Below are 107,721 nucleotides of genomic sequence, written 5' to 3'. Positions count from 1 at the left end.
TTCACACCCAGCCGCGCCTCCAGCGCGTCGATATGCCGGATCACCGTGGCGTGGTGCACGCCAAGCACTTCGGCCGCGCCGCTGACCGTGCCGAGCCGCGCAACATGATAGGCGGTGCGAATCTCGTCCCAATTGTCCATCGGCATCTCCTGTGCACCGGGTCACGAATTGGCGCCAGAAAGCGTGATACCGTGCGGAAATGCAAGAGTTGGGCGCTGCGCAAATGCGCGAGGACCGGCGCGCAGCCCTAAACGCCCTAGCCCTACAGACCCCAGACCTGCAGGCCCCAAGACCTACAGACCCCAGCCTTGCAGCGCGCAAACGAAAAACGCCCGGACAAAGCCGGGCGTCTTCAAGGCTACGCAACAAAGCGCAGCGATTTTGTATCGCTTAGTCCGAGCTGGACGAGCTGGACGAGTCGCCGTCCGAAGCTGCTGCCAGCAGAGCCAGGGCTGCGAGGCCACCGGCAACGGCCAGTGCGGTGCCGCTCGACGGAGCTGCAACCGGAACAACCGCATAGGGATCGTCTTCAACGACGACCGGTGCCGGCGAACCAGCGAATGCTGCGGATGCGCCGATCATGCTGACGATAGCGGCGGATGCGAAAAGAGCTTTGGTTTTCATACTGTCACCTATCTAGTAAGCGTCTCAGTTGGTTACATAGCGTTAATCTCGCTTTGCGACCAGATATAAATAAGGGAATTTGCCTCTTTCGCGCGCACCCACGCCGACTGTGCCCCTTTTGCACACAAATCCGCTGCAGCGCGGCGCGGCGCCGCCCAAAAAGCAGGCAAACCCCAGCCCAGCTTGACTCCAAAGCCCCATCGGCGTACATCGCGCGGAATCCACCGGGAGTCCCATCGCTTCCGGTCCCTAGGGCCAATGCCCGGGATCGCCCTCCGTCAGCGCGTTGCGCCCACGGAGGCGTTTTCGCATTGCCGCTTGGGATCGTCATGGGAATCGCCCGGGACATTCGAGTTTGATTCCACGCCGCGCGGCCCCCATCTCGGGTCTGCACACAGATACGGACCAGAGAAGAAGGAGCCAGACGGCCCATGTTCGAATCTCTTTCCGAACGCCTCGGCGGCGTCTTCGACCGCCTGACCAAGCAGGGCGCCCTCTCCGAGGATGACGTCCGCACCGCCCTGCGCGAAGTGCGCGTCGCCTTGCTCGAGGCCGACGTCTCGCTGCCCGTGGCGCGTCAGTTCATCAAGGCCGTCGAGAAAAAAGCCACCGGCGCCGCCGTCACCAAATCGGTGACCCCCGGCCAGCAGGTGGTGAAGATCGTCCACGACGAGCTCATCACCACGCTCACCGGCGAGGGCGAGCCCGGCGCGCTGCGCATCGACAATGCCCCGGCACCGATCCTGATGGTCGGCCTGCAGGGCTCGGGTAAGACCACCACCACCGCCAAGCTTGCGCGTCGCCTGAAAGAGCGTGACCGCAAGAAGGTGCTGATGGCCTCGCTCGACGTGAACCGCCCCGCGGCCATGGAGCAGTTGCAGATCCTCGGCCAGCAGATCGGCGTCGACACGCTGCCGATCGTCAAGGGCGAAGACCCGGTCGCCATCGCCAAACGCGCCAAGACCCAGGCCAGCCTCGGCGGCTATGACGTCTATATGCTCGACACCGCGGGCCGCCTGCACATCGATCACGAACTGATCCAGCAGGCCGCCGACGTGCGCGACGTGGTGAACCCGCGTGAGACGCTGCTGGTGGTCGACGGGCTCACCGGTCAGGACGCGGTGAACGTCGCCACCGAGTTCGACGACAAGATCGGCGTCTCGGGCGTGGTGCTCACCCGGATGGACGGCGATGGCCGCGGCGGCGCCGCGCTGTCGATGCGCGCCATCACCGGCAAGCCGATCAAATTCGTCGGCCTCGGCGAGAAGATGGACGCGCTGGAGACCTTCGAGCCCGAGCGCGTCGCGGGCCGCATCCTTGGCATGGGCGACATCGTCGCGCTGGTGGAAAAGGCACAGCAGACGCTCGAGGCCGAACAGGCCGAGCGCATGATGAAGCGCTTCCAGAAGGGTCAGTTCAACATGAACGACCTGAAGATGCAGCTCGAGCAGATGATGAAGATGGGCGGCCTCGGCGCCATGATGCAGATGATGCCGGGCGCGGCCAAGATGGCCAAGCAGATGGATCAGGCCGGGATGGACGATTCGATCCTGCGCCAGCAGATCGCCCTCATCAACTCGATGACCAAGAAGGAACGCGCCAACCCGCAGATTCTTCAGGCCAGCCGCAAGAAGCGCATCGCCGCTGGTGCCGGCATGGACGTGTCGGACCTCAACAAGCTGCTGAAGATGCAGCGCCAGATGTCCGACATGATGAAGAAGATGGGCAAGATGGGCAAAGGCGGCATGCTGAAACAGGCCATGAAAGGCATGTTCGGCAAAGGTGGCATGCCCGAGGGCATGGACCCCAGCCAGATGGACCCCAAGCAGATCGAGGCCGCGGCCAAGGCGATGGGCGGCAAGATGCCCGGCGGCTTGGGCGGTCTGGGTGGCATGCCCGGCATGGGCGGCGGCGCGCTGCCGCCGGGCCTCGGCGGTTTCGGCAAGAAGAAATGAGCGATCAGCGCCCCCTCCCCCTTCACCTCTCCGAGGTGACAGACCCGACCGCCCCGCAGGCGGCCGGTGCGGAGGGCGTGCGCGCTTCATTGTTCCCCAAATACGCGACCCTGGCCCAAGCCACGGCGCCCAAAGCCGACCCTTTCGCGCAATACGGTGCCCCCGAGGATGACGCCGACGGCAGTGTGGAGGCCTACGCATGAGCCTCGTGACCGCTCCCCGTCTGGAAACCGAGCGCCTGATCCTGCGCGGCCCCGAGCCGTCTGACGCAGAGGCGATGATCGCCTTCCTGCTCGACCCGGTGCGCGCCGAGGGGTTCGGCGGCTACGCGCACCGCGGCGACGCATGGCGCTGGTTCGCGCTCAACGTGGGCCACTGGCACCTGCGCGGCTACGGCTATTTCACCATTGAAGACAAGGCCAGCGGCCAGCCCGCGGGCATCTGCGGCGTCTGGAACCCCGAAGGCTGGCCCGAGCCCGAGATCGGCTGGGTGGTCTTTGACGGCTTCGAAGGCAAGGGCATCGCCCGCGAGGCCGCGCTGCGCGTGCGCCGCTACGCCTATGAGGATCTGGGCCTTTCGACGATCACCTCGAACATCGTGCCGGGCAACACCCGCTCGGTGGCACTGGCCGAACGGCTCGGCGCGGTCTACGAGCGCACCTACACCAATTACGCCATGGGCGAGGACATGCTCTACCGCCACCCCTCTGCCGAGGAGGTGCTGGGATGAGCGCGCCACTACACACCGCCCCGCAGCAGCCCGTCACCGTGCCGGTCATCGAGACCGAGCGCCTGATCCTGCGCGCGCCGCATCTGGATGATCTCGAGCCGCTCTGCACCTTCTACGCCAGCCCGCGCTCGCGCTTCGTCGGCGGTCCGATCGAGCGCAGTCAGGTCTGGCGCACGCTGCTGCGCTCCGCGGGGCACTGGCAGATCCGCGGCTACGGCATCTGGCACATCACCGAGCGCTCCAGCGGCGAGATGTGCGGCTTCACCGGCCCGCTCAACCACATCGAATGGCCCGAGCCCGAGCTGGCCTATTCGATCTTCGCCTCGCACGAAGGTCACGGCTACGCCTATGAGGCGGCCTCCGCCGCACGGCGCGCGTCGGCAGATCTCTTTGGCCTCAGCCATATGATCAGCCTCGTCGATCCGGCCAACGAGCGCTCGCTGGCGCTGGCCAAACGTCTTGGCGCGCGCTTCGAACGCGCCACCGAGCTGATGGGCCATCAGGTGCATATCTTCCGCCACCCCCAGATGGGCGAGGCAGAGGCATGAGCGCGGTGCTCCAGCAGACCCCTCCGGCGCAGGCGCGTGTCAGCCCGGACATCCCGGTGCTGGAAACGGCCCGGCTGGTGCTGCGCGCGCCGCAGGCCGAGGATTACCCGGACTTCAAGGCCACCTTCGCCTCCTACCGCTCGCGCTTCATGGGCGGGCCGCTCAACGCCTATGAGACATGGATGCTCTACGCCGCCGAGATCGGCCACTGGCAAATTCGCGGCTTCGGCATGTGGATGATCCACCTGCGCGAAACCGGCGAGACCGTCGGCATGGCGGGCGGCTGGTTCCCCGCAAAATGGCCCGAGCGCGAGATCGCCTGGATCATCTGGCCGGACCGCGGCGGCAAGGGCTATGCGCTCGAAGCCACCCAGCGCGTGCGACAGTATTTCTACGACGAGGCCGGATGGCAGGGGGCGGTCAGCTACATCGACCCCAAGAACCTCGATTCCATCCGTCTTGCCGAACGGCTCGGAGCCCGCAAGGACCCCGCAGCCGCCACCGTCGATGGCAGCGACGCCGTCTACCGCCACCCGGCGCCCGCGGCGCTGCGCGGCAGCCAGCTGTCGCATGGCATCGACATGGAGATCGCGAACTACATCGATCCGCTCTTCAAACCGAAGGGATGGGCCGTTGACTGACGCTGTCTCCCTCAAGACCCGGCGCGCGGTTCCTGCCGCCTCCTATGCATGTGTTGTGCATGGGATGTGCATGGAGTGTGCCCCCTCTTTTTTGTTCAAAGGAGCCGAGCATGAGTGATCCCGCCACCCGCGCCGCAGACCTTCTGAAAGAGCACCGTGAAAGCATCGACCGGCTGGACGCGATCCTCGTGTTCACGCTTGCCGAGCGGTTCAAGCACACGCAGTCCGTGGGCCGGCTGAAGGCCACCCACGAGCTGCCCCCCTCCGACCCCGCGCGTGAAGAGCAGCAGATCGCGCGGCTCAAGGACTTGGCGAAGAAAGCGGATCTCGACCCCGCCTTCGCCGAAAACTTTCTGAATTTCATCATTCAGGAAGTCATCAAGCACCACGAAAAACACCAATCCTGACAGGCCTTTGCCCGTCATCAAACGCCATTCGAAGGAGATTTACCAATGGCCATGAAAATCCGTCTCGCCCGTGGCGGCAGCAAAAAGCGCCCCCACTACGCAATCGTCGCAACCGACTCGCGCATGCCGCGCGACGGCCGCTTCATCGAGAAGCTCGGCACCTACAACCCGCTGCTGCCGAAAGACGACGAGCGCCGCGTGGTGATGAACGTCGAGCGCGTTCAGTACTGGATCAGCCAGGGCGCCCAGCCGACCGACCGCATCTCGCGCTTCCTCGAAGCCGCTGGCGCCGTCGAGAAGAAAGAGCGCAACAACCCCAAGAAAGCCGTCCCCGGCAAGGCAGCCACCGAGCGCGCCGAAGCCAAGGCAGCCAAAGCAGCCGAAGCTGCTGAAGCACCGGCAGAGGAAGGCGCAGAGTAATCTGCGCGACATCCTTGTCACAGTCGAAGGGCGCGCAGGAGCAATCCTGCGCGCCTTTCTCGTTGACGCTTGGACAAGAGCCGCGCTGGCCCTACACTCATCGCAGCAGCCCCTTGAGAATACCCGGAGATCCTGCATGTCGCCGCTTCGCCATCTCGCCCCGATGACCCTTGCCGCCGCGCTGTTTGCCAGCCCGGCCCTGGCGCAGGACTTCGGCGTTACAGACAGCTCCGGCACCGCTCAGGCGGCCCCGGTGACCTCGACCCAATCCGCGGGCAATGTGTTCACCTTCACCCTGCGCGGCGGCGTTTCGGCAGCGCCGAAATTCCTGGGCTCCGACGAATACGAAGCGGGCCCCGACCTCGGTTTCAGCTTCAAGCACCTGCGCCTGCGCGGCGTGCCGGAGATCGGCGAAGATGACCCTTGGGCCGACAGCTACGGCTGGGACGTGCACGGCTCGTTCCGCTACCTCGGCAAGCGCGACTCCAGCTCCGACTCGGCGCTGTCCAGCCTCGACGATATCGACCCCACCTATGAGGTCGGCCTCGGCGTCGGCTACACCGCCGAGCAATATGAGGCCTTCGCCGACATCCGCCGCGGTTTTGGCGGCCACGAAGGCTATGTGGGCTCGGTTGGCATCGACTACGTTGTGCGCCCCTCCGACCGCTGGAAGCTGACGCTCGGTCCGCGCTTCATCTGGGCGAATGACGAGTTTCTCGACACTTACTCCGGCATCGACCCCGACGAGGCCACCACCGATCTGCCGGTCTATGATCCCGATGGCGGCCTTGTCAGCGCCGGTCTGCAGTTTGGTGCGCGCTACCAGATCAATGATCTCTGGGGCGTCGAAGGCGCCGTCACTTGGGACAATCTGCAGGGCGACGCCGCGGACAGCCCGATCGTCGACGAAGGCTCCAACGATCAGTTCCGCGTGCGCGTCGGCGTGACCCGCGTGTTCAATCTGCGCTTCTGAGCTGAAAGATTGCCAAGCCCGCAGAGGCGGGCTATTCCGCCTCTCACCGATCCACGGAATGGCGCAGACGGGAGGCGCATCGATTTGGACGAGATGATCTGTGTCGGCGCCCTCGGTGGCGCGTTCGGCGTCAATGGCGAAGTGCGGCTGAAGAGTTTCACCGCCGATCCCGAAGCCATCGCCGATTACGCCCCGCTCACCAATGAGGACGGCAGCCGCAGTTTCGATCTTCAGATCACCCGCCCGCTGAAGGGTGGCTTTGCGGCGCGGCTTTCGGGCGTGCGCACCAAGGAAGAGGCCGACGCGCTGAAGGGCGTGCAGCTGTATGCCCCGCGCGACCGCCTGCCCGATCTGCCCGACGATGAGTTCTACCATGCCGATCTGATCGGCCTCATGGTGCTGGACACCGGCGGCGCCAAGATCGGCACGGTCAAAGCGGTGCTCAACCACGGCGCTGCGGACCTTCTGGAACTGCAGGTGCCGGGTGCAAGCTCCACCGTGCTGCTGCCCTTCACCCGCGAGGTTGTGCCCACGGTCGATCTCGCCTCGGGCCGGATCATCGCCGACCCGCCCGAGGGCCTACTCGACTGAACGGCTGCGGGCGGGTGATCTGGGAAGCAATCCGCGCCCTCGCCGCACATTATCCCCAAGCAAGAAACAAACGCCCGAAACGATAGACCTCTCCTGCGCTCTCATCCATGATGGCCGGATACGAGGATCAGCGTATTGGTTCCGAGGTTTGATTTGTTGTTTTTCCCGTCGCGTTGCGCCGCGCTGCTGCGGCCTGCCCTCCTTACACTGAGTGACCGCCCTGCCACCGCCGCCTGCCTTGCCGGGCTCGGTCTTGGGTCTGTCGCGCTGTTCGGTGTCATGGACCCCGCCTCTGGCCGGCTGGAGTTGCTTGCCGCCCTCTGGCTTTTGGCGCTGCTCGCCGCGCTTTCGCTGCGCCGCGCCCGGCAGCGCCTTCTTGCGCCGCCGCCGCTGCTGCTGACCCGCCACGCCCTGCGCCATCCGCCGCAGCCGCTGCCCCCCGCCCTGCAGATGCGCGCCGACCTCACGGCGCTGCTGTCGAGCCCGGCGCCCATGGGAGCAGGCCTTGAGAGCACCGATCATGCGGTGCGCCGGGTGCTCGAGCGCTGCCTGCTGCGCCATGGTGATCGGGCGGTGGAAACGCTCGACCGTCCCGCGCTCATCGAGCTTTGGCTGCTGGCCACCCTGCTGCGCGCGGCGCCCGAGCGCGCCGGTGCGCTGGCGCAATGTTTCCGCCTGCCGCATCGGGTTCTGGCGCTGCGCGATCTGATGCCCGCACACGCCGCTAAAGCGCGCGTGGCACCGCGCCTGCGACGCCCTGCGGGCAGAGGGCCGCACAGAGGGCCGCAGCTCTCCGCTTGAGCCTTGCGCCCGCCCCCGCTATGCGGGGCGCAAAGGACAGCCAGCCATGACCGATACACCGCAGCGCGCCGCGGGCCGCAAAACCATCCGCCCCAGCCTCACCCCGCGTGAGCTGATGACCGGGGCGCCGGAGCTTTCCCGCGCGTTTCAGGCGCAGGTGATCACCCTCTTCCCCGAGGCGTTCCCCGGCGTGCTGGGTCATTCGCTGACCGGCCGCGCCCTGCAGGACGGGCTGTGGCAGCTGAGCACCATCCACCTGCGCAACTTTGGCGAGGGCAAGCACCGCAACGTCGACGACACGCCTGCGGGCGGCGGTGCTGGCATGGTGATGCGCGCCGACGTGATGGGCCGTGCCATCGACCATGCCCGCGCGCGGATCGACCAGCGCGCGCCGCTGATCTACCTCAGCCCGCGCGGCCGCCGGTTCGACCAGCAGATGGCCCAGCATCTCGCGCAGGCCCCCGGCGTGACGATGATCTGCGGGCGCTTCGAAGGCCTCGACCAGCGCGTCATCGACCACTACCGGATCATCGAGGTCTCGCTCGGCGATTTCATCCTCACCGGCGGCGAACTGGCCGCGCAGATGATGCTCGACGCGACGATCCGCCTGATCCCCGGTGTTCTGGGCAATGCCGCCTCAACCGAAGAAGAGAGCTTTTCCAGCGGCCTTCTGGAGCATCCGCAGTACACCCGCCCCGCCGAATGGGAAGGCCACCGCATCCCAGATGTGCTGCTCTCGGGCAACCACGCGGCGATCGAGGCATGGCGCCGTCAGCAATCCGAAGAGATCACCCGCGCCCGCCGCCCCGATCTCTGGGCCGCGCATGAGGCCCGCAAGGACTGAGGACTAAGGACTGAGGCCCGCAAAGCTCCCTGCGCCCGTCCCTTCTTCTCTTTGAAAATACGCCGGGGAGCGCGAGGGGCCGCGCCCCTCGCTTCGGCCCTCTCCGCACCGCTCGGGCGCAAGTTTTCCCTTGATTGAACCCCCGCGCCCGCCTATATGGCGCCAATCCGCGACGCCCTGCCGGGCGCTCGTGGATTCGTTCGTTTCCGCCTTCCGTGTTTCTTCGGCACGATTTTGGCGGCGCGGACGCGGCATTGGCCCCTTCGCGGAGCCTGCGCCGGAAAAGGCCAAAGATGTTGTCCATCTCCTGCGGGCGCCACGGCGGACCCGGTCGAAGGCACGGAGCTCTGGAAACGCGACACCTTCACGGAAAAAACCGTGAGCAGATAGGAGAGCGTCAGATGGATCTGATCGCACAGCTCGAGGCGGAGCAAATTGCCGCCCTGGGGAAAACCATCCCCGACTTCAAGCCCGGCGACACCGTGCGCGTCGGCTACAAGGTGACCGAAGGCACCCGTACCCGTGTGCAGGCCTACGAAGGCGTCTGCATCAGCCGTAAGAACGGCAAGGGCATCGCGGGTTCGTTCACCGTTCGCAAGATTTCCTTCGGTGAGGGCGTCGAGCGCGTCTTCCCGCTCTATGCCACCAACATCAATTCGATCGAGGTGGTGCGCCGCGGTAAAGTCCGTCGCGCCAAGCTGTATTACCTGCGTTCGCGTCGCGGCAAATCCGCCCGTATCGCAGAGCAGACCAACTACAAGCCGCTCGCCGGCGCCGACGCATAAGGAGAGCCGTTATGAAAAAGGGCATCCACCCCGACTATCACGTCATCGACGTCAAGATGACCGACGGCACCGTCTACCAGACCCGTTCGACCTGGGGCAAAGAAGGCGACCAGATGTCCCTCGACATCGACCCGACCGTGCACCCGGCATGGACCGGTGGCTCGTCGCGCCTGCTCGACGCCGGTGGCCGCGTGTCGAAGTTCAAAAAGAAATACGAAGGCCTGGGCTTCTAATCCCATCCCTTTCGGATTTTCGGAAAACGCCGTCCCTTGGGGCGGCGTTTTTCTTTGTCTGGACCGGCAGCCCAAGCTGACCCTGCGACAATGTGATCGGCACTCCCTGCTCGAACCAAATGCATTCTTAATTTCGAATGTATATGATCTATGCGAATCGAGTTGGGAGGACACGACTTGGACATTCGCAAAATCACCGACGACATCGCGGCCTCGCCGCAGATCACGGCAGCCGATGTGCCGCAGATCGCCGAGGCGGGCTATCGCGCCATCATCTGCAATCGGCCCGACGGTGAAGGGGCCGACCAGCCGAACTTCGAAGAGATCGAAAGCGCCGCAAACGCCGCCGGGCTTGAGGCGCGCTATATCCCCGTGGTCTCCGGCAAGGTTCAGGACGCCGACGCCGAGGCGTTTGGCAAGGCGCTGCGCGACCTGCCCGGCCCGGTTCTGGCCTATTGCCGCAGCGGCACCCGCTCGGCCACGCTCTGGTCGCTGAGCCAGGCCAAGGCGCTGCCGCCTGCCCATATCCTCGCCGCCACGAAGGAGGCGGGCTACGACATGGCGGGCGTCGTGCGCCGCATCGTCAACGGCGGCAAGACCCCGACAGACACCGGCGACGCCAAGTTCGATGTGGTCGTCGTGGGCGGCGGCGCGGCGGGCATTGCCGTCTCGGCCAGCCTCAAGGCGCGCAAGCCCGAGTTGAACATCGCCCTGCTCGATCCCGCCGACATCCACTACTACCAGCCCGGCTGGACCATGGTCGGCGGCGGCATCTTCGAGCCGCAGACCACCTCGCGCACCATGGGCAGCCTGATCCCGCGCGGCGTGCATTGGATCAAGGCCGCCGTCGCCGCCTTTGAGCCCGGGGACAACGCCGTGGTGCTGGATGGCTGCCGGGTGGTGAAATACGACCGGCTGATCGTCTGCCCGGGGCTGAAGCTCGACTGGCACAAGGTCGAGGGTCTGGTGGACACGCTGGGCAAAAACGGCGTCACCTCGAACTACCGCTACGATCTGGCACCCTACACGTGGGAGCTTGTGCGGGGCTTCAAGGGCGGTCGCGCCCTTTTTACCCAGCCGCCGATGCCGATCAAATGCGCCGGCGCGCCGCAGAAGGCGCTCTATCTCTCGGGCGACCACTGGTTCCGCACCGGCGTGCTGCCGCGCGTGCAGATCGAGTTCATGAACGCTGGCGGCGTGCTTTTCGGCGTGAAGGACTATGTCCCCGCGCTCGAGACATACATCGAGAAGTACCGCGCCAAGCTGAACTTCTTCCACAATCTCGTGGCGGTGGATGGCCCGGCGCGCAAGGCCACCTTCAAGGTTGCCAAACCGGACACAGAGCCTACCGAGGTGACGGTGGAGTTCGACATGATGCACGTCTGCCCGCCGCAGACCGCGCCGGATTTCATCCGCGTCTCGCCGCTGGCCGACGCGGCGGGCTGGGTCGACGTCGATCAAAATACGCTGCGGCACAAGAGCTATGACAACGTCTGGAGCCTTGGTGACGTGATGAACGCGCCCAACGCCAAGACCGCCGCCGCCGCGCGGATGCAGGCGCCCGTGGTGGCCGAGAACGTCGCCGCCGACATCGACGGCAAGGCCCCCGTGGCGCTTTATAACGGCTATGGCTCCTGCCCGCTGACGGTAGAGCGGGGCAAGATCGTGCTGGCGGAGTTCGGCTATGGCGGGGCGCTGCTGCCCAGCTTCCCCAAATGGCTGATCGACGGCACCAAGCCCACGCGCGCCGCGTGGCTTCTGAAAGAGCAAATCCTGCCGCCGGTCTATTGGAAGGCGATGCTGCGCGGGAAAGAATGGATGGCGAAACCCGAACCGGTCTCGGCATCTTGATAAATCTTCCCAACAAGTGGAGCTTGGCGCGGACGCTGTTCCGCGCCAAGACTATTTCGGGGGAAATGCGTTTCCCGCTTCACAAATTCAGTTTTAGGAATATATAGAGGCCAAACCCCGGCTCCCACCGGGGCGAGCGCAACTCAGGACACCGCCCATGCAGATCCCTCGCCGCCTGTCCCGTTACCTGCCGATCCTCGACTGGGCCAGCCGATACGACCGCGACACCGCGACCTCCGACCTCGTGGCCGCCGTCATCGTCACGATCATGCTGATCCCGCAATCTCTGGCCTATGCCCTGCTCGCGGGGCTGCCTGCCGAGATGGGTCTCTACGCCTCGATCCTGCCGCTGGTGGCCTATGCGATCTTCGGCACCAGCCGCGCACTGGCGGTGGGCCCGGTGGCTGTGGTCTCGCTGATGACCGCCGCCGCGATCGGCCAGCTCGGCCTCAGCGATCCGGCGCAGATCGCGCTGGCGGCGGTCACGCTGGCCTTCATCTCGGGCGCCTTCCTCGTGCTCATCGGCGTGCTGCGGCTCGGCTTTCTTGCCAACTTCCTCAGCCACCCGGTGATCGCGGGGTTCATCACTGCCTCGGGCGTGCTGATCGCTGCCTCGCAGCTCAAGCATATCTTCGGCATCAGCGCCGAAGGGCACACGCTGGTCGAGCTGGTTGGCTCGCTGGTCGCGCATCTGCCCGAAACGAACTTCATCACGCTGGCCATCGGCGTCGCCGCCACCGCCTTTCTGTTTTGGGTGCGCAAGGGGCTGAAGCCGCTGCTGCGCAGCATGGGCTTTGGCCCGCGCATGGCCGACATCCTCGCCAAGGCCGGCCCGGTGGCCGCCGTGGCGGTGACCACCCTGCTGAGCTGGGGCTTTAGCCTCAATGAGGTGGGCGTGAAGGTCGTCGGCGAAGTGCCCATGGGCCTGCCCCCGCTTTCAGCCCCTTCGCTTGATCCGTCGATGTGGAAAACTCTGCTGATGCCCGCGATCCTGATCTCGATCATCGGCTTTGTGGAATCGGTTTCTGTCGCGCAGACGCTTGCCGCCAAGCGCCGCCAGCGGATCGACCCGGATCAGGAACTCATTGGCCTTGGCGCGTCCAACATCGGCTCGGCCCTCTCGGGCGGCTTCCCGGTGACCGGGGGCTTCTCGCGCTCGGTGGTGAACTTCGACGCGGGCGCGGAAACCCCCGCGGCGGGCGCCTACACCGCCGTGGGCATCGGCCTTGCGACGCTGGTGCTGACCCCGCTGCTGTTCTTCCTGCCGAAGGCCACGCTGGCCGCGACGATCATCGTCGCCGTGCTGAGCCTCGTCGACTTCTCGATCCTCAAGAAGACATGGGTCTATTCGAAGGTGGATTTCACCGCCGTCTCGGCGACCATCGTGCTGACCCTGCTCGTGGGTGTCGAAGTGGGCGTCTCGGCCGGCGTGCTGCTGTCGATCCTGCTGCATCTCTACAAGACCTCGAAGCCGCATGTGGCCGAGGTTGGACTGGTGCCGGGCACGCATCACTTCCGCAACGTGCTGCGGCATGAGGTGGAAACTCTGCCCGGCGTGCTGACGCTGCGGGTCGATGAGAGCCTCTACTTCGTCAATGCCCGCTTCCTCGAGGAATACGTGCTGACCCGCGTCGCCGAATGCCAGAATCTGCGCCACGTGGTGCTGATGTTCCCGGCGGTCAACGAAGTGGACATGAGCGCGCTGGAAACGCTCGAAGAGATCAACCGCCGCCTTGATGAGCAAGGGATCACCCTGCATCTGACCGAAGTGAAAGGCCCGGTGATGGACCGGCTCAAGCGCTCGCATTTCCTCGAAGAGCTCTCGGGCCGGGTGTTCCTGTCGCAGTATCAGGCGTGGTGCGCGCTACAGGCGGACGCGCCCCATGGGTCCGAGCAGGAACGCGTCGCGGCCCAGTAGAAGCGCCGGATAAAGCGGGCGGCCATAGCCCGCGCCGCCATCCATGTTGAGCCGGTTGGGATAGAGCATGGGCACATCGAGCGCGGTGTGCCCATGCACCACCAGCCGCCCCCAATCGCCCCTCCAGTCAAGGAAGGGCCCACGGATCCACACCAGATCATCCTCTTTCTGATAGTTGAGCAGCACGCCCGGCCGCAGGCCTGCGTGGACGAAGATGTGCTCATCGGTCTCGTGCAGGCGCGGCAACCCCGCGATCCAGTCGCGATGCGCCTGCGGGATCGCCTCCAGCGCGTCGGCATGGATGTCCTCAATCGCACGCCCCTCGCTCACGTCGACGCCGTAAGAGGCCAGCGTCTTGGCTCCGCCAAGCGGCGGATCGGTCCAGATCAGGGGCCGCGAGACATTCGGGTCTTTGTAGCGCGGGTTTTCGAGAAACCTCAGCAGGTAGCGATCATGATTGCCCATCAGGCAGACCCATGGCTTGCCCTCGGCCTGGCCCTGCATCAGCAAGTCGATCACCCCGCGCGCATCGGGCCCGCGATCCACGTAGTCCCCCAGAAAGACGATGGGCGCGCCTGCGTGTTCGTCGCGCGCAATCATCGCAAGTGCCTCCTGAAGGCGTTCAAGCTGACCGTGGATGTCGCCGATGGCGTAGATGGGCTGCATGGGAATTCCTTTCTGCAAGGCATAGTTGGATCCCGGGCCGGCGAGAGGCAAGGGCTGGCGCCCGAGAACCCGCACGCGCGCCCGATCCCATAAAGGCGGCAAAAGGGGCGCCCCGCGAGGCGCCCCTTTCTCTTCTGTCCCTGTCGTCGCTTCGGCCTTTGGCCTTCTTATCAGGCGACGTCGAATTCCAGCGGCTTGACCTGCTGGAAGAGGCCGGTGTCGCGCAGCGCGGTGACCACGTCGTCACCGATCTCTTCGTCGAGATAGGCGATGGCGATGGCTTCGCCGCCAGCGGTCGAGCGGCCCAGCGTGAAGTTCGCGAGGTTGACCTTGTGGTCGCCCAGCATCGAGCCCAGCTTGCCGATGATGCCCGGCACGTCTTCGTTGGTGGTGTAGAGCATGTGCTCGCCCACCTCGGCCTCGATGTTGATGCCCTTGATCTGGATGAAGCGCGGCTTGCCATCCGAGAACACGGTGCCTGCGATCGAACGCTCACGCTTCTCGGTCACCACGGTCACCTTGATGTAGCCCTCGAAGGCGCCCGACTGCTCCTGATTGGTGGTCGAGATCTGGATGCCGCGCTCGCGCGCGATCACCGGGGCCGAGACCATGTTCACCTCGGGCGAGATGGTCTTCATGATGCCAGCGATCAGCGAGCAGTTCAGCGCCTCGAGGTTCATCTCGGCAACAGCCCCGTCGTAGAGGATGTTGATCGCGGTGATCGCCTCATCGGTCATCTGGCCGATGAAGTTGCCGAGATGGCCAGCCAGCTTGATCCACGGCCCCATGACCTTGGCTTCCTCGGCGGTCACCGACGGCATGTTGAGCGCGTTCGACACGGCACCGGTCAGCAGATAGTCGGCCATCTGCTCGGCAACCTGCAGCGCCACGTTTTCCTGCGCTTCGGTCGTCGAGGCGCCGAGGTGCGGGGTGCAGACCACATTGGGCAGACCGAAGAGCACGTTTTCCTTGGCGGGTTCCACGGCGAACACGTCGAAAGCGGCGCCAGCCACGTGACCGGACTTCAGCAGCTCGGCCAGCGCTTCCTCGTCGACGAGGCCGCCACGGGCACAGTTGATGATCCGCACGCCCTTCTTGGTCTTCGCGAGGTTCTCACGGCCAAGGATGTTGCGGGTCTGGTCGGTCAGCGGCACGTGCAGCGTGATGAAGTCGGCGCGGGCGAGCAGCTCGTCCAGCTCGACCTTCTCGACGCCCATCTTGTCGGCCTTCTCTTGGCTCAGGAAGGGGTCATAGGCCGCCACTTTCATCTTCAGGCCGCGGGCACGGTCGCAGACGATGCCGCCGATGTTGCCAGCGCCGATCACGCCAAGGGTCTTGCCGGTCAGCTCGACACCCATGAACTTCGACTTTTCCCACTTGCCGGCATGGGTCAACTCGGACGCCTCGGGCAGTTGGCGGGCGACGGCGAACATCATGGCGATGGCGTGCTCGGCGGTGGTGATCATGTTGCCGAAGGGGGTGTTCATCACGATGACACCCTTTTTCGACGCGGCTTCCTTGTCGATGTTGTCGGTGCCGATGCCAGCGCGACCGACGACCTTGAGGTTGGTCGCCTTCTCGAGGATCGACGGGGTCACCTTGGTGGCCGAGCGGATGGCGAGACCATCATAGTTGCCGATCACTTCGGCCAGCGCGTCCTTGTCCTTGCCGAGCTCGGGGCGGAAGTCGACCTCGATGCCGCGATCGCGGAAGATCTGAACGGCGGCGTCGGAAAGCTTGTCGGAGATGAGAACCTTGGGAGCCATTTCAGCGGTCCTTTCGGGGAAATCGGGATGCAGGGAAAGACGGGACCGCCGCGCGCGGTCCCGCATTTTGCTCAAAAAGTGCGGATCAGGCCGTTTCTGCCTGTGCTTCGATCTCGGTCTCGAAGGCCCATTCGAGCCACAGCGTCAGCGCTTCGATGTCGGCGCTTTCGACCGTGGCACCGCACCAGATACGCAGGCCCGCCGGGGCATCGCGATAGGCGCCGATGTCATAGGCGACGTGGTAGGTCTCGAGCTTCTTGGCCACCGCCTTGGCGAAAGCCGCGCCGTCCTTGATCCGGTCGTCGGTGAACTTCAGGCAGACCGAGGTGTTCGAACGGGTCGCGTCATCCTCGGCGAGGTTGGCGATCCAGTCGTGACGGTCGCAGAAGTCCCACAGCACCTTGGCGTTGCTGGTGGCGCGTTCCTGCAGCTTCTTCAGGCCGCCGATCTTGCGCGCCCAGTCCAGCGCGACGAGGTAATCCTCGACCGCCAGCATCGACGGTGTGTTGATCGTCTCGCCGACGAAGATGCCCTCGATCAGCTTGCCGCCCTTGGTCATGCGGAAGATCTTCGGCATCGGCCATGCCGGGGTGTAGGTCTCGAGGCGCTCGACGGCGCGCGGGCTCAGCACGAGGATACCGTGGGCCGCTTCGCCGCCCATCACCTTCTGCCAGGAGAAGGTGGTGACATCGAGTTTGTCCCAGGGCAGGTCCTGCGCGAAGGCCGCCGAGGTCGCGTCGCAGATGGTCAGGCCATCGCGGTCCGCGGGGATCGCGTCGCCGTTCGGCACGCGCACGCCGGAGGTGGTGCCGTTCCAGGTAAAGACGACGTCATTGTTGAAGTCGACGGTGGCGAGATCGACGATCTGGCCATAGTCGGCGGTCTTCACTTCGGCATCGATTTTCAGCTGCTTGACCACATCGGTCACCCAGCCAGCGCCGAAGGATTCCCACGCCAGCATCTCTGCCTTGCGCGCGCCCAGCAGCGACCACATGGCCATTTCCATGGCGCCGGTGTCCGAGGCGGGCACGATGCCGATCTTATAGTCGGCGGGAATTCCGAGGATCTCGCGGGTGCCTTCGATGGCAGCCTTCAGCTTGTCCTTGCCGACCTTGGCACGGTGCGAACGACCGAGCGCGGCATCGGACAGCATGTCCAGCGAGAAATGGGGGATCTTGGCACAGGGGCCGGAAGAAAAGCGCGGGTTTGCCGGCCGCGCGGACGGTTGGGGTCTAGCCATGATGTCTCTAACCTTACAGATAGTCGCCCTTCGTTGGGGAAGGGTGTCCCACCGCCGCATCTATGCGAGGGCGCGGATTCGGGCAAGACGGGAAATGCATCCATTGCGTCGCTTTTTGGTGATTGCTTGCGCGGGCTGGAGCGGATCGGAAACTTTTGGATCCGGATGGGCTGTAAGGGCGGGCATTTCTGGGGGCTCTGCCCCCGGCCGCGGCGCGGCCTCCCCCGGGATATTTCTGCCAAGAGGAAGATGGGACAGCGCCCTTTCCCCGACCCCTGCCCTCGGCTAGGTCTTTGCCGGACCCGACGCGCCTAACACGAAGAGGACAGAGCGATGCAGTGGAGCGACCTTCTTTGTGCCGAACGGCTGAGCGATCCGAAATATGCCGAAGGGCGCAACCGGTCGATCTTTGTGCAGGACCATGACCGCATCGTGTTTTCCGCACCGTTCCGGCGGCTGGCCAACAAGACGCAAGTGCATCCGCTCTATGAGAACGACCATATCCACCACCGGCTGATCCACTCGGTCGAAGTGGGCAGTGTCGGGCGCTCGCTGGCCATGCACATCGGGCACTGGCTGATCGAACAGGGCGAGATCGGCCCGCATGAGGACCACAGCCTTGCCAATGTGGTGCAGGCCGCCTGCGCCGCGCATGACATCGGCAACCCGCCCTTCGGCCATTCCGGCGAAGCCTCGATCGGGGATTGGTTCGCCGAACGCTTCGACGCGGGCGGCGGGCTCTGCGGCGCGCTCGACAGCGGGCTACGGGACGAGTTCGCCGCCTTCGAGGGCAACGCGCAGGGCTTTCGGATCATCACCCGGCTGGAGATGTACCGCAGCGCCGGTGGCATGCGGCTGTCGAAAGCGGTGCTCGGGGCTTTCATGAAGTATCCCGCCACCGCAGCGACCCGCGCCGCGCTGCCGGCAGAGACCCGCAAGACCTATGTCGGGCTGAAGAAATTCGGCGTCTTCGCAGCCGAAGAGGCGCTCTTTGCCGAAGTGGCGCAGGGCTGCGGCCTGCCCGAGGAAGAGATCGCGGGCGGCCGCTGGTGGCGCCGCCACCCGCTGGTCTTCGTGGTCGAGGCCGCCGATGACATCTGCTACAATATCGTCGACCTCGAGGACGCCTATACCTCTGGCGATCTGCCCTATGACGTGGTGCGCGACCTGCTTGAGGATCTGGCGGGACGGCCCAACCGCGACACCGCCGGGCTGACCCGCACCGAACATATTGCGCTGCTGCGCTCGCTGGCCATCGGGCGGGCCATCGACGCCTGCGTCGCGGCCTTCTGCAGCAACTACCCGGCGATCATGGCGGGCAGCTTTTCCGACTCGCTGATTGGCGCCTCGACCTGCGCGGGCAGTTTCGCGCGCATCGAGGATATGGCGCATGAGCGCATCTTCACCTCGCGGCGCAAGACCGAGCTGGAGATCTCGGGCCGGCAGGTGATCCGCAACGTGCTGGACGGGGTGCTGCCGGTCTATGAAGCGCTGGCGGCGGCGGGCTGGGAGCCCGAGGCGCTGAAAGGTCATCCGGCGCAAATCGCCCGCGCCCTCTCGCTCGACCTGCGCGACATCGACGGGCCGGAGCCTGCGCTGCACGCGCTGGCCGATTTCGTCTCGGGGATGACCGACCGCTATGCGCTGTCGGTGTCGCGGATGCTCTCGGGCACCTGAGGTTACTTGCCCGCGATATTTGTCGCAGCGCAAAGCTCATAACCCCGTGAGGTGCACGGGGGATCTTGATTTGTGACCACATCAGGCGCAGCTTTGGGATATGAACAGCCTGACACCTTTTCCGGGACGCGGCAGCGATGTTGTTGCCTTCCACCGGACCGAGCTGAACGTCATCCTCTCTCTCTACGGCCGCATGGTGGCGGCTGGTGAATGGCGTGACTATGGCATCTCTTCGCTGCGCGAGGTGGCGGTGTTTTCCGTCTTCCGCCGCACCGCCGAAAACCCGCTCTACCGCATCGAGAAACGCCCCAAGCTACGCAATCGGCAGGGGGAATACGCGGTGATCTCGATGGAGGGGCAGGTGCTCAAACGCGGGCATGATCTGAAGACCGTGCTGCGGGTGCTCGAGCGCAAGCTGATCCGCGCGGTCGATGACTGACCGCGCGGCGCATCAAAGCGTCAGGCGCTCTGGCCGACCATGGCGCAGAGCAATTCGAACATGATCGTCACACCGAGGAAGGCGGTGCCGCCGGTGCTGTCGAAGGGCGGCGAGACTTCCACGAGATCGGCGCCCGCGATGTTCAGCCCCATCAGTTCGCGCACCACCTGCAGCGCCTGATAGGAGTTCGGACCGCCGATCTCGGGCGTGCCGGTGCCGGGGGCGAAGGCGGGGTCGACGAAGTCGATGTCGTAGCTGACATAGGTCGGATCCGTGCCCACGATCTCGCGCGCTTCTGCCATGACGTCTTCGACGCCGCGGGCATGGAACTCCTCGATCGGGATGATGCGGATGCCCACCGCCTTGGCGAAGTCGCGGTCTTCATGGTCGTACATCGGGCCGCGGATGCCGATCTGCACCACGCGTTTCGGGTCGAGCAGGCCCTCCTCGACCGCGCGGCGGAAGGGCGTGCCGTGGGTGAATTTGAACCCGCCGAAATAGCTGTCCCAAAGATCCGTATGGCTGTCGAAATGCACCATGCCCAGCGGCTTAGCCTTGCCGAGCGCGCGCAGCACCGGCAGCGAGCAGAGATGGTCTCCGCCGCCCGTGAGAGGCCGGATGCCCGCCGCGACGATCTTGTCGTAAAAGGCGGTGATACGCGCCATGCTGTCCTGAATGTCGGCGGGGTTCGGGCCGACATCGCCAAGATCGGCGCAGGCGGCGGCCTCGAAGGGGCGCACGCCGGTGTGGCCATGTTCGGCGCGGATCATCGTCGAGGCGTCGCGCAACTGGCGCGGACCGTGGCGCGGGCCGGGGCGGTTGGTGGTGCCGCTGTCCCACGGCACGCCGACGAGGCCGATCTCGACCTCTGAAAAGCGCGCATGCTCCGGCTGCACCAGCGGCAGGCGCATGAAGGTGGGAATCCCGGCGAAACGCGGCAGGTCCATGCCAGAGACGGGATGGAAGAAAGGATCACTGGTCATGAGAGGACTCCGGTCAGGCGGGCGTGGCGGGTGACGGGTCCGTCGCCCTGAGCTTCGATGCGGGCCACCGCCTCGGCCAGAGGCTCGAAGGCGACAGCCATGTGATAGGCGTTGGCGTGCAGCAGCATGTCGGGGTCGGCGACCCAAGCCACATGGCCCTTCCAGAACAGCAGATCGCCGCGCTTGGGCGGGGTGCCGGGGGCGAGCGTCTCGCCTAGACCCTTTTCCTGCATGTCGCTGTCGCCGGGGCAGGCCATGTCGCAGGCACGCAGCCCGGCCTGCACCAGCCCCGAGCAATCGATCCCCATCGCCGAATTGCCGCCCCAGAGGTAGGGCGTGCCGAGAAGGCGCTCCGACACTGCAACCGGGTCGGGCTCGGGCCGCGCCAGCGGCAGCATGTGGCCTGCGGGAACAAAACCCACTTCGGTTTTCAGGAAACGCCCCTCCTCGCCGCTGACCTGAAGCTGCGCGCCGAGGCTGAGGAACGCCTGATCCGGGGTCTTCATATTGGGCTCAAGATAGGCATGTGTGGCGCGGGTGGCGACGCGGTGGGTCGGCGTGGTCACCGGCCCCAGCGCCTCTTCCGAGACGAAACCGACATAGCCGTCAGCCTGCGCCTGCACGAAGGCCCAGCCCTCGTAGCGCTCATAGACGATCAGCGCGGCGCCATAGACAAGCTGTCGGTCGCGCGCGCCGCCGGGGGTGCGCAGAAGGTCGGTCACCGGGGCGCTCACCGAGGCAGGCGCGCCTTCGGTGAAATGCTGCGCCTCGACCTCGCCCTGCAGATGGGCGGCGGCGACACGGCCATTCGACGGGGTAAGCCGGGGATCCATCGCGCCGTCCATCACAGGCCCAGCACCTGCGGCAGCGCCGCGAGGATCGCCCGCGGTCCCTGCAGCGCGCCGCCCTTGGGCCGCGCCGGGGCCACGCCGGGGTTCCAGCCGTAGATGTCGAAATGCGCGTAAGGCGTCTCGGTCACGAAGCGACGCAGAAAAAGCGCCGCGGTGATCGAGCCCGCCATGCCGCCCGCGGGCGCGTTGTCGAGATCGGCGATGCCGGGCTCGATCTTGTCCTCATAGGGCTCCCAGAAGGGCATGCGCCAGACCGGGTCCGCCGCCGGTCCACTGGCCGCGGTCAGCGCCCCGGCAAAGCCTTCGTCGTCGGTATAGAATGGCGCGAGGTCCGGCCCCACGGCCACCCGCGCCGCGCCGGTCAGCGTCGCCATCGACAGGATGAAATCGGGCTTTTCCTCATCCGCCAGCGCCAGCGCATCGGCCAGCACCAGCCGCCCCTCGGCATCGGTGTTGTTGATCTCGACGGTCAGCCCCTTGCGCGAGGTGAGAATGTCCTGCGGGCGGAAGGCATTGCCGCTGACCGAGTTCTCGACCGCCGGGATCAGCACGCGCAGCTGCACCTTCAGCCCCAGCGCCATGATCATCCGCGCCAGAGCCAGCACATTGGCCGCGCCGCCCATGTCCTTCTTCATCAGCCCCATGGAGCTGCCCGGCTTGAGGTTGAGCCCGCCGGTGTCGAAACAGACACCCTTGCCGACCAGCGTGAGCCGCGGCCCCTCATTGCCCCAGTGCATGTCAATCAGGCGCGGCGCGCGCGGGCTGGCGCGGCCCACCGCGTGGATCATCGGGAAGTTGTTTTCGAGCAGCGCGTCGCCGGTGGTCACCTCGATGGCGGCACCGAAGTCGCCCGCCAGCGCGCGGGCGGCGGCCTCAAGCTCCTCGGGGCCCATATCCGAGGCGGGGGTGTTGATCAGATCGCGGGTCAGCGCCTCGGAGGCGGCGAGCACCTCGATCTTGGCTGCATCCACGCCCTCGGGCGCGATCAGCCCCGGCAGCACCGGCGCCTCGCCCGCGTAGCGGGTGAAACGGTAGCCGGCGAGCAGCCAGCCAAGCGCCTCTTCCTCGGCGGCCTCTGCGGGCAGCCCTGAGGCGATGCGGTAGGTTCCGCGGGCCAGCCGCCCGAGACCGGCGGCAAGCGCGAAGCGGCTGCGGCGACGGCGGGCGACAGAGCCATAGCCGATCAGCGCCGCAGCGGGCGCGCCGCCTTCACCGGGAATCATCACGGCGTTTCCGATCTCACCGGCAAAGCCGCTGGCCGTCACCCAAGTGCGCACAGCGTCCGGCTGCCCGTCGAGCCAGCCCTCAAGCGCCTCGGTTTCTATCACGTGGAGCGGCAGGGCATCGGCGTCGGCGGGAGCGAAAGTCAGGGTCATAGGAGCCTCTTGGTCGGTTTGGCCAGAGCCTAGCCGAGCCAGCGGCGCCCGCAAGGGGGCCAAGCGGAGCCGTGATGAGCGCCTTATGCTTTGTCAGTCAGGCGGCATACTTCGTCAGTCAGCCGGCATATTTCTAAGCCACCCAAGGCACACTTGAGCAGCCTCCTCAGTGTGAGCTCCCTAAAAACCCGGCCATCTCACCCGCGGCGGATCAGATCGACTGATCCTCCATGTCCCATATGGCATAGAGCGAGCGTTCACCCATCCGCCCGAGCCGCGCCAGCGTGGCCGCCAGTGCCACCCGGTCACCATCGTCGAGACATTGCACCACGTCACAGGAAATGCGGGCGGTGGCCTGCATCCCGATGAATCGGGCGATCTCGCCCAACTCGCAGGTCTGACTGCGCATCTCGGGCCAGCGAGATTGCTGGTGCAGCCGGTCGAGGTGCCCCAGCCTGTAAGCCAGTTCCTCCACCGCGCGGCACAAGGCGTTCTCCGCCTCCTGAGGCCCGAGGTGGGTGAAGAGCGCTTCGAGTTGTTCGGGATCAAGCCCGGCCCGCTCGATGGGCGCGAGTATAGAGACATGGTTCACCGCCTCATCCTCTTCTCCGCGCCCCCACGGGCCATGGTTCTAGCCCGTCCAAGTTCCCAAAAGGTTAGACCGCGGTGTTTCTTCTCTCGAATTCCGCGATAATCCCGCGTATTCCAGCGAAGGCTTCAAGTTGCTTGGAGGATCGAGATGCACAACGCCAAACCGCTACCCGCCTACCTGGTCCAGAGGTTCCAGGGCTGGAAGGCGACCAGCTACGCCGAGAATTCCGCCTGGTACCGACGCCTCGCGTCCGAGGGTCAGCACCCCCGCGCGATGGTGATCTCCTGCTGTGACAGCCGCGTGCATGTCACCTCGATCTTCGGCGCGGACACCGGCGAGTTCTTCATTCACCGCAACATCGCCAACCTCGTGCCCGCCTATCAGCCAGACGGGCTGCAGCACGGCACCTCGGCGGCGGTGGAATATGCGGTCACCGCGCTGAAAGTGGCGCATGTGATCGTGATGGGCCACTCCAGCTGCGGCGGCGTTCAGGGCTGTCTCGACATGTGTTCGGGCAAGGCGCCTCAGCTCGAAGAAAAGTCGAGCTTCGTCGGTCGCTGGATGGACATCCTGCGCCCCGGCTACGACCGCGTGGTCAAGCGCAAGCCCGAGAACATGGCCCGCGCGCTGGAAAAGGAATCGGTGCTCGTCTCGCTCGAGAACCTGATGACCTTCCCCTTCGTGCGTCAGGCCGTCGAAGCGCAAGACCTGTCGATCCACGGCCTCTGGCATGACATCGGCAGCGGCTCGATCGAATGCTACGACCCGAAGGCCGGCGGCTACGTTCAGGTCTGAGGGCGCTGCCCTCAGCGCCTGCCGGAATGCCCCCGGTCTGCCCTACAGTCAGCCCTGAAGCTGCGCGCTCTGCCCATCGCGGCTGAGGCGCAGCGCCGGGCGGCCAAGCCGCAGCGCCAGCGCGCGCAGCGGCGCCCCAAGGCTTCGGCCCGTACAGACCTCTGCGCCACTGTCGAGGCGGCTGAGGATCATACGGCCAGACCGGAACCCCAGCCCGAATCCCTTGCTTCGCAGCCGCGACACCAGATCGGGCCAGCTGCAGGCACCCTCGATCTGCGGCAGCACCACCATGCGCAGCAGCGCGGCGGTCTCGCAGTCGGGATCCTGAGGCAGAGTTGCTGGCGGGGTCTCTTGCAGGCTTTCCGGCAGCGCACCTTCGGCAAGCGCGGCCTCTTCATGCCCTCCGGGCGTCAGGAAGACGGTCGTGCTTGAAACGGTGGCGTCAAGAAATGGTCCGGAAAATGCTCCGGTGCGATCATCACTATCCATTGCTCAAATCTCGTCGATACTGAAAAAACTCTCATCATAGCATGAATTTGCAGAGTCGCGGCGTGCAATCCATGGCGCTGGGGTCACGTATTCCGGACAGTGCCGCTCTCGACGCCCGAAGCGGTTGCCCAAAGGACCAGCGGGGCGCGCGATCACCCGACCGCACGCCCCGCTCTCTTACTGGCACCACACTAAGTCCGGCCTTCACCGGAGACCCCCGCGTCTTTGCCGGCACTCAAAACAACACAGCCAGCACAACTCAACGCGACACGAGGGTCGATGGGGGCTCGCAACTCCCCGCCCCCGGGGGATAACTGGCCTCTGGAAAACGCGATCACGGATCGCCGAGGCGGCACTGGTGACGAAAACCTTTGTTCGGGCCCGCTCAGGACGGCAGGCGGAAGTTGTTCAGCAGCCGCGTCATCAGCTTGGGCATCGGTCGGTCCCGCCGGCTCAGCAGAGACAGGTCGCGGGCGGCAACGGCTACGATGCGGCGGCCCCGGGCGATGTCTGCGAGATCAATGGTCATGTCGGCACTCCTTTGGTTGGTTGCGCCTTCTGGCGGGTGCGGCGGGTGACCGTCGCTGTTGATGTATCTTTTCTACCAAGCCGCGAGTTTCCCGCCCATCCTGACGGCGGAGTAGGTGCCGTTCCCAGTGGGCGAGGCGCACCTATCCCAAAGGATGGGGTGCGATCCGAATTTCTGACAAAACTTTAAAAAACATAGTAAAAACCCGCCCCTAGAAGGGACGGGCTTTAAGAAGTCATTAAGGATTTTCCGGCGGTCAGCCCTTCTTGAGCACTTTCTGCCCGAGCACCTCTGCAATCTGCACGGCATTGAGAGCCGCGCCCTTGCGCAGGTTGTCCGACACGCACCACAGGTTCAGGCCGTTCTCGATGGTCGGGTCCTGACGGATACGGCTGATGAAGGTCGCGAAATCGCCGACGCATTCCTTCGGCGTGATGTAGCCGCCGTCTTCGCGCTTATCGACGACCATGATGCCCGGCGCTTCGCGCAGGATGTCACGGGCTTCGTCTTCGTCGAGGAAGTCCTCAAACTCGATGTTGATCGCTTCCGAGTGGCCCACAAAGACCGGCACGCGCACGCAGGTCGCGGTCAGCTTGATCGACGGATCGATGATCTTCTTGGTCTCGGCGACCATCTTCCACTCTTCCTTGGTCGAGCCGTCTTCCATGAAGACGTCGATATGCGGAATGACGTTGAAGGCGATTTCCTTGGGGTACTTCTTCGGCGGCACCTCAGAGACCGGGTTGTAGACCGATTTGGTCTGCTCCCAGAGCTCGTCCATACCTTCTTTGCCAGAGCCCGAAACCGACTGATAGGTCGACACGACGACGCGCTTGATCTTGGCGCGGTCGTGCAGCGGCTTCAGCGCCACGACCATCTGCGCGGTCGAGCAGTTCGGGTTGGCGATGATGTTCTTCTTGGAATAGCCGTGCACCGCGTCGGCGTTCACTTCCGGAACGATCAGCGGCACGTCCGGGTCGTAGCGGTAGAGCGAGCTGTTGTCGATCACCACGCAGCCCGCAGCGGCGGCCTTCGGCGCGAATTCCTTCGTCGGACCCGAGCCCACGGCAAACAGCGCCATGTCCCAGCCGGTGAAATCGAAAGTGGCGAGATCCTGGGTCTTGAGTGTCTTGTCGCCAAAGCTCACCTCGGTGCCGAGGGATTTGCGCGATGCGAGTACGGCGATTTCGTCGACCGGGAATTCGCGTTCGGCGAGGATGTTCAGCATTTCGCGGCCCACGTTCCCCGTGGCGCCGACAACAACGACCTTGTAGCCCATGGTTCTGGCTCTCCTTCCTGTGTGCTGCGCGCGGGCGGATCCCGCGCTGCAAGCTGGCGCGCGTCTTACCGCATGCCACCTATATGCGGAAGGCCTGTTTTCCAGTGAAAGACGGCCCGAAACCGACATGCGCTGCGAAAAAACCACGCATTCGCCATCCTTCGCCCCGAATGTAATGAATTCGAAGGGTTTCTCTTCACGGGTGATGATTTTCGTGGCATTGGGCGGGTGTTCGCCGGGGATTTCCGCTGTTCTTCGTGGCATTCCCCTTCGCCCACTTGTCCAATGTTTAGGCAAGTGAGTAGAACATAAACGTATTTGAAGACCATTTGGGCAGATCAAGCCATGCGGCGAGCGGTAAAGAGGCAGCAAATTTCAGGGCGCCCGACAGGAATTGCCAGATTTCTCCCAAGGCTGAGGCTCCGCAGATCCCGCGCGCGCTTCTACAAGTCTGTGATCAGCATGCCCCGCCCGCAAAAGCAGCTGATCTTTCTTGTCCTCGACATGGTTATGGTCGGCATCGCCATGGCCGCGGCGCTTATGCTCAATGCGACGGTGCGCAGCGATCTTCCCGGCGCGGCGCAGCTTGTTCCGCTGATCGCCCTGATGATGGTCGCCGGCGGTGTGATCTCTTGGCGCCTGCAACTGCCGCGGATCAAGCTCAACGCCTTCGAAACCCGCGGCATCACCCGGACCGCGCTGTTCTCGGTTCTGACCGGCATCTCTGCCGTGGTCCTCGATGCCGCATTCGGCACCCCCATCTCGGCGGCCGTCTATCTCAACCTCGTGCTGCTGCTGATGGTGCTGAGCGCCACCTGGCGGATCGCCCTGCGCCATGTGACCATCGGGCTCTACCGTCGCAGCAATCGGCGGATGCGGGTGCTGATCTATGGCGCGGGCCAGACCGGCCAGCAGCTGGTCGCCGCGCTGCGCCATGATGATGCCATCGAACCGGTCTGCTTCGTCGACGACAACCCCACGCTGCAATCGCTGGTGGTCTCTGGCCTGCGCGTCCACGCGCCTTCCTCCATCAAACACCTGATCGAGACAAAGGTGATCGACCGCGTCGTGCTGGCGATGCCCTCGATCCGTCAGCCGGAACTGGCCCGCATCGCCCACCGCCTGCGCAGCATCGGCTGCGAGGTGCACGCGCTGCCGTCCTTTGCCGAACTGGTCGGCGAAGGCGAACTGCGCAAGCGCGTCTCGCCGGTCTCGCTCGACGATCTCCTTGGCCGCGGCCGGCTCGAAAGCGAGCTTCCGGGCGTCAGCCACGCCTATTCCGGGCGCCGCATCCTGATCACCGGCGCCGGTGGCTCGATCGGCTCGGAGCTTTGCCGCCAATTGCTGGGCTGCAAACCCGAGTGCATCGTCGCCCTCGATCACTCCGAACTGGCGCTCTACAACATCGACAAGGAACTGCGCGATCTCTCCGAGGGGCTCAACATCACCCCCGTGCTCGGCTCGGTGATGGATGACACGCTTATCGCCGAAGTGCTGCGCGACTACCGGATCGACGTGGTGCTGCACGCCGCCGCCTACAAGCATCTGCCGCTGGTCGAGAGCAACGTCATCGCTGGCATGCGCAACAACGTGCTGGGCACCAAGATCGTCGCCGAGGCCGCGCGCGAGGCTGGTGTCGAGCGGTTCATCCTCGTGTCCTCCGACAAGGCCGTGCGCCCGACCAACGTCATGGGCGCGTCGAAACGCCTAGCCGAGCTTATCGTGCAGGATCTCGCCACCCGGTCCAGCGAGACCCGTTTCTCGATGGTCCGTTTCGGCAATGTGCTGGGCTCGTCGGGCTCGGTCATCCCGCTCTTCGAAGAGCAGATTGCCCGTGGCGGGCCGGTCACCCTCACCGACCGCCGGGTGACGCGCTACTTCATGACCATCTCCGAAGCCGCCCGCCTCGTGCTGCTGGCAGGCTCCTTCTCGCGCGGCGGCGACGTCTTCGTGCTCGACATGGGCAAGCCGGTGCCGATCCACAAGCTGGCGCGCCAGATGATCGAAGGCGCGGGCTATTCGGTGAAGGACGACAAGAACCCCGACGGCGACATCGAGATCGAGGTCACCGGCCTGCGCAAGGGCGAGAAGCTGCACGAAGAGCTGCTGATCTCTACCGACATGCTGACCACCCCGCACCACAAGATCCTGCGCGCGCAAGAAAGCTACCTGTCCGAATTCGAGATCGCCACCGCGATGAAGGACCTGCGGCAAGCCGTGGCAGAGCGCGACGAAATTCTTGCCCGCGAGATCATCGCCCGCTGGGTCGAGCATGGAGAAAAGCCCGCGGCCAAAGCCGATGAGGCAAAGTCGCTCTGACGCCGCAGGCGAGCAGGACAGCCATTTCACCAACGCAAAAGAGGGACCGCGCAAGCGCCGCCCCTCTTTTCTTTTCTAGCGCCAGGTCTTCCGCCTGACGACCGCGGGCGCGGTGTCAGCGCCCCGGGATATCCTCGCGCGGCGGTGCCGGATCCCATTCCTCGATCAGATGCGCGGCCTCATCGGCGCTCTCCACGAAGCGGAAGAGGTCGAGGTCCTCAGGGCTGATCGTGCCCGCCTCCTTCAGCGCCTCCCAGTTGATGATGCCGTCCCAGAACTCCCGCCCGAACAGCAGGATCGGAACCCGCTGCATCCGCCCGGTCTGGATCAGGGTCAGCGTCTCGAACATCTCATCCAGCGTACCGAAGCCGCCCGGAAAGACGCAGATCGCCCGCGCGCGCATCAGGAAGTGCATCTTGCGGATCGCGAAGTAATGGAAGTTGAAGCACAGGTTCGGCGTCACATATTCGTTCGGCGCCTGCTCGTGCGGCAGCACGATGTTCAGCCCGATCGACACGCCGCCCGCTTCCTCGGCGCCGCGATTGCCCGCTTCCATCACACCCGGACCGCCGCCGGTGGTGACCACGAACTCGCGGTTGCCGCTGGCGACGGATTTGCGCGTCATCGCCTGCGCAAAAAGCCGCGCTTCTTCATAGAATCGCGACAGGTCGGCCAGCGTCTTGGTGCGCGCCTTGTCCTTGTCGGCGGGGGCCGGGATGCGCGCGCCGCCGAACAGCACGACGGTGCTGTCGATCTGGCGCTCGTCCAGTTCCAGCTGCGGCTTCAGAAGTTCCAGCTGCAGCCGCACCGGGCGCAGCTCTTCCCGGCACAGGAAGGCCTCGTCGGCAAAGGCGAGGCGATAGGACGGGGCGCGGGTCTGCGGCGTGTCCGGGATCGCCTCGGCGGTTTTCCGGTCGTGGCCCGCATCGCGAAAGATGGAATGGCGTTCGTCGTTCATTGTCGGCCGTCCTTGTTCTGCTCAAACTCCGAATATAGCGTGCCCGGCGGCAAGGGCAGCAAAGGAATTGAAAATGGACTGGAAAGCCGAGATCGCCACCGCCGCAGAGCGCATCGATGCCCATGTGCAGCGCACACCGCTGATGCAAAGCGCCGTGCTGTGGGACCATCCGGTCGAGCTGAAGCTCGAACACATGCAGCATACCGGCAGTTTCAAGGCGCGCGGCGCCTTCAACACGCTGCTTTCGGGCGATGTGCCCGCCGCTGGCGTGGTCGCCGCCTCGGGCGGGAATCACGGCGCCGCCGTGGCCTATGCGGCAACGCGACTCGGCCACCGCGCGCAGATCTTCGTCCCCGAGATTGCCGGTCCCGCCAAGATCGCCCTCATTGAGCGCACCGGCGCGGCGCTGACCGTGGTGCCCGGCGAATATGCCAACGCGCTCGAGCAGGCCCGCGCCTATGAGGCCGAGACCGGCGCCATGCAGATCCACGCCTATGATGCCCCCGCCACCGTCGCCGGTCAGGGCACGATGATGCGCGAGTGGGAACAGCAGGGGCTAAAGGCCGACACCGTGCTGATCGCGGTGGGCGGCGGCGGGCTGATCGCCGGGGCGCTGGCGTGGCTGCAGGGCGCGCGCCGCATCATCGCCGTCGAGCCGGACAGCGCCCGCACGCTTGCCGCCGCGCTCGACGCGGGCGCGCCGGTGGATGTCGAGGCTTCGGGCGTGGCCGCCAACGCGCTTGGCGCGCGCCGCATCGGTGATATCTGCCTTGGGCTGGCGCAACAGCATCTCGCCCGCAGCCTCACCGTCAGCGACGACGCGATAACCGAGGCGCAGCACTGCCTGTGGCAAAGCCATCGCCTGCTGGTCGAGCCCGCTGGCGCCACCGCCCTCGCCGCCCTGCGCTCGGGCGCCTATCGCCCCGATCCGGGCGAACGTGTGGCGGTCCTGCTCTGCGGCGGCAACATCGCCCCCGACCCCTTCGGCTGACGCACGCCATACCGCGCCCGCACCTTCCTCTTGGCAAAAATATCCCGGGGGAGGCCGCCGCAGGCGGGCGGGGGCAGCGCCCCCTCCCCTTCCACAAAACAAAAAAGGGGCGCCGCAAAGCGCGGCGCCCCCCAAACCCTGCCCAGGCAGAGATCAGATGTTCTGCGCCGACATCTCGCGCGCGATATGATCCGCCTGCCGGATCGCCAGCGCCACGATGGTCAACGTCGGGTTCTCCGACGCCCCTGTGGTGAACTGCGAGCCGTCCGAGATGAACAGGTTCGGCACGTCGTGGCTCTGCCCATGCTTGTTGACCACCCCGTCGCGCGGGTTTTCCGACATGCGGTTGGTGCCGAGGTTATGCGTCGACGGATAGGGCGGCGTCGGCAGGGTGCGGGTCGCGCCCACCGCTTCATAGATCGCCTTGGCCCGCCCATAGGCATGGTTGCGCATGGCGATGTCGTTGGGGTGATCGCTGAAGTTCACATTGGCCACCGGCAGACCGAACTGGTCCTTCAGGTCATGGTTCAACGTCACCCGGTTGGTCTCCTGCGGCATGTCCTCGCCAACGATCCACAGCCCGGCCATGTTCTCGTAGGCATCCAGCGCCGTGGTGAACTCGCGCCCCCATGCGCCGGGGTCGAGGAAGGCCGCCATGAACGGCAGACCCAGCGACAGCGTCTCCATCTCGTAGCCGCCGACGAAGCCGCGCGACGGATCGTGCCTCGCCTCGTCCTGCACGATCCCCGCCATCGTGGTGCCGCGCCACATGCGCACCGGCTTGTCGAAGATCGCGTAAACAGACCCGGTCGTGTGCCGCATGTAGTTGCGCCCCACCTGCCCCGAGCTGTTGCCCAACCCGTCCGGGAACATCGACGAGGCCGAGTTCAGCAGCAGCCGCGGGCTCTCGAAGGAATTGCCCGCCACGCAGACGATGCGCGCCTTCTGCATCTGCAGGCTGCCATCCTTGTCGTAATACTCGACGCCGGTGGCCTTGCCGCTGTCGTCATGCAGGATGCGCGCCACATGGGCATGGTCGCGCACCTCGAGGTTGCCGGTCGCCTCGCCGCGCGGAATGTCGGTATAGGCCGCCGACCATTTGGCCCCCCATTTGCAGCCCTGAAAGCAAAAGCCGGTCTGCTGGCAGGCCATGCGGTCGTCGTAATCGGCGGCGTTGATCGCCATCCGCCCGGTGTGCACTTCCTCATAGCCCAGAGCCTTCGCCCCGGCCTCGAGCACCTTGTAGTTGGTGTTGCCGGGCAGCCCCTCGCGCCCGCCGGTGCGGGTGACGCCCAGCTTGTCCTCGGCCTTGGCGTACCACGGCTCCATCTCGGCGGCGTCGATCGGCCAGTCCAGCAGGTTCGCGCCCTGCACATCGCCATAGGTGGTCTTGGCCTTCCACTCATGCTCTTGGAACCGCAGCGAGGCGCCCGCCCAGTGGATCGAGGTGCCGCCGACCGCTTTCACGATCCACGCCGGCAGGCCCGAGAAATCCTTCGCCACCCGCCAGTCGCCGCTGGTCGAGCGCGCATCGGTCCATGCCAGTTGGCCGAAGCTCTCCCATTCGTCGTTGATGTAGTCCTCGGGCAGGTAGCGCCCGCCCGCTTCCAGCGCCACGACGCTCACGCCCTTCTGCGCAAGCTCGTTCGCCAGCACACCGCCGCCAGCGCCGGTGCCGATGATCACGACGACGCTGTCGTCATTCATGTCGAAAGGTGCAGCCATATCTCGATCCTCCCCTCAGAGCCACGCAATGTCGTCAAAGCCGCGGTTGATGTAACCGCCCTGCGAGTAGCTCTCGCCCTCGTAGCCAAAGATCGGCCAGACGGCTTTTTGGTTGTAGAGTCCGGTGACCAGCCCGCCGCGCACCTGCTGGAAGAAAGCGCTCTGCTCCATGCCGCGCAGGATGTCGACGCGGTCGCGCTCCCAGCCGGTGTCGAGATAGCTGTCAAAGCCTTTGCCCTGCGCCGCGGCATCCAGCGCGGCGATGCCAGCGGTGATGCCTTCGGCGGCTTCGGGGCTGTCATAGCCCTTCACCGCGATCACGTAGTTCTCATCGGGGATCTTGTCGTGCGGGTAGATGTCCCGCGCCATCTGCACCAGCGTCGCGAAGACGCGGGCATCAAGGCTGGTGGTCTCGGCCGCCCATGCCGCGTCGGGCGCGGCGACAAAGCCCGCCCCCACGACAAAGGACGCCCCCGCCGCGCTGGCGCGCGACAGCAGCTGGCGCCGGGTAAGACCCCGATTGGGGCTCCGGTGGCTTGCAGTGATCGTCATGTGGTCTCCTCCCATCAATATCCCGGCGGCGGGGCTCCTCTTCCCCTTCCGCCGGACCTGTCATTGCCTCATGTGAAACGTCCGCTCCGCTCCAGAACCTCGATCTGGTAGCCGTCGGGGTCCGCCACAAAGAAGAAGCGGGCGACGATCTCGCCTGCGGGGGCGAACTCGACGAGCTTGCGCGGAGCCAGCCCCTCGGCTTCGAAGCGCGCGTGTTCCGCGTCGAGATCATCGACCGAGACGGCGAAATGGCCGTAGCCGTCGCCAAGGTCATAGGGCTCGGCCCGGTCCTTGTTGATGGTCAGCTCAAGCTCGAAGCCGCTCTCGGAATTGCTCAGGTAGATCAGCGTGAAGTCGGGAAAGTCGAGCCGGTCGGCGACTTTCAGGCCAAAGGCCTTGTCGTAGAACTCCAGCGAGCGCGCCTCGTCGAGCACGCGGATCATGCTGTGGATGGCTTTGGCCAAGGGATGCTCCTCGTCTTGTCTTTCGGATCCGTGTTGAACCCAAGTCTAGACGAGAGGCGCAGGGGGGCGGGTAGTAACGACGTACTACCCGGCGCACCGGCAGATCAGGCGCTCATTCGGCGGCCAGCAGGGGCGCGGCGGGCGCCGCCTTGCTTTCAAGGAACACGAGGCAGGCGCAACGCAGCAGCGAGGTGAAATTCGACGGCTCGCCGCGCTGCTCCAGAACCTCGGAATGCAGCTTCGACACGAAGGCGGGCGTGGTCACCCCTTCGCCCTCGGCGATCTCGTCGAGAATGGCCCAGAACGAGTTTTCCAGCCGGATGCTGGTGCTCTGGCCGTTCAGCCGCAGACGGCGCGTGGTGGTCGCGTAGCGCTCCGGCTCCTGACCGGCAAAGACCTGACACATGGCGATATCCTTCCCTGTTCGGGCGGCCTTCGCGCAGCGCGCCGGCCGCTCAAGTCTTATGGTGCCGGACACGATAGCCCAAAGCGGCGCGCGGATATAGCACCCAATGGTCGGCATTGCCGCGCGGCCCGTGCGGCACCCCAAAGGCAATCCGGGGGAGCATGCGGGGCGGCATCCGGGGCGCGGCCAAAGCGTCCATTGTCGCCGGGGCAAGCGCCCGTTATAGGGCTGTAAACCCGAGTGACAGGAGATGCACATGTCCAACGCCCAGCTCGAAGCTGCCATCGAAGCCGCCTGGGAGGCGCGCGACACCATCACGTCCGCCACCACTGGCGAGACCCGCGACGCCATCGAAGACACGCTCAACGCGCTCGATTCGGGCGAGCTGCGCGTCGCCGAAAAGGTCGACGGCGAATGGGTCGTGAACCAATGGGCCAAGAAGGCCGTGCTTCTGGGCTTCCGCATCAAGGACATGGAGCAGCATGACGGCGGCCCGCAAGCCGGCGGCTGGTGGGACAAGGTCGACAGCAAGTTCAAAGGCTGGGGTGACAACCAATGGAAGGCCGCAGGCTTCCGCGCCGTGCCCAACTGCGTCGTCCGCAAGTCCGCCTACATCGCGCCCGGCGTGGTGCTGATGCCCTCCTTCGTCAACATCGGCGCCTATGTCGACAGCGGCACCATGGTAGACACATGGGCCACCGTCGGCTCCTGCGCGCAGATCGGCAAGAACGTGCACCTGTCGGGCGGCGTCGGCATCGGCGGCGTGCTCGAGCCGCTGCAGGCGGACCCGGTGATCATCGAGGACAACTGCTTCATCGGTGCCCGTTCGGAAGTGGTCGAAGGCGTGCGCGTCCGCGAGGGCTCGGTGATCGGCATGGGCGTCTTCCTCGGCCAGTCGACCAAGATCGTCGACCGCGAGACCGGCGAAGTCATGTACGGCGAAGTGCCGCCCTACTCGGTGGTCGTCGCGGGCTCCATGCCCTCGAAGAACGGCGTCAGCCTCTATTGCGCGGTCATCGTGAAGCGCGTCGACGAGCGCACCCGCTCGAAGACCGGCATCAACGAGCTGCTGCGCGACTGATCGCGCTGGGGTTTCGGCCCGTGGAAGGTATCGGAAAGGGGCGCATTGAGCGCCCCTTTTTCTTTGCCGGCCCTGCGACGACCTACGCGCGCTGCGCCTCTTGTGAGGAACCATCGCCCGCCCAAGGCGTTCACTCTGCGTCAAGAATTTATTCAGGGGTACACGCAATGGGTCTCGGCCTTATCGCTTCCATCATCGTCGGCGGGCTCGCCGGCTGGATCGCTTCCATGATCATGAAGGCCGACACCGGCATTCTGACCAACATCATCCTCGGCATCATCGGCGCCGTGGTTCTCAACCTCATCCTCTCGCTGGTCGGCATCTATGCCGCGAACACGTGGATCCCGCAGTTGATCGTCGGCATCATAGGCGCCAGCCTGCTGATCTGGGGCTATCGCAAGCTGCGCTGACCCGGTGATCTCCGAACTTTCCCTCCCGCTTCTGCTGGCGGTCTTCGCCGTCGCCGGTGCCATCGTCGTGGCCGTCTCTGTGCGCGCCACCACGCTGGCCGACCTCATCGCCGACCGCACCAAGATGGGGGAGGCAATGGCCGGCGGGCTGCTGCTCGGCGGCGCGACCTCGCTTTCGGGCGTGGTCGTTTCGGTCAGCGGCGCCGCCGACGGCGACGCCAGCTTCGCCATTTCCAACGCCGTGGGCGGCATCGCCGCGCAGACGCTATTCCTCGCGATCGCCGACCTGCTGCACCGCCGCGCCAATCTCGAACATGCCGCCGCCGAGCCCGCCAACCTGTTTCAGGCGGTGATGCTCATGCTGCTGCTCACCCTGCCGCTGGCCGCCGCTGCAGGGCCCGAGTTCACCATCTGGCAAATCCACCCGGTCTCGGTGATCATGTTCGCCGCCTATGTCGCGGGTGTGCGGCTGTCTGCCTCGGTGCGCGAGCAGCCCATGTGGGAGCCGGTAGAGACGCCCGACACCCGCCATGACGAGCCTGATGAAGAGAACGACCCACACGCCCCGGTGATGCGCCCGGCGCTGATCTTCGCCGCGCTGGTGGCGGTGATGGGTCTCTGCGGCTGGGTCATCAGCCAGGTCGGCAGCACCTTCATCACCCGCTTCGGCCTCGGCTCCAGCCTCGTCGGCGCGCTGATCACCGCCGTCGTTACCTCGCTGCCCGAGCTGATCACCACGCTCGTCGCCGTGCGCCGCGGGGCGCTGCAACTGGCCGTGGGCGGGATCATCGGCGGCAACACCTTCGACACGCTCTTCATGGTGTTCTCGGATGTCGCCTATCGCGACGGCTCGATCTACCACGCCATGGGCCAGACCGACCTCTACTGGCTCGCCACCGGACTTATCATGACCGCCATCCTGCTTGGCGGGCTGATCCTGCGCCAGCGCGAGGGGCCCGCCCGCATCGGCATCGAGAGCGTGCTGCTGATGGCGATCTACGGCTGCGCTGTTGCGGTCGCGGTGATCGCGCCCTGAGCATGGGCTCCGCTTGACATGTCCCTGCCGCTTGCGCATTGCGGGCGGCAGGCATCGCGGAGCGAAAGAACATGGGCAAGAAACCGTCGAAACAGCAGGTCTACACGCTTCTGGTCGAGGTCGGCCGCAAGGATGGCGACGGCCTTCCCAAAGGCGCGACCGGCGCTGGACTGCTGTGCTACGCCTCGGGCGTGGACGAGGCCGAGGCGGTGCGCGAGACCGTGGCGATCCTCAAGCAGGCCGACATGAACCCGCTCGACGTGACCGGCTACGGCACCGAAGAAGAGCGCAAGGCGCAGGGCATGGACATCGACGACAATGAACGCGAGCTCATGGCCCGCGCGCTCGAGGAAAACTCGGTGATCGTCGCCCAAGTCACGCCGTTCTACGACGATGACGAGGACGACGACGAAGAGTGATGCCGCTCAGCCGGGGATGATCTCGAACTTCGTGACATCCACCATGCCGCGATCGGTGATCTTCAGCGCGGGGATCACCGGCAGCGCAAGGAAGGCCAGCTGCAGGAAGGGCTCTTCCAGCGTCACGCCGAGCCCGCGCGCCGCGGCGCGCAGCTCCACCAGCCGGTCGCGCACCTCTTCAAAGGGCAAGAGGCTCATCAGCCCCGCCACCGGCAGCGCCAGCTCGGCGAGGATTTTCCCCTCCGCCGCCACCACAAAGCCCCCCTCGATCTCGGCCAGTCGGTTCGACGCCAGCGCCATATCGGCATAATCGGCGCCGACGCAGGCGATGTTGTGGTGATCGTGGCAGACTGTCGAGGCAATCGCCCCCTTCTGCAGGCCAAAGCCCCGCACAAAACCCGTGGCGATATTGCCGTTCTTGCCGTGCCGCTCGACCACCGCGATGCGGATCAGATCGCGCGCCACGTCGGGGGCCTTGTCGCCGTTCTCGATCACGATGGTCTCATGCAGGTGATCGGTGAGGATCTGCCCCTCGCGGATGCCGATCACGTCGGTCTCTTCGCGATTGGCGGTGGCGCGGAAGCTCTGCGCCGTCAGCTTCGGCGCGTGCACCGAAGAACGCCCCACCTCGGGGATCGTCTCGCGCGCCGCGAAGGCCGCATCATCCACCACCACGCCGCCGGCCAGCACCATCTGCGCGTGGCAGCCCTCGAGGCTGTCGATGGCGACGATATCCGCTCGCTTGCCCGGCGCGATCATGCCGCGATCCTTCAGGCCAAAGGCCTCCGCCGCCGACAGCGACGCCGCGCGATAAGCAGCCAGAGGCGGCGTGCCCAGTTCGATCAGCGTGCGGATCATGTAGTCGAGATGCCCGTGCTCGCCGATATCCAGCGGGTTCCGGTCGTCGGTGCAGAGGCACATATAGGGTGAGGTCCGCTCGTTCAGCAGCGGCTGCAGTGCGTGCAGGTCCTTGCTCACCGAGCCCTCACGGATCAGCACCCGCATGCCCTTGCGCAGCTTTTCCAGCGCCTCCTCGGCGCTCGTCGCCTCATGCTCGGTGCGGATGCCCGCCGCCACATAAGCGTTGAGATCGCGCCCCGAGAGCAGCGGGCAATGCCCGTCGATGTGCCCGCCCTCGAAGAGCCGCAGCTTCTTCATCGCCTCGGGGTCGCGGAAGATCACGCCGGGGTAGTTCATGAACTCCGCCAGCCCGATGCCCGAAGGATGTCCCATCAGTTCGGCGATATCCTCGGCCAGCAGTTCCGCCCCGGCGGTCTCCATATGCGTCGAGGGCACGCAGGACGACAGCTGCACCCGGATGTCCATGAGCGTATGGGCCGAAGCCTGCTGAAAATACCGAACCCCTGCGACGCCGATCACATTGGCGATCTCATGCGGATCGCAGATCGCCGTGGTCACCCCGCGCAGCGTCACGCAGCGGTCGAACTCGAAGGGCGTGACCAGCGAGCTTTCGATGTGCAGATGCGTGTCGATGAAGCCGGGCACGAGGATCGCGCCCTTCACGTCGATCTCGCGCGTGCCGTCGTAGCTCTCATAGACTCCGACGATGGTGTCGCCGCAGATCGCCACATCCCCCGCGATCAGCTCGCCGGTGATCAGATCGAGGATACGCCCGCCCTTCAGCACCAGATCCGCCGCCGCGTCGCCGCGCCCCTGTGCAATCTTCGTCTCGAGCTCTGCCATGCCTGTCTCCGGGTCGTTGTTTGCGCCCACAGTGCCACAGCCCACCCGGCAAAGGCGAGAGGGCTTGCCGCCTCATCCGGTTGCAAAAATCCGGGGATGCGCGCTTACTTGCGCCACAAAATCAACAGGGGAGCTACCATGACCATTTCCCGCCTCGCGCTGATCGCCGCGCTGGCCGCCGCAGGGACGGCTCAGGCCGATTGCGACAGCGTCACCTTCGCCGATGTCGGCTGGACCGACATCACCGCCACCACTGCCGCCACCACCGTGGTTCTGGGCGCGCTTGGCTATGACACCGACGTCAAAGTGCTCTCGGTGCCCGTCACCTACACCTCGATGGACCGCGGCGATGTGGATGTGTTCCTCGGCAACTGGATGCCCACGATGGAGGCCGATATCGCCCCCTACCGCGAGAAAGGCAGCGTCGACACCCTGCGCGCCAACCTCGAAGGCGCGAAATACACGCTGGCCACCAATGCCGCCGGGGCTGCGCTCGGGATCAAGGATTTCGCCGACATCGCCGCCCATGCCGATGAGCTCGACGAGACCATCTACGGCATCGAACCGGGCAATGACGGCAACCGGCTGATCCTCGACATGATCGAAGCCGACGCCTTCGGCCTCAAGGAGTTCGACGTCAAGGAAAGCTCTGAACAGGGCATGCTGGCGCAGGTTGGCCGCGCCTCGGGCCGCGACGAGCCGATCGTCTTCCTCGGCTGGGAGCCGCACCCGATGAACGCCAATTACGAGCTGACATACCTGTCGGGTGGCGACGAGTGGTTCGGCCCCGATTTCGGTGGCGCGACGGTCTACACCAACACCCGCGCGGGCTATGCCCAAGAGTGCCCCAACGTCGGCAAGCTATTGGAAAACCTGTCATTCTCTCTGGAAATGGAGAATGAAATCATGGGCGCGATCCTCAATGACGGCACCGATGCCGAAGAGGCCGCCACCGCATGGTTGCAGGCCAATCCGGACGTTCTGGACGCCTGGCTCGATGGGGTGACCACGCTCGCCGGCGGCGACGCCAAAGAGGCGGTCACCGCCGCGCTGCAATAAGGCGCCCGGCCCTGTCCCCGCGGGGACAGGGCTTTTCCATTTCCGATAAACTCCAAGACATTTTCTTCCGCGCTCTTCCTGGGCGTTCAGTAAACCTTCACCCAGCCACCGTCAGATGGGCCGCGACTGCCCTGACGATGGAATGCTGACATGAGCCTGCGCCTCATTCTTTTCGCCGCGCTCGGCCCGCTTCTGGCGCTCGTGCTTTACTTTGCCGGGCACGAGATCCTGCGCCTGAAACACAGCGCCGACGATCAGGCGCGGGTCGCGGCGATCGCCGCCGAATCCGAGATACTGTCGGACCTCGTGCACGAACTGCAGAAAGAGCGCGGCTATTCGGCGGGCTTCACCGCCTCGCGCGGCAAGAACTTCAGCGCCGAACTGGCAACCCAGCGCGCCGACACCGACGCCGCGCTTTCGCGGATGCAGGGCAACCTGCCGGAAACCCAAAGCGGTGCAGCCGTGGCGATGGAGGCCGCGCAAGAGCGGATCGACACCCTTGGCCAAACCCGCCAAGGCATCGACCGGCTGACTCTCAGCGTTCCCGAACTCGCGCAGTTTTATACCGGGCTGATCGACGAGTTGATGCATGCCAGCGGGCAGATGCGCGGAAATACCCACGCCTCGCCCAGCTCTGCCCTCATGGAGTCGCGCGAACAGGTTGAAATGGCGAAGGAAAGCGCTGGCCTCGCGCGCGCCATGGGGGCAACCGGCCTTGGCACGGATATCTTCCCGCCTGCGGTGCACCAGCGCTTCATGAAGCTCATCGCGCAGGAAGAGGCGTTTTTGGCCCGTGCCGCGCTGACACTCGACCGCCCGCAGATGCTGAACGATCTGAAGGCCAGCGCCCCGGCGCAGACCCTGGCGCCGATGGTCGAGACCATCGCAGGTCTGCCCTATGGCGGCGCGCGCGGCACACTGACGGCGCCGCAATGGTTCGCCGCCTCGACCGCTTGGATCGACGCGCTGCGCGCTGTCGAAACCGACCTCAACACCGAGATCGCGGCACAGGCCCTCTCGCTCACCCAGGCTGCGCGGCGCACACTCATGATCACCGGCGCGCTGACGCTTGTGGCTACGCTTGTTCTGGCGGCCATGGCGACCGTGATGACCGAGTTCATCACCCGCCGCCTGCGCCGCCTCACCGATGTGATGATGGAGTTCGTCGAAGGGCGGTTCGAGGCATGGGTGCCGCATATAAACAGCCGCGGAGAGATTGGCCGGATGGCGCAGTCGATCTATCGCTTCAAACAGCTCTCGCGCGCCGCGATCGAGAAACGCGCTGAGGATGAAGCGCAACTCAATGCCCGCCACCAGCAGGTGGTGGACCTGATGACCGAAGGGCTGAACGCACTCGCCCGCGCCGATCTGACCCTGCGCTTCGACACGCCTTTGGCCGAGGAATACGATGCCATCCGCGCCGATTTCAACACCGCCACCACCCGCCTGCGCGAGGTGATGCGGGCGGTCTCGGACACGGTGGGCGAGCTAGAGGAACGTTCCGGCAGCCTGCGCAGCTCTGCCGCCGATCTGGCCGAACGCACCACCGAGCAGGTGGCCACCATTGGCGGCACCGCCGAGACGGTCTCGGGGCTGACCCGGACGCTGGCCGAAACCAACGCCTCTCTGCGCGACGTGAAGGGGCTCGCCGACGAAGCGAAGGGCCGCGCCGACCGCTCGGGCGAGGTGGTTCGCAATGCCGTCGCCGCCATGGACCGCATCGCCGAAAGCTCGGGGCGGATCGCGCAGATCACCGCGGTGATCGAGGATATTTCTTTCCAGACCAATCTCTTGGCGCTCAACGCCGGGGTCGAGGCCGCACGCGCCGGAGAGTTCGGCAAAGGCTTTGCCGTGGTCGCCATGGAGGTGCAGGGCCTCGCCAGTCGCTCCGCCGATGCGGCGCTCGAAATCAAGGGGCTGATCGAGGAAAGCGCCCGAGAGGTCAGCGGCGGCGTCAATCTGGTGGGCGAAACCGGCGAGGCGCTGCAGGCCATCCTCGAGCAGATCCTTCGCGTCGACGAGGTGCTCTCAAGCGTCAGCGCCGCCGCCGAGGCGCAAAGCCGCGAATTGCAGGGGGTGAACGACGCCACCGCGCGCCTGCGTGACCTCACCTCGCAGAACACCGCCGTGGCCGATGCCAGCCGCGATGCCTCGACCGAACTGGCCGAAGGCGCACAGCGGCTGGCCGCGCTGGTCGCCGAGTTCGATCTTGGCACCCCGCAAGCCACGCAGACCCGCAGTCAGGCCGCATGACGCAGCCCGCAGAACGCGCCGTGCGATCCAGCTTTGCGGCAAGCACACTTTGCGCCAACCACAAAAAGGGCAATCCCAGCGTGCCTAGAAGCCTAACGAATGAGCTTCTTGATCGCCGCCGCATGATCCGGCGCCGCGCCCAGCGCATCTTCGGCCAGCGCCAGTGCGGTGATCATAAGATGATCTGGCGGCACGATGCGGTCGATCAGCCCCCAGACCTGCGCCTCTTCAACCGGCACCTTCTGCCCGGCCATAAGGATCATCTTGGCCCGTGCGGGACCAACCAGCGCCGCCAGACGCGGCGGATCGGAGGGCTGCGGCAAAAACCCCAGCTTCATCACCGGGTAGAAGACTTTCGCCCCGGGTACCGAGATCCGCAGATCGCAGGCCAGCGCCATGCCCATCGCGCCCCCCGCCAGCGTGCCGTTGAGCGCGCAAATGGTCAGGCAGGGCAGCGCCGCGATCGCCCCCGAGAGCCGCTCCCAGAGCGGCGAGGTTGCAAGCCCAGCCCGCGCCGCCTCGAGATCCGCACCGGCAGAGAACACCTTGCCCACCCCGGTCAGCACCAGCACCCGCGCCTCTACCGCCGCCTCGGCGATCTCACACAGGCGCTCGAGCATCTCCGGCGTCAGAGAGTTGGCCTTCGCCGGACGGTCGATCACCGCCAGCCAATAGCCGCCCTCTTTCTCCAGCGAGATCATGCGACGCCGATCTTGCTGCGAATGCCTTCGTCACGCAGCGAGACCTCATCGCCGAGGAAGCCATTCGCCTCCGGCCCGCACATCCACAGCAGCGCCTTGGCCACCCACTCGGGCGGAATATGATCTTCCCACTCCAGCGCGCTCACCGCATTCACCCCAGAGGCTTTGATCGTGCGCTGCATCTGCGTCGCCACCGTGCCCGGCGAAAGCGAGAGCGCACGGATGCCGCGGGCGCGGCCCTCTTCGTCCGCCATGCGGGTCAGCATCAGCGCCCCGGCCTTCGAGGCACAATAGGCCGACCAGCCCTCAAGCGGGCGGTGCGCCGCGCCAGAGCCGATGGTCAACACCGTGCCGCCGCCCTGCGCCAGCATCAGCGGCAGCGCCGCGCGCATGCCGTGGTAGACGCCCTTGAGGTTGACGTCGATCACCTGCCCCCATGCGTCCGGATCGGCCCCGGCCAGCGGCGCGATCGGCTCGATCACCCCGGCGTTGTTGACCAGAATGTCGAGCCCGCCAAAGGCGGTGACGCAGGCCTGAACCGCCTGATCCATCTCCCAGTAGCGCGAGATGTCGCAGGGGATGGCGATCGCCTTGGGACCGATCTCTCCGGCCATTTCCGCCACCGCCTCGCGGCTGCGCGCCACCAGCGCCACATTCGCGCCAGCCTCGGCAAAAAGCCGGGCCGCCGCGGCGCCGATGCCGCGGCTCGCTCCGGTGATCAGCGCGGTTTTCCCTGTCAGGTCCATGGATTGCCCCATCGGTTGGAAATCCCCTCCTTGGTAAACACAGCGCTATCCACGGTCCACCCCCTTGACCCCGGGGGATACGGAGGCGAACTCTAGGCCATTGATTGCGATATACGCCATGGAAGGGATTGGGGATGCGTGTTCTGACTGGGGTCATGGGAGCCGGTGTCACGGCATTGGCACTGACGCCGCCCGCACTCGCGGATGTCACCCCCGAACAGGTGTGGGATGACCTGTCGGGCATGCTCGAGGGGGTCGGTTATGAGGTCTCGGTGACCGAAAGCCCCAGCGGCGGAAATCTGCTGCTGAGCGATCTGACGCTCACCATGGCGGTGGCCGCCGGTGAGGCGCAGGCCGCGGGCGATGTGACGGTCGCCTTCGGTGATCTGACCTTCGAAGACCTCGGCGACGGCACCGTCGGGATCCGCTTCCCCAGCCCGATGCCGATCGACATTCGCGTCACCGAAGAGGGCGCCGAGCCGGTCGAGATGACGCTGGAACTGGGTCAGGAGGCGCTGGAGATGATCGCGTCCGGCACCCCGGAGGCGATGGACTACAGCTATAGCGCCGCCGCCACATCGCTCGATCTGGTGCGTCTGGTGGCCGAAGGCGAGGAACTGCCACGTGAAGTGATCAGCGCCAGCCTCGCCACAGGCCCGCTCAGCGGCAGTTCCGAGGTGGACAGCAGCGACGGCACAAGGCGCTATAGCCACAGCTACAAGACCGACGAGCTGCGCTACGATCTGTCGGGCAGCAACCCCGAGGAAGAGAATGCCACCGGGCAAATCTCCGGCCGCATGACCGGGCTGGCCAGCAGCGGCATGTCGGTGATCCCCGACGAGATGGGCAGCGAGGACGCCGCCGCCTTCATGGCCGCGGGATTCGAGGGCAGCGGGCGCTTCACCTATGAGACCGGGCAGGCGAGCTTTGCGGTCACTCAGGACGGCGAGACGATGACCGGCAGCAGCAGCTCGAAAGGCGGCAGCTTCGAGGGGTCGATCGACGGCGCGCATCTGAGCTACGCCCTGTCGCTCGATACGCTGAACTACGAGGCCGAGGGCAGCTCTCTGCCCTTCCCGGTCAGCGCCGCGATGGACAAGGTCGCCTACAATATGACGCTGCCGCTAGCCAAATCCGACACGCCGCAGGATCTTGCGCTTGGCCTCACCCTGGGCGGTCTGACCGTGTCGGATCAGATCTGGGGCATCTTCGATCCCGGCGGCAGCCTGCCGCGCGATCCGGCAACGCTGGCCTTCGATATCACCGGCAAGGCGACGCCGCTGGTGTCGATCTTCGATCCCGCCGATCTCGCGCAGCTCGAGGACGAAGAGACCGTGCCTGCCGAGCTCAATGCGCTGTCGCTCAACAGCCTGACGCTTGAGGTGGCCGGCGCCAAGATCACCGGGGAGGGGGATTTCACCTTCCACAACGAGGACACCGAAAGCTATGGCGGCATGCCGCGGCCCGAAGGTGCGGTCAACTTCACCCTCGCCGGGGCCAATGGGCTGATCGACAAGCTGATCGCCATGGGGCTGCTGAGCCAGCAGGACGCCATGGGCGCGCGGATGATGCTGGGCATGTTCACCGTGGCCGGGTCCGAGCCCGACACGATGACGTCGACCATCGAAGTGGACGCCGACGGCCATCTTTTGGCCAACGGGCAGCGCATCCGCTGAACGCGCGGCGCCGCAGGTCCAGTTGGGGGCCTGCGGCGCCAAATCTCTTCAAAGAGATTTGCAAGCTCCTTCGAAGGAGCTTGGCTCACCTTCCCCGGCGGATCGCTTTGCGGCTCATTTGGCCATGAGATCGGGCAGATCGCCGGTCAGCCCCGCCGCCTCGCGCACGAAGTTGCGGCGCAGCCCCGGCATCCCCTGAACCAGCGCCATGCCAAGGTCGCGCCCGGCGCGCAGCAGCGGGTTGTCATTCGAGAAGAGCCGGTTGAACAGATCGGTCGCCGCCGCCAGCGCCGCCGTGTCGAAGCGACGCCAGCTCTGGTAGCGCGCCAGCACAAGCTCCGAGGCCACATCCTCACCGCGCCGCTGCGCATGCGCCAGCACATGCGCCAGCGCGGCGACATCGCGCAGCCCGGCGTTGAGCCCCTGCCCGGCGATCGGATGCATGCCATGCGCCGCATCCCCCACCAGCGCCAGCCGCGCGCCGATGAAACTGTTCGCCAGCGTCAGCCCCAGCGGGTAGGTATAGCGCGGCCCGGCCAGCGAGATCTCTCCGAGGAAATCGCCGAAGCGCGGGCGCAGCACCTGCAGATAAGCGTCATCGGGCAGCGCGTTGATCGTGCGGGCCTGCGCATCGCTCTCGCTCCAGACGATCGAGCTGCGGTTGCCGGTCAGCGGCAGGATCGCCAGCGGCCCGCTGGGCATGAAGAACTGATGCGCCACGCCCTCATGCGGCTTTTCATGCGCGATGGCACAGACCAGCGCGGTCTGGCCATAGCTCCAGCCCATGCGCCGGATGCCCGCGCGCGCGGCGGTGCCGCTGCTGCGCCCGTCGGCACCGATGAGCAGCCGCCCGCGCAGGCTACTGCCATCCGCAAGCTGCACCGTCACGCCCGAGGCATCCACCTCCTGCCCGATCACCGTGCTGCCCGCGCGATGGGTCACCAGCGGCGCATCGGCCATGGCTTGCAGCAGCGCGCGGCGCAGGAAGCGGTCTTCGACCATATGGCCCATCGGCCCTTCCTCGATCTCCGCCGAAGCGAAATCGAGCCCGAGGAACACTTCTGCCTCGCCAACCCGTCCGTCGGTCACGCGGATGGCGCTCATCGGCTGGGCCTGCGGCGCCAGGTCGTCCCAGAGGCCGAGATTGGCCAAGAGCCGCACCGAGGCGAGGGCCAGCGCATAGGCGCGGCCATCGAACCCCGGATCGGCCCGTGTCTCGCCGGGCAGAGCGTCGATGACGGTAGAGCTGAGCCCGGCCTGTGCCGCCGCCAGCGCAAGCGCGGGGCCGTTCAGACCGCCGCCGATGATGAGCAGATCGCTGTCCTGTGTCATGAGGCGTACTATGGTCCTGCGGCCGGGATTGTCCATGCGGCGCCGTGCCGTTACCGTCGCGCCGAACGCAAAAAATAGGATGGCGGCATGACGGACTGGACAGGCAAGAGCGCGGCGGATCTGGGGCGGGCGATCGGTGCGGGCGAAGTGGACCCGGTGGCGCTGACACAAGCCTTCCTCGACAAGATCGCGGCGCACCCGCTGAAGGATCGCATTTACGCCCGTCTCACCCCCGAGCGCGCTCTGGCCGAGGCCGAGGCCGCCAGTGCCCGCGCCAAGGCGGGGCGCCGTCTCTCGCCGCTCGATGGCGTGCCGGTCAGCTGGAAAGACCTCTTCGACACCGCTGGCGTCGCCACCGAGGCGGGAACCGCGCTGCTCGAGGGCCGCGTGCCCGACACCGACGCCAAGGTGCTGCAGACCGCCACCGCCATGGGCCTCGTCTGCCTTGGCAAGACGCATCTGTCCGAACTGGCCTTCTCCGGCCTCGGGCTCAACCCGGTGACCGCCACCCCGCCTTCGGTGAATGATCCGGGCTCGGTGGCCGGTGGCTCCTCGTCGGGTGCCGCGGCCTCGGTCGCTTTCGGGCTGGCCGCCGCGGCGGTGGGCTCGGACACCGGCGGCTCGGTGCGCATCCCTTCCGCGTGGAACGATCTTGTGGGGCTGAAGACCACTGCGGGCCGCCTGCCGCTTGAGGGCGCGGTGCCGCTGGCGGCGCGCTTCGACACCGTCGGCCCGCTGTGCCAGACGGTCGAGGATGCGGCGCTGATGCTGGCGGCGCTCGAGGGGCGCGACGCCCCCGACCTGACCGGCGCCTCGCTCAAGGGCGTGCGCCTTGCCACGCTGCAGACAATCGTGATGGACGATCTGCGCCCCGAGCCCGCCGCCGCCTACGCCGCGGCGCTGGAAAAGCTGGCCGCCGCCGGGGCCGAGATCGTGCCGATCGAGGTGCCCGAGGTGGCCGTGCCCATGGGCGACGCGGGCGTGCTCTACACCGCCGAGGCATGGGCCGCTTGGGGCGAAGAGATCACCGCGCGCGGCGAGCTGATGTTCCCGCCGATCCGCGCCCGTTTCGAAGGTGGCAAAGAGTTCTCCGCCGCCGAGTACATCAATGCGTGGAACCGCATGATGCAGGCGCGCGCCGCCTGGGCCGAGGCCACCGCGGGCTTTGACGCGGTGCTCTGCCCGACCGCGCCGAACCTGCCGCCGCAGGCCGACCGGCTGATGACCGACGAGGAATATTACGTCACCGAGAACCTGCTGACCCTGCGCAACACCCGCGTCGGCAATGTCATGGGCCTCTGCGTCACCACGCTGCCCACAGGCGCGCCAAGCTGCGGCATCTCGCTGATGGCGGCCCCAATGGAAGAAGACCGCTTGCTGCGCCTGTCGGTCGCCGCCGAAGCCGCGCTTGCCTGACCCTCGATGACAGCGAAAGGGCCAGCTTGATCGCTGGCCCGGTACCCTCGGCCATACCGCAAAGCCATCAGCCGCAGCGCGTGTAGGTCAGCGGCTCGGGGCTCGCGCCCTCGCCACTCTCCTGCCGAACCAGCGTGTCGCCGCGCAGCACCAGAACCACATCCCGGCTCCAACTGAGCCCCTCGCCGGTGAAGGCAAAGGACGCCTCAAGGCGCTCGGGATCGCTTTCGGCCACTGCATCCAGAACCGCGCGCAATTCATAAAAGCTCAGCGTGTCGCCTTCGACGGTCATCAGCCCCTTGGCATCGCCGCGGGTCGAGGTGCAATCCGCCGGAACCAGCCCCCAGCGCCCCTGCATGTCCTGCGGGATGGCAGCCGCGCTGTCCTCGGCACCCGCGCGCTCTTGCGCCGGGCTTTGCTTCTCCTGCGGCAGGCAGGCCGAAAGGGCGAGCGCGAAGAGCGCCGCCAGCGGAGCGGGGTGTTTCGCAAAACGTATCATGCGCGCAAAACCCAGCGCGCTGCGCCGCGGTTCCCCTGCCAGAGCGGCGACGGCTGCCCGCCGCTCACCCTGCGCGAAACCCCGCCGCCGAGTAGATCAGAGCGCGTTCAGCAGGCTCTCCGTCGGCCAGCCATCCACCGGCAGCCCCAGTTCCGCCTGCATCCGGCGCACCGCGGCACGGGTGCCCGCGCCGAGGATGCCATCGGCCTCGCCAACGTCATGCCCGCGCGACTGCAACTTGCGCTGAAGCTGCTGCATCTGCGGCCCCGAGAGCCCCGGCGCGGGCGTGCGCGCGTCATAGACCGGCGCCCCTTCGAGTCGCGTGGCGAAATAGGCCGCGGTCAGCACGTAGGTGAAGCTCTGGTTCCACTCGAAATAGACCCGGAAGTTGGGATAGGCGATAAACGCCGGCCCTCCCCGCCCCTGCGGCAGCAGGATCGACGCCTGCAAGCGCCCGTCATCCAGCGCGCCATTGCGCCCCGACACGCCAAGACGCTCCCATTCGGCGACGCTCAGGGTGGTCTCGAGCCCGGTCATCGACCAGTCGAAATCCTCCGGCAGGGTGATCTCCTGCAGCCAAGGCTCGTTCGGGCGCCAGCCGAGCCCCGAGAGCATCTTCGCCCCCGACATCAGCGCATCGGGCACCGAAGACTTGAGCAGCACATGCCCATCGCCATCGCCATCGACGCCGTTCTCGATGATGTCCTTGGGCAGCATCTGCACCATGCCGATCTCGCCCGCCCAGGCACCGGTGGTCGTAGCGGGATCGAAATCGCCATGCTCGTAAAGCTCCAGCGCCGCGATCAGCTGCGGACGGAACAGCTCGGGCCTGCGGCAGTCATGCGCCAGCGTGGCCAGAGCGTTGGCGGTGTTGAAGTTGCCCTGATAGCCGCCGTAATCGGTCTCGAAGGCCCAGAACGCCAGCAGCACCCCGCGCGAGATGCCGTATTCGCTGTCGATCCGGTCAAAGACCGCGTCCCATTCCTCGGCCTTGCGGCGACCCTTGTCGAGCCGGTCCTGCGAGATCAGCTTGCGCGAAAACTCGATGAAGGGCGATTGGAAGATGCCCTGCGCCCGGTCGGCCTTCAGCACTTTGGGATCCTGCCGCAGCCCGCCGAAGAACCGCGCCGCAGCCGCGGGATCGCCCCCCTGCGCCACCGCCTCATCGGCAACCCCGTCCAGAAAGGCGCGGAAATCGCCGCCGCAGGGCACGGCCTGCAGGGATTGAGCCTGCACCGCTGCGGGCAGCAGAAGGGCGGTCAGAAGGGGCCAGATACGCATTGGGACCTCTTGGGAAAATTTGCGTTACCCTATCAGCCCGCACGGGGCAGGCAACCGCGCCGCCTTGGCGCGCGATCACATCGCGTGCAGCGGCCTGTGAACACACAAGCGTGACCTAGCGGCACCCCTGAAACTTGGGATCGGAAAGCAAAATTAATCATTTCTTTAGGAAGCCCGCCGAAAACAGAGGTGGAAGGGTAAAAAACAAATAAAACTCTCGCCTGCCTCCGGACAGCATGCCGGATGCGGAACCACATCAGGGGAGTACCTGTCAGGAGAATGCGATGAAGGTGCTCATAGTCCAACACGATCAGAACTCTCGCGCGGCTCTGGGGCCGACATCTCAAAAGCCGTGGCGCCGAGGTTCGCGTCGCGTCAGGCCAGGAGGCGGCAACACGGGTGATGCTCGAAGAGCAGATCGACGTGATCGTGCTCGACCTGATGCTGGCCGAGGGCAGCGCGCTTGCGGTGGCGGATTTCGCCTCATACCGCCAACCGCACTGCCGCGTGGTCTTTGTCACCGACACGGCGGTGTTCTCGGATGGTTCGATCTTCCGCCATTGCGGCAACGCCTGCGCCTATCTGCCAAGCGCCACGGCCCCGGCCGATCTTGTGGCCATGGTCGAGCATTACGGGGCGCATTGCGCCCCGTGACATGGCTCAGGCCGCCGCCAGATGCTCGCGCTGGTGCGGCGCATCAAGGTCAAGCTTCGGCCCCACCGGCACGATGCGGTGCGGATTGATCGTGTCGTGGCTGTAGTGGTAGTGGCGCGAGATATGGTCGAGCCGCACCGTCTCGGCGACCCCCGGCCACTGATAAAGCTCGCGCACATAGGCCCAGAGCGCCGGGTAATCGACGATGCGGGCGCGGTTGCACTTGAAGTGGCCGTGATACACCGTGTCGAAGCGGATCAGCGTGGTGAACAGGCGCCAGTCGGCCTCGGTGATCTGCGCGCCCATCAGGTAGCGCTGGCCTGAAAGCCGCTCCTCGAGCCAGTCCAGCGTGTCGAACAGCGGAGCCACGGCCTCTTCATAGGCCTCCTGCGTGGTGGCGAATCCGGCCTTGTAGACGCCGTTGTTGACCGTGTCGTAGATGCGCGCGTTCACCGGCTCGATCGCCTCGCGCAGCGCCTCGGGCCAATAGTCGTCGGTGTTGCCGGTCAGCCCGTCGAAGGCGCTGTTGAACATGCGGATGATCTCGGCGCTCTCGTTGGACACGATGGTCTTGCGCTCCTTGTCCCACAGCACCGGCACCGTCACCCGCCCCGAAACCGTCGGGTTGGCCTTGAGGTAGACGTCGCGCAGGTAGGGAAGATCATAAAGCTGGTCGCCGGTGGCACCGTCGAAATCGGTGCGGAACTCCCAGCCTTCCGACAGCATCTCGGGATGCACGGCACTATAAGAGATCAAATCCTCCAGCCCCTTGAGCTTGCGGAAGATCAGCGCGCGATGCGCCCAGGGGCAGGCATAGCTGACATAGAGATGATAGCGTCCGGGTTCGGCCTTGAAGCCCGCTTCGCCCGAGGGTCCGGCTGATCCGTCAGCGGTCACCCAGTTGCGGAACTTTGCCGTGGACCGCACGAACTTGCCGCCGGTCTTGTCGGTGTCATACCATTTGTCCTGCCACTTGCCGTCGACCAGTAGGCCCATCTGTCGCACTCCTGCGTTGCTCTGGGCCATGAGCTAGTGGCATCGGGCGGCCAAGCAAACAGGCAGGGGCGCGCAGCCCCTTCGCATGAGCGCACACTCCGAGGCGGAACCGCCGTCAGCGCGGACCGAATTTCTGAAAGATCCAGATCAGCAGTATGGCGCCCAGCACCGCGCCCACCAGACCGGCCAACGCCCCGGTGACCGCGATGAGCCCGCGCAGCACCAGCCCGCCGATCAGCGCGCCGCCCATGCCGATCAGCACCGTCTGCAGGACACCGGTGCGCACCTGCATGACGCGCGTGGCAAAAAACCCAGCCGCCGCGCCAAGGATGATGAGCCAGAGAAGTCCCATGCCGCCCTCCTTTGCGGGGCTCAGCCCGCCTGTTGCCCAGTCTGTTTCCCGGTCTGCTGCCCGCCATGATGACCGCTGTCGTGCCCCGAGCCCAGCACCATGCCCGCAGGAATGCGCAGCCCGCGCAGAAATGTCTCGACGTCCTGCGCGCCCTTGCCCGCGCGCTGCGCCCGCGTCACCTGCACCGCGCCGCTGCCGCAGGCGATGACAAACCTATCGTCCAGCGCCTCGCCCGGCGCGCCTTCGCCCGGCACCACACGCGCGCCCAGCAGCTTGATCCGCTGGTCGCCGGCCATGGTCCACGCGCCCGGGAACGGCGCCAGACCGCGAATGTGCCGCGACACCTCCTCGGCGCTCAGCGACCAGTCGAGCACCGCCTCGGCCTTGTCGATCTTCTGGGCGTAGGTCACCCCCGCCTCGGGCTGCACCTCGGGCGTCAGATCGTCGAGCCGCTCCAGCGCGGTGACGATGAGCCGCGATCCCAGCGCCGACAGCCGGTCGTGCAGCGCGCCGGTGGTCTCCTCTGCGCCGATCTCCAGCGCCTCGCGCAAGAGCACCGGCCCGGTGTCGAGCCCGGCCTCCATCTGCATGATGCACACGCCGGTCTCGGGATCGCCCGACAGGATCGCCCGGTGGATCGGCGCGGCGCCGCGCCAGCGCGGCAGCAGCGAGGCGTGGATGTTGAGGCAGCCATAGGCCGGCGCATCCAGAACCGCCTGCGGCAGGATCAGCCCATAGGCCACGACCACCGCCACATCCGCCTTCAGCGCGGCGAACTCGGCCTGCGCCTCCGCGCCTTTCAGGCTCACCGGATGGCGCACCTCCAGCCCCATCTCTTCGGCCCGCGCCTGCACCGGCGAGGGACGCTCTTTCTTGCCGCGCCCGGCGGGCCGCGGCGGCTGGCAATAGACCGCGGCGATCTCGTGCCCGGCGCCCGCCAGCGCCTCCAGCACCGGCACCGAAAACTCCGGCGTTCCCATGAAGACCACGCGCATCCGCCCGCTCCCTTTCATCTTTCCAAAAATACTCGAAACCCGCGGCACCGCACCGCGCCGCAGCTTCATTGTTCTTCAAATACGCAAAACCCGCCCGCACCGCCAGCGCGGCCACGGGCAAAGGTCGCGGGCAAAGGCCAAGACGAAGGCCAAGACGAAGGCCGATCTCAGCCGCGCTTCTTCGACTTACGGATCAGCATGTCGCGCTTCACCTTGCCCAGGTGGTCGAAATACATCTTGCCGTTCAGATGATCGACCTGATGCTGCATCGAGGTCGCCCAGAGCCCGACAAAATCCTGCTCCCGCGTCTCGCCGGTCTCATCCATGAAGCGCACGGTCACCCCGCGCGGACGCTCGATCTTGGCCCAGACGCCGGGCAGGTTGGGGCTGGCCTCGTCATGCGCGTTCATCTTGACCGAGGCATGCAGGATCTCGGGGTTGGCCATGCGGATCGCCTTGCCGCGCTCTTCCGAGGCATCGACCACCGCAAGCCGCAGCATCACGCCGATCTGCGGCGCGGCCAGACCGACGCCGGGCATCGCCTCCATCGTGTCGATCATATCGTCCCAGAGCGCGCGGATCTCATCGGTGATCGCCTCGACCGGCTCGGCCTTGGTCCGCAGGCGCTTGTCGGGCCAGGGAATGCATTTGCGTGCGGTCATGCCACGCTCCTTGTCAGGGTCGTCAGGCCAAACGTCTGGCCGGAAATTTACGCCAGCGCGCCGTACTCGGCCGTCAGCGCGTCCCGCGCCGCGGGCTCCAGCCGGTCGAAATGCACCAGCCCGTCAAGATGATCGTATTCGTGCTGCGCTACGATCGCCTCGGGGCCGGAGAGTTCGACCTCCTGCGCCGCGCCGGTCAGATCGGTAAATCCGAGGCGGATCCGCGCCGCGCGCGTCACCTGCGCCGTCACGCCGGGGATCGACAGGCAGCCCTCGCCGCCGCTGACCGTCTCATCCGAGGCCCAGAGGATGCGCGGGTTGATGCAGGCGAGAGGGTTCATCTCGCCGTCCTTCCAGCCCGCGTCCATCACGAAGACCCGGACCATGGCGCCCACCTGCGGCGCCGCCAGCCCGCGACCGGGCGCGTCATACATGGTCTCGAACATATCGGTGACCAGTTCGGTCACCGCCGCCACAGAGGCCACCTCGGCGCAGACCTGCGACAGACGCGGGTCGGGCCAGCGCAAGATCGGCAGCAGGCTCAAATCCGCGCCCTCTCGCGCTTCAGCTTCTGCATCTTGCGGGTGATCATCTGGCGCTTCAGCGGCTTGAGGTAGTCGATGAAGAGCTTGCCATCGAGGTGGTCGATCTCATGCTGCACGCAGGTCGCCCAGAGCCCGTCGAACTCTTCCGTCTGCAGCTTGCCGTCGCGGTCGAGCCATTCCACCTGCACGATCTTCGGCCGTTCGACCTCGGCATATTGCTCGGGGATCGACAGGCAGCCTTCCTCGTAGACGTTGCGCTCGTCCGAGCTGGCGATCACCCGCGGGTTGAACATCACCAGCGGGCGCGGCGTCTCGCCATCGTCGGGGCGCGCGCAATCGAGCACGATCAGCCGGTCCAGCACACCAATCTGCGGCGCGGCCAGCCCGATGCCCGGCGCGTCATACATGGTTTCGAGCATGTCGTCGGCCAGCACGCGCAGCTCGTCCGACAGATCGGGCACCGGCGCGCAGAGCTTCTTCAGCCGCGGATCGGGGTGAATGAGGATAGGGCGTTTCATGGGTGTCACTTAGGCAAATGAACGTGATCGCGCAAGATGCGCACCGTGCAGTGGTTGCACTCCGGCGCGCGTTCGCTAGCGTCGGGCGCGAGACCTGTCCGAGATGCTGTAGGGAAGTGACGTCGCCGATGAAAGACCTGTTCAACCAACCGATCGACCGCCGGGGCACCGGCTCCGCCAAATGGGACCTGATGGAGAAACTCTTCGGCGTGCCGCAGGAGGACGGTCTGGCGATGTGGACCGCCGATTCCGACTATCCCACCGCGCCCTGCGTGCGCGACGCGCTGCAGGCGCAGGTCGATCTCGGGATCTTCGGCTATTTCTCGGCCATGTCGCTTTATACCAGCGCGGTGCAATGGTGGATGAAGACGCGGCACGACTGGGACATCGAACAGAACTGGATCGTGCCGGTGCACGGGCTCGGCAATGGCGTCGCCATGTGCCTCGACGTCTACACCGCGCCGGGCGATCACGTGGCGATCTTCTCGCCGGTCTATCACGAGTTCGCCGCCAAGGTGCGCCGCGCCAACCGGGTGGTCACCGAATGCCCGCTGAAGCGCGAGGGCGACCGCTACGAGCTTGATCTCGAGGACGCGCAGGCGCGGCTCACCGGCAAGGAGACCATGCTGATCTGGTGCTCGCCGCAGAACCCCTCTGGCCGCATCTGGACCGCCGAAGAGCTGCGCGCCGTCGCCGAGTTCGCCAAGCGCAACGATCTCATGCTGCTCTCGGATGAGGTGCACCACGACCTGATCTACCCCGGCGAGACCTTCGTGCCCATGGCCGTGGCCGCGCCCGAGAGCGAGGACCGTCTGATCACCCTCACCGCCGCCTCCAAGACCTTCAACATCGCCGGCCAGCGGGTCGGGGCGCTGACGATCAGCAACGACGGGCTGCGCAAGCAGATGGAAGACCGGCTGACCGCGCTCGACAGCAAGCCCAACGCGCTGGGTCTGATCATGACCGCCGCCGCCTATTCACCCGAAGGCGCGGAATGGGTGGATGCGCAGATCGCCCATCTCGACGGCAACCGCGCGGTCTTTGACGAGATGGTCAATGCCATCCCCGGCCTGCGCTCGATGCCGCTGCAGGCGACCTATCTGGCTTGGGTGGATTTCTCCGGCACCGGCATGGATTTCGAAGAGGTCAACGCGCGGGTGCGCGACATTGCCAAGATCGCCGTCAGCCCCGGCCCGTCCTTCGGCGCCGGTGGCGAGACCTGCATGCGCATCAACCTCGCCGCGCCGCGCGCCACCATCGAAGAGGCCGGAACCCGCCTGCAAAAGGCCTTCGCCGACCTGCAGTGAGCCAAATAGGGGGCGGCGCAGACCAAGCCCGCCCCTTCTTCTCTTTGAAAATACGCCGGGGAGCGCGAGGGGCAGCGCCCCTCGCCTGACCTCAACGCCGCGATCACTTCCGCGGCGGGCGCGACTTGTAGACGGGGATGCCCCAGCCAAAGGCGATGGCCGAGGCGCGCAGCGCGAAGGTGACCGCGGCGCAGACCAGCGCGGCGGAGAAGGGCGGCAGTCCCAGCGCCTCGGCCCCCAGCAGCGCCAGCGCGCCGCACAAGGCACAGGTGGCATAGGGCTCGCCTTGTTTCAGCAGCAGCGGCACCTCATTGGCCACCACGTCGCGCATCAGACCGCCAAGACAGCCGGTCATCACTCCCATCACAAGGATCACGCCCCAGGCCGCGCCCTCGGCCTGCGCGATGGAACTGCCCGCGGCCACCGCCACCGACAGCGCCGCCGCATCGAGCCAGAGGATGGCTTTGGCGCGGCTCTCCAGCCGGTGCGCGGTGAAGAAGACCAGCAGCGCCGCGGCGCAGGCGATGGCAAGATAGGTCGGCTCGGCCACCCAGAACACCGGGTGCCGGTCGAGCAGCAGATCGCGGGTGGTGCCGCCGCCGACGGCGGTCAGGCAGGCGAGAAAGGCAAAGCCCACCACGTCGAGCTGCGCCCGGCTGGCGACCAGCGCGCCGGTCAGCGCGAAGATCAGAACCGAGGCATAATCGAGAAGGACGAGCGGGCTCATCGCCTCAGCCCTTGAAGGGCGCCATGCCCGCGCGCGCCAGCTCGTCAGCGCGCTCGTTCTCGGGGTGGCCGGCGTGGCCCTTGACCCATTCCCAAGTCACCTGATGGCGCTTCTGCGCTTCGTCGAGCCGCTGCCACAGCTCGGCGTTTTTCACCGGCTTCTTGGCGGCGGTCTTCCAGCCGTTGCGCTTCCAGCCGTGAATCCAGCCGGTGACGCCGTTCTTCACATAGGCGCTGTCGGTCACCACGGTGATCTGCGTCGGGCGCGACAGCGCCTCGAGCGCGCTGATCGCCGCCATCAGTTCCATGCGGTTGTTGGTGGTCTCGGCTTCGCCGCCCTTGAGCTCGCGCTCTTTCTTGACGGTGTCGCCGTCCATCGCGCGCATCAGAACGCCCCAGCCGCCCGGGCCGGGATTTCCGGAGCACGCTCCGTCGGTATATGCAAATAGGTCAGCCATGGGCGAGCACGCTAAGCCATGGCGACGAGGTGCCGTCAAGCCCGGTCCCGCTGCCGCGCGCAACGGCATCCACCCGCAGGCCGACATCCGCCAGCAGACGGCGCAGTTCGGGCTCGGTGTAATAGCTATAAAAGCGCCCCAGCCGGTCGCGCGCCTCGCCCTGCCCTTCCTTCAGTGTCAGGCTCAGCACCCCTTTCGAGCGCAGCGCCCGCGCGATGGCTGCAAGATGGCGCGGCATCTCGGCGCGGGGCGCATGCAGCAGGCTGAAGCTGGCCCAGACCCCATCGTATCGGCGCTCTGCGCAAAGGTCGTCGAAACTGCCCTGCCGCGCGGCCACACCGGGACGCGCCGCCGCCAGCGCCACCATCTCGGGCGAAGCGTCCATCGCCTCGACCTTCAGCCCGACCTGCGCCATCCGCGCCGCCTCCAGCCCCGGTCCGCAGCCAAGGTCGAGCACATCGCCCCCTTTGGGCAGCGCCGCGATGAAAGTGGTCAGCGTGGGATATTCGTCCGGTCGGGCCAGCGCCTCATAGTCGCGCGCCTTCTGCGCATAGACCCGAAGCGTTTCCTCGTCGCTCACAGGAACACACCCACCGACAGGCAGGCGATGACCGCCGCCGTCAGCGGCACGCGCAGCGCCAGCCACCAGCGCGGCGTCAGCCCCCAGAGTTGGAAGAAGGCGTCGAGCAGCAGCAGACCGAGGAAGCCGAAGATCAGATTCATCCCCGCCGACACCGGCCCGCCGCCCACCATGAAGAACGCCCAGAGCGCCGGCAGCACCGACAGCGCATAGGCGACCGCGGCCTTGCTGCCGCCCGCCTTCGTGGCAAAGCCCCAGAGCACGCCGGACATGAAGGCCAGGATCACCGTGCCATAGGACAGCTGCAGATAGGGCGCGACGAAACGGCTGCCGAGGTTCGCCATGGACCACGCGTAGAGGTCATCGCTGTAGTGCGTTGCCACCGACCACAGGAAAGGCAGCAGACCGGCGAGGGCGAGGAACAGCGGGGCGCGGGGGACGGAGCTCATGCGCGGCTCCACAGCGGGGATGGGCGGGGCAGGGTCTCTCCTCCGAATGTCTTGGCCGAGGGCGCGGCGGGTCTTGCTCTGGCCGCAAGGTTCCCGATCGCCTCTGCCCTGTCAACGGGCGCCGGCGTTGCTTGCGGCGGTCAGCCTGCGCTGATGCGATGCCCGGGCTCCGTAAGCAACGCATGCGCCCGGCCCAAGCTCTCGCCACTGACCAGAAGATAATCGCGCAGAAAGGTGGAGATCACGAAGACGCCGAGCCCTGCCTCCGACAGCGGCTTCACCGCGGCGAGCACCACGCCCGGCTCGTCGAGCCCCGCCAGCGTGTCGACACGGAACGCCCGCCAGCCAAAGCTGCCCTCTGTCCCCGCGGGGACAGCGGCGGCGGGGCACACCACCGACAGCTCATCCGGCGCGCGGGTCAGGCTGACGCAGCCCGAGGCGCCGGTCCAGTCGGGAAAGGGGGCGTCGGGCGGAAGACGCAGGATCGCATGCTCTTGCGGCAGAAGAACCAGCGAGAGCTTTGGCAGGCTCACGCGGGCATGCGCAGGACGCGCGGCACCTTGAATTCGATGTCTTCCTGCGCGGTTTCCACCTGCTCGACGGTCATGTCGTAGCGCGCGCCAAAGGCAGCGACGACCTCGTCGATCAGCACCTCGGGGGCCGAGGCGCCCGCGGTGACACCCACCGTGCGGATGCCTTCGAGCGCACGCCAGTCGATGTCATCCGCGCGCTGCACAAGCTGGGCGTAGGAACAGCCCGCCTTGCGCGCCACTTCGACCAGACGCTTGGAGTTCGAAGAATTGGGCGCCCCCACCACCAGCAGCGCGTCGCAGTCGCCCGCGATGGCCTTCACCGCGTCCTGACGGTTGGTGGTGGCGTAGCAGATGTCTTCCTTGTGGGGGCCGACGATGGCCGGGAAGCGCTGCTTCAGCGCCGCTACGATATCCACCGTGTCATCGACCGACAGGGTGGTCTGCGTCACGAAAGCGAGCTTTTCCGGATCGCGGACGTCAACATGCGCCACATCGGCGACGGTCTCGACCAGCAAGACCTCACCTTCGGGCAGCTGACCCATGGTGCCAATCGTCTCGGGGTGGCCCTCATGGCCGATCATGATCATCTGCAGGCCGTTCTCGTGGTGGCGGGCCGCCTCGATATGCACTTTCGACACCAGCGGGCAGGTGGCGTCGACATAGACCATCTCGCGCCGCGCGGCCTCGGCGGGCACGGCCTTTGGCACGCCATGCGCCGAGAAGATCACCGGGCGGTCGAGCGGGCATTCTTCGAGTTCTTCGACAAACACCGCGCCCTTGTCGCGCAGCCCGTCGACGACGAATTTATTGTGCACGATCTCGTGGCGCACGTAGACCGGCGCGCCCCATTTCTCGAGCGCCATTTCGACGATCTTGATCGCCCGGTCGACACCAGCGCAGAACCCGCGCGGCGCGGCCAGATAGAGGGTAAGCGGGGATTTGGTCATGGTCTCGGTCACGAAAGGGCTCGCAGCATCGGTGAGGGCTTTGGCTAACCTTGGATCAAAGGCGCCTGCCGTTACCCCAAGACCTAGTGGCTCTGACCGCGCGGGTCCAGAGGCGCTCAGCCCAGCGTGGCGCTGGTGAGCCACGCAAGGATGATGTAGCGGCCTGTTTTGGCAATCGCCACGAGCGACACGAACAGCCACAGCGGCGTGCGCATGATGCCTGCGACCACGGTGAATCCGTCGCCCAAGGGCGCCCAGCTGAACAGCAGCGACCAGATGCCCCAGCGCGCGTACCAGCGCTGTGCACGATCAAGCTGCGCTTCGGTCAAAGGAAACCACCGCTTGTGCCGGTAATGCTCGAGCCCGACGCCAAGCGCGTAGTTGACCACCGATCCGAGCGTGTTGCCGATGCTCGCGACGAGCACCAGCGCCCAGACCGGGATCTCGGTCCGCAGTTGCAGCCCCGCGAAAATCAGCTCGGACTGGAACGGCAGTATGGTCGCGGCGCCGAACGCCGCGAGGAAGAGGCCGCCAAGACCGGCAGCCTCACCTAGCATTAACCGCGGACCTCATCCCCATAACATCCGCAGTCCCAAATGCATCGTCATCGGGCTTAGTGCCCGTTGGCGACCTCGAAGTTGCGCTCCGCCTGCTGCTCCCGCGGCGGACGCCCGATCACTTCGCGAAGCTCGTCGAGCTCGATGAAGTTATCGGCCTGACGACGAAGTTCGTCAGCGATCATCGGCGGCTGGCTGCGGATCGTCGAGACGACAGAAACGCGCACGCCCTGACGCTGCAGGCTTTCGATCAGCGGCCGGAAGTCCCCATCCCCAGAGAACAGCACGATGTGATCGACGCGCGGCGCCAGTTCCATGGCATCAACGGTCAGTTCGATGTCCATGTTGCCTTTCACCTTACGGCGGCCCTGGGCGTCGGTGTATTCCTTCGCCGGCTTGGTCACCATGGTGAAGCCGTTGTAGTGCAGCCAGTCCACCAGCGGGCGGATCGGCGAATATTCGTCGTTTTCGAGAAGAGCGGTGTAATAGAACGCGCGCACCATCTTGCCGCGGCGCACGAATTCTTGTCGAAGCAGCTTGTAGTCGATGTCGAAGCCGAGGGCTTTGGCGGCTGCGTACAGGTTGGACCCGTCAATGAACAGCGCCAACCGTTCGTCCTTGTAAAACATCAAATGTCCTTTCGAGCAATCAGGGCGCCATGATCCGTGAGTGGGAAAAAATGAGTGTGGGAGGCGCCCATTTCTGAGAGTAAGCCTTTCGATCAGCTTTTCAAGCAGAGCAATATATGCAGAAGGATAGCACGCTAATGGCTTCGGATCAGCAAATACTGGTGGCACTGGGCGCAAACCTGCCCTCCGAAGCGGGATCTCCCCTGCAAACCCTGCGGGCCGCGCTGACCGTTCTTGAAAGCGAGGGTTACACTGTGGAGGCGGTGAGCCGCTTTTATGCAACCCCGTGTTTTCCTGCAGGTTTCGGCCCCGACTATGTCAACGCCTGCGCCCGCCTGTCGGGCCCCGGGCATCCCGCCGACGTGCTGGCGGCGCTGCACCGGGTCGAAGCACAGTTCGGGCGCGAAAGAGAAAGGCGCTGGGGCAGCCGCACACTGGATCTTGATCTCATCGCGATTGGAGAAACAGTGGCTCCAAATAGAGACACTCAGAGCGAATGGCGAAATATTCCGGCAGACAAGCAACAGGGCGTCACGCCGACCGAGCTGATTCTTCCGCATCCGCGCCTGCAGGACCGCGCCTTTGTCTTGGTGCCGCTGCAAGACATCGCCGCTGATTGGTGCCACCCGCTGCTGTCAAAGACGGTTGCGCAAATGTGTGCCGAGCTGCCGCAGGAACAGCGCGCCGAAGTCGTGCCGATGTGATAGAATTGCGCAGAAAAGACGCTCCGTTTGCGCTTGTCAATCTTCAGGCATCGCGGTAGGAGTCTCCGTTCTTACGGTCAACCCAAGGTGAAACGCTCATGGCACGCGTGACGGTAGAAGACTGCGTCGACAAGGTTCCCAACCGGTTCGAGCTGGTGATGCTCGCCTCCCATCGCGCCCGCGAAGTGGCGTCTGGTGCGCCGATCACCGTGGATCGCGATAACGACAAAAACCCGGTGGTCGCCCTGCGCGAAATCGCCGAGGAAACCCAGTCGGCGGATGAACTGCGCGAGCGCCTGATCGAGTCGCATCAGACTCAGATCGAGGTCGACGAGCCCGAAGAAGACAGCATGGCGCTTCTCATGGGCGCCGAGCAGGACAAGCCGGCCGAAGACGATATGTCCGAGGAAAAGCTCCTGCGCGCCCTTATGGAAGCGCAGGGAGAGAGCTGAGAGGCTCGGCAGTAGCGGGCCAGGGTAAGGATAGGCGCCCATGATCGCGGCGGAAGACCTTGTTGCACTGGTCCGCAACTACAATCCCAAGACCAACGAAAAGCTGATCCGCGAGGCCTATGACTATGGCCTGCGGATGCACGATGGGCAGTACCGCCATTCCGGCGAGCTGTACTTCACCCATCCCGTCGCCGTTGCCGCCATCCTCACAGAGCAGCAACTGGACGACGCGACGATCATCACCGCCCTGCTGCACGACACGATCGAAGACACCCGCGCCTCCTATCAGGATGTGGCGGACCGCTTCGGCTCGGAAGTGGCGGATCTGGTCGACGGCGTCACCAAGCTGACCAACCTGCAGCTCTCCTCCTCCGAGACCAAGCAGGCCGAAAACTTCCGCAAGCTCTTCATGGCGATGTCCCGCGACCTGCGGGTGATTCTGGTGAAGCTCGCCGACCGTCTGCACAACATGCGGACGATCAAGGCGATGCGCCCGGAAAAGCAGGTGCAGAAGGCGCGCGAGACCATGGATATCTATGCCCCGCTGGCGGGCCGCATGGGTATGCAGTGGATGCGCGAAGAACTTGAGGATCTGGCGTTCCGGGTGCTCAACCCCGAAGGCCGCGCCTCAATCATCCGGCGCTTTATCAACCTGCAGAAAGAAGCCGGCGATGTGATCCACCGGATCACCGGCGACATGCGTCACGAGCTTGAGGCGGCGGGCATCGAAGCCGAGGTTTTTGGCCGCGCCAAGAAGCCCTATTCGATCTGGCGCAAGATGCAGGAAAAGGGCATGGGCTTTTCCCGCCTGTCCGACATCTACGGCTTTCGGGTGATTACCCGCTCGGAGATGGACACCTATCGCGCGCTCGGCGTGATCCACCAGCGCTGGCGCGCCGTGCCGGGGCGATTCAAGGATTACGTCAGCCAGCCCAAGTCGAACGGCTATCGCTCGATCCACACCACCGTGTCGGGCCGCGACGGCAAGCGCGTCGAGGTGCAGATCCGCACCCGCCAGATGCATGACGTGGCCGAGACCGGCGTCGCCGCGCATTGGTCTTATCGCGATGGCGTGCGCTCCGAGAACCCCTTCGCCGTCGATCCCGCCAAGTGGATTTCCTCGCTCACCGAACAGTTCGATGCCGAGGAGGATCACGACGAATTCCTCGAGGCGGTGAAGCTCGAGATGTATTCCGACAAGGTGTTCTGCTTCACGCCCAAGGGCGACGTGGTGAAGCTGCCGCGCGGCGCCACGCCGCTCGATTACGCCTATGCGATCCACACCCGCATCGGTTCGGCCTGCGTCGGCGCCAAGGTCGACGGCATCCGCGTGCCGCTCTGGACCCGGCTGAAGAACGGCCAGTCGGTCGAGATCATCACCGCCGAAGGTCAGACGCCGCAGGGCACATGGCTTGATATCGCCACCACTGGCAAGGCGCGCAGCGCGATCCGCCGCGCCCTGCGCGAAGCGGGTCGCGGGCGATTCATCAAGCTGGGCCAAGAACTTGCGCGCTCGGCCTTCGAGCATGTGGGCAAGAAATCCACCGACAAAGTGCTGGAAAAGGCCGCGCAGACGCTGCGCATCGAGGATGCCGACGAGCTGCTCGCCCGCCTCGGCAGCGCCGAGCTGACCACCCGCGAGGTGGTGCATGCGGTCTATCCCGATCTCACCCCCTCGGATGAACACGAGGTGGAGATGCAGCGCGCCGTCATCGGCCTCGAGCCGGGCACCGGTTTCACCCGTGCGCGCTGCTGTCAGCCGCTGCCGGGCGAGCGCATCATCGGCATCACCAAGCGCGGCAAGGGCGTCTTCGTCCATGCCATCGACTGCGAATTGCTGGCCAAATACGAGGATCAGCCAGAGCGCTGGGTCGACCTGCATTGGGCCGATGGCACGCACCCCGCGGCCTATGATGTGAGCCTCGATACAACAGTCGGCAATGACGCTGGCGTGCTGGGGCGTATTTGCACCTTGATCGGCGAGCGCGGGGCCAATATCTCGGACCTGCACTTCATCGACCGGAAACCGGACTTTTTCAGAATTCAGATCGATCTGGAACTGAGGGATGCCGAACACCTCCACTCGGTGATGTCAGCACTCGAAGCCGAAAGCGACGTGGCCTCTGTGAGCCGCCATCGCGATGCCTCCCTGGCGGCCGTGCCTGCCGCCGCGGAGTAGAGATAAAGGGGAAGGGCGCCATTGGTTTTCAAGCGGCGCGACAAACGGCCAGTCTGGAGGGCCGTGCTCGAATTCTTCTGGCCGCGCGGCGGCTGGGGGCGTGCCGCGCGTTATGTCCAGCACCGCCTGCACCGCCTGCCCGACACCCCTGAAACCATCGCCCGCGGCATCTTTGCCGGTGTCTTCACCACCTTCACCCCGCTCTACGGGCTGCATTTCGTGGTCGCGGCGGCGCTGGCCTTTCTGGTGCGCGGCAACATTCTCGCAGCGCTTCTAGGCACCTTCTTTGGCAACCCGCTGACCTATGTGCCGATCGGCATCGTGTCGCTGGAGACCGGGTATTTCCTTCTGGGCATCAACCGGCGCTCGCCGCATCACGCCTCGCTGCTGGAGAAATTCACCTACGCCGGGCACGACCTGTGGCACAACATCCTTGCCATCTTCACCAGCGACACCACCGATTGGACGAACCTGCGGATCTTTTTCCACGAGGTGTTCTACCCCTATCTGATCGGCGGCATCATTCCGGGCATCATCGCGGGGCTGGTGGCCTATTACCTGTCGGTGCCGGTCATCCGCGCCTATCAGAACCGCCGCCGCGGGGCGCTGAAGAAAAAGCTCGCGGCGTTGAAAAAGAAGCAGAAAGCGGCTGACGAGGGCGGCGCGCCGGACTAGGGTCCGCCGCAGATTGACCCCGTTCGTTCCATCCCCGGAGGATTTCCGATGAGCGACTACGCCGGACGCCTGAGACTGGGCGTCAACATCGACCATGTCGCCACCGTGCGCAACGCGCGCGGCAGCGCCTATCCCTGCCCGCTGCGCGCCGCGAAACTGGCCGAAGAGGCGGGCGCCGACGGCATCACCGCGCATCTGCGCGAAGACCGCCGGCACATCTCGGACGCCGATATCGACGGGCTGATGAGCACGCTGTCGGTGCCGCTCAACTTCGAGATGGCCGCCACCGACGAGATGCAGGCCATCGCCCTGCGCCACAAGCCGCACGCGGTCTGCATCGTTCCCGAAAAGCGCGAGGAACGCACCACCGAGGGCGGGCTGGAAGTGGCACGCGAAGAAAACCGGCTGGCGCATTTCATCGCGCCGCTGCGCGAGGCGGGCTGTCGGGTGTCGATCTTCATCGCCCCCGACAAGCCGCAGATCGAAGCCGCGCACCGGATTGGCGCGCAGGTCATCGAACTGCACACCGGCGCCTATTGCGATCTGCACGCCGAAGAGAAATTCGCCGAGCGCGACGCCGAGCTTGAGCGCCTGCGCGACATGTCGGCCTTCGCTCATTCGCTGGGGCTCGAGGTGCACGCCGGACATGGGCTGACCTATGACACGGTGACCCCCATCGCCGCCTTCCCCGAGGTGATGGAGCTCAACATCGGCCATTTCCTGATCGGCGAGGCGATCTTCCGTGGTCTCGGCCCGGCGATCACCGAGATGCGCCGCCTGATGGACGCGGCGCGGGCCTGAGGCCCGCCCCCGAACAAAGGAAGCTGCTCGGATGATCCTCGGCATCGGCACCGATCTTGCGAATATCGAGCGCATCGAAGCGACGCTGGCGCGCTTTGGGGATCGGTTCCGCAACCGTGTCTTTACCGAGACCGAGCAGCGCAAGGCCGAACGCCGCCGTGATGTCGCGGGCACCTATGCCAAACGCTGGGCCGCCAAGGAGGCCTGCTCCAAGGCGCTCGGCACCGGACTGCGCATGGGCATCGCGTGGAAGGACATGGCGGTGACCAATCTGCCCACCGGCCAGCCGGTGATGCAGGTGACCGGCTGGGCGAAGGAGCGGCTCGACGCGATGACGCCGGACGGTCACGAGGCGATCATCCATGTCACCCTCACCGACGATCACCCTTGGGCGCAGGCCTTCGTGGTGATCGAGGCCCGCCCCCACGCCCACGCCAAACCCGAGCCGATCACGGAAGGGTAACGCGCGCACAAAACCCTTCGAAGGGTTTTGCAAATCTCTTCGAAGAGATTTGCCACGCGGCAGCCCCCGCTTGACACTCTCCCCTCCCCCGCCCATGAAGCCAAGAAACCAAGGCACATCGAGGCACAGGGGCGGATTTCCATGGCGAAAGAAGAGAAATCGGGCGGGATCTGGGAAACCGTCAAGACGGTGTTCTGGGCGCTGGTCATCGCGGGCGTCTTCCGCACGCTGTTCTTCCAGCCGTTCTGGATTCCCTCGGGCTCGATGAAGGACACGCTGCTGATCGGCGACTTCCTCTTCGTCAACAAGATGACCTACGGCTATTCCTACGCCTCCTGCCCGTCGATCCGTCTGAACTCGATCGGCATCGACATCGACGCGCGCGACATCTGCGGCTTCCTTGACGGCGACAACACCCGCCTGTTTGGCTCCGAGCCCGAGCGCGGCGACGTGGTGGTCTTCCGCCACCCGGTCAATGGCACCGACTTCATCAAGCGGGTGATCGGCCTGCCCGGCGATCAGATTCAGGTCAAGCAGGGTCTGCTCTACATCAACGGCACCCCTGTCGAAGTCGAAGCCAACGGCACCTTCACCGAAACCGCCGAGCCGCAGGGGCCGCAAGGTCTGCGTCCGCGCTGCGAGAACGGACCGGTCGGCACCGGCGGGGTCTGCGAGAAATCGCGCTGGACGGAAACGCTGCCCAACGGCGTGAAGCATGATATCCTCAACATCGGCATGCAGGGGTCGGACAACACGCCGATCTACACCGTGCCCGAGGGTCATTTCTTCATGATGGGCGACAACCGCGACAACTCTGCCGACAGCCGCGTGCCCAATGCCGCGGGCGGCGTCGGCTTCGTGCCCTTCGAGAACATCATCGGCAAGGCGACCCGCGTCATGTTCTCCTCGGCGGGCCGGTCGATGCTGTTCTTCTGGACCTGGCGCTCCGACCGGTTCTTCCACAAGATCACATGAAGCGTTCCGCCGAGATAGAAGCACTTGAGCAGCGGCTCGGGCACCGGTTCGACCGGCCCGAGCTTCTGCGCCGTGCGGTCACCCATTCGTCGATGTCCGGCCCCGGCCGCGAGGACAACCAGCGGCTCGAGTTTCTCGGCGACCGCGTGCTCGGCCTTGTCATGGCCGAGGCGCTGCTGTCCGAGGATCGCAAGGCCAGCGAGGGCCAGCTTGCGCCGCGCTACAACGCGCTGGTGCGCAAGGAGGCCTGCGCCGAAGTGGCGCGCGAGGTCGATCTGGGCGCGGCGCTGAAACTGGGCCGCTCCGAGATGATGTCGGGCGGGCGGCGCAAGCAGGCGCTGCTGGGCGACGCGATGGAGGCGGTGATCGCCGCGGTCTATCTGGACGGCGGCTTCGAAGTGGCGCGCGAGATGATCCTGCGGCTTTGGGGCGAGCGTGTCTCGACCGTGCAGCAGGATGCGCGCGATCCCAAAACCTCGCTGCAGGAATGGGCGCAGGCGCGCGGCATGACCCCGCCCGCCTATGTCGAGACCTCGCGCTCCGGCCCCGATCACGCGCCGGTCTTCACCATCGAGGTGAGGCTGACCTCGGGCCAAAGCGCGCAGGCCACCGCCGGCTCGAAGCGCAAGGCCGAACAGGAAGCCGCCGCGACGCTGCTTGCAAACCTCACCGCAGATGGCTGACAGCGCCGCCCCGCGGCTGAGCGGCAATGCCGCCGGAGCGGCCTTCATGGTGCTGGCCATGACGCTTTTCGCCGTCGAAGACGCGCTGTTCAAATCCGTGACCCCCGGCCTGCCGCCGGGCGAGGCGACGGTGATCTTCGGCCTCACCGGCATGAGCCTTTACGTCGCCATGACCCTGCGCGCGGGCGAGGCGGTGCTGCATCCGGCCATGTTCCGCTCGCAGCTGATGATCCGCACCTTCTTCGAGATCATGGGGCGGCTCTTCTTCGCGCTGTCGCTGGCCTACACGCCGCTGTCGGTCACCTCTTCGATCCTGCAGGCCGCGCCGCTGGTGGTCACCGCCGGGGCCGCGCTGCTGCTCAAAGAACCGGTCGGCCCGCGCCGCTGGGCCGCCATGGCGGTGGGCTTCATCGGCGTTCTGCTGATCGTGCGCCCGACCCCCGAGGCTTTCCGCCTCGACGCGCTGCTCTCGCTGGCGGCGATGTTCGGCTTTGCCATGCGCGATCTTTACACCCGCGCCGCGCCGCCCGCCGTCTCGGCCAAGCAACTGGGCGTGCTGGGCTTTGCGGTGGTTACCGTCGCGGGCCTGCTGCTGCTGCCCTTCGATCCGGCCCCGCCGCGCCTGCCGCAGACCTCCGAACTGCTGCGTCTGCTGGCCACCGGCGTGGTGGGGGTCACCGCCTATACCGCGCTCACCCGCGCCATGCGCACCGGCGAGGTCTCGGTGGTTGCGCCCTTCCGCTATTCGCGGCTGCTGGTGGCGCTGGTCTTTGCCTATTTGCTCTTCGGCGAGCGCCCGGATCTCTGGACGCTTGCAGGAGCACTGCTGATTGTCGTCTCGGGATGCTATACGTTGATCCGCAGCGGCCGCTCTGGCCCCGCGCCGCAAAAGCCTGTAAGGGCCTCTGATCGTCAGTAACGGATACGCCCCAATGACCACACGCGCCGGATTTGTCGCCCTGATCGGCGAGCCCAACGCGGGCAAGTCGACCCTCACCAACCGCATGGTGGGAGCCAAGGTCTCGATCGTCACCCACAAGGTGCAAACCACCCGCGCCCGCATTCGCGGCGTGGCCCTCGAAGGTGACAGTCAGCTTGTGTTCGTCGACACGCCGGGCCTGTTCAAGCCGCGCCGTCGGCTCGACCGCGCCATGGTGGCGGCGGCATGGGGCGGCGCGTCGGATGCCGACGTGATCGTGCTGCTGATCGAGGCGCACCGCGGCATGACCGACGGGGTCAAGGCGATCCTCGAAGGTCTGCGCGACCTGCCGCAGGGCCGCACGGTGGCGCTGGCGATCAACAAGATCGACCGGGTGAAAGCCGAGGATCTGCTGGCGCTGACCCAGAAGATGAACGACGCCTACACCTTCGCCGAGACCTTCATGATCTCTGCCGAGCGCGGCCATGGTGTCGATACGCTGCGCAAATGGCTGGCCGAACAGCTGCCCGAGAGCCCGTGGCTCTATCCCGAGGATCAGATCGCCGATCTGCCGATGCGCATGATCGCCGCCGAGATGACCCGCGAGAAGCTCACCCTGCGCCTGCATCAGGAACTGCCCTACCAGCTGACGGTGGAGACCGAGAACTGGGAAGAGCGCAAGGATGGCTCCGCCCGCATCGACCAGATGATCTATGTCACCCGCGACGGCCACAAGGGCATCGTGCTGGGCAAGAAGGGCGAGACGATCAAGGCGGTGTCGCAGGCTGCCCGCGCCGAGCTTGAAGAGTTCCTTGGCCGCAAGGTGCACCTCTTCCTGCAGGTGAAGGTCCGCGAGAACTGGCTCGAAGACGCCGAGCGCTATTCCGAGATGGGCCTCGATTTCAAGGACGGCAATGCCTGAGCCTCGGCTCGCCACGCATGTCTGGGTCGGCGGCTACCTGCGGCTTTTGTCGCTGCAGGACATCCCCGCCTATGTCACCGCCCATGGCGATGACACCGCGGGCGCGGTGATCGTTAAGCTCGCCACGCTCGACGGGCAGGCGGTGGCCTATTCCCGCGAATGGGATCTGATGACCGGCGCGCGCCGCTGGGCCGTGCTGGCCGAAGGGCCGGAATATGAAGTCGATGCGCGCGTGAGCAAACAGCGCGAGTTCGACCCCGATCTCTGGGTTATCGAGCTTGAGGACCGTCAGGGGCGCCATCTGCTCGATCAGATGGACGGCTGAGAAACCGCCCCAGCGCCACCATTCCCAGACCGCCGAGCCAGAAGCTCAGCCCCAGCGCGACGCACCACAGCCCCACCCCCGGCCAGCCGACTTCCTGCGGGTCGATGAAGAAGTAGGGGTGCCGCCCGTCGAACTCGCCGCGGATCAGCGCATAGCTCACATAGAGCAGCGGCCAGAGCAGCCAGTACACCGCATGCCGCGGGACCAGCCCGTCCTTGCGCGCCAGCATCAGCCACCAGACCACGACCGCAGTTGGCACAAAGGTGTGCACCGCCATGTCCGACCACCAGCGGATGCCGTCGAGCGGGCGCGCCAGCAGCCCGTGGTAGACGATGGCGACGATGAGGATCCACAGCGTCACGGCGGCGGTCCACCACGGCCTTGGCCTGTGACCACCGGCGATGGCGGCAAAAGTCACCGCGACCATGAGGTTGGTCAGGATGGTGAAATAGCGCCCCAGCCGCCAGAGCTCTTCCCAGACCTCGCGGTCCGGCCTGCGATCCAGCCCCACATGCACCTGCAGCCATAGCGCGCCGAAGGCGAGCACGGCGATGAGCAGGGCGGTCAGGCGGCGTGTCTGGGTCATGTCGTGTCTCCGCGGTCGTCCATGCTACTGCAAAGCGGGGATTATTGCGAGATCAAGCGAAGGCGCGTCACACCGAGGTGAAACCGGCGGAGGTTGGGCACCACAGAGACCCTTGCCAGCCTAGGGCACAAATCCGAGGCTTTCGTGACAGCCGCCCCATCCCGCAGCATCGCGCCGAGGTATGCCGCGCCCCCTCTTGCCCCCACAGGGCCAAAGCCCGACAGTGCGCGCATGGAATGGCGCGACACCGGCATCCTTCTGACCTCGCGCAGGCACGGCGAAAGCTCGGCCATCCTCGAGGTCTTCACGCCAAATCACGGGCGGCACTTGGGTGTGCTGCGCGGCGGAGCATCGCGCCGCATCGCGCCCAGTCTGCAACCCGGCGCCCAGCTTGACCTGACGTGGAAGGCGCGGCTCGAGGATCACATGGGGGCCTTCACCGCCGAGCCGCAACGTTCGCGTGCCGCCAATGCGCTGTCGGATCGCCTGTCGCTGGCCGGGCTCAACGCGGTCTGCGCGCTCCTCAGCTTCTCGCTGCCCGAGCGCGAGGCGCACCCCAAGCTCTATGCCCGTACCGAGCAGCTTCTGGATCTGCTGCCCGAGCGCGATCTCTGGCCGCTGGCCTATCTGCGCTGGGAAATGGCGCTTCTCGACGAGATGGGCTTTGGCCTCGATCTGTCGGCCTGTGCGGTGCGCGGCACCAATGAGGAGCTGTGTTTCGTCTCGCCCCGCACCGGCCGCGCGGTCTCACGTCAGGCTGCGGGCAAATGGGCCGACCGGCTGCTGCCTCTGCCCGATATTCTCAAAGGCGAAGGCCCCGGCGGCGACGGCGAGATCCTCGAAGCGCTGCGCACCACGGGCTTCTTTCTTGAAAGCCATATGGCCCCGACGCTGCGCGACCGTCCGCTGCCGCAGGCCCGCGCCGCCTATGTCGAGCGATTTCGCCGCAGCACCGACGCGTGAGGCGTCTTTCCCCGCCCGATAAACCGCGCTACGTAAGGCGCATGCGCTGGAACCTGCCAAATATCCTCACCGCCCTTCGCCTGCTCGCCGCTCCCGGCGTGGCGGTGATGTTTCTGTATTTCTCGCGACCGCTGGCCGATTGGTTTGCGCTGCTGCTGTTCGTCGGCGCCGCGATCACCGATTGGTTCGACGGCTATCTCGCCCGGCTCTGGGGGCAGGAAAGCAAGATCGGTGCCATGCTCGATCCCATCGCCGACAAGGCGATGGTGGTGATCGCGCTGATGGTGATCGTCGGCTATTCGTCGATGTCGCCATGGCTGGTGCTGCCCGCGACGATGATCCTCTTCCGCGAGGTCTTTGTCTCGGGGCTGCGCGAATATCTCGGCGATGTGGCGGGCACGCTGAAGGTGACCAAGCTGGCCAAGTGGAAAACCACCTTCCAGATGATCGCCATCGCCACACTGTTTGCGCAGGGCGTGTTCGAGCATTACCTTGCTCTCAGCATCGAGGCGCTGGATGACCGCGTGGTGACCCGCGCGCTGGATGCTGGCGGCGCCGATCCGCATGGGCTGCGCTGGCAGGAAACCGGGATGATCTGGTCCGGCCATCTTGGCCTTACGCTGCTGTGGATCGCCGCCTCGCTGACGATGATCACCGGCTGGGACTATTTCACCAAGGCCCTGCCGCATCTGAAGGATGACCGCTGATGGACCTTCTGTATTTCGCATGGGTGCGCGAGCGCATCGGCCTGCCGAAAGAGCGGATCGAGACCAAAGCCGCCACGGTCAGCGAGCTGATCGAGGAACTGCGCGGGCGCGAAGAGCGCTACGCCATGGCCTTTTCCGACCTTTCGGCGCTGCGCGTGGCGCTGGATCAGGAACTGTCGGAGTTCGACGCCCCGCTTGCAGGCGTGCGTGAGGTGGCCTTCTTCCCGCCGATGACCGGGGGCTGAGCCCATGGCGATCCGCGTTTCCGTGCAGGAAGAGCCCTTTGATTTCGGCGCCGAGGCCGAGGGCTTCGCCGCGGGCCGCACCGACATGGGCGCCGTGGTGACCTTCACCGGTGTGGTGCGCGACGTGTCGGGCACGCTCGAGACCATGGAGATCGAGCATTATCCGGGCATGACCCAGAAGGCGCTGGAAAAGATCGCCACCGAGGCGGAGGCGCGCTGGGAACTTGGCGAAGTGCTGGTGATCCACCGCTATGGCCGCATGGGTCCGGGCGAGCGCATCATGATGGTCGCCACCGCCTCGAAGCACCGCGGCCATGCTTTCGAGGCCGCCGAGTATCTGATGGACTACCTCAAATCCCGCGCGCCCTTCTGGAAGAAGGAAAGCGGCGCGGGTGGCACCTCATGGGTCGCTGCCAAGGATGAGGACGAGGACGCGCTCTCGCGCTGGTAGCGCCTCGCGTCGGCGAGGCTATCCTTCCGTCGCGCTTGAGAGATGGCGTGCGTGGTCATATGATCTGACCAATTCCCGCCTCTCAGGACCCTTCCGATGCCCTTTCGCCCCGTCCAGTCCGAGAAACTTTCCAGCGCCGTGGTGCGCCAGATCGAAGAGCTGATCCTGCGCGGCATCCTGCGCCCCGGCGAGCGCCTGCCTGCCGAGCGCGAACTGTCGGAACGGCTCGGCGTGTCGCGCCCGTCTTTGCGCGAGGCGGTGGCAGACCTGCAAGGCCGCGGCCTGCTGGAGACCCGCGCCGGTGCGGGCATCTTCGTCACCGAAGTGCTGGGATCGGCATTCTCGGACGCGCTGATCCAGCTTTTCGAAAAGCACGACGAGGCGGTCTTTGATTACCTCAGCTTCCGGCGCGACATGGAGGGGCTGGCGGCCGAGCGCGCGGCGCTGCACGGCACGCCATCGGACCTGAAGGTGATCGACGCGCTTTTCACCCGCATGGAAGCGGCGCATCAGAAGCGCAACCCCTCCGAAGAAGCGCGGCTCGATGCGGATTTCCATCTCGCGATCATCGAAGCCAGCCATAACGTCATCATGCTGCATATGATGCGCTCGATGTATCAACTGCTGCGTGAGGGCGTGTTCTACAATCGCTCGATCATGTTCAAGCAACGCACCACCCGCGAGGCGCTGCTGGAGCAGCACCGGGCGATCAACGCGGCGCTGCAGGCGCGCGATGCCACGGCGGCCCGCGCGGCGGTGCAGGCGCATCTGGGGTATGTGGAGGCAGCGCTGGCCGCCGATCGCAAGGCGACACGCGACGAGGATGTGGCACGGCAACGCTATGACCGGGTGACCAGCCGAGGCTGAGTGGGGACACAGGGGGGCGCTGCCCCCCTCGCCCGTGCCGGGCTCACCCCCCGGCGTATTTTCAAAGAGAAGAAGATCAGCTGATCGGCGTCGGTGCGCCGGTGGCCATATTGGTGCCGATGTAGGGCTGTTTGGCACCCTTCCAGCCGCCAAAGCCGCCCTCCATATGCGCCACGCGCGAGAAGCCCGCGGCGATGGCGGCGCGCGCCACTTTCTCGGACCGCACGCCCGAGCCGCAGTGGAAGACGATACGCTTGTCGCTCTGGCCCGGCAGCTTGTCGGCGCGGAAGAAGGCCATGGGCATCAAGAGCGCGCCTTCGATGTGCTCGAACATATATTCCTGTGGCGTGCGCACGTCGATCAGCACGATCTCGCCCTTGTCGAAGGCCTCGGCCACCTCGTCCACCGACCATGTCTCGAGCAGGGCGCTGCCCACTTCTTCGGTCTTCATGACGGGACTCCTTTCACATCTCGATTTCTGAACCTGTCCTGACAATTGGTCCTGCCCACGACAATGACAAGGGGGGCGGCGCGTGCGCCGCAATAGACGCCCGATTTCCGGCGGCGCGCCGCGCAGGGATCAGGTAGAGTCGCCCCATGCTGTTTGCTCTTCCAGATCCCGACACGCTCTATCAGGCGCTGCTCGACCGGGACCCCTCGTTTGACGGGCGGGCCTATGTCGGCGTCGCCTCGACCGGCATCTTCTGCCGCCTGACCTGCCCGGCCCGAAAACCGCTGCGCGAGAACTGCAGCTTTTTCGAGACCGTGGGAGACTGCATCACCGCGGGCTTCCGCCCCTGCAAGCGCTGCCACCCGCTGGCGCCCATGGCCAAGGGTGATCCGGTGATTGCCAAGCTGCTGCAGGCGCTGGACGCGCGCCCCGCCTTCCGCTGGTCCGAGCCGGATCTGGTGGCCATGGGGCTTGATCCCTCGACCGTGCGCCGCGCCTTCAAGCGCCAGTTCGGCATGACCTTCCTCGAGATGGCCCGGCAAAGGCGGCTGCGCGAGGGGTTCACCGCGCTGGCCTCGGGCGCGCCGGTGATCGAGGCGCAGCTGGATGCCGGGTTCGAGAGCGCCTCGGCCTTCCGCGCGGGCTTTGCCAAGGCGCTTGGCGTGGCACCGGGTGCCTTGAGGCCGGATGCCATGCTGCGCGCCGATTGGATCGAGACACCGCTGGGCGACATGGTCTCGGTCTGCTCCAAGAGCCATCTGCACCTGCTCGAATTCATGGACCGCAAGGCGCTGCCGCGCGAGTTGGAAAAGCTGCGCAAGGGCGCGGGCGGCGAGATCGGCGTGGGGCAGTTCGCGCCGTCGGAGCAGATCCGCGACGAGTTGGCGCGGTTCTTCGCCGGGGAGAGCGCGCGGTTCGACACACCGCTGGCGCTGCATGGCTCGGAGTTCACCCAGTCGGTCTGGCGCGCCCTGCGCGAGATCCCGGCGGGCGAGACCCGCAGCTACGGCGCGCTGGCACAGGCGCTGGGACGGCCCACGGCCACACGGGCGGTGGCGCAGGCCAATGGTGCCAACCAGATCGCGCTGGTGATCCCCTGCCACCGGGTGATCGGGGCCGACGGCGCGCTCACCGGCTATGGCGGCGGGCTTTGGCGCAAGCAGCGGCTGCTGGAGATCGAGCGCGGCTACCTCGGCGGCTGAGGTCTTGCGCCCTGTCGCGGCGCGCAATACCTCTTCGCCATGCGCATTCTCGAGAACATCATCAGCGACCGCGGCTCCAAATATGCCGTCTCGGGCGGGCCCTGCGCCTCGGAGGAGCAGGCCAAGGCCTTCCTCAAAGAGCTGAAGCGCAACAAGAAGTTCGCCAAGGCCACGCATAACACATGGGGTCTGCTGACCGAGGACGCGCCGATCAAGAACGATGACGGCGAGAGCGGCGCGGGCATGGTGATCCTGCGCATGCTCGAGCGTGAGGGGCTGAAGGGCCACATCATCGTGGTAACCCGTTGGTACGGCGGCAAGCATCTGGGCGGCGATCGGTTCCGCCACGTGCAGGACGCGGTGCGCACCTATATCGAGAGCATGGAATGAGCGCCCCGGATCAGCTGTTCGAACGGCTGGCCCGGTCGAAGTTCCGCAGCCGCTTTCGCCTTGGCGCCAAGGAACGGGCCTATGCCGACGCCAAGGGGCGCGAGACGATCCTCTCGCATGCGCGCGATTTCATCGCGGACCGACTGGCCCCGGCGGAGCCGCGCAACGACGGCAAGCAGACGCCCATGCGCGGCCATCCGGTGTTCATCGCCCAGCACGCCACGGCGACCTGCTGCCGCGGATGTCTGGCGAAATGGCACGGGATGCCGGCGGGGCGCGCGTTGAGCAAGGACGAGCAGGCGCAGGTGGTTGCGGTGATCCTCATGTGGATCGACCGGCAGATGGGCTATCGGGCATGAGAGGTCTGGCATGAGCAAGGGCACACCGGCCACGCAGGCGCTGACGCGCGCCAAGGTGGCGTTCGAGTTGCTGGAGTACGACTATGTCTCCGGGCAGGCGCAGATCGGGCTGCATGCCGCCGAGGCGATTGGCTGGGACCCCGACAAGGTGCTGAAGACGTTGATGGTAGAGGTGGATGGCAAGCCCTGCTGCGCGGTCATCCCCTCGGGGGGCTCGCTGTCGATGAAGCGGGTGGCCAGCGCCTTTGGCGGCAAGTCGGCGCAGATGATGGACCCCGCCAAGGCCGAGCGGCTGACGGGCATGCACACCGGCGGGATAAGCCCCTTCGGGCAAAAGAAGCGCGCCCCCGTGGTCTTCGAGGCTGCCGCGATGGAGGCCGAGCGGATCGTCCTCAACGGCGGCAAGCGCGGGCTGATGGTGGTGGTCGCTCCGGGGGACGCGCTGGCGGTATCGGGCGGAAAAGCGGCGCCTCTGGCGGCGGATTGAGCGCCCCGCGCCCCGTTCCAGAATTGCGCGAACCCTGCTAGGTATGGTGGCATGAACACCCACACCCCCAATATGCGTCCTGTTATTCGTCAGCTCGACGACGCCGCCATCAACCGCATCGCCGCTGGCGAGGTGGTGGAACGGCCTGCGTCGGCGGTGAAGGAACTGGTGGAGAATGCCGTCGACGCCGGGGCCACCCGCGTCACGGTCGAGATCGCCGATGGCGGCAAGACGCTGATCCGGGTGACCGACGATGGCTGCGGCATGGGCGCCGATGAGCTTCCGCTGGCGCTGTCGCGCCATGCCACTTCGAAGATCGACGGCTCGGACCTGCTGAACATCCACAGCTTCGGCTTCCGCGGCGAGGCGCTGCCCTCGCTGGGCGCGGTGGGGCGGCTGACCATCCAGAGCCGCATTCCGGGTGAGGAAGGCGCAGAGATCAGCGTTTCGGGCGGGCAGATGGGTGCGGTGAAACCGGCGGCCCTGAACCGCGGCACGGTGGTCACGCTGCGCGATCTCTTCTTCGCCACCCCGGCCCGGCTGAAGTTCCTGCGCACCGACCGCGCCGAGATGATGGGCATCTCGGACGTGATGAAGCGCATAGCCATGGCCGAGCCCTCGGTCGCCTTCACCCTGCGCGACGTGTCGCAGGGCAAGGACCGGGTGACCTTCCGCGCCGACGCGGTCTCGGGCGATCTTTTCGACGCGCTGCGCGGGCGGCTCTCGCAGGTGCTGGGCGCCGAGTTCACCGAGAACGCGCTGGCCATCGACGCCGAGCGCGAAGGCTTCCGGCTGACCGGCTACGCCGCCCTGCCGACCTATTCGCGCGGCTCGTCGGTGGCGCAGCATCTTTTCGTCAACGGCCGCCCGGTGCAGGACAAGCTGCTGCATGGCGCGCTGCGCGGCGCCTATGCCGACTACCTGAGCCGCGAGCGGCACCCGGCGGTGGCGCTGTTTGTCGACTGCGATCCGCATAAGGTGGACGTGAACGTGCACCCGGCGAAATCCGAGGTGCGCTTTCGCGAGCCGGGCATCGTGCGCGGGCTGATCGTCTCGGCGCTGCGTCATGCGCTGGCCGAGGCGGGGCACCGCGTCTCGAGCACCGTCGCCTCCGAGACGCTGGCGGCGCTGCGCCCTGAGATGCGCGCACCGCTGCCGGATGGCCAGCAGATGCCGCTGCACCAGCAGCCCTCGCAGACCGACAGTTTTGGTGCCTATGGCGGCGGCGCGCCGCTGGGTGCGCCACAGCAGGCCATGAGCAGCCCCCGCGTCTACCAGATGGACCGCCCCTCGGCAGGCGCGCGCAGCGCCGCCTATGCCGCGCAGGCCCCCGATCCCAATTTCGTCCCGGCCCCGCCGCGCGTGCCGCAGTCGCAGGGCTTTGTCGAGATGCAGGGCAGCTGGTCGGGCCGCGTGGTCGAAGACGCTCCGGCCGAGCCCGAGGCCGCCCATCTGCCGCTTGGCGCGGCGCGCGGGCAGGTGCACGAGAATTACATCATCGCCCAGACCGAAAGCGGCATCGTCATCGTCGATCAGCACGCGGCGCATGAACGGCTGGTCTATGAAAAGCTCAAGCGCCAGATGGCCGAGCGCGGCGTCGCGGCGCAGGCGCTGCTGATCCCCGAGATCGTCGAGCTGTCGCAGGACGACCTCTCGCGCATCCTCGACATCGCCGAGGATCTGGGCCGCATGGGTCTGTCGGTCGAGCCTTTCGGCGGCTCGGCGCTGGCGGTGCGCGAAACCCCGGCGATCCTTGGCGAGGTCAATGCCGAGGCGCTGATCAAGGACATCCTCGACGAGCTGTCGGACTACGGCAGCTCGCAGCTGGTACAGGAAAAGCTCGAGGCGATCCTCAGCCGCGTCGCCTGCCATGGCTCGATCCGTTCGGGCCGCCGGATGCGCGCCGAAGAGATGAACGCCCTGCTGCGCGAGATGGAGGCGACGCCCCATTCCGGCCAGTGCAACCACGGGCGCCCCACCTATGTCGAACTGCGGCTCTCCGATATCGAGAGGCTGTTCGGCCGCACATGATCGAAATCGCCGGGCAGAGCATCGCCGCGAGTGACCCGCGCCTCTGGGCCGCGGCCGGGGCGGCGCTGCTGGCGGTCCTGATGATCATGGCGATCCGCGCTTCGAACCGCGCCGCCCGCCTTGGCTACCCGCTCAGCCAGCTGTCGCAGCGGGTGCAGGCGCTGTCCGAAGGTCAGGAACGGCTGTCGGGCGGGCTGCACCATGTCTCCGAGGCGCAGGTCAAAAGCCAGAACGCCATGCTGCAGTTGATGGAAAAGCGGCTGGCGCAGGTGCAGCAGAGCATGACCGAGAACCTGCACGGCAATGCCCGCCGCACCGCGCATTCGCTGGGCCAGTTGCAAGAGCGGCTGAAGACCATCGATCAGGCACAGGAGAACATCACCCGGCTCTCGGGCGACGTGCTGTCGTTGCAGGACATCCTGTCGAACAAGCAGACCCGCGGTGCCTTTGGCGAGATCCAGCTGCGCGACATCGTCACCCAAGCCCTGCCCGCCGACAGCTACCGGCTGCAGGCCACCCTGTCGAACGGCCGCCGCGCCGATTGCCTGATCAAGCTGCCGGAGCCGCCGGGCCATATCGTCATCGACGCGAAATTCCCGCTCGAAGCCTATGAGATGCTGCGCCGCGCCGAGACGCCCGAGGCCAAGCAGCGCGCGTCTCAGGCCTTCCGCATGTCGGTGCGCAAGCACATCCGCGACATCTCGGACCGCTATATCCTCGACGGCGAGACCGCCGAAAGCGCGCTGATGTTCCTGCCCTCCGAAGCGGTCTATGCCGAATTGCACGGCAACTTCCCCGAGATGGTGCGCGAAGGCTTCGGCATGAAGGTCTGGATCGTCTCGCCGACCACCTGCATGGCCACGCTCAACACGCTTCGCGCGGTGCTGAAGGACGCGCGGATGCGCGAGCAGGCGGGCGCCATCCGCCGCGAGCTGGCGCTGCTCGCGCAGGACATGGACCGGCTCGGCGCGCGCGTGGAGAACCTCGACCGGCACTTCGGCATGGCTGCGCGGGATCTCTCGGAAATTCGCACCAGCGCCGAGAAAGCCGGGCGCCGTGCTCAAAAACTGGACAATTTTGATTTCGAGGATCTGGCGCCCGAGGGTCAGATCGTGCCATTGCCACGGCAGACCTGACTTTCCGTTCAACTCGCCAAGGACATGACGATGATTGCCCGCCTCACCGGCCTTGCCCTTGCGGCCCTGCTCGCCGTTCCCGGCTTTGCCGAAGAGGGCGCGACCGCCGTCGGTGTCAGTACCATGGTCCGGCCCGAGGCGAACTTCGACCGCGGCATTTCGATGACCATCTGGTACCCCGCACAAAGCGATGCGGGTGCGTCGGAACTGGTTGGCCGCAACGCCGTGTTCGAGGGCACCCCCGCGCAGCGCGAAGCCTCGCCGCAGCCCGGCAAGCTGCCGCTGGTTCTGCTGTCACACGGCGGGCTGCGCTCTGCCGAGCAGAGCGGCGCATGGCTGGCCGCGAAACTGGCCGCGGGCGGGTTCATCGTCGCCGAGGTCAGCGGCCAGCGTCCGCGCGATCAGGCCAGCGCGGTGGGCGAGATCTGGCGGCGTCCGGCGGAACTCGGTCAGGCGCTTGATCTGCTGCTGAGCGATCCCGACTGGCAGATGCGCATCGACGAGACCCGCGTGGCGGTGGCCGGTGTCGCGCTTGGCGGCACGGCGGCGCTGATGCTGGGCGGCGGACAGATTGATGTCGCGGCCTATGCGCGCAACTGCGACTCCTCGCATCCCGCGCCCGATTGCGACTGGTTTGCCGAAGGCGGCGTCGATCCGGCCAGCGTCGATGTGCAGGCCCTCTCGCTCGAGCGGCGCGACCCTCGGGTCCGCGCGGTGCTCGCCTTGGCGCCCGAGTATCTGGCCGAATTCCGCCCCGAGACATTGGCCCCGCGCCGCGCGATGACCAAAATCTACGGTCTCGCCAAGCCCGCCGCCGGTGAGACCCATCTCGCGGTGCAGTCCGGGATTGAGGTGCGTCCGCTGGACGGGGCGCGGCTTTACGACCTTTTTGCCCGCTGCACGCCCGATGGCGCCAAGCTGCTGGAAGAAGAAGGCGGCGATCCCGAGCTCTGCGGCAGCACCGCCGAGGACCGCGCGGCGGTCCATGACGCGGTGGCCTCCGACGCGCTGCACTTCCTGCACCGCGCGCTTGGCCTGACCGGCTGACACTGACCGGCTGACACGCCCCCGATCTCCATCCGCCGCTTGTCGCAGATCAAGGTGGGGGTGTAGGCTTTTCTCCATGGTGTGCGCGAAGAAAGGAGACGCGCCATGGAAGAAATCAGCGTCCGCACAATTGCCGCCGTGATCCTGATGGCCCGCGAGATCGAGCGTGCCGAGGGCGAGCTGCGCGGCTTCATCGACCGCATGAGCGAAGAGGAACAGGCCGCGCTGGTCGCGGTGATGTGGATCGGCAGAGATGCCTTCGATGCCGACGAATGGGCCGAGGCCTATCGCACCGCGCTCACCGAAGCCTCTACGCCCACCGCCGACTATCTGATCGGCACGCCGCATCTTGCCGACCATCTCGAAGCCGGACTCGAAGCCCTCGGCTTTGATCCCGAGGACGAGGAGGACGAGTTGCTGAACCGCGGCCGCTGAGCTGCTTCAGCGCAGCGCGCGGCCCTTGACGATGGCACTGTCGCCGAACCGCGCGCGGATCGCATCCGTCGCCCGTTCCGCCGCCGCGCGCCTGCCCGCGTCCGGGTCCAGCAAATCGCCGCCGCGATCGGCCTGTTCGGCGCTCACCAGTTCGGAAATCCCCGCCCCCAAAAGCCGCCACGGCCCCTGCCGCTCCAGCGTGTCGAGCATGGCGCGCGCGGTGCGGTAGATACGGTCGGCCATCTGCGTGGCATCGCCATCGGCCAGCGACTGGCGCCGGGTGATCAGCTTGAAATCGGCGCGTTTGACCTTCAGCGTCACCACCCGCCCCGCCAGCCCCTTGGCCTTGGCGCGGTCCGCGACCTTCTCGCACATGCGCCAGAGGTGCCCATCGAGCAGATCGGGATCGCCGGTGTCTTCGGAAAACGTGGTCTCGTTGGAGATGCTTTTGACCGGCGCGTTGCGCGTCACCCGGCGGCTGTCCTCGCCGCGCGCCAGATGCCACAGGCGCTGCCCCATCGAGCCGAACCTCTGGATCAGGTCGCGCTGCTCCCAGCGCAGCAAATCCTCGAAGGTGCGGATCCCGGCGCGCTCCAGCGCCTCCTGCGAGGCCATGCCGACGCCCCAGATCATCCGCACCGATTTGGGCCGCAGGAACTCGGCGGTCTCGGCCTTGCCGATCACCGAAAACCCGTGCGGCTTGTCGAGATCCGAGGCAATCTTGGCGAGGAACTTATTGTGCGACAGGCCGACCGAGCCGGTGACCCCCAGCTCTTCGCGCATGCGTTTGACCAGACGCGCCATCATCACCGCGGGCGGATGGCCATGCAGCCGCGCCGTGCCGGTGAGGTCGAGAAACGCCTCATCCAGCGACAGCGGCTCGATCGCCGGGGTCAGCTCTTCCATCAGCGCCCGGATCTGCCGCGAGACCTCGACGTAAAGCTCCATGCGCGGTTTCACCACCACCGCGTCGGGGCAGAGCTTCAGCGCCTGAAACATCGGCATGGCAGAGCGCACGCCGCGGATGCGCGCCACGTAACAGGCGGTGGAGACCACCCCGCGCTTGCCGCCGCCGACGATCACCGGCTTGTCGGCAAGCTCGGGATTTTCGCGTTTTTCGACGGTTGCATAGAAGGCATCGCAATCCATATGGGCGATGGAGAGGTCCCAAAGTTCCTCATGCCGCACGATCCGCGGGCGCCCGCAGGACGGGCAGCGCGATCCGTGGTCAAACTCGGTGAGGCAATCGCGGCAGAGCGCGGGCATGGGGGGATCTTTCGATGTGAAGATGCTACGGGGGAACTATAGAATAGCTTCCCGGGCGGCTGCCACAGTCACCAGTACAGGATTTGCGAAAGGCGATTTTTTGATGAGCACCCAACCGGCGAAAGATCCCAGCAGAGACGATTTCAGGGGCGCCAAGCTGATCCTGTTTCTGGGCGACGACCTGCTGATCCTGCGCCGCGACCACACCGAGGGTATCCCCTGGCCCGGCTATCTCGACTTCCCCGGCGGCGCGCGCGAGCCCGGGGAGTTGCCCGCCGAATGCGCCCTGCGCGAGACCACCGAAGAGGTCGGCCTGACACTGACGCCGGACTCGCTCACATGGGAGCATTTCCGCGACGGGCTGTGGTATTACGCCGCCCATCTCCCCGCCGAACGTATCGACAATGTCGTCTGGGGCGGCGAGGGCGAGGGCTGGGAAATGATGGCGGCCGAAGAATTCGCCGCGCGCGAGGATGCGATCCCGCATTTCCGCACGGTGCTGCGCGACTACCTGTCAATCCTGCAAAGCGTGGCGGGCTGAGGCCGCGCCAGCGCGTCGCAAGGGATTCAGGCCGCGCGGAACAGCGACAGCCAGCCCAAGCCCCGGCGTTCGGCAACGGCGGCACGGGTGCGCCGCACCCGCTCCGACGGCAGCGGCATGGTGCGTGCCTGCAGCGTGCCCTCTTGGTCGAGCGACGCAAGGGCGCGCGAGACCAGCACGCGCTCGGCGGCATCGGGCTGGGTGGTCACCGGGGCGGCAAAACTGCTGGCAACGCGCAGCCGACCCGCGTCGGTGTGAAAGGTCACGAGGGCTTCAAACTGTCCTTCGGCGGCGTTGTAGCGCATTTCGCCGATCTGCGTGGTCATCTCGGTCATGGCTTGTCTCCTGATTGTGGGTAAAACGTCACAATTTGCCAGACAGTTCCATCGCGCCGATTTTGCGCTTTACACAGCCGCGTGAGGCGCGAACGCGACACCTCGAAATGCTTCGCCCAAAATCGCTTCCCGCCACGTCAAGCTGCGGGCATAATTCCCCCAAGCCCCTTCTTCTCTTTGAAAATACGCCGGGGGTGAGGCGCGCATGCGCCGAGGGGGCAGCGCCCCCTGCCATGGGATGGGATCCAGCGCCAGCGCGCCTCTAGGGGATGGGGAAAATTGATGACTGCGGAAGATGTGATACTCGACCTGCTCGGGGGCAACCTCGTGATCCTGCTGCTCGCGGGCTTCGTGATCCTGTGCATCGTGCTGGGCGTGCGGATCGTGCCGCAATCCGAGAAACATGTGGTCGAACGCTTCGGACGGCTGCGCGCGGTACTTGGCCCGGGGATCAACTTCATCGTGCCGTTTCTGGATCGCATCGCCCATAAGGTCTCGATCCTCGAGCGCCAGCTGCCAAACGCCAATCAGGATGCGATCACCGCCGACAACGTGCTGGTCGAAGTGGAAACCTCGGTGTTCTACCGCATCCTCGAGCCGGAAAAGACCGTCTACCGCATCCGCGACGTGGATGCCGCCATTGCCACGACGGTCGCCGGCATCGTTCGCGCCGAGATCGGCAAGATGGAGCTTGATGAGGTGCAGTCCAATCGCGCCGCGCTGATTTCCACCATCAAGGGCAATGTCGAGGACGCCGTGGACGACTGGGGCATCGAGGTGACCCGCGCCGAGATCCTCGATGTGAACCTCGACCAGCAGACCCGCGACGCCATGCTGCAACAGCTCAACGCCGAGCGCGCCCGCCGCGCGCAGGTCACCGAGGCCGAGGGCCGCAAGCGCGCGGTCGAACTGGCCGCCGACGCCGATCTCTATGCCGCCGAGCAAACCGCCAAGGCCCGCCGCATCTCTGCCGATGCCGAGGCCTATGCGACGCAGGTGGTGGCCGAGGCGATCGCCCAGAACGGCCTCGAGGCGGCGCAATATCAGGTGGCGCTCAAACAGGTCGAGGCGCTGGTGGCGCTCGGACAGGGCGACGGCAAGCAGACCATCGTGCTGCCCTCCAATGCGCTCGACGCTTTCGCCGACGCCTTCACCCTGCTCACCGGGCGCAAGCCATGATCCAGCTGTGGTGGGTCTGGCTGGCGGCGGCGGTGGTGCTGCTGGTGCTCGAGGTGGTGAGCCCGGCCTATGTGTTCCTCGGCTTTGCCATCGGCGCGGCGGTGGTCGGCGTGCTGCTGCTGCTCGGCCTCACCACCGGCTGGCCGATGCTGCTGCTGATCTGCGCCGTCGTGGCGCTGATCGCATGGGCGCTGCTGCGCCGGTTCATGGGCGTACGCAAGGGCCAGACAAAAATCTGGACGCGCGACATCAACGAGGACTGAGGGAGAGCGCCGCGGCTCTCCCCCTTTCGGCACAGTCCTCCGTCACAACCGGAACAGCCCCAGCGCATCCATCACCTCGCGCTTGGTCGCCTCGGTGACCTCGCGGGCGGTCTGGGTGCCCTCGGCGATAATCCGATGCACCTCCGCCGGGTCCGAGGCCGCCTCGGCACGCCGCGCCCGGATCGGTGCAAGCAGTGCCTGCAGAATGTCCTCGAGCCGCCGTTTCAGCACCGCATCCCCGAGCCCGCCGCGCCTGTAATGCTCTTTGAGCGCGGCGATCTCGTCCTTCTCCTCGTCGAAAGCGTCGAGATAGGTGAACACCACATTGCCCTCCACCCGGCCCGGATCTTCGACGCGCAGGTGATCGGGATCGGTGAACATGGCGCGCACCGCCCGGCTGATCTCATCCTCCGAAGCCGAGAGCGGGATCGCATTGCCGCCCGACTTGCTCATCTTGGCGCGCCCGTCGATGCCCGGAAGCCGCCCGGCCTCGGGGATCAGCGCCTGCGCCTCGGGCAGCACCTCGCGGCCAGCAGCGCCGTTCACCCGCCGCACCACCTCGTTGCATTGCTCGATCAGCGGCGCCTGATCCTCGCCCACCGGCACGACGGTGGCCTTGAAGGCGGTAATGTCTGCGGCCTGCGCGGCAGGATAGCACAGAAAGCCCGCGGGGATGTCGCGCCCGAAGCCGCGGGCGCGGATCTCATCCTTGATCGTCGGGTTGCGCTCCAGCCGGGCGACGGTGACGAAGTTGAGATAGAGCATCGACAGTTCGGCCAGCGCGGGCAGGTGCGATTGCAGGCAGATCGTGGTCTTGGCCGGATCGATGCCCACTGCAAGGTAGTCGCAGGCCACCTCCAGCACATTACGCCGCACCTTGCCGATGTCATGGGCATTGTCGGTGAGCGCCTGCGTGTCGGCCAGCAGCAGGAATTGGCGGTGGCTGTCCTGCAGCGCCAGCCGGTTCTTCAGCGAGCCCGCGTAATGCCCGATGTGCAGCGGCCCGGTGGTGCGGTCCCCGGTGAGGATGACGGGTTTTGCCTTGGCGAGCGTGTCCGCTTCGGGGCGGGTCAGTGTGGTCTGGTCCATGTGGGTCTCCGTGTGGAAAAGGAGGTCGCCGCATGGGTGTCTTGATGGGGTGTGTTACATCAAAAAGGCCGCCCGATGCGGCGGCCTGTTTGAAAAACATGAGATGTCCGGCCGCCTATGTCAGGCGGGCCACCAAAGGTTCGCAAGGGGCATCGGACGTGTCATGCAGACTGCCTAGCCCCGCGCGCGCCGCAGATCAAGCCTTTCAGCCCTTGTTCGGACGCTGCGCCTGCGGCGATGCCAGTTCGGCGTTGATCGCCAGCGCGGCATCGCGCGGCGAGGGCGCGCGCCAGACCGGGCGGCCTACGACGATATGGTCGACCCCGGCCGCGATGGCGCTGGCGGGGGTGGCGATGCGCTTCTGGTCATCATCGGCGGCACCTGCGGGGCGCACGCCGGGGGTGACGATGAGGCGGCCCTCGGCCTCGGGCAGCGCCCGGATGCGGGCGGCTTCCATGGGCGAGGCGATGATGCCGTCGGCTCCGGCTTCGAAAGCCCGCGCGGCACGTTCCACCACCAGATCGGCCACATCGCCCTTCTGCATCAGCCCGTCATCCAGATCGGCGCGGTCCAGCGAGGTCAGGATGGTCACCGCGAGGATCTTCAGGTTCGAGCCCGCCGCGCCTTCCTTGGCCGCGCGCACCACATGCGGATCGCCGTGAACGGTCAGGAAATCGAGGTCGAACTGCGCGATGCCGCGCACTGCGTTCTCCACCGTCTGGCCGATGTCGAAGAACTTCATGTCGAGGAAGATGCGCTTGCCGTGCTCTTGCTTGAGCTCATTGGCCAGCGCCAGACCGCCGCCGGTGAGCATCCCGAGGCCGATCTTGTAGAAGGAAACGGCATCGCCGATCTCTTCGGCGATTTTCAACCCCTCGAGGGCATTGGGCACGTCGAGGGCGACGATCAGGCGGTCATCGGACACGGCTGCGGACATGAGGGCGGCTCCTTTTGCGGGATTTCGCCTCTCATGTCCGCGCCGGGCGCTCAGGTCAAGCCCGCGCCAAAAGCCTTCGAAGGCTTTTGCAACTTCCTTCGAAGGAAGTTGCCGCCCGTGACGGGGTCAGCCGCCCCCCAGAAGGTCGCGGATCACCTGCTGGATGATGTTGTCGCGGCGCTGGCGCTCGGGCTGGCCCTGCTGCACCTGCGGCTGCGCCGGTTCCGGTGCGGCGGGCGCAATGGCCGGAAGCGGTTTGGCCTCGGTGCCGTCGGTGACCCGCAACATGGTCTCTCTCCAGATCTCCGCCGGCAGGCCGCCGCCGGTGACGCCGGTCAGCGGCGAGTTGTCGTCATTGCCCATCCACACGCCGACCACATAGTCGGAGGTGAAACCGATGAACCACGCGTCGCGGGCATCGTTGGAGGTGCCGGTCTTGCCCGCAACCTCGCGGTCGGGCAGCTGTGCCCGCCCGCCTGTGCCTTCGGAGACCACATGCTCCATCATCCACACCAGTTGGCCCGCCGCCTCGGGCTGGATCACCCGCTCGCGGATACCGCCGCCGGTGCCCATCAGCACCTCATCCTCGCCCTTCAGGCGCAGGTCGACGAGCCCGTAAGGCGTCACCGCCGAGCCACCGTTCAGAATGCCCGCATAGGCCCCGGACATCTCGAGCAGCGAGGCTTCGGAGGTGCCGAGCGCCATCGCCGGGCCGTCGTTCAGCTCGGACTTGATGCCGAAGTCGGTGGCGACCTTATGCACCAGATCGCGGCCCACCGCCTCGGAGATCTTCACCGCCGGAATGTTCAGCGAATGCGCCAGCGCGGTCGTCAGGGTGACGCGGCCCTTATAGGTTTTCGAGTAGTTCTGCGGGCACCATTGCCCCGAGCCCGGCACATTCATGCAGAACGGCTCGTCGACCACCGTGTCATAAGGCGAATAGCCCAGTTCCAGCGCGGTGGCGTAAACGAAGGGCTTGAACGCCGAGCCGGTCTGCCGCTTGGCCTGCGTGGCGCGGTTGAACACGCCCGACACGCCGGTCTTGCGCCCGCCGACCATCGCCCGCACCGCGCCGTCCGAGGACATGACGACAATCGCCGCCTGCGCCTTCGAGCCTTCCTTGACCTTGCTCTCATAGACCGAGTTCATCGCGTCTTCGGCGGCCTGCTGCAGCTTGGGATCAAGCGTGGTGCGGATCACCACATCTTCCATCGTGTCGCGGGTGAAATATTCGGGGCCGGTCGACATCACCCAGTCGGCGAAATAGCCGCCGGTCTTGCGCTGCGCCTCTTCGGACAGGGTCGCGGGGCTGGCCTGCGCCGCTTTTTCCTGCGCATCGGAGAGATAGCCCTGATCTTCCATCAGCCGCAGCACGGTGGCCGCGCGGGCCTGCGAGCGCTCGAGGTCGTTGGTCGGCGCCAGCGAGGAGGGCGCGGTCAGCAGACCGGCCAGCATCGCCAATTCCTGCGGGTTCAGCGTGGCGGCGTTTTTCCCAAAGTAGCGCTCTGCAGCGGCCTCGGCCCCATAGGCGCCGCCGCCCATATAGGCGCGGTTGAGGTAGATCGAGAGAATCTCGTCCTTGGTGTACTTCAGCTCCATCGCCATGGCGTAGAGCGCTTCCTTGCCCTTGCGCAGCAGCGAGGACTCGCGGCAGTCGGCCACATAATCCGCCTCGGTCTTCCAGACCTGGGAGTCATATTCGACGCCGATGCAGAGCAGTTTCGCGGTCTGCTGCGTGATGGTCGAGCCGCCGTGGCCCGACAGCGGCCCGCGCCCTTCGGCAAGGTTGATGCGGATGGCACTGGCGACGCCGCGCGGCGAGACGCCGAAATGGTGGTAGAAGCGTTTATCCTCGGTCGCGATCACCGCGTTCTTGAGGTGTTTGGAGACGCTGCTTGCCGTCACCGCGCCGCCGAACTGATCGCCGCGCCATGCAAAGATCGCACCATTGCGGTCGATCAGCGTCACAGAGCCGCGCGCACGCCCGTCCAGCAGATCGGTCACCGGCGGCAGTTGGGTGTAGAAAAAGCCCACCCCAAGCGCCAGCATCAGCGCGACGACAGCCGTCACGCGCCAGGTGATGCGCCAGAAGATGCGCAGGATCCACGAGAAGGTGCCAAGCACGAAAGCCACCAGAAAATTCCTCTTCTTCGCCGGTTTGCGGGCGGGCTTGCGCGCGGTTTTGCGGGGCCGGGACGGGCCGCCACCGCCTGCACCGCCACCAGAGGCCTTGCGGCCCTGCGGCTTTGTCGTGGATTTCTGGCTTGCCCTGGGATAGCGGCGGTCGGCCACCAAGCGGCCCTTGCCACGCCCTGAATCACTCATTTCGCTTTGCCCGGCCTGTCGTTTGTTTTGGCGGAGGATAACGGGTTTGCAGCCCGATGTTGACCGGGAAACGGTCACATATTTGTCTTTTTAAAAGAGCCATTTTTTAATCAAATGCAGATCTTTTGCCCATTTTGTGATCTCCTTGGGAGCACGTTCGACCCATTGCAAGGGGCTTTCCCTTCCAATGGCGGGCGGGCAGCGGCTTTCTGCCCATGCACAAACGAGGAGAGGCGGAGTGTCCCGACATTCCGCAAGAACCGAAAGGGACCAAGGTGAAACTGATCATTGCAACGATCAAGCCGTTCAAGCTCGAGGAGGTGCGCGAGGCGCTCACCGCAATCGGCGTGCGCGGCATGATGGTCACGGAAATCAAAGGCTTCGGCTCGCAGTCCGGTCATACCGAAATCTATCGCGGCGCTGAATATGCGGTGAACTTCGTTCCGAAGATCAAACTCGAGATCGTGGTCGCCGGCTCCATGGCCGACCAGGTTGTCGAAACGATCACCAGCACCGCCCAGACCGGCAAGATCGGTGACGGCAAGATTTTCGTGCTCGACGTTCAGCAAGCCGTGCGCGTGCGGACCGGCGAGACCAACGCGGACGCTCTCTGAGCCGATCGCGGAACGATAGATAGGGACAAACAAGACATGAAACTTCTCAAGACGCTCGCTCCGGTCGCCGCGCTGATCGCGCTGCCGAGCCTGGGCCTTGCTCAGGACGAAGGTCCTGTGGCCGGGGTCAACGCCTCGACCAACTCGGTGTTCATCTTCAACTCGCTGCTGTTCCTCGTGGGCGGCTTCCTGGTGTTCTTCATGGCCGCGGGCTTTGCCATGCTCGAAGCCGGCCTGGTGCGCTCCAAGAACGTCACCATGCAGCTGATGAAGAACGTCACCCTCTTCTCGCTCGCTTCGATCTTCTACTACCTGATCGGCTACAACCTGATGTACCCGCTCGGCACCTGGTCGGTCGAAGGCGTTCTGTCGGGCGTCTGGGGCCCGGGCGTTCTTGAAGCCGTTGGCGTGACCGCCGACGCGGCTGACGATTACGGCTATGCCTCCACCGGTTCGGACTTCTTCTTCCAGCTGATGTTCTGCGCCGCCACCGCCTCGATCGTTTCGGGCGCCCTGGCCGAGCGTATCAAGCTGTGGCCGTTCCTGATCTTCACCGTCATCCTGACCTCGATCATCTACCCGCTGCAGGCTTCCTGGAAGTGGGGCGGTGGTTTCCTCGACGCCGCAGGCTTCCTCGACTTCGCAGGTTCGACCGTCGTGCACTCCGTGGGTGGCTGGGCTGCTCTGGCCGGTGCGATCGTTCTTGGCCCGCGTATCGGTAAATACAAAGATGGCCGCGTGACCCCGTTCCCGGGCTCCAACCTGGCGCTCGCAACCCTCGGCACGTTCATCCTGTGGCTCGGCTGGTTCGGCTTCAACGGCGGCTCGCAGCTGGCAATGGGCACCGTGGGCGACGTGGCTGACGTCTCGCGCATCTTCGCCAACACCAACGCGGCAGCAGCCGGCGGTTCGGTCGCAGCGATGATCGTCACCCAGCTTCTCTACAAGAAGCCCGACCTCACCATGGTGCTGAACGGCGCGCTGGCCGGCCTCGTGTCGATCACCGCAGAGCCGCTCACCCCGACGCTGGGTTCGGCAACCATCATCGGCATGATCGGCGGCATCCTCGTGGTCTTCGCTGTGCCGTTCCTCGACAAGCTGAAGATCGACGACGTGGTCGGCGCCATCCCGGTGCACCTTGTCTGCGGCATCTGGGGCACCATCGCGGTTGCCTTCACCAACGGTGACGCATCCTTCGGCACCCAGATCTACGGCATCGTCGTGGTCGGCGTCTTCACCTTCGTGGTCTCGCTGGTCCTGTGGTTCATCCTCAAGATGATCTTCGGCATCCGCGTCTCGGAAGAAGACGAGATCAACGGTCTCGACATGGCCGAGCTCGGGATGGAAGCCTACCCCGAATTCTCCAAGGGCTGATTTTCTCCTTCCTTTCAGCTTTTGACCTACTGGCCCGGGCGTTCGCGCCCGGGTTTTTTGTTGCCGGGCCGCGGCGCAGAGCGCGCAACAATTCACGGGAAACAAGCGCCTTCCTCAAAGCTGCCGCTTGACTGTCATGCGAACTGCCGACATTCCTTCGGACCATGCTCAGGAACCAATTCCTCTTCGATCGACGCCGACGCCGCGCACCCCTGCGGCGGCTCTTCGGGCTGCGCGTCGATCAAGGATATTCGGCATCGTAACGGGCTTCTCCTGAAACCCGCCTGCCGGAGCCCCTCCGACCCGCGTTCCTGACCCCCGCAGCCTCCGGCTTCGGGGGTTTTGTTTTACTCGCATCATCGAAGGACATCATCATGAGCATTCGCGTCGGCATTGTCGGCATCAGCGGTTTTGGCGGCGGCGAAGCGCTGCGCCTGATCGCCGGTCACCCTTCTTTCGAGCTGGTCTACGCTGCGGGCGACGGCAGCGCTGGCAGCCGCCTCGTCGAACGCTTTCCCGGCGTCCCCACAGCACTTACCGATCTGGTGATCGAGAAATGGGACCCCGACGCCCTGCCCCACCTCGACGTGCTGTTCGCGTCGCTGCCCACAGGCGCCTCGGCCGAAGCGCTGTCGCGCGTGCCGGAAGAGGTGAAGATCGTCGATATCGGTGGCGATCACCGCTACGCCGAGGGCTGGACCTACGGGCTTGCCGACGTCTGGCCCGAGCGGATCCGGGGCGCGCGCCGCGTCGCCAACCCCGGCTGCTTCCCGGCAGCGACGCTGAACACGCTTGCGCCCTTGCTGGCGGGCGGACTGATCACGCCGGGCAATATCGTGATCGACGCCAAGACAGGCATCTCGGGGGCCGGGCGCGGCGGTGGCGGCAGCTTTGGCTACGCCGAGAGCAACGAGAACCTGCAGCCCTACGGACTGCTCCAGCATGTCCACATGCCAGAGATGGCGACCAGCATCGAGCATCTGTCGGGAGGCAGCGCCGCGGGACTGGTCTTCACCCCGCACCTTGTGCCGATGACCCGCGGCCTGCTGGTCACCATCTACTGCCGCGGCAGCGCCAGCACCGGGCAATGTCTCGAGGCGGCCCGCGGCTTCTACGCCGACCGGCCCTTCGTGCGCGTCACCGACAGGCCGCCGCAAACCAAATGGGCGGCGGGCTCGAACCTGTCATTTGTCAGCTACGCCGCCGACCCCGCGCGCGACCTCGTCATCGGGCTGGGCGTTGTCGACAATCTCGGCAAAGGAGCGGCTGGCCAAGCGGTGCAGAATGCGAACCTGCTCTGCGGCCTACCCGAAACTGCGGGACTGGAGGGCGCGCCGCTCTGGCCCTGACATCCAGGCCTGTCCCCTGCCGGCACATCCCGGCAGGGGCACGCGGGCTTTTGCAGTCTAGAGATCGAAGAGGGACGCGCCCATATAGGCCGGCGCCAGCAGCGTCCGGCGCAGGCCGCCCAGCGGGAAACGCTTGGGGCGGCTCTGCATCACGGCGGGATAGCTGCCGCGCGGCGCTTTGCCCTGCGCCAGATCGGCCAGCAGCACCCCCGCATGCGTGCCCATGGCCACGCCGTTGCCGTGAAATCCAAGCCCCGCATACAGCCCCGGCAGTTCCGGCACCGGCCCGACGTAGGGCGTGAGATTGGCCATCAGGCACACCAGCCCGGCCCATTCATGGGTGACCTGAACACCGCTCCACGCCGGGAACATCTCGATGAATTCGCGGCGGATCTTCTTGCTGATGGCGCGTTGCGCCCGGTCCGTCGCGGTCAGCCCCCCGCGCATCCCGAAAAGGAAGCGGTTGTCGGGCAGCAGGCGGAAGTAATGCAGCAGCTGGCGCGTGTCATAGGCCATCTGGCGCGAGGTCCAGCCGGCGGCGGCGCGCTGCATCTCGCTGAGCGGCTCGGTGACGATGACGCTGGATTGCACCGGCAGGTAGCGCCCGCGCAGCCAGTCCGGCACATCCTCGGAGGAATAGCCATTGGTGGCGAGGATCACACGGTTCGCGGTCAGCACCGCCTGCGGCGTGGTGAGATGCCAGCGCCCGCCCTCCTGCCGTAAGGCGGTGACCGGCGTGTGGTCATGCAAGGCCGCCCCCGCCGCACTGGCGGCGCGGCCAAGCCCGGCATGATACTTGCGCGGGTTGAGCGCGAAACCCAGCGTCACTTCGAGCGCACCGTGGAAAGGCCCGGCGAGCCCCTCCGCTGCCAGCGCGTCCTGCGGGATCAGCCGCCCCTCAACGCCGTAAAGCTGCGGCAGCGTCTCGGCCTCGGCCTTCAGCGCGGCAAAGGCGCGCGGCGTATGCGCAAGCAGCGTCTCGCCTTGGGAATGCGTGTCCGCATCAATGCCATGCTCGGCGATCAGCCCGGCCGCGGTGTCGATGGCCGCCTTTTCGGTGCGGCACCACTCTTTCAGCCCGTCCTCGCCATAGCGTTTGCGCAGCAGGCCGTGCGGCGCCTTGGCCCCGCCAAGGCAGCAGAAGCCGCCATTGCGCCCCGACGCGCCATAGCCCGGATGGCCCGCCTCCAGCACCGCGACGTCAGCGCCGTCTTGCGCCAGATGCAGCGCCGCCGAAAGCCCGGTGAAGCCGCCGCCGATGATGGCCACCTCCACATGGCGCGGCGCGGCGAGCGGCCCCCATGCCCCGGCATCGACGCCTTGCACGGTGTCTGCCCAAAAACAGGCGCCCTGCGGCCCATAGGCCGCAGCTTCGTAGATGCGTTTCATCGGTCTTCCTCAGTCTGCCCGGATCGCCGCCTGCTCGTCGCGCCGCTGCGCCACAGCCGCGCGCTTTGACATGATCGACGCGGTGATCACCCCCAAGGTGACGATCCCGATCATCAGCGTCGACAGCGCGTTGATCTGCGGGCTGACGCCAAGACGCACCGCCGAGAAGATCTTGATTGGCAGCGTCGTGGCCGAGGGGCCGGTGGTGAAGCTGGCGATCACCAGATCGTCGAGCGAGAGCGTGAAGGCCAGCAGCCAGCCCGAGATCACCGCAGGCGCGATGATCGGCAGGGTGACCAGCCGGAACGCCTCAAACGGCGAGCAGCCCAAATCCAGCGCCGCCTCTTCCAGCGAGCGGTCGAAGGTGGTCAGCCGCGAGGAGACCACCACCGAGACGTAGCACATGGAAAAGGTCGTATGCGCCAGCACGATGGTGAAGACGCCGCGGTCGAGGTTGATGCCGATGAACAGCAGCAGCAGCGACAGGCCGGTGATCACCTCGGGCATCACCAGCGGCGCGTAGATCATCCCCGAGAAGAGGGTCCGGCCATGGAAGCGCCCGGCGCGCACCAGGACATAGGCCGCCATGGTGCCGAGGATCGTGGCGAGGGTCGACGAGAAGACCGCCACTTTCACCGTCACCCATGCCGCATCGAGGAAGGCCTGATCGCGGAAAAGCTCGCCGTACCATTTGGTCGAGAAGCCCGCCCAGACGGTGACCAGACGGCTTTCATTGAAGCTGTAGAAGACCAGCAGCACCATCGGCAGATAGAGGAAGGCAAAGCCCAGCGTCAGCGAGACCGTGTTGAACCAGCTGAAGCGTCTCATGCCCGGCCTCCGGCTTTGTGGCCGGCGGCGGTGCCGGTGCGTATTTGGAAAGAGAAGAAGGGGGCGGCGCTCATCCTTCGGCCTCCCGTTGCTTCTGCTCGTTGCGCTGGAAGAGCACGATGGGAATGATCAGGATCAGCAGCAGCACCACGGCCACCGCCGAGGCGACCGGCCAGTCGCGGTTGGAGAAGAACTCTTCCCACAGCACCTTGCCGATCATCAGCGTGTCGGACCCGCCGAGCAGCGAGGGGATGACGAACTCGCCGATGGTGGGGATGAAGACGAGGAAGCAGCCGGCGATGATGCCGTTGCGCGAGAGCGGCCAAGTGACCAGCCAGAACGCCTCGAGCCGCGAGCAGCCGAGGTCTTCGGCGGCCTCGAGCAGCGCGCCATCGAGCTTTTCCAGCGCCGAGTAGATTGGCAGGATCATGAACGGCAGATAGGTATAGACCACGCCGATGTAGACCGCGGTGGTGGTGTTCATGATCTGCAGCGGCGCGTCGATGACGCCGAGCCACATCAGCAGCTGGTTCAGCACCCCCTCGTTCGACAGGATCCCCATCCACGAGTAGACGCGGATCAGGAAGGACGTCCAGAACGGCAGGATCACCAGCATCAGCAGCGTCGGGCGCCATTCCTCGGGCGCGCGCGCCATGGCGTAGGCCACGGGGTAGCCGACACAGAGCGTGAGCAGGGTCGAGACGGCGGCGATCTTCAGCGACGACAGATAGGCCTTCCAGTAGAGGTCATCGGTGGTCAGGAAGACGAAATTCTCGAAATCGAGTTCTGAGAAGAAGGCTTTCAGCCCCTCCCAGCCCGCGCCGAGATCGAGCTGCGGCATATAAGGCGGCCGGGCCAGCGCGATGTCCGAGAGCGAGATCTTCAGGACGATGATGAAGGGCACCAGAAACAGCGCCAGAAGCCAAAGATAGGGGATCGCGATGAGGGCGAAGCGGCGCATGGCTTACTCCTCGAGCACGACACCGGCGGTGTCGGTGAAGCCGATCCAGACCTCGTCTTCCCAAGTGATCGGGCGGTTGGCGAGGCGGCGCGCGTTGACCATCTGCGCCTTGATCATCTGACCGCCGGCAAGCTCGACGTGGTAGGTCGAGATATTGCCGAGATAGGCGATGTCGATCACCTTGCCGCGGAAGGTGTTCGGGCGGTCGGGCTTTTCGACGTCGATGGTGACCTTCTCAGGACGGATGGCGAAATGCACGCTTTGCCCGGCCTGCAGGCTCTTGGTGGGTGTGGCGAGGATCGGCGGCTGACCCTCGGCCCAGGCGATGCCGGTCTTGGCGCCGGGCTGGGTGGCGCGGCCTTCGATGATGTTCACGTCGCCGATGAAGTCGGCCACGTAGACCGAGTTCGGCGCCTCGTAGATCTGCGCGGGGGTGGCGACCTGCACCAGATTGCCCTCATCCATCACCGCGATGCGCGAGGCGACGGTCATCGCCTCTTCCTGATCGTGGGTGACGATGACGAAGGTGGTGCCGGTTTTCTCCTGAATGTCCATAAGCTCGAACTGGGTCTGCTCGCGCAGCTTGCGGTCGAGCGCGCCGAGCGGCTCGTCGAGCAGCAGGAGCTTGGGGGCCTTGGCGAGCGAACGGGCAAGGGCCACGCGCTGGCGCTGGCCGCCGGAAATCTGATGGGGTTTGCGGCGGGCGAATTTGGTCAGCCGGGTCAGCCGCAGCATCTCTTCGACGCGATCGCCAATGAACGCCTTGTCCTTGCTCTCGCGCTTGAGGCCAAAGGCGATATTGTCCCAGATCGACAGATGCGGGAACAGCGCGTAGCTCTGGAACATCATGTTCACCGGGCGCTGGTTCGGCGGCACATGACCGATGTCCCTGCCCGACAGGAAGATATGCCCAGAGGTCGCGGTCTCGAAGCCCGCCAGCATCCGCATCATCGTGGTCTTGCCACAGCCCGAGGGCCCCAGCAGCGCGAAGAACTCGCGCTCGTAGATGTTCAGAGACAGATCATGGATCGCGGTGAAGTCGCCGAAGCTCTTGGTGATATTGCGAAACTCGATGATCGGCTTCTGCTCCGGGTCGGTCCAGGGAGCGAATGCGGTCTGCGCCATGCGGGAGGGTCCTGTCATGAATAATGGCCCGCCCCCGCGAGGGGACGGGCCGGTCGGTTCAGGCTCAGGAGCCCGACTTGATCTTGGTCCAGAGGCGCGTCACGACGCGCTGCACCTTGGGCTCGTAGGGCGTGGTGGTGAACAGGTTCTCAAGCGCCTCTTCCGAGGGGTAGATCGCCGGATCGCCGATCACATCCTCGGCCAGAAACTCCTGCGAGGCCTTGTTGCCGTTGGCGTAGTAGACGTAGTTCGACGCCGCCGCCATGTTCTCGGGGTCCATGATGAAGTTCAGGAAGACATGCGCCGCGTCGGGGTTCGGCGCATCGACCGGAATGGCCATCTGGTCGAACCACATCTGCGCGCCTTCCTTGGGCGCGTTATAGGCCACTTCGACGCCGTTTTCGGCCTCGGCGGCACGGTCACGCGCCTGCAGCACGTCACCCGACCAGCCGACGGCCACGCAGATGTCGCCATTGGCCAGCGCGTTGATGTACTCGGAGGAGTGGAACTTGCTGATGTAGGGACGGATCGGCATGTAGACGTCTTCGGCCTTGGCGATCACGTCGGGATCGTGGCTGTCCGGGTCTTCACCGATGTACTGCAGCGCGGCCGGGATCATCTCGGACGGCGCGTCGAGGAAGTAGACGCCGCATTCCGCCAGCTTTTCCATGTTCTCGGGCTTGAACACGAGGTCCCAGCTGTCGATCGGGGCGTCCTCGCCGAGGATTTCCTTCACCTTGGGCACGTTCACGCCAATGCCGGTGGTGCCCCACATGTAGTTGATGGCGTATTCGTTGCCGGGGTCGTATTTCGCGGTGCGCTCCGAGATCACATCCCACATGTTTTCGATGTTCGGCAGCTTCGACTTGTCGAGCTTCTGGAACGCGCCCGCCGCGATCTGACGTTGCAGGAAGGTGCCGGTGGGCACAACGACGTCATAGCCAGAGCCCCCCGCGAGCATCTTGGTCTCCAGCACCTCGTTGCTGTCGAAGACGTCATAGATCAGGTCGATCCCGGTCTCTTCCTCGAATTTCTCGAGCAGCGATTCGTCGATGTAGTCCGACCAGTTGTAGACGCGGACTTCGTCGGCATGGGCCGCGGCAGCAGCCAGCGCGAGACCCGCGGTGAAACTCAGCAGAGATGTCTTCATAATTCGCTCCCGTTGGAATTGGGGTCTTTTCCGCCCCATCCCCCGAATTTGATCAAACGTTGCCTCACTTGGCAACTGTTGGAATGTTTTCATGGGCGGATTAACCGTGCAAGATGGCGTCGCGGCGGAAATGATCAAATGAAGGGCACGTGATGAATGTGAGGGCAGAGGGCGCCGGACCGCCGGCGCATGAACTGGTCTACCGGCAACTGCGCGAGATGATTCTCTTTGGCGAACTGGCGCCCGGTCAGGCGGTGACGATCCAAGGGTTGGTGGACCGGCTGGGCGCCGGGATGACCCCGGTGCGCGAGGCCCTGCGCCGCATGACTGCCGCAGGCGCGCTGGCCTTTCAGGGCAATCGCCGCATCGTTGTGCCGGTGCTCGACGCGGCCGCCGTGGAACAGCTACTGATCGCCCGCGTCGCGCTGGAGCCCCAACTTGCAAGGCGCGCCGCCGCGCGCTGCACCCCAGAGGCGATCGAGGGCCTGCGCGAGACCGACGCACGGCTCGATCTGGCCATCGCCCGCGGCGACGTGCGCGGCTACCTCGAGGAGAATCACCGCTTCCATGCCGAGATGAATGCGCTGGCCGAGGCACCGATCCTTACCGAGATGGTCGAGGGGCTGTGGCTGCGCTTTGGCCCGTCGCTGCGTGTGGTCTGCGGCATGTTCGGCACGCGCAATCTTCCAGACCTTCACAAAGACCTGCTGGACGCGCTGGAAAACCGCGATGCCGAGGCCGCAGCTGCCGCAATGGAAGGCGACGTGGTGCAGGGCATGACACAGATCCGCGAAGGGCTGTCCTGATTCGATTGACGCCGAATAATTTGATCATATTATGGGCGACAACTTTCCGTACAGCGCAGAGAGGTCTTTCCCCATGGCCCTGATCAACGTCAACACGCCCACCGAAGAGCTGCAGGCTCTGGACGCGGCGCACCATATGCACCCGTTCACCACCGGCTCCGACCTCGCCCGCAAGGGCGCGCGGGTGATCACCCGCGCCGAGGGCTGCTGGCTGACCGACAGCGAAGGCGAGCGCATCCTCGACGGCATGGCCGGTCTGTGGTGCGTCAACGCCGGGTATGGCCGCAAGGAACTGGCCGCCGTCGCCGCGCGCCAGATGGAAGAACTGCCGTATTACAACACCTTCTTCATGACGACCCACGTGCCGGTCATCCAGCTTTCGGCAAAGATCGCCGAACTGGCACCGGGCGATCTGAACACCGTGTTCTATGCCTCCTCGGGCTCGGAGGCCAATGATACCAACCTGCGCCTCGTGCGCACCTACTGGGCCGAAAAGGGCCAGCCCGAGCGCGACGTGATCATCTCGCGCTGGAACGCCTATCACGGCTCGTCGGTGGGCTCGGGCTCGCTTGGCGGCATGAAGGGCATGCACATGCAGGGCGGCCTGCCGATCCCCGGCATCGAGCATATCGACCAGCCCAACTGGTGGGCCGAGGGCGGCGACATGACCCCCGAGGAGTTCGGCCTCGAACGCGCGCGTCAGCTGGAAGCGAAGATCGAAGAGATCGGCCCGCACCGCGTCGCCGCCTTCATCGCCGAGCCGATTCAGGGCGCTGGCGGCGTGATCATCCCGCCCGAGACCTACTGGCCGGAAATCACCCGTATCGTGAAGAAATACGGCATCCTGCTGATCGCCGACGAGGTGATCTGCGGCTTTGGGCGCACCGGCAGCTGGTTCGGCTCGCAGACCATGGGCATCGAGCCCGACATCATGACCATCGCCAAGGGCCTGTCGTCGGGCTACCAGCCGATCGGCGGCTCGATCCTGTCGGACGAGGTGGCCAGCGTCATCGCCAAGACCGAGTTCAACCACGGCTACACCTACTCCGGCCACCCGGTCGCCAGCGCCGTGGCGCTGGAGAACCTGCGCATTCTCGAAGAGGAAAAGATCGTCGAGCAGGTGCGCGACGTCACAGGCCCCTATCTCAAGGCGAAATTCGAGAGCCTGACCGAGCACCCGCTGGTCGGCGAGGCGAAGATCGCCGGCATGATGGGCTCCATCGCGCTAACCCCGGACAAGGCCGCTCGCGCGCCCTTCGCCGCCGAGGCCGGCACCGCCGGCTACATCACCCGCGAGCGTTGCTTTGCCAACAATCTGGTGATGCGCCATGTGGGCGACCGGATGATCATCTCGCCGCCGCTGGTGATCTCGAAAGAGGAAATCGATGTGCTGATCTCGCGCGCATGGAAGGCGCTGGACGAGGCCCATGCCGAGCTGAAGGCGCAGGGGCTGATGCAAGCTGGCACCCGCTGAACGGCGATAGAGGGGGCGCTGCCCCCTCGCCCGTGCCGGGCTCACCCCCGGCGTATTTTGAGAACAATGAAAGGCCGGGGCGCGGGGGCGCTCCGGCCTTTTCCTATGGCCTAGCGCGCGGCGCGCAGGGATGCGCATAATTTTTGGGCTGATGCCCTATTTTTGAACCCGGCCACGCAGGGCGCAGCTTTACAAGTGCCCGGACGCATGGCCGATAGAGGATATGTCCAGCCAGCTTTCCATCGCCATTGTCGAGACCGACCGCGAGCGCGCCCTGCTGATCGAGCAGAGCCTGCGCGACGCCGGTGAGTTCGAGATTCACACCGTGTCGGAGATCACCGGGCTCGCCCGGCGCATCCAGACGCTGAACCCCGATGTCGTGCTGATCGATCTCGAAAGCCCGTCGCGCGACACGCTTGAGGAACTGGCGCTGGCCTCGGGTCCACTGGAGCGGCCGGTGGCGATGTTCGTCGACCGCTCGGGCGACGGGCTGACGGATGCGGCGATCGAGGCGGGTGTGTCGGCCTATGTGGTCGACGGGCTGAAGGCGCAGCGGGTGAAGCCGGTGCTGGATGCGGCCATCGCGCGTTTTCGCATGTTCCAGCGCATGCGCACCGAACTGGCCGAGACCAAGCGCGCGCTGGAAGAGCGCAAGGTGATCGACCGCGCCAAAGGCATGCTGATGAAGGCGCGCGGCGTCGGCGAAGACGAGGCCTATGCCCTGCTGCGCAAGGCGGCGATGGATCAGGGACGGCGCGTCGCCGATGTGGCGCAGGCGCTGGTGACGGCGGCGGGGCTGCTGGGATGAAGACCACCACGCTTTCTGTAGGGTTCATCCCGCTCACCGATTCCGCGCCGCTGATCATCGCGCAGGAAATGGGCTATGCCGCCGAGGAGGGCATCGCGCTCGACCTCAAGCGCGCCCCCTCTTGGTCGAGCCTGCGCGACATGCTCAGCTTTGGCCGGGTCGATGCGGCGCATATGCTCTCGCCCGTGCCGGTGGCCGCGGCGCTGGGGCTGGGCGGCGCGGGCACGGCGCTGTCGGCGGTGTCGGTGCTGTCGGTCAATGGCAATGTCATCGGCGTCAGCAACGCGCTGGCGGAAAAGATGCGAGCGCAGGGGCACGATTTCGGCTTCGACGACGCCAGCGCCGCGGGCAAGGCGCTGATCGCCGCCACCGACGAGACGCTGCGGATCGGCGTGCCCTTCCCTTTCTCGATGCATGCGGAACTGCTGTATTACTGGCTCTCGGCCCTTGGCCTGTCGGTGCCCGAGGCGCTGCAGGTGCGCACGGTGCCGCCGCCGCTGATGGCCGACGCCATGGAAGCCGGAGAGATCGACGCCTTCTGCGTCGGCGAGCCCTGGGGCAGCATCGCGGTGGAAAACGGCGTCGGCACGCTGTTGCTGCCGGGCGCCGCGATCTGGTCTTTCGCGCCCGAAAAGGTGCTGGCGGTGCGTGCCGACTGGGCAGAGACCGAACAGTCGCTGCTGGGCCGGCTGATCCGCGCCACGTGGCGCGCCGGGCGCTGGCTGGCCGAGCCCGACTCGCGCTCGCTGGCCGCCGAAATCCTCAGCCGCCCGCATTACCTCGGTGTGCCCGCAGAGGTGCTCGACCGGGCGCTGACCGGGCGCATGGTGATCTCGGCGCAGGGCGAGGAACGCGAGGTGCCCCGGATGCTGGAGTTCCACGCCGGTGCCGCAAGCTTCCCTTGGCGCAGTCAGGCCGAGTGGATCGGGCGGCAGCTCGCCGCGCGCACCGGGCTTGACCCCGAGGCCGCTGGACAGGCCGCGCGCGCCACCTTCCGCTCTGATCTGCACCGCGCCGCGCTCGAAGGCACCAGCGCCGATCTGCCCGGCGCGTCGTCGAAACTGGAGGGCTCCCTTGGCTCGGCGATTCCCGTCGCCTCGGAGGCAGGGCGGCTGTTCCTCGGGCCCGATCAGTTTTTCGATGGCCGGATTTTTGAGCCACGCGACAGATGACGCCAAATTTTTGCGCAAGCTGGCGGAGCCGCGGCGCGTATCGGGCGAAATTGCGCCCCGCCTTGCGAATTTTCTTTGATCGGACGCGGTGGCTGGGGCAAACAATCTTTCGTGGTCAGGCAATGGCGCCCGACCTGAAGATTTCTCCCAATGCCTGGGATCCATGAGCAAAGCCGCTCGACCTCTGTGACGACCGTCACGGTGTGTCAGCGGCTTTTCTGTATTTGGTCCGGGCGCCTCCTCGCACCGGACCACCAACAAGGGACGGAACGACGAATGAAAAAGCTTCTTATCGCTCTCGCCACCTCGACCGCGCTTATCTCGCCGGCGCTGGCGCAAGACCTCGAAAAAGACGAGCTGACCTTCGGCTTCATCAAGCTCACCGACATGGCGCCGCTCGCGGTGGCTTATGAGCAGGGCTATTTCCTTGACGAGGGCCTCTTCGTGACGCTCGAAGCGCAGGCCAACTGGAAGGTTCTGCTCGACGGTGTGATCGGCGGCCAGCTCGACGGCGCCCACATGCTGGCAGGTCAGCCGCTCGCCGCCACCATCGGCTACGGCACCGAAGCACATATCATCACCCCCTTCTCGATGGACCTGAACGGCAACGGCATCACCGTGTCGAACGAAGTCTGGGAAATGATGAAGCCGAACATCCCGGAAAACGCCGACGGGCTGCCGCAGCACCCGATCAGCGCCGAGGCTCTGGTGCCGGTCGTCGAGAAGTTCAACTCCGAGGGCAAGCCGTTCAACATGGGCATGGTCTTCCCGGTTTCGACCCACAACTACGAGCTCCGCTACTGGCTCGCCGCGGGCGGCCTGAACCCGGGCTACTACAGCCCCGAGAACATCTCGGGCCAGATCAGCGCCGACGTGATGCTCTCGGTCACCCCGCCGCCGCAGATGCCCGCTACCCTCGAGGCCGGCACCATCTCGGGCTATTGCGTGGGTGAGCCGTGGAACCAGCAGGCCGTGTTCAAAGGCATCGGCGTGCCCGTGGTCACTGATTACGAGCTGTGGAAGAACAACCCCGAGAAGGTCTTTGGCATCACCGCCGAGTTCGCCGAGGAAAACCCGAACACCACCAAAGCCGTGGTCAAGGCGCTGATCCGTGCCGCCATGTGGCTCGACGAGAACGACAACGCCAACCGCATGGAAGCGGTCGAGATCCTGTCGCAGCCGGAATACGTGGGCGCCGACGCCGAGGTGATCGCCAACTCGATGACCGGCACCTTCGAGTATGAAAAAGGCGACGTGCGCGACGTTCCCGACTTCAACGTCTTCTTCCGCCACAACGCCACCTACCCGTTCTACTCGGACGCCGTCTGGTATCTGACCCAGATGCGCCGCTGGGGTCAGATCGCCGAGGCCCAGCCCGACAGCTGGTACGATGAGGTCGCCAAGTCGGTCTACAAGCCCGAGATCTACCTCGAAGCCGCCCGCGCGCTGGTCGACGAAGGCCTCGCCAATGAAGCCGACTTCCCGTGGGACAGCGACGGCTACAAGGCACCGACCCCGGCCGAGGACATCATCGACGGCATCGCCTACGACGGCAAAGCTCCGAACGCCTACCTCGACAGCCTGCCGATCGGCCTGAAAGGCGACCAGAAGGTCATCGGCAACGAAGTTCAGGGCTGACCCTCTTCAGCCTCACCTGAGGCCGGGCGGCGCTCCCTCTGACGCCCGGCCACTTTCCTAGCAGATACCCAGACCCTCACCTTTTCCTCCTCCCGATGCGCGCCCCTCCTGCCCGCGCCATCCAGATCAAGGACCGGACATCATGACCACCGTCGATCCCGATTTCGCCCGAGACGCCGAACGCGAGGCTCGCCGGGCGCGTCTGTTCACCCGCATCAACAAGGCCGATGCATGGTTCAAGGTCCTCGGCCTTGCCTGGATCACGCCGCTGCTCAAGGCCGCCGCTGGCGACAACCCCAAGGCCCAGATGAAGGATGTCTGGCGTCTGCTGGGTGTTCCGCTGGTCGCCATCGCCGCATTCCTCGTGCTTTGGGGCACGCTGGCGCCGCAGGTCCAAACCTCGCTCGGCGCGGTGCCCGGCCCGGCGCAGGTCTGGAGCGAGGCGGTCAACCTGCACGCCGATGCGCAGGCCAAGGCGGCCAAGCAAGCCAAATTCGAAGCCATGGTCGACAAGCGCAACGAAAAGCTGATCGCCGCGGGCAAGGCGGATCAGGTCAAGGACGTCGCCTATACCGGCGCGCCGAGCTACTACCAGCAGATCTGGACCTCGATCAAAACCGTCTTCTTCGGCTTCCTGATCGCCTCTGCCGTGGCCATTCCGCTGGGCATCTGCGCGGGCCTCTCGCCCACCGCCAATGCCGCGATCAACCCGCTGGTGCAGATCTTCAAGCCGGTCTCGCCGCTGGCATGGCTGCCGATCGTCACCATGGTCGTCTCGGCCGCCTATGCCACCAACGACGGCATGTTCTCGAAATCCTTCCTGATCTCGGCAATCACCGTGACGCTCTGCTCGCTCTGGCCAACGCTGATCAACACCGCGCTTGGCGTGGCCTCGATCGACAAGGATCTGGTGAACGTCTCGAAGGTGCTCAAGATGAACACCTACACCAAGATCACCAAGCTGGTGCTGCCCTCGGCGCTGCCGCTGATCTTCACCGGTCTGCGCCTGTCGCTCGGTGTGGGCTGGATGGTGCTGATCGCCGCCGAGATGCTCGCCCAGAACCCCGGCCTCGGCAAGTTCGTGTGGGATGAGTTCCAGAACGGCTCGTCCTCCTCGCTGGCCAAGATCATGGTCGCGGTCTTCACCATCGGCATCATCGGCTTCCTGCTGGACCGCGTGATGTATGCCCTGCAGTCCCTCTTCACCTTCTCGAACAACCGCTGAGCGGCGCTCAAGCAAGCGAAGCCAAAGCGCGAAAGGAAATGCGATGAGCATCCTAGAGTTCCAGAACGTCTCGAAAAGCTTCGGCGAGGGCACGCAAGCGACCCATGTGCTGAAGGACATCAACCTCTCGGTGGAAGAAGGCGAGTTCCTCGTGATCCTCGGCTTCTCCGGCACCGGCAAGACCACGCTGATCAACCTGATGGCCGGGCTCGAAAAGCCCACGAAGGGCCGCGTCACCTTCAAGGGGTTCGACATCGAGGGCCCCGGCCCCGAGCGCGGCGTGATCTTCCAGAACTACTCGCTGATGCCGTGGCTGACGGTCGAGGGCAATGTGCGCCTCGCGCTCGACGCGGTCTTCCCCGAGATGACCAAGAACGAGAAGACCCGCAAGACCCGCCACTACATCAAGATGGTCGGTCTGAGCCACGCCATCCACCGCCGCCCGGCGGAACTGTCGGGGGGCATGCGCCAGCGCGTCAACGTCGCCCGTGCGCTCGCCATGTCGCCCGAGGTGCTGCTGCTCGACGAGCCGCTGTCGGCGCTCGACGCGCTGACCCGCGCCAACCTCGCCGACGAGATCGAGGCGATCTGGGAGCAGGACAAGAAAACCTGCGTGCTGATCACCAATGACGTCGACGAGGCGATCACCCTCGCCGACCGGATCATCGCGCTGAACCCCGATGGCACGCTCGGCGCAGAGTTCCGCGTCGACATTCCCCGCCCGCGCGAACGCAGCGAGATGAACCACCACGAGGGGTTCAAGAAGCTGCGCGCCGAGGTCACCGGCTACCTCATGGACGTCGGCATCAAGGGCAAGGTCGAAGGCTCGCGCATCCTGCCCAACGTCACCCCGATCCACGCCGTGCCCGCCGCCGTGCAGCAGGCGCAGGAGGGGCTGATCGAAGAGCGCTTCCTCGACTTCAGCCAGCTCCACAAGATCTACCCCACGCCGAAGGGTCCGCTCACGGTGGTCGAGGACTTCAACCTCAAGATCAACCGCGGCGAGTTCATCTCGCTGATCGGTCACTCGGGCTGCGGCAAGTCCACCGTGCTGACCATGGCCGCGGGGCTGAACGGCATCTCCAAGGGCGCGATCAAGCTCGATGGCCGGCACGTCGAGGGCGCCGATCCCGAGCGCGCCGTGGTGTTCCAATCGCCGAACCTCTTCCCGTGGCTCACCGCCCGCGAGAACTGCGCCATCGGTGTCGACAAGGTCTACCCCAAGGCCAGCCAAGCCGAGCGTCAGGACGTGGTGGAATATTACCTCGAGCGGGTCGGCCTTGCCGATGCCATGGACCGCGGCGCCGCCGATATGTCCAACGGCATGAAGCAGCGCGTCGGCATCGCCCGCGCCTTCGCCCTCTCGCCCAAGCTGCTGCTGCTCGACGAGCCCTTCGGCATGCTCGACAGCCTCACCCGCTGGGAGCTTCAGGAGGTTCTCATGGAGGTCTGGTCCCGCACCAAGGTCACCGCGATCTGCGTCACCCATGACGTCGACGAGGCGATCCTTCTGGCCGACCGCGTTGTGATGATGACCAACGGCCCGCAGGCCACCATCGGCAAGATCACCGATGTGAACCTGCCCCGCCCGCGCACCCGCAAGGCGCTGCTCGAGCATCCCGATTATTACGCCTACCGCCAAGAGGTGCTCGATTTCCTCGAAGAATACGAGCACGGCGCCAAGCCCAAACCCAAAGCCGCCCCCGCGGCGCTTGCAGCGGAGTGACCGAGATGGCGAAGAAACTCATCGTGATCGGTGCCGGCATGGCCTCTGGCCGCATGCTGGAACATCTGATCGACGCCAGCCCCGAAGCCTATGACATCACCCTTTTCAACGCCGAGCCGCGCGGCAACTACAACCGCCTGATGCTGTCGCCGGTTCTGTCGGGCGAGAAGACCTACGAAGAGATCGTCACCCATGACGCCGCTTGGTACGAAGAGCGCGGCGTGACCTGCCGCTTCGGCGAAAAGGTCGTGGCGATCGACACCGAGAAGAAGGTCGTGACCGGCGAAAAGGGCGCCCTGCCCTACAACAAGCTGGTCATCGCCACCGGCTCGAACCCGTTCATCATCCCGCTTCCGGGTCACGATCTGGAGGGGGTGATCCCCTACCGCGATCTCGAGGACACGGAGGCGATGATGGCCCTCGGCGCAGGCAAGCGCGCGGTGGTCATCGGCGGCGGTCTTCTGGGGCTGGAAGCCGCCGCCGGCATGGCTGCACGCGGCACCGAGGTCGACGTGGTGCACATCATGGGCCACCTGATGGAGCGTCAGCTTGACGAGGCGGCGGGCTACCTGCTGCGCAAGTCTCTGGTCGACAAGGGCATCCGCATCCACTGCAAGGCCAACTCCAAACAGATCCTCGCCGATGAGAACGGCCATGTCCGCGCCCTGCAACTCGACGACGGAACCGAACTCCCGTGCGATCTGCTGGTCATGGCGGTGGGCATCCGCCCCAGCACCGCGCTCGGCAAGGAGGCGGGTCTCGAGGTGAACCGCGGCATTGTCGTCGATGATCACATGATCACCTCGAACCCCGATGTTCTGGCGCTTGGCGAATGCGTCGAGCACGCCGGAGCGATCTTCGGCCTCGTCGCGCCGCTCTACGATCAGGCCAAAGTGCTCGCCAAGACCCTGCTCGGCGAGGAGGCCCGCTTCGTGCAGAAGGAGGTCGCCACCAAGCTCAAGGTCACCGGCTGCGATCTCTTCTCGGCGGGCGATTTTGCCGAAGGTGAGGGCCGCGAGGACATCGTCTTCCGCGACCCGGCGCGCGGCGTCTACAAGCGCCTGATCCTCGAAGGGAACCGCCTGATCGGCGCGGTCATGTATGGCGACACCGCCGACGGCGCGTGGTTCCACGGGCTCATCAAGGACGGTGAGTGCGTCGAGGAGATGCGCGAGACCCTGATCTTCGGACCGGCCTACCAAGGGGGGGCCGCTGCGGACCCTATGGCGGCCGTTGCAGCCTTACCGCGTGACGCGGAGATCTGCGGCTGTAACGGCGTCTGCAAGGGACAGATCGAAGACGCAATCAACGCCGGTGCCGGAGACCTCGGCGCGGTGCGGGCCAAGACCAAGGCCAGCGCCTCCTGCGGCACCTGCACCGGGCTGGTGGAACAGATCCTTGCCGTGACGCTGGGCGATGACTTCGTCATTCCCGCCGCGCAATCGGTCTGCGGCTGTACCGACCTCAGCCATGAGGACGTGCGCCGCCTGATCAAATCGCAGGAGCTGAAAAGCCAGGAAGCGGTTTGGCAGGAACTGGGCTGGACCACCCGCAACGGCTGCCATGTGTGCCGCCCGGCGGTGAACTTCTACCTGCTCGCCGACTGGCCGCTCGACTATGTGGACGACCCGCAAAGCCGCTTTGTCAACGAGCGCAACCACGCCAACATCCAGAAGGATGGCACCTATTCGGTGATGCCTCGCATGTGGGGCGGCATGACCACGCCGCAGGAACTGATGGCAATCGCGCAGGC

Annotated in this window: 117 protein-coding genes (2 of these 117 running past the window's edge); 68 read left to right on the top strand and 49 right to left on the bottom strand. The window is 65.9% G+C overall.

Annotation, left to right across the window (positions count from 1 at the left end; all coding sequences use genetic code 11):
* Positions 1–140: the beginning of a LysR family transcriptional regulator gene (locus ACXAD2_RS12445; protein ID WP_475170378.1), read on the bottom strand. Its footprint begins 742 nt before the window's first position; only the first 140 of its 882 coding nucleotides appear in the window; its start codon is at positions 138–140; its stop codon lies beyond the left edge, outside the window.
* Between the two features lie 250 nt (positions 141–390).
* Positions 391–624 carry a hypothetical protein gene (locus ACXAD2_RS12440; protein WP_083191193.1) on the bottom strand — a complete coding sequence of 78 codons (234 nt, stop codon included), beginning with the start codon at positions 622–624 and terminating at the stop codon, positions 391–393.
* A 431-nt stretch (positions 625–1,055) separates the two neighbouring features.
* Between ACXAD2_RS12440 and ffh the strand changes: the two genes are divergently transcribed.
* The 15 genes from ffh to ACXAD2_RS12365 all read left to right on the top strand — a co-directional run bounded on the left by ffh (position 1,056) and on the right by ACXAD2_RS12365 (position 13,321).
* Positions 1,056–2,579 (top strand): signal recognition particle protein, encoded by a 1,524-nt coding sequence (gene ffh, locus ACXAD2_RS12435; protein WP_475170374.1) that lies wholly within the window; start codon positions 1,056–1,058, stop codon positions 2,577–2,579.
* Positions 2,576–2,782: a hypothetical protein gene (locus ACXAD2_RS12430; RefSeq protein WP_475170369.1), complete on the top strand. Its 207-nt coding sequence runs from the start codon at positions 2,576–2,578 to the stop codon at positions 2,780–2,782. The genes ffh and ACXAD2_RS12430 overlap by 4 nt, the downstream gene beginning before the upstream one ends.
* Positions 2,779–3,309: a GNAT family N-acetyltransferase gene (locus ACXAD2_RS12425; RefSeq protein ID WP_164180114.1), complete on the top strand. Its 531-nt coding sequence runs from the start codon at positions 2,779–2,781 to the stop codon at positions 3,307–3,309. The genes ACXAD2_RS12430 and ACXAD2_RS12425 overlap by 4 nt, the downstream gene beginning before the upstream one ends.
* On the top strand, positions 3,306–3,857 hold the full coding sequence (locus ACXAD2_RS12420) for a GNAT family N-acetyltransferase (RefSeq protein WP_475170360.1): 552 nt from the start codon (positions 3,306–3,308) through the stop codon (positions 3,855–3,857). The genes ACXAD2_RS12425 and ACXAD2_RS12420 overlap by 4 nt, the downstream gene beginning before the upstream one ends.
* On the top strand, positions 3,854–4,498 hold the full coding sequence (locus ACXAD2_RS12415; protein WP_475170357.1) for a GNAT family N-acetyltransferase: 645 nt from the start codon (positions 3,854–3,856) through the stop codon (positions 4,496–4,498). The genes ACXAD2_RS12420 and ACXAD2_RS12415 overlap by 4 nt, the downstream gene beginning before the upstream one ends.
* Positions 4,499–4,608: 110 nt before the next feature.
* The gene (locus ACXAD2_RS12410) at positions 4,609–4,905 is read left to right on the top strand and encodes a chorismate mutase (protein WP_066103875.1); all 297 of its coding nucleotides are present in this window, start codon (positions 4,609–4,611) and stop codon (positions 4,903–4,905) included.
* Between the two features lie 45 nt (positions 4,906–4,950).
* On the top strand, positions 4,951–5,325 hold the full coding sequence (rpsP, locus tag ACXAD2_RS12405; RefSeq protein WP_066103873.1) for a 30S ribosomal protein S16: 375 nt from the start codon (positions 4,951–4,953) through the stop codon (positions 5,323–5,325).
* A gap of 136 nt (positions 5,326–5,461) precedes the next feature.
* The gene (locus tag ACXAD2_RS12400) at positions 5,462–6,298 is read left to right on the top strand and encodes a MipA/OmpV family protein (RefSeq protein WP_475170352.1); all 837 of its coding nucleotides are present in this window, start codon (positions 5,462–5,464) and stop codon (positions 6,296–6,298) included.
* An 84-nt stretch (positions 6,299–6,382) separates the two neighbouring features.
* On the top strand, positions 6,383–6,889 hold the full coding sequence (gene rimM / locus ACXAD2_RS12395; protein WP_066103870.1) for a ribosome maturation factor RimM: 507 nt from the start codon (positions 6,383–6,385) through the stop codon (positions 6,887–6,889).
* A gap of 156 nt (positions 6,890–7,045) precedes the next feature.
* A complete protein-coding gene (locus ACXAD2_RS12390) occupies positions 7,046–7,690 on the top strand; it encodes a hypothetical protein (RefSeq protein ID WP_475170350.1) in 645 nt (214 codons plus the stop codon).
* Positions 7,691–7,736: 46 nt separating this feature from the next.
* On the top strand, positions 7,737–8,534 hold the full coding sequence (gene trmD, locus ACXAD2_RS12385) for a tRNA (guanosine(37)-N1)-methyltransferase TrmD (RefSeq protein ID WP_164180106.1): 798 nt from the start codon (positions 7,737–7,739) through the stop codon (positions 8,532–8,534).
* Positions 8,535–8,935: 401 nt separating this feature from the next.
* Entirely contained in the window at positions 8,936–9,319 is a 384-nt protein-coding gene (gene rplS / locus ACXAD2_RS12380) for a 50S ribosomal protein L19 (protein ID WP_475170343.1), read from the top strand.
* A gap of 11 nt (positions 9,320–9,330) precedes the next feature.
* Positions 9,331–9,552, top strand: coding sequence for a 50S ribosomal protein L31 (gene rpmE, locus ACXAD2_RS12375; RefSeq protein ID WP_066103860.1), 222 nt, complete (start codon positions 9,331–9,333; stop codon positions 9,550–9,552).
* A 177-nt stretch (positions 9,553–9,729) separates the two neighbouring features.
* Positions 9,730–11,403 (top strand): bifunctional protein tyrosine phosphatase family protein/NAD(P)/FAD-dependent oxidoreductase, encoded by a 1,674-nt coding sequence (locus tag ACXAD2_RS12370; protein ID WP_475170341.1) that lies wholly within the window; start codon positions 9,730–9,732, stop codon positions 11,401–11,403.
* A 157-nt stretch (positions 11,404–11,560) separates the two neighbouring features.
* Entirely contained in the window at positions 11,561–13,321 is a 1,761-nt protein-coding gene (locus tag ACXAD2_RS12365; RefSeq protein WP_475170338.1) for a SulP family inorganic anion transporter, read from the top strand.
* Here ACXAD2_RS12365 and ACXAD2_RS12360 read toward each other — a convergent pair.
* The 3 genes from ACXAD2_RS12360 to ACXAD2_RS12350 form a co-directional block, all read right to left on the bottom strand.
* Entirely contained in the window at positions 13,268–13,987 is a 720-nt protein-coding gene (locus ACXAD2_RS12360) for a metallophosphoesterase (RefSeq protein ID WP_475170335.1), read from the bottom strand. The two genes, ACXAD2_RS12365 and ACXAD2_RS12360, sit on opposite strands and share 54 nt — an antisense overlap.
* A gap of 170 nt (positions 13,988–14,157) precedes the next feature.
* The gene (serA, locus tag ACXAD2_RS12355) at positions 14,158–15,753 is read right to left on the bottom strand and encodes a phosphoglycerate dehydrogenase (RefSeq protein ID WP_475170330.1); all 1,596 of its coding nucleotides are present in this window, start codon (positions 15,751–15,753) and stop codon (positions 14,158–14,160) included.
* Between the two features lie 85 nt (positions 15,754–15,838).
* Entirely contained in the window at positions 15,839–16,993 is a 1,155-nt protein-coding gene (locus ACXAD2_RS12350; protein WP_475170325.1) for a phosphoserine transaminase, read from the bottom strand.
* A 333-nt stretch (positions 16,994–17,326) separates the two neighbouring features.
* Here ACXAD2_RS12350 and dgt point away from each other — a divergent pair, with 333 nt between their 5' ends.
* Positions 17,327–18,670, top strand: coding sequence for a dGTP triphosphohydrolase (dgt, locus tag ACXAD2_RS12345; RefSeq protein ID WP_475170321.1), 1,344 nt, complete (start codon positions 17,327–17,329; stop codon positions 18,668–18,670).
* Positions 18,671–18,770: 100 nt separating this feature from the next.
* Positions 18,771–19,109: a DUF2794 domain-containing protein gene (locus tag ACXAD2_RS12340; RefSeq protein WP_164180095.1), complete on the top strand. Its 339-nt coding sequence runs from the start codon at positions 18,771–18,773 to the stop codon at positions 19,107–19,109.
* Between the two features lie 20 nt (positions 19,110–19,129).
* On the opposite strand, the gene speB is transcribed toward ACXAD2_RS12340, so the two are convergent.
* The 4 genes from speB to ACXAD2_RS12320 form a co-directional block, all read right to left on the bottom strand.
* The gene (speB, locus tag ACXAD2_RS12335; RefSeq protein ID WP_475170318.1) at positions 19,130–20,092 is read right to left on the bottom strand and encodes an agmatinase; all 963 of its coding nucleotides are present in this window, start codon (positions 20,090–20,092) and stop codon (positions 19,130–19,132) included.
* Positions 20,089–20,925 carry a C40 family peptidase gene (locus ACXAD2_RS12330; protein WP_475170312.1) on the bottom strand — a complete coding sequence of 279 codons (837 nt, stop codon included), beginning with the start codon at positions 20,923–20,925 and terminating at the stop codon, positions 20,089–20,091. Before ACXAD2_RS12330 ends, speB begins: the two co-directional genes overlap by 4 nt.
* An 11-nt stretch (positions 20,926–20,936) precedes the next feature.
* Positions 20,937–22,319, bottom strand: coding sequence for a leucyl aminopeptidase family protein (locus ACXAD2_RS12325; protein ID WP_475170309.1), 1,383 nt, complete (start codon positions 22,317–22,319; stop codon positions 20,937–20,939).
* Positions 22,320–22,530: 211 nt separating this feature from the next.
* The gene (locus tag ACXAD2_RS12320) at positions 22,531–22,911 is read right to left on the bottom strand and encodes a hypothetical protein (RefSeq protein WP_475170307.1); all 381 of its coding nucleotides are present in this window, start codon (positions 22,909–22,911) and stop codon (positions 22,531–22,533) included.
* 147 nt (positions 22,912–23,058) lie between these two features.
* Here ACXAD2_RS12320 and ACXAD2_RS12315 point away from each other — a divergent pair, with 147 nt between their 5' ends.
* Complete coding sequence (locus tag ACXAD2_RS12315; RefSeq protein ID WP_066103837.1) at positions 23,059–23,706, top strand: carbonic anhydrase; 648 nt, start codon at positions 23,059–23,061, stop codon at positions 23,704–23,706.
* Between the two features lie 48 nt (positions 23,707–23,754).
* On the opposite strand, the gene ACXAD2_RS12310 is transcribed toward ACXAD2_RS12315, so the two are convergent.
* From ACXAD2_RS12310 to ACXAD2_RS12300, 3 genes are all read right to left on the bottom strand, one after another.
* Positions 23,755–24,195 (bottom strand): hypothetical protein, encoded by a 441-nt coding sequence (locus ACXAD2_RS12310; protein WP_475170303.1) that lies wholly within the window; start codon positions 24,193–24,195, stop codon positions 23,755–23,757.
* 385 nt (positions 24,196–24,580) lie between these two features.
* Positions 24,581–24,724, bottom strand: a complete 144-nt coding sequence (locus ACXAD2_RS12305) for a hypothetical protein (protein WP_157374027.1) — start codon at positions 24,722–24,724, stop codon at positions 24,581–24,583.
* A 256-nt stretch (positions 24,725–24,980) separates the two neighbouring features.
* Entirely contained in the window at positions 24,981–26,003 is a 1,023-nt protein-coding gene (locus ACXAD2_RS12300; protein ID WP_066103836.1) for an aspartate-semialdehyde dehydrogenase, read from the bottom strand.
* 462 nt (positions 26,004–26,465) lie between these two features.
* Here ACXAD2_RS12300 and ACXAD2_RS12295 point away from each other — a divergent pair, with 462 nt between their 5' ends.
* Positions 26,466–28,322: a polysaccharide biosynthesis protein gene (locus ACXAD2_RS12295; RefSeq protein WP_475170295.1), complete on the top strand. Its 1,857-nt coding sequence runs from the start codon at positions 26,466–26,468 to the stop codon at positions 28,320–28,322.
* Positions 28,323–28,437: 115 nt separating this feature from the next.
* Here the strand turns inward: ACXAD2_RS12295 and ACXAD2_RS12290 are convergent, their stop codons facing one another.
* Positions 28,438–29,280, bottom strand: coding sequence for an LOG family protein (locus ACXAD2_RS12290; protein ID WP_066103832.1), 843 nt, complete (start codon positions 29,278–29,280; stop codon positions 28,438–28,440).
* A 73-nt stretch (positions 29,281–29,353) separates the two neighbouring features.
* Between ACXAD2_RS12290 and ACXAD2_RS12285 the strand changes: the two genes are divergently transcribed.
* Positions 29,354–30,271, top strand: coding sequence for a threonine/serine dehydratase (locus ACXAD2_RS12285; RefSeq protein WP_475170292.1), 918 nt, complete (start codon positions 29,354–29,356; stop codon positions 30,269–30,271).
* Positions 30,272–30,424: 153 nt separating this feature from the next.
* Here the strand turns inward: ACXAD2_RS12285 and ACXAD2_RS12280 are convergent, their stop codons facing one another.
* The 4 genes from ACXAD2_RS12280 to ACXAD2_RS12265 all read right to left on the bottom strand — a co-directional run bounded on the left by ACXAD2_RS12280 (position 30,425) and on the right by ACXAD2_RS12265 (position 33,418).
* The gene (locus ACXAD2_RS12280; protein ID WP_475170288.1) at positions 30,425–31,996 is read right to left on the bottom strand and encodes a GMC family oxidoreductase; all 1,572 of its coding nucleotides are present in this window, start codon (positions 31,994–31,996) and stop codon (positions 30,425–30,427) included.
* A 15-nt stretch (positions 31,997–32,011) separates the two neighbouring features.
* Positions 32,012–32,548, bottom strand: a complete 537-nt coding sequence (locus tag ACXAD2_RS12275; RefSeq protein ID WP_475170285.1) for a Twin-arginine translocation pathway signal — start codon at positions 32,546–32,548, stop codon at positions 32,012–32,014.
* A gap of 68 nt (positions 32,549–32,616) precedes the next feature.
* Positions 32,617–33,012, bottom strand: coding sequence for a VOC family protein (locus ACXAD2_RS12270; RefSeq protein ID WP_475170280.1), 396 nt, complete (start codon positions 33,010–33,012; stop codon positions 32,617–32,619).
* Between the two features lie 112 nt (positions 33,013–33,124).
* Positions 33,125–33,418 carry a ribbon-helix-helix domain-containing protein gene (locus ACXAD2_RS12265; protein ID WP_164180073.1) on the bottom strand — a complete coding sequence of 98 codons (294 nt, stop codon included), beginning with the start codon at positions 33,416–33,418 and terminating at the stop codon, positions 33,125–33,127.
* 256 nt (positions 33,419–33,674) lie between these two features.
* Here ACXAD2_RS12265 and dapD point away from each other — a divergent pair, with 256 nt between their 5' ends.
* The 4 genes from dapD (at position 33,675) to ACXAD2_RS12245 (ending at position 36,364) form a co-directional block, all read left to right on the top strand.
* Positions 33,675–34,499, top strand: coding sequence for a 2,3,4,5-tetrahydropyridine-2,6-dicarboxylate N-succinyltransferase (gene dapD, locus ACXAD2_RS12260; RefSeq protein ID WP_066103821.1), 825 nt, complete (start codon positions 33,675–33,677; stop codon positions 34,497–34,499).
* Between the two features lie 167 nt (positions 34,500–34,666).
* The gene (locus tag ACXAD2_RS12255) at positions 34,667–34,909 is read left to right on the top strand and encodes a GlsB/YeaQ/YmgE family stress response membrane protein (RefSeq protein WP_066103819.1); all 243 of its coding nucleotides are present in this window, start codon (positions 34,667–34,669) and stop codon (positions 34,907–34,909) included.
* A gap of 4 nt (positions 34,910–34,913) precedes the next feature.
* Positions 34,914–35,945 (top strand): sodium:calcium antiporter, encoded by a 1,032-nt coding sequence (locus tag ACXAD2_RS12250; protein WP_475170269.1) that lies wholly within the window; start codon positions 34,914–34,916, stop codon positions 35,943–35,945.
* 71 nt (positions 35,946–36,016) lie between these two features.
* A complete protein-coding gene (locus ACXAD2_RS12245; protein WP_066103815.1) occupies positions 36,017–36,364 on the top strand; it encodes a hypothetical protein in 348 nt (115 codons plus the stop codon).
* A gap of 6 nt (positions 36,365–36,370) precedes the next feature.
* Here ACXAD2_RS12245 and ade read toward each other — a convergent pair whose 3' ends face one another.
* The gene (ade, locus tag ACXAD2_RS12240; protein ID WP_475170265.1) at positions 36,371–38,068 is read right to left on the bottom strand and encodes an adenine deaminase; all 1,698 of its coding nucleotides are present in this window, start codon (positions 38,066–38,068) and stop codon (positions 36,371–36,373) included.
* A gap of 138 nt (positions 38,069–38,206) precedes the next feature.
* Here ade and choX point away from each other — a divergent pair, with 138 nt between their 5' ends.
* Together choX and ACXAD2_RS12230 are read left to right on the top strand one after the other, a co-directional pair.
* Positions 38,207–39,127 (top strand): choline ABC transporter substrate-binding protein, encoded by a 921-nt coding sequence (choX, locus tag ACXAD2_RS12235; protein WP_475170262.1) that lies wholly within the window; start codon positions 38,207–38,209, stop codon positions 39,125–39,127.
* 150 nt (positions 39,128–39,277) lie between these two features.
* Positions 39,278–41,380, top strand: coding sequence for a methyl-accepting chemotaxis protein (locus ACXAD2_RS12230; RefSeq protein WP_475170258.1), 2,103 nt, complete (start codon positions 39,278–39,280; stop codon positions 41,378–41,380).
* Positions 41,381–41,472: 92 nt separating this feature from the next.
* Here ACXAD2_RS12230 and ACXAD2_RS12225 read toward each other — a convergent pair whose 3' ends face one another.
* A complete protein-coding gene (locus ACXAD2_RS12225; RefSeq protein ID WP_475170256.1) occupies positions 41,473–42,081 on the bottom strand; it encodes an enoyl-CoA hydratase/isomerase family protein in 609 nt (202 codons plus the stop codon).
* Positions 42,078–42,827, bottom strand: a complete 750-nt coding sequence (locus tag ACXAD2_RS12220; RefSeq protein ID WP_475170253.1) for an SDR family oxidoreductase — start codon at positions 42,825–42,827, stop codon at positions 42,078–42,080. Before ACXAD2_RS12220 ends, ACXAD2_RS12225 begins: the two co-directional genes overlap by 4 nt.
* 134 nt (positions 42,828–42,961) lie before the next feature.
* Between ACXAD2_RS12220 and ACXAD2_RS12215 the strand changes: the two genes are divergently transcribed.
* Entirely contained in the window at positions 42,962–44,503 is a 1,542-nt protein-coding gene (locus tag ACXAD2_RS12215) for a DUF2125 domain-containing protein (RefSeq protein ID WP_475170248.1), read from the top strand.
* A 114-nt stretch (positions 44,504–44,617) separates the two neighbouring features.
* Here ACXAD2_RS12215 and ACXAD2_RS12210 read toward each other — a convergent pair whose 3' ends face one another.
* Positions 44,618–45,835: a UbiH/UbiF/VisC/COQ6 family ubiquinone biosynthesis hydroxylase gene (locus ACXAD2_RS12210; RefSeq protein ID WP_475170247.1), complete on the bottom strand. Its 1,218-nt coding sequence runs from the start codon at positions 45,833–45,835 to the stop codon at positions 44,618–44,620.
* An 87-nt stretch (positions 45,836–45,922) separates the two neighbouring features.
* On the opposite strand from ACXAD2_RS12210, the gene ACXAD2_RS12205 reads away from it, so the two are divergent.
* Positions 45,923–47,251: an amidase gene (locus ACXAD2_RS12205; protein ID WP_475170245.1), complete on the top strand. Its 1,329-nt coding sequence runs from the start codon at positions 45,923–45,925 to the stop codon at positions 47,249–47,251.
* A 67-nt stretch (positions 47,252–47,318) separates the two neighbouring features.
* Here ACXAD2_RS12205 and ACXAD2_RS12200 read toward each other — a convergent pair whose 3' ends face one another.
* Both ACXAD2_RS12200 and ACXAD2_RS12195 read right to left on the bottom strand, forming a co-directional pair.
* Complete coding sequence (locus ACXAD2_RS12200; RefSeq protein WP_475170239.1) at positions 47,319–47,750, bottom strand: hypothetical protein; 432 nt, start codon at positions 47,748–47,750, stop codon at positions 47,319–47,321.
* Positions 47,751–47,846: 96 nt separating this feature from the next.
* Entirely contained in the window at positions 47,847–49,031 is a 1,185-nt protein-coding gene (locus tag ACXAD2_RS12195; protein ID WP_475170234.1) for a lytic murein transglycosylase, read from the bottom strand.
* A gap of 402 nt (positions 49,032–49,433) precedes the next feature.
* Between ACXAD2_RS12195 and ACXAD2_RS12190 the strand changes: the two genes are divergently transcribed.
* On the top strand, positions 49,434–49,685 hold the full coding sequence (locus ACXAD2_RS12190; RefSeq protein WP_475170231.1) for a hypothetical protein: 252 nt from the start codon (positions 49,434–49,436) through the stop codon (positions 49,683–49,685).
* Positions 49,686–49,691: 6 nt separating this feature from the next.
* Here ACXAD2_RS12190 and ACXAD2_RS12185 read toward each other — a convergent pair whose 3' ends face one another.
* The 6 genes from ACXAD2_RS12185 to def (ACXAD2_RS12160) all read right to left on the bottom strand — a co-directional run bounded on the left by ACXAD2_RS12185 (position 49,692) and on the right by def (ACXAD2_RS12160) (position 53,753).
* Positions 49,692–50,681, bottom strand: coding sequence for a glutathione S-transferase family protein (locus tag ACXAD2_RS12185; protein WP_475170228.1), 990 nt, complete (start codon positions 50,679–50,681; stop codon positions 49,692–49,694).
* A gap of 115 nt (positions 50,682–50,796) precedes the next feature.
* The gene (locus ACXAD2_RS12180) at positions 50,797–51,033 is read right to left on the bottom strand and encodes a GlsB/YeaQ/YmgE family stress response membrane protein (protein WP_066103786.1); all 237 of its coding nucleotides are present in this window, start codon (positions 51,031–51,033) and stop codon (positions 50,797–50,799) included.
* A gap of 20 nt (positions 51,034–51,053) precedes the next feature.
* Positions 51,054–52,028, bottom strand: coding sequence for a methionyl-tRNA formyltransferase (gene fmt, locus ACXAD2_RS12175; protein WP_475170223.1), 975 nt, complete (start codon positions 52,026–52,028; stop codon positions 51,054–51,056).
* A gap of 167 nt (positions 52,029–52,195) precedes the next feature.
* Positions 52,196–52,690: a peptide deformylase gene (def, locus tag ACXAD2_RS12170; RefSeq protein WP_475170220.1), complete on the bottom strand. Its 495-nt coding sequence runs from the start codon at positions 52,688–52,690 to the stop codon at positions 52,196–52,198.
* A gap of 47 nt (positions 52,691–52,737) precedes the next feature.
* On the bottom strand, positions 52,738–53,235 hold the full coding sequence (gene def, locus ACXAD2_RS12165; protein ID WP_475170217.1) for a peptide deformylase: 498 nt from the start codon (positions 53,233–53,235) through the stop codon (positions 52,738–52,740).
* Positions 53,232–53,753 carry a peptide deformylase gene (gene def / locus ACXAD2_RS12160; protein WP_066103778.1) on the bottom strand — a complete coding sequence of 174 codons (522 nt, stop codon included), beginning with the start codon at positions 53,751–53,753 and terminating at the stop codon, positions 53,232–53,234. The genes def (ACXAD2_RS12165) and def (ACXAD2_RS12160) overlap by 4 nt, the downstream gene beginning before the upstream one ends.
* A gap of 128 nt (positions 53,754–53,881) precedes the next feature.
* Between def (ACXAD2_RS12160) and ACXAD2_RS12155 the strand changes: the two genes are divergently transcribed.
* Positions 53,882–55,060, top strand: a complete 1,179-nt coding sequence (locus ACXAD2_RS12155; protein WP_475170214.1) for a MalY/PatB family protein — start codon at positions 53,882–53,884, stop codon at positions 55,058–55,060.
* Between the two features lie 103 nt (positions 55,061–55,163).
* Here the strand turns inward: ACXAD2_RS12155 and ACXAD2_RS12150 are convergent, their stop codons facing one another.
* From ACXAD2_RS12150 to ACXAD2_RS12115, 8 genes are all read right to left on the bottom strand, one after another.
* Positions 55,164–55,787, bottom strand: coding sequence for a trimeric intracellular cation channel family protein (locus ACXAD2_RS12150; RefSeq protein WP_066103775.1), 624 nt, complete (start codon positions 55,785–55,787; stop codon positions 55,164–55,166).
* 4 nt (positions 55,788–55,791) lie between these two features.
* Complete coding sequence (gene rnhA, locus ACXAD2_RS12145) at positions 55,792–56,244, bottom strand: ribonuclease HI (RefSeq protein ID WP_066103773.1); 453 nt, start codon at positions 56,242–56,244, stop codon at positions 55,792–55,794.
* A complete protein-coding gene (locus ACXAD2_RS12140) occupies positions 56,237–56,824 on the bottom strand; it encodes a class I SAM-dependent DNA methyltransferase (protein ID WP_475170211.1) in 588 nt (195 codons plus the stop codon). Before ACXAD2_RS12140 ends, rnhA begins: the two co-directional genes overlap by 8 nt.
* A complete protein-coding gene (locus ACXAD2_RS12135; protein WP_475170209.1) occupies positions 56,821–57,273 on the bottom strand; it encodes a DUF3429 domain-containing protein in 453 nt (150 codons plus the stop codon). Before ACXAD2_RS12135 ends, ACXAD2_RS12140 begins: the two co-directional genes overlap by 4 nt.
* Before the next feature lie 140 nt (positions 57,274–57,413).
* Positions 57,414–57,806: an ACT domain-containing protein gene (locus tag ACXAD2_RS12130; RefSeq protein ID WP_475170206.1), complete on the bottom strand. Its 393-nt coding sequence runs from the start codon at positions 57,804–57,806 to the stop codon at positions 57,414–57,416.
* The gene (gene ispH, locus ACXAD2_RS12125; RefSeq protein WP_066106891.1) at positions 57,803–58,753 is read right to left on the bottom strand and encodes a 4-hydroxy-3-methylbut-2-enyl diphosphate reductase; all 951 of its coding nucleotides are present in this window, start codon (positions 58,751–58,753) and stop codon (positions 57,803–57,805) included. The genes ACXAD2_RS12130 and ispH overlap by 4 nt, the downstream gene beginning before the upstream one ends.
* 116 nt (positions 58,754–58,869) lie before the next feature.
* Positions 58,870–59,310, bottom strand: a complete 441-nt coding sequence (locus ACXAD2_RS12120; protein ID WP_224905837.1) for a YqaA family protein — start codon at positions 59,308–59,310, stop codon at positions 58,870–58,872.
* A 56-nt stretch (positions 59,311–59,366) separates the two neighbouring features.
* Positions 59,367–59,939 (bottom strand): LabA-like NYN domain-containing protein, encoded by a 573-nt coding sequence (locus tag ACXAD2_RS12115; RefSeq protein ID WP_066103767.1) that lies wholly within the window; start codon positions 59,937–59,939, stop codon positions 59,367–59,369.
* A gap of 116 nt (positions 59,940–60,055) precedes the next feature.
* Between ACXAD2_RS12115 and folK the strand changes: the two genes are divergently transcribed.
* From folK to ACXAD2_RS12060, 11 genes are all read left to right on the top strand, one after another.
* On the top strand, positions 60,056–60,643 hold the full coding sequence (folK, locus tag ACXAD2_RS12110; RefSeq protein WP_475170200.1) for a 2-amino-4-hydroxy-6-hydroxymethyldihydropteridine diphosphokinase: 588 nt from the start codon (positions 60,056–60,058) through the stop codon (positions 60,641–60,643).
* A 98-nt stretch (positions 60,644–60,741) separates the two neighbouring features.
* Positions 60,742–61,095, top strand: coding sequence for a DNA-directed RNA polymerase subunit omega (gene rpoZ, locus ACXAD2_RS12105; RefSeq protein ID WP_224905841.1), 354 nt, complete (start codon positions 60,742–60,744; stop codon positions 61,093–61,095).
* A gap of 40 nt (positions 61,096–61,135) precedes the next feature.
* The gene (locus ACXAD2_RS12100) at positions 61,136–63,274 is read left to right on the top strand and encodes a RelA/SpoT family protein (protein ID WP_475170197.1); all 2,139 of its coding nucleotides are present in this window, start codon (positions 61,136–61,138) and stop codon (positions 63,272–63,274) included.
* Between the two features lie 21 nt (positions 63,275–63,295).
* Positions 63,296–63,949 carry a DUF2062 domain-containing protein gene (locus ACXAD2_RS12095; protein WP_224905844.1) on the top strand — a complete coding sequence of 218 codons (654 nt, stop codon included), beginning with the start codon at positions 63,296–63,298 and terminating at the stop codon, positions 63,947–63,949.
* A gap of 48 nt (positions 63,950–63,997) precedes the next feature.
* A complete protein-coding gene (locus tag ACXAD2_RS12090; protein ID WP_066103755.1) occupies positions 63,998–64,750 on the top strand; it encodes a pyridoxine 5'-phosphate synthase in 753 nt (250 codons plus the stop codon).
* Between the two features lie 31 nt (positions 64,751–64,781).
* On the top strand, positions 64,782–65,213 hold the full coding sequence (acpS, locus tag ACXAD2_RS12085) for a holo-ACP synthase (protein WP_475170194.1): 432 nt from the start codon (positions 64,782–64,784) through the stop codon (positions 65,211–65,213).
* 141 nt (positions 65,214–65,354) lie between these two features.
* Positions 65,355–66,188: a signal peptidase I gene (gene lepB / locus ACXAD2_RS12080; protein WP_066103750.1), complete on the top strand. Its 834-nt coding sequence runs from the start codon at positions 65,355–65,357 to the stop codon at positions 66,186–66,188.
* Complete coding sequence (gene rnc, locus ACXAD2_RS12075) at positions 66,185–66,871, top strand: ribonuclease III (RefSeq protein ID WP_066103748.1); 687 nt, start codon at positions 66,185–66,187, stop codon at positions 66,869–66,871. Before lepB ends, rnc begins: the two co-directional genes overlap by 4 nt.
* Positions 66,864–67,790 (top strand): DMT family transporter, encoded by a 927-nt coding sequence (locus ACXAD2_RS12070; protein ID WP_475170189.1) that lies wholly within the window; start codon positions 66,864–66,866, stop codon positions 67,788–67,790. Before rnc ends, ACXAD2_RS12070 begins: the two co-directional genes overlap by 8 nt.
* Positions 67,791–67,803: 13 nt before the next feature.
* Positions 67,804–68,712, top strand: a complete 909-nt coding sequence (era, locus tag ACXAD2_RS12065; protein WP_066103741.1) for a GTPase Era — start codon at positions 67,804–67,806, stop codon at positions 68,710–68,712.
* Positions 68,705–69,037, top strand: a complete 333-nt coding sequence (locus ACXAD2_RS12060) for a DUF1491 family protein (RefSeq protein ID WP_164180027.1) — start codon at positions 68,705–68,707, stop codon at positions 69,035–69,037. The genes era and ACXAD2_RS12060 overlap by 8 nt, the downstream gene beginning before the upstream one ends.
* On the opposite strand, the gene ACXAD2_RS12055 is transcribed toward ACXAD2_RS12060, so the two are convergent.
* Entirely contained in the window at positions 68,982–69,623 is a 642-nt protein-coding gene (locus ACXAD2_RS12055; RefSeq protein WP_475170185.1) for a Pr6Pr family membrane protein, read from the bottom strand. The two genes, ACXAD2_RS12060 and ACXAD2_RS12055, sit on opposite strands and share 56 nt — an antisense overlap.
* A gap of 231 nt (positions 69,624–69,854) precedes the next feature.
* Between ACXAD2_RS12055 and recO the strand changes: the two genes are divergently transcribed.
* The 5 genes from recO to ACXAD2_RS12030 all read left to right on the top strand — a co-directional run bounded on the left by recO (position 69,855) and on the right by ACXAD2_RS12030 (position 72,856).
* A complete protein-coding gene (gene recO, locus ACXAD2_RS12050) occupies positions 69,855–70,586 on the top strand; it encodes a DNA repair protein RecO (protein ID WP_224905853.1) in 732 nt (243 codons plus the stop codon).
* A gap of 41 nt (positions 70,587–70,627) precedes the next feature.
* Entirely contained in the window at positions 70,628–71,293 is a 666-nt protein-coding gene (gene pgsA / locus ACXAD2_RS12045; protein ID WP_066103733.1) for a CDP-diacylglycerol--glycerol-3-phosphate 3-phosphatidyltransferase, read from the top strand.
* Positions 71,293–71,538 carry a molybdopterin converting factor subunit 1 gene (gene moaD, locus ACXAD2_RS12040; RefSeq protein WP_475170179.1) on the top strand — a complete coding sequence of 82 codons (246 nt, stop codon included), beginning with the start codon at positions 71,293–71,295 and terminating at the stop codon, positions 71,536–71,538. Before pgsA ends, moaD begins: the two co-directional genes overlap by 1 nt.
* 4 nt (positions 71,539–71,542) lie before the next feature.
* Positions 71,543–71,989 (top strand): molybdenum cofactor biosynthesis protein MoaE, encoded by a 447-nt coding sequence (locus ACXAD2_RS12035; protein ID WP_475170177.1) that lies wholly within the window; start codon positions 71,543–71,545, stop codon positions 71,987–71,989.
* Positions 71,990–72,085: 96 nt separating this feature from the next.
* A complete protein-coding gene (locus ACXAD2_RS12030; RefSeq protein WP_066103726.1) occupies positions 72,086–72,856 on the top strand; it encodes a FadR/GntR family transcriptional regulator in 771 nt (256 codons plus the stop codon).
* 76 nt (positions 72,857–72,932) lie between these two features.
* Here the strand turns inward: ACXAD2_RS12030 and ACXAD2_RS12025 are convergent, their stop codons facing one another.
* Complete coding sequence (locus ACXAD2_RS12025) at positions 72,933–73,307, bottom strand: rhodanese-like domain-containing protein (protein WP_066103724.1); 375 nt, start codon at positions 73,305–73,307, stop codon at positions 72,933–72,935.
* Positions 73,308–73,453: 146 nt separating this feature from the next.
* On the opposite strand from ACXAD2_RS12025, the gene ACXAD2_RS12020 reads away from it, so the two are divergent.
* The 8 genes from ACXAD2_RS12020 to ACXAD2_RS11985 all read left to right on the top strand — a co-directional run bounded on the left by ACXAD2_RS12020 (position 73,454) and on the right by ACXAD2_RS11985 (position 80,394).
* Entirely contained in the window at positions 73,454–74,509 is a 1,056-nt protein-coding gene (locus ACXAD2_RS12020) for a bifunctional transcriptional activator/DNA repair enzyme AdaA (protein WP_475170173.1), read from the top strand.
* A 39-nt stretch (positions 74,510–74,548) separates the two neighbouring features.
* On the top strand, positions 74,549–74,899 hold the full coding sequence (locus tag ACXAD2_RS12015) for a YigZ family protein (protein ID WP_475170171.1): 351 nt from the start codon (positions 74,549–74,551) through the stop codon (positions 74,897–74,899).
* Complete coding sequence (locus ACXAD2_RS12010) at positions 74,896–75,258, top strand: DUF4186 domain-containing protein (protein WP_475170169.1); 363 nt, start codon at positions 74,896–74,898, stop codon at positions 75,256–75,258. The genes ACXAD2_RS12015 and ACXAD2_RS12010 overlap by 4 nt, the downstream gene beginning before the upstream one ends.
* 10 nt (positions 75,259–75,268) lie before the next feature.
* The gene (locus ACXAD2_RS12005) at positions 75,269–75,745 is read left to right on the top strand and encodes an aminoacyl-tRNA deacylase (RefSeq protein WP_475170167.1); all 477 of its coding nucleotides are present in this window, start codon (positions 75,269–75,271) and stop codon (positions 75,743–75,745) included.
* 51 nt (positions 75,746–75,796) lie between these two features.
* Positions 75,797–77,776 (top strand): DNA mismatch repair endonuclease MutL, encoded by a 1,980-nt coding sequence (gene mutL / locus ACXAD2_RS12000; RefSeq protein WP_475170165.1) that lies wholly within the window; start codon positions 75,797–75,799, stop codon positions 77,774–77,776.
* On the top strand, positions 77,773–78,912 hold the full coding sequence (locus ACXAD2_RS11995; protein WP_066103712.1) for a DNA recombination protein RmuC: 1,140 nt from the start codon (positions 77,773–77,775) through the stop codon (positions 78,910–78,912). Before mutL ends, ACXAD2_RS11995 begins: the two co-directional genes overlap by 4 nt.
* A 30-nt stretch (positions 78,913–78,942) precedes the next feature.
* Positions 78,943–79,959 (top strand): alpha/beta hydrolase family protein, encoded by a 1,017-nt coding sequence (locus ACXAD2_RS11990; RefSeq protein WP_475170160.1) that lies wholly within the window; start codon positions 78,943–78,945, stop codon positions 79,957–79,959.
* Between the two features lie 105 nt (positions 79,960–80,064).
* Complete coding sequence (locus ACXAD2_RS11985; protein ID WP_066103709.1) at positions 80,065–80,394, top strand: DUF3775 domain-containing protein; 330 nt, start codon at positions 80,065–80,067, stop codon at positions 80,392–80,394.
* A gap of 6 nt (positions 80,395–80,400) precedes the next feature.
* Here ACXAD2_RS11985 and ACXAD2_RS11980 read toward each other — a convergent pair whose 3' ends face one another.
* The gene (locus ACXAD2_RS11980; RefSeq protein ID WP_475170155.1) at positions 80,401–81,660 is read right to left on the bottom strand and encodes a DNA polymerase IV; all 1,260 of its coding nucleotides are present in this window, start codon (positions 81,658–81,660) and stop codon (positions 80,401–80,403) included.
* 103 nt (positions 81,661–81,763) lie between these two features.
* Between ACXAD2_RS11980 and ACXAD2_RS11975 the strand changes: the two genes are divergently transcribed.
* Positions 81,764–82,201 carry an NUDIX domain-containing protein gene (locus tag ACXAD2_RS11975; RefSeq protein ID WP_475170152.1) on the top strand — a complete coding sequence of 146 codons (438 nt, stop codon included), beginning with the start codon at positions 81,764–81,766 and terminating at the stop codon, positions 82,199–82,201.
* Positions 82,202–82,227: 26 nt separating this feature from the next.
* On the opposite strand, the gene ACXAD2_RS11970 is transcribed toward ACXAD2_RS11975, so the two are convergent.
* Positions 82,228–82,536 (bottom strand): hypothetical protein, encoded by a 309-nt coding sequence (locus tag ACXAD2_RS11970; RefSeq protein WP_224905871.1) that lies wholly within the window; start codon positions 82,534–82,536, stop codon positions 82,228–82,230.
* A gap of 282 nt (positions 82,537–82,818) precedes the next feature.
* Here ACXAD2_RS11970 and ACXAD2_RS11965 point away from each other — a divergent pair, with 282 nt between their 5' ends.
* Together ACXAD2_RS11965 and ACXAD2_RS11960 are read left to right on the top strand one after the other, a co-directional pair.
* Complete coding sequence (locus tag ACXAD2_RS11965) at positions 82,819–83,715, top strand: SPFH domain-containing protein (RefSeq protein WP_066103701.1); 897 nt, start codon at positions 82,819–82,821, stop codon at positions 83,713–83,715.
* Positions 83,712–83,978 (top strand): hypothetical protein, encoded by a 267-nt coding sequence (locus tag ACXAD2_RS11960; protein WP_475170149.1) that lies wholly within the window; start codon positions 83,712–83,714, stop codon positions 83,976–83,978. Before ACXAD2_RS11965 ends, ACXAD2_RS11960 begins: the two co-directional genes overlap by 4 nt.
* A gap of 42 nt (positions 83,979–84,020) precedes the next feature.
* Here ACXAD2_RS11960 and trpS read toward each other — a convergent pair whose 3' ends face one another.
* The 3 genes from trpS to ACXAD2_RS11945 all read right to left on the bottom strand — a co-directional run bounded on the left by trpS (position 84,021) and on the right by ACXAD2_RS11945 (position 88,329).
* A complete protein-coding gene (gene trpS, locus ACXAD2_RS11955) occupies positions 84,021–85,067 on the bottom strand; it encodes a tryptophan--tRNA ligase (protein ID WP_475170147.1) in 1,047 nt (348 codons plus the stop codon).
* A 205-nt stretch (positions 85,068–85,272) separates the two neighbouring features.
* Positions 85,273–86,004 carry an orotidine-5'-phosphate decarboxylase gene (gene pyrF, locus ACXAD2_RS11950; protein WP_475170145.1) on the bottom strand — a complete coding sequence of 244 codons (732 nt, stop codon included), beginning with the start codon at positions 86,002–86,004 and terminating at the stop codon, positions 85,273–85,275.
* A gap of 126 nt (positions 86,005–86,130) precedes the next feature.
* Positions 86,131–88,329: a transglycosylase domain-containing protein gene (locus tag ACXAD2_RS11945; RefSeq protein WP_475170141.1), complete on the bottom strand. Its 2,199-nt coding sequence runs from the start codon at positions 88,327–88,329 to the stop codon at positions 86,131–86,133.
* A gap of 275 nt (positions 88,330–88,604) precedes the next feature.
* Between ACXAD2_RS11945 and ACXAD2_RS11940 the strand changes: the two genes are divergently transcribed.
* The 3 genes from ACXAD2_RS11940 to argC all read left to right on the top strand — a co-directional run bounded on the left by ACXAD2_RS11940 (position 88,605) and on the right by argC (position 91,666).
* Positions 88,605–88,943, top strand: a complete 339-nt coding sequence (locus tag ACXAD2_RS11940) for a P-II family nitrogen regulator (RefSeq protein ID WP_066103691.1) — start codon at positions 88,605–88,607, stop codon at positions 88,941–88,943.
* 36 nt (positions 88,944–88,979) lie between these two features.
* Positions 88,980–90,317: an ammonium transporter gene (locus ACXAD2_RS11935; RefSeq protein WP_475170139.1), complete on the top strand. Its 1,338-nt coding sequence runs from the start codon at positions 88,980–88,982 to the stop codon at positions 90,315–90,317.
* Positions 90,318–90,691: 374 nt separating this feature from the next.
* On the top strand, positions 90,692–91,666 hold the full coding sequence (argC, locus tag ACXAD2_RS11930) for an N-acetyl-gamma-glutamyl-phosphate reductase (protein ID WP_475170137.1): 975 nt from the start codon (positions 90,692–90,694) through the stop codon (positions 91,664–91,666).
* A gap of 57 nt (positions 91,667–91,723) precedes the next feature.
* Here the strand turns inward: argC and ACXAD2_RS11925 are convergent, their stop codons facing one another.
* The 5 genes from ACXAD2_RS11925 to ACXAD2_RS11905 form a co-directional block, all read right to left on the bottom strand.
* Positions 91,724–93,055, bottom strand: a complete 1,332-nt coding sequence (locus tag ACXAD2_RS11925) for an NAD(P)/FAD-dependent oxidoreductase (protein WP_475170134.1) — start codon at positions 93,053–93,055, stop codon at positions 91,724–91,726.
* A 9-nt stretch (positions 93,056–93,064) separates the two neighbouring features.
* Positions 93,065–93,883 (bottom strand): ABC transporter permease, encoded by an 819-nt coding sequence (locus ACXAD2_RS11920; protein ID WP_066103683.1) that lies wholly within the window; start codon positions 93,881–93,883, stop codon positions 93,065–93,067.
* A 70-nt stretch (positions 93,884–93,953) separates the two neighbouring features.
* Positions 93,954–94,844 (bottom strand): ABC transporter permease subunit, encoded by an 891-nt coding sequence (locus ACXAD2_RS11915; RefSeq protein ID WP_066103681.1) that lies wholly within the window; start codon positions 94,842–94,844, stop codon positions 93,954–93,956.
* Between the two features lie 3 nt (positions 94,845–94,847).
* Entirely contained in the window at positions 94,848–95,969 is a 1,122-nt protein-coding gene (locus ACXAD2_RS11910; protein ID WP_475170131.1) for an ABC transporter ATP-binding protein, read from the bottom strand.
* A gap of 64 nt (positions 95,970–96,033) precedes the next feature.
* Positions 96,034–97,119 carry a polyamine ABC transporter substrate-binding protein gene (locus tag ACXAD2_RS11905; protein ID WP_066103677.1) on the bottom strand — a complete coding sequence of 362 codons (1,086 nt, stop codon included), beginning with the start codon at positions 97,117–97,119 and terminating at the stop codon, positions 96,034–96,036.
* A 152-nt stretch (positions 97,120–97,271) separates the two neighbouring features.
* On the opposite strand from ACXAD2_RS11905, the gene ACXAD2_RS11900 reads away from it, so the two are divergent.
* From ACXAD2_RS11900 to nirB, 8 genes are all read left to right on the top strand, one after another.
* Positions 97,272–97,925 (top strand): GntR family transcriptional regulator, encoded by a 654-nt coding sequence (locus tag ACXAD2_RS11900; RefSeq protein WP_475170129.1) that lies wholly within the window; start codon positions 97,272–97,274, stop codon positions 97,923–97,925.
* 73 nt (positions 97,926–97,998) lie between these two features.
* Entirely contained in the window at positions 97,999–99,399 is a 1,401-nt protein-coding gene (locus ACXAD2_RS11895; protein WP_475170127.1) for an aspartate aminotransferase family protein, read from the top strand.
* A 223-nt stretch (positions 99,400–99,622) separates the two neighbouring features.
* Entirely contained in the window at positions 99,623–100,207 is a 585-nt protein-coding gene (locus ACXAD2_RS11890) for an ANTAR domain-containing response regulator (protein ID WP_066103671.1), read from the top strand.
* Positions 100,204–101,379, top strand: coding sequence for a CmpA/NrtA family ABC transporter substrate-binding protein (locus tag ACXAD2_RS11885; protein WP_475170123.1), 1,176 nt, complete (start codon positions 100,204–100,206; stop codon positions 101,377–101,379). Before ACXAD2_RS11890 ends, ACXAD2_RS11885 begins: the two co-directional genes overlap by 4 nt.
* Positions 101,380–101,655: 276 nt before the next feature.
* On the top strand, positions 101,656–103,017 hold the full coding sequence (locus ACXAD2_RS11880; protein ID WP_475170121.1) for a CmpA/NrtA family ABC transporter substrate-binding protein: 1,362 nt from the start codon (positions 101,656–101,658) through the stop codon (positions 103,015–103,017).
* 142 nt (positions 103,018–103,159) lie between these two features.
* Positions 103,160–104,242 carry an ABC transporter permease gene (locus ACXAD2_RS11875; protein ID WP_066103665.1) on the top strand — a complete coding sequence of 361 codons (1,083 nt, stop codon included), beginning with the start codon at positions 103,160–103,162 and terminating at the stop codon, positions 104,240–104,242.
* 43 nt (positions 104,243–104,285) lie between these two features.
* Positions 104,286–105,968 (top strand): ABC transporter ATP-binding protein, encoded by a 1,683-nt coding sequence (locus tag ACXAD2_RS11870; protein ID WP_066103663.1) that lies wholly within the window; start codon positions 104,286–104,288, stop codon positions 105,966–105,968.
* Positions 105,969–105,973: 5 nt separating this feature from the next.
* Positions 105,974–107,721: the 5' portion of a nitrite reductase large subunit NirB gene (nirB, locus tag ACXAD2_RS11865; protein WP_475170119.1), read on the top strand. The gene runs 688 nt beyond the window's last position; only the first 1,748 of its 2,436 coding nucleotides appear in the window; it begins with the start codon at positions 105,974–105,976; the stop codon falls past the right edge of the window.

The organism is Salipiger sp. ABN3_019, assembly GCF_056158605.1.
The sequence above is the reverse complement of the archived record's forward strand: the minus strand, read 5'-3'. Positions and strand labels throughout refer to the sequence as shown.

Bases quoted from the DNA above. Each gene is read 5' to 3' on its own strand.
- recO (WP_224905853.1), top strand. From the start codon at position 69,855: ATGGAATGGCGCGACACCGGCATCCTTCTGACCTCGCGCAGGCACGGC.
- ACXAD2_RS11895 (WP_475170127.1), top strand. From the start codon at position 97,999: ATGGCCCTGATCAACGTCAACACGCCCACCGAAGAGCTGCAGGCTCTG.
- folK (WP_475170200.1), top strand. From the start codon at position 60,056: ATGCAGAAGGATAGCACGCTAATGGCTTCGGATCAGCAAATACTGGTG.
- rpsP (WP_066103873.1), top strand. From the start codon at position 4,951: ATGGCCATGAAAATCCGTCTCGCCCGTGGCGGCAGCAAAAAGCGCCCC.
- ACXAD2_RS12135 (WP_475170209.1), bottom strand. From the start codon at position 57,273: ATGAGCTCCGTCCCCCGCGCCCCGCTGTTCCTCGCCCTCGCCGGTCTG.
- ACXAD2_RS11980 (WP_475170155.1), bottom strand. From the start codon at position 81,660: ATGCCCGCGCTCTGCCGCGATTGCCTCACCGAGTTTGACCACGGATCG.
- ACXAD2_RS12150 (WP_066103775.1), bottom strand. From the start codon at position 55,787: ATGAGCCCGCTCGTCCTTCTCGATTATGCCTCGGTTCTGATCTTCGCG.
- ACXAD2_RS11985 (WP_066103709.1), top strand. From the start codon at position 80,065: ATGGAAGAAATCAGCGTCCGCACAATTGCCGCCGTGATCCTGATGGCC.
- ACXAD2_RS12440 (WP_083191193.1), bottom strand. From the start codon at position 624: ATGAAAACCAAAGCTCTTTTCGCATCCGCCGCTATCGTCAGCATGATC.
- ACXAD2_RS11995 (WP_066103712.1), top strand. From the start codon at position 77,773: ATGATCGAAATCGCCGGGCAGAGCATCGCCGCGAGTGACCCGCGCCTC.
- ACXAD2_RS12295 (WP_475170295.1), top strand. From the start codon at position 26,466: ATGCCCCGCCCGCAAAAGCAGCTGATCTTTCTTGTCCTCGACATGGTT.
- ACXAD2_RS11905 (WP_066103677.1), bottom strand. From the start codon at position 97,119: ATGAAGACATCTCTGCTGAGTTTCACCGCGGGTCTCGCGCTGGCTGCT.
- ACXAD2_RS12060 (WP_164180027.1), top strand. From the start codon at position 68,705: ATGCCTGAGCCTCGGCTCGCCACGCATGTCTGGGTCGGCGGCTACCTG.
- ACXAD2_RS12185 (WP_475170228.1), bottom strand. From the start codon at position 50,681: ATGGGCCTACTGGTCGACGGCAAGTGGCAGGACAAATGGTATGACACC.
- ACXAD2_RS12155 (WP_475170214.1), top strand. From the start codon at position 53,882: ATGAAAGACCTGTTCAACCAACCGATCGACCGCCGGGGCACCGGCTCC.
- trmD (WP_164180106.1), top strand. From the start codon at position 7,737: ATGACCGATACACCGCAGCGCGCCGCGGGCCGCAAAACCATCCGCCCC.
- ffh (WP_475170374.1), top strand. From the start codon at position 1,056: ATGTTCGAATCTCTTTCCGAACGCCTCGGCGGCGTCTTCGACCGCCTG.
- rnc (WP_066103748.1), top strand. From the start codon at position 66,185: ATGAAGCGTTCCGCCGAGATAGAAGCACTTGAGCAGCGGCTCGGGCAC.
- def (WP_475170220.1), bottom strand. From the start codon at position 52,690: ATGACCGCACGCAAATGCATTCCCTGGCCCGACAAGCGCCTGCGGACC.
- ACXAD2_RS12400 (WP_475170352.1), top strand. From the start codon at position 5,462: ATGTCGCCGCTTCGCCATCTCGCCCCGATGACCCTTGCCGCCGCGCTG.
- ACXAD2_RS12275 (WP_475170285.1), bottom strand. From the start codon at position 32,548: ATGACGATCACTGCAAGCCACCGGAGCCCCAATCGGGGTCTTACCCGG.
- ACXAD2_RS11970 (WP_224905871.1), bottom strand. From the start codon at position 82,536: ATGACCGAGATGACCACGCAGATCGGCGAAATGCGCTACAACGCCGCC.
- ACXAD2_RS12415 (WP_475170357.1), top strand. From the start codon at position 3,854: ATGAGCGCGGTGCTCCAGCAGACCCCTCCGGCGCAGGCGCGTGTCAGC.
- ACXAD2_RS12200 (WP_475170239.1), bottom strand. From the start codon at position 47,750: ATGATACGTTTTGCGAAACACCCCGCTCCGCTGGCGGCGCTCTTCGCG.
- ACXAD2_RS12350 (WP_475170325.1), bottom strand. From the start codon at position 16,993: ATGGCTAGACCCCAACCGTCCGCGCGGCCGGCAAACCCGCGCTTTTCT.
- speB (WP_475170318.1), bottom strand. From the start codon at position 20,092: ATGACCAGTGATCCTTTCTTCCATCCCGTCTCTGGCATGGACCTGCCG.
- ACXAD2_RS12005 (WP_475170167.1), top strand. From the start codon at position 75,269: ATGAGCAAGGGCACACCGGCCACGCAGGCGCTGACGCGCGCCAAGGTG.
- ACXAD2_RS12245 (WP_066103815.1), top strand. From the start codon at position 36,017: ATGGGCAAGAAACCGTCGAAACAGCAGGTCTACACGCTTCTGGTCGAG.
- ACXAD2_RS12280 (WP_475170288.1), bottom strand. From the start codon at position 31,996: ATGGCTGCACCTTTCGACATGAATGACGACAGCGTCGTCGTGATCATC.
- ACXAD2_RS12010 (WP_475170169.1), top strand. From the start codon at position 74,896: ATGAGCGCCCCGGATCAGCTGTTCGAACGGCTGGCCCGGTCGAAGTTC.
- ACXAD2_RS12255 (WP_066103819.1), top strand. From the start codon at position 34,667: ATGGGTCTCGGCCTTATCGCTTCCATCATCGTCGGCGGGCTCGCCGGC.
- ACXAD2_RS12420 (WP_475170360.1), top strand. From the start codon at position 3,306: ATGAGCGCGCCACTACACACCGCCCCGCAGCAGCCCGTCACCGTGCCG.
- rpoZ (WP_224905841.1), top strand. From the start codon at position 60,742: ATGGCACGCGTGACGGTAGAAGACTGCGTCGACAAGGTTCCCAACCGG.
- ACXAD2_RS12265 (WP_164180073.1), bottom strand. From the start codon at position 33,418: ATGTGTCAGGTCTTTGCCGGTCAGGAGCCGGAGCGCTACGCGACCACC.
- ACXAD2_RS12035 (WP_475170177.1), top strand. From the start codon at position 71,543: ATGGCGATCCGCGTTTCCGTGCAGGAAGAGCCCTTTGATTTCGGCGCC.
- ACXAD2_RS12300 (WP_066103836.1), bottom strand. From the start codon at position 26,003: ATGGGCTACAAGGTCGTTGTTGTCGGCGCCACGGGGAACGTGGGCCGC.
- ACXAD2_RS12285 (WP_475170292.1), top strand. From the start codon at position 29,354: ATGGACTGGAAAGCCGAGATCGCCACCGCCGCAGAGCGCATCGATGCC.
- ACXAD2_RS11925 (WP_475170134.1), bottom strand. From the start codon at position 93,055: ATGAAACGCATCTACGAAGCTGCGGCCTATGGGCCGCAGGGCGCCTGT.
- ACXAD2_RS11875 (WP_066103665.1), top strand. From the start codon at position 103,160: ATGACCACCGTCGATCCCGATTTCGCCCGAGACGCCGAACGCGAGGCT.
- ACXAD2_RS11960 (WP_475170149.1), top strand. From the start codon at position 83,712: ATGATCCAGCTGTGGTGGGTCTGGCTGGCGGCGGCGGTGGTGCTGCTG.
- mutL (WP_475170165.1), top strand. From the start codon at position 75,797: ATGAACACCCACACCCCCAATATGCGTCCTGTTATTCGTCAGCTCGAC.
- ACXAD2_RS12015 (WP_475170171.1), top strand. From the start codon at position 74,549: ATGCGCATTCTCGAGAACATCATCAGCGACCGCGGCTCCAAATATGCC.
- rplS (WP_475170343.1), top strand. From the start codon at position 8,936: ATGGATCTGATCGCACAGCTCGAGGCGGAGCAAATTGCCGCCCTGGGG.
- def (WP_066103778.1), bottom strand. From the start codon at position 53,753: ATGAAACGCCCTATCCTCATTCACCCCGATCCGCGGCTGAAGAAGCTC.
- ACXAD2_RS12230 (WP_475170258.1), top strand. From the start codon at position 39,278: ATGAGCCTGCGCCTCATTCTTTTCGCCGCGCTCGGCCCGCTTCTGGCG.
- rpmE (WP_066103860.1), top strand. From the start codon at position 9,331: ATGAAAAAGGGCATCCACCCCGACTATCACGTCATCGACGTCAAGATG.
- dgt (WP_475170321.1), top strand. From the start codon at position 17,327: ATGCAGTGGAGCGACCTTCTTTGTGCCGAACGGCTGAGCGATCCGAAA.
- ACXAD2_RS11945 (WP_475170141.1), bottom strand. From the start codon at position 88,329: ATGAGTGATTCAGGGCGTGGCAAGGGCCGCTTGGTGGCCGACCGCCGC.
- ACXAD2_RS12020 (WP_475170173.1), top strand. From the start codon at position 73,454: ATGCTGTTTGCTCTTCCAGATCCCGACACGCTCTATCAGGCGCTGCTC.
- ACXAD2_RS12205 (WP_475170245.1), top strand. From the start codon at position 45,923: ATGACGGACTGGACAGGCAAGAGCGCGGCGGATCTGGGGCGGGCGATC.
- ACXAD2_RS11975 (WP_475170152.1), top strand. From the start codon at position 81,764: ATGAGCACCCAACCGGCGAAAGATCCCAGCAGAGACGATTTCAGGGGC.
- ACXAD2_RS12100 (WP_475170197.1), top strand. From the start codon at position 61,136: ATGATCGCGGCGGAAGACCTTGTTGCACTGGTCCGCAACTACAATCCC.
- choX (WP_475170262.1), top strand. From the start codon at position 38,207: ATGACCATTTCCCGCCTCGCGCTGATCGCCGCGCTGGCCGCCGCAGGG.
- ACXAD2_RS12330 (WP_475170312.1), bottom strand. From the start codon at position 20,925: ATGGATCCCCGGCTTACCCCGTCGAATGGCCGTGTCGCCGCCGCCCAT.
- ACXAD2_RS11965 (WP_066103701.1), top strand. From the start codon at position 82,819: ATGACTGCGGAAGATGTGATACTCGACCTGCTCGGGGGCAACCTCGTG.
- rnhA (WP_066103773.1), bottom strand. From the start codon at position 56,244: ATGGCTGACCTATTTGCATATACCGACGGAGCGTGCTCCGGAAATCCC.
- ACXAD2_RS12090 (WP_066103755.1), top strand. From the start codon at position 63,998: ATGAGCGACTACGCCGGACGCCTGAGACTGGGCGTCAACATCGACCAT.
- fmt (WP_475170223.1), bottom strand. From the start codon at position 52,028: ATGCGCGTGGTCTTCATGGGAACGCCGGAGTTTTCGGTGCCGGTGCTG.
- ACXAD2_RS12365 (WP_475170338.1), top strand. From the start codon at position 11,561: ATGCAGATCCCTCGCCGCCTGTCCCGTTACCTGCCGATCCTCGACTGG.
- ACXAD2_RS12195 (WP_475170234.1), bottom strand. From the start codon at position 49,031: ATGCGTATCTGGCCCCTTCTGACCGCCCTTCTGCTGCCCGCAGCGGTG.
- ACXAD2_RS12070 (WP_475170189.1), top strand. From the start codon at position 66,864: ATGGCTGACAGCGCCGCCCCGCGGCTGAGCGGCAATGCCGCCGGAGCG.
- ACXAD2_RS12315 (WP_066103837.1), top strand. From the start codon at position 23,059: ATGCACAACGCCAAACCGCTACCCGCCTACCTGGTCCAGAGGTTCCAG.
- dapD (WP_066103821.1), top strand. From the start codon at position 33,675: ATGTCCAACGCCCAGCTCGAAGCTGCCATCGAAGCCGCCTGGGAGGCG.
- ACXAD2_RS11890 (WP_066103671.1), top strand. From the start codon at position 99,623: ATGTCCAGCCAGCTTTCCATCGCCATTGTCGAGACCGACCGCGAGCGC.
- ACXAD2_RS12190 (WP_475170231.1), top strand. From the start codon at position 49,434: ATGCTCGAAGAGCAGATCGACGTGATCGTGCTCGACCTGATGCTGGCC.
- ade (WP_475170265.1), bottom strand. From the start codon at position 38,068: ATGGCAGAGCTCGAGACGAAGATTGCACAGGGGCGCGGCGACGCGGCG.
- pyrF (WP_475170145.1), bottom strand. From the start codon at position 86,004: ATGTCCGCAGCCGTGTCCGATGACCGCCTGATCGTCGCCCTCGACGTG.
- ACXAD2_RS12220 (WP_475170253.1), bottom strand. From the start codon at position 42,827: ATGGACCTGACAGGGAAAACCGCGCTGATCACCGGAGCGAGCCGCGGC.
- argC (WP_475170137.1), top strand. From the start codon at position 90,692: ATGAGCATTCGCGTCGGCATTGTCGGCATCAGCGGTTTTGGCGGCGGC.
- ACXAD2_RS12225 (WP_475170256.1), bottom strand. From the start codon at position 42,081: ATGATCTCGCTGGAGAAAGAGGGCGGCTATTGGCTGGCGGTGATCGAC.
- trpS (WP_475170147.1), bottom strand. From the start codon at position 85,067: ATGGACCAGACCACACTGACCCGCCCCGAAGCGGACACGCTCGCCAAG.
- ACXAD2_RS12340 (WP_164180095.1), top strand. From the start codon at position 18,771: ATGAACAGCCTGACACCTTTTCCGGGACGCGGCAGCGATGTTGTTGCC.
- ACXAD2_RS11990 (WP_475170160.1), top strand. From the start codon at position 78,943: ATGATTGCCCGCCTCACCGGCCTTGCCCTTGCGGCCCTGCTCGCCGTT.
- ACXAD2_RS11935 (WP_475170139.1), top strand. From the start codon at position 88,980: ATGAAACTTCTCAAGACGCTCGCTCCGGTCGCCGCGCTGATCGCGCTG.
- ACXAD2_RS11900 (WP_475170129.1), top strand. From the start codon at position 97,272: ATGAATGTGAGGGCAGAGGGCGCCGGACCGCCGGCGCATGAACTGGTC.
- ispH (WP_066106891.1), bottom strand. From the start codon at position 58,753: ATGACCAAATCCCCGCTTACCCTCTATCTGGCCGCGCCGCGCGGGTTC.
- ACXAD2_RS11920 (WP_066103683.1), bottom strand. From the start codon at position 93,883: ATGAGACGCTTCAGCTGGTTCAACACGGTCTCGCTGACGCTGGGCTTT.
- pgsA (WP_066103733.1), top strand. From the start codon at position 70,628: ATGCGCTGGAACCTGCCAAATATCCTCACCGCCCTTCGCCTGCTCGCC.
- ACXAD2_RS12290 (WP_066103832.1), bottom strand. From the start codon at position 29,280: ATGAACGACGAACGCCATTCCATCTTTCGCGATGCGGGCCACGACCGG.
- ACXAD2_RS12325 (WP_475170309.1), bottom strand. From the start codon at position 22,319: ATGACCCTGACTTTCGCTCCCGCCGACGCCGATGCCCTGCCGCTCCAC.
- ACXAD2_RS12310 (WP_475170303.1), bottom strand. From the start codon at position 24,195: ATGGATAGTGATGATCGCACCGGAGCATTTTCCGGACCATTTCTTGAC.
- ACXAD2_RS12360 (WP_475170335.1), bottom strand. From the start codon at position 13,987: ATGCAGCCCATCTACGCCATCGGCGACATCCACGGTCAGCTTGAACGC.
- ACXAD2_RS11880 (WP_475170121.1), top strand. From the start codon at position 101,656: ATGAAAAAGCTTCTTATCGCTCTCGCCACCTCGACCGCGCTTATCTCG.
- ACXAD2_RS11915 (WP_066103681.1), bottom strand. From the start codon at position 94,844: ATGCGCCGCTTCGCCCTCATCGCGATCCCCTATCTTTGGCTTCTGGCG.
- ACXAD2_RS12120 (WP_224905837.1), bottom strand. From the start codon at position 59,310: ATGCTAGGTGAGGCTGCCGGTCTTGGCGGCCTCTTCCTCGCGGCGTTC.
- lepB (WP_066103750.1), top strand. From the start codon at position 65,355: ATGGCGAAAGAAGAGAAATCGGGCGGGATCTGGGAAACCGTCAAGACG.
- ACXAD2_RS12215 (WP_475170248.1), top strand. From the start codon at position 42,962: ATGCGTGTTCTGACTGGGGTCATGGGAGCCGGTGTCACGGCATTGGCA.
- ACXAD2_RS11910 (WP_475170131.1), bottom strand. From the start codon at position 95,969: ATGGCGCAGACCGCATTCGCTCCCTGGACCGACCCGGAGCAGAAGCCG.
- ACXAD2_RS12410 (WP_066103875.1), top strand. From the start codon at position 4,609: ATGAGTGATCCCGCCACCCGCGCCGCAGACCTTCTGAAAGAGCACCGT.
- ACXAD2_RS11870 (WP_066103663.1), top strand. From the start codon at position 104,286: ATGAGCATCCTAGAGTTCCAGAACGTCTCGAAAAGCTTCGGCGAGGGC.
- ACXAD2_RS12180 (WP_066103786.1), bottom strand. From the start codon at position 51,033: ATGGGACTTCTCTGGCTCATCATCCTTGGCGCGGCGGCTGGGTTTTTT.
- ACXAD2_RS12025 (WP_066103724.1), bottom strand. From the start codon at position 73,307: ATGAAGACCGAAGAAGTGGGCAGCGCCCTGCTCGAGACATGGTCGGTG.
- era (WP_066103741.1), top strand. From the start codon at position 67,804: ATGACCACACGCGCCGGATTTGTCGCCCTGATCGGCGAGCCCAACGCG.
- ACXAD2_RS11885 (WP_475170123.1), top strand. From the start codon at position 100,204: ATGAAGACCACCACGCTTTCTGTAGGGTTCATCCCGCTCACCGATTCC.
- acpS (WP_475170194.1), top strand. From the start codon at position 64,782: ATGATCCTCGGCATCGGCACCGATCTTGCGAATATCGAGCGCATCGAA.
- ACXAD2_RS12030 (WP_066103726.1), top strand. From the start codon at position 72,086: ATGCCCTTTCGCCCCGTCCAGTCCGAGAAACTTTCCAGCGCCGTGGTG.
- ACXAD2_RS12115 (WP_066103767.1), bottom strand. From the start codon at position 59,939: ATGTTTTACAAGGACGAACGGTTGGCGCTGTTCATTGACGGGTCCAAC.
- ACXAD2_RS12055 (WP_475170185.1), bottom strand. From the start codon at position 69,623: ATGACCCAGACACGCCGCCTGACCGCCCTGCTCATCGCCGTGCTCGCC.
- ACXAD2_RS12425 (WP_164180114.1), top strand. From the start codon at position 2,779: ATGAGCCTCGTGACCGCTCCCCGTCTGGAAACCGAGCGCCTGATCCTG.
- ACXAD2_RS12210 (WP_475170247.1), bottom strand. From the start codon at position 45,835: ATGACACAGGACAGCGATCTGCTCATCATCGGCGGCGGTCTGAACGGC.
- ACXAD2_RS12430 (WP_475170369.1), top strand. From the start codon at position 2,576: ATGAGCGATCAGCGCCCCCTCCCCCTTCACCTCTCCGAGGTGACAGAC.
- moaD (WP_475170179.1), top strand. From the start codon at position 71,293: ATGGACCTTCTGTATTTCGCATGGGTGCGCGAGCGCATCGGCCTGCCG.
- serA (WP_475170330.1), bottom strand. From the start codon at position 15,753: ATGGCTCCCAAGGTTCTCATCTCCGACAAGCTTTCCGACGCCGCCGTT.
- ACXAD2_RS12305 (WP_157374027.1), bottom strand. From the start codon at position 24,724: ATGACCATTGATCTCGCAGACATCGCCCGGGGCCGCCGCATCGTAGCC.